105 protein-coding genes and 1 pseudogene (1 of these 106 running past the window's edge) are annotated in these 115,343 nt (G+C 50.6%); 61 read left to right on the forward strand and 45 right to left on the reverse strand.

What is annotated here, in order from left to right:
* Positions 1–117: 117 nt before the first annotated feature.
* Positions 118–810, forward strand: coding sequence for a transposase (locus tag IE055_RS09825; RefSeq protein ID WP_189400356.1), 693 nt, complete (start codon positions 118–120; stop codon positions 808–810).
* Positions 811–865: 55 nt separating this feature from the next.
* Here the strand turns inward: IE055_RS09825 and IE055_RS09830 are convergent, their stop codons facing one another.
* The 6 genes from IE055_RS09830 to argH form a co-directional block, all read right to left on the reverse strand.
* Positions 866–3,364 (reverse strand): ExeM/NucH family extracellular endonuclease, encoded by a 2,499-nt coding sequence (locus tag IE055_RS09830; RefSeq protein ID WP_189400358.1) that lies wholly within the window; start codon positions 3,362–3,364, stop codon positions 866–868.
* Positions 3,365–3,476: 112 nt separating this feature from the next.
* Positions 3,477–4,259, reverse strand: coding sequence for an exodeoxyribonuclease III (xth, locus tag IE055_RS09835; protein ID WP_189400360.1), 783 nt, complete (start codon positions 4,257–4,259; stop codon positions 3,477–3,479).
* A gap of 19 nt (positions 4,260–4,278) precedes the next feature.
* Positions 4,279–4,743 carry a glutaredoxin family protein gene (locus IE055_RS09840; protein WP_189400362.1) on the reverse strand — a complete coding sequence of 155 codons (465 nt, stop codon included), beginning with the start codon at positions 4,741–4,743 and terminating at the stop codon, positions 4,279–4,281.
* 60 nt (positions 4,744–4,803) lie between these two features.
* Positions 4,804–6,060 carry a diaminopimelate decarboxylase gene (lysA, locus tag IE055_RS09845; RefSeq protein ID WP_189400364.1) on the reverse strand — a complete coding sequence of 419 codons (1,257 nt, stop codon included), beginning with the start codon at positions 6,058–6,060 and terminating at the stop codon, positions 4,804–4,806.
* A gap of 59 nt (positions 6,061–6,119) precedes the next feature.
* Positions 6,120–6,263, reverse strand: a complete 144-nt coding sequence (gene lptM, locus IE055_RS09850) for an LPS translocon maturation chaperone LptM (RefSeq protein WP_189400366.1) — start codon at positions 6,261–6,263, stop codon at positions 6,120–6,122.
* A 17-nt stretch (positions 6,264–6,280) separates the two neighbouring features.
* Positions 6,281–7,681: an argininosuccinate lyase gene (argH, locus tag IE055_RS09855; protein ID WP_189400368.1), complete on the reverse strand. Its 1,401-nt coding sequence runs from the start codon at positions 7,679–7,681 to the stop codon at positions 6,281–6,283.
* 188 nt (positions 7,682–7,869) lie between these two features.
* On the opposite strand from argH, the pseudogene hemC reads away from it, so the two are divergent.
* The 5 genes and pseudogenes from hemC to mutM all read left to right on the forward strand — a co-directional run.
* A pseudogene (gene hemC, locus IE055_RS17965) lies at positions 7,870–8,793 on the forward strand (hydroxymethylbilane synthase); the annotation flags it as partial.
* Between the two features lie 9 nt (positions 8,794–8,802).
* The gene (locus IE055_RS17970) at positions 8,803–9,561 is read left to right on the forward strand and encodes a uroporphyrinogen-III synthase (protein WP_268244542.1); all 759 of its coding nucleotides are present in this window, start codon (positions 8,803–8,805) and stop codon (positions 9,559–9,561) included.
* A gap of 105 nt (positions 9,562–9,666) precedes the next feature.
* Positions 9,667–10,986, forward strand: coding sequence for a uroporphyrinogen-III C-methyltransferase (locus IE055_RS09865; RefSeq protein ID WP_189400372.1), 1,320 nt, complete (start codon positions 9,667–9,669; stop codon positions 10,984–10,986).
* Positions 10,987–10,988: 2 nt separating this feature from the next.
* The gene (locus tag IE055_RS09870; RefSeq protein WP_189400374.1) at positions 10,989–12,242 is read left to right on the forward strand and encodes a heme biosynthesis protein HemY; all 1,254 of its coding nucleotides are present in this window, start codon (positions 10,989–10,991) and stop codon (positions 12,240–12,242) included.
* Entirely contained in the window at positions 12,243–13,055 is an 813-nt protein-coding gene (mutM, locus tag IE055_RS09875) for a bifunctional DNA-formamidopyrimidine glycosylase/DNA-(apurinic or apyrimidinic site) lyase (RefSeq protein ID WP_189400376.1), read from the forward strand.
* An 18-nt stretch (positions 13,056–13,073) separates the two neighbouring features.
* Here mutM and IE055_RS09880 read toward each other — a convergent pair whose 3' ends face one another.
* Both IE055_RS09880 and IE055_RS09885 read right to left on the reverse strand, forming a co-directional pair.
* Positions 13,074–14,198 (reverse strand): aminotransferase class V-fold PLP-dependent enzyme, encoded by a 1,125-nt coding sequence (locus IE055_RS09880; protein WP_189400378.1) that lies wholly within the window; start codon positions 14,196–14,198, stop codon positions 13,074–13,076.
* Positions 14,191–15,378, reverse strand: a complete 1,188-nt coding sequence (locus tag IE055_RS09885; protein WP_189400380.1) for a PrnB family protein — start codon at positions 15,376–15,378, stop codon at positions 14,191–14,193. Before IE055_RS09885 ends, IE055_RS09880 begins: the two co-directional genes overlap by 8 nt.
* Positions 15,379–15,523: 145 nt before the next feature.
* On the opposite strand from IE055_RS09885, the gene IE055_RS09890 reads away from it, so the two are divergent.
* Positions 15,524–17,686 (forward strand): S9 family peptidase, encoded by a 2,163-nt coding sequence (locus IE055_RS09890; protein WP_189400382.1) that lies wholly within the window; start codon positions 15,524–15,526, stop codon positions 17,684–17,686.
* A gap of 60 nt (positions 17,687–17,746) precedes the next feature.
* Here the strand turns inward: IE055_RS09890 and IE055_RS09895 are convergent, their stop codons facing one another.
* The 6 genes from IE055_RS09895 to ftsY form a co-directional block, all read right to left on the reverse strand.
* Positions 17,747–17,977, reverse strand: coding sequence for a hypothetical protein (locus tag IE055_RS09895; protein ID WP_189400384.1), 231 nt, complete (start codon positions 17,975–17,977; stop codon positions 17,747–17,749).
* 8 nt (positions 17,978–17,985) lie between these two features.
* Complete coding sequence (gene gor / locus IE055_RS09900; RefSeq protein ID WP_189400386.1) at positions 17,986–19,338, reverse strand: glutathione-disulfide reductase; 1,353 nt, start codon at positions 19,336–19,338, stop codon at positions 17,986–17,988.
* 121 nt (positions 19,339–19,459) lie between these two features.
* The gene (gene rpoH / locus IE055_RS09905) at positions 19,460–20,317 is read right to left on the reverse strand and encodes an RNA polymerase sigma factor RpoH (protein ID WP_189400387.1); all 858 of its coding nucleotides are present in this window, start codon (positions 20,315–20,317) and stop codon (positions 19,460–19,462) included.
* Between the two features lie 347 nt (positions 20,318–20,664).
* A complete protein-coding gene (gene ftsX / locus IE055_RS09910) occupies positions 20,665–21,597 on the reverse strand; it encodes a permease-like cell division protein FtsX (protein ID WP_189400389.1) in 933 nt (310 codons plus the stop codon).
* Positions 21,598–22,296 (reverse strand): cell division ATP-binding protein FtsE, encoded by a 699-nt coding sequence (gene ftsE / locus IE055_RS09915; protein ID WP_189400391.1) that lies wholly within the window; start codon positions 22,294–22,296, stop codon positions 21,598–21,600.
* Positions 22,297–22,303: 7 nt separating this feature from the next.
* Positions 22,304–23,347 (reverse strand): signal recognition particle-docking protein FtsY, encoded by a 1,044-nt coding sequence (ftsY, locus tag IE055_RS09920; RefSeq protein ID WP_189400393.1) that lies wholly within the window; start codon positions 23,345–23,347, stop codon positions 22,304–22,306.
* 86 nt (positions 23,348–23,433) lie between these two features.
* On the opposite strand from ftsY, the gene rsmD reads away from it, so the two are divergent.
* The 3 genes from rsmD to IE055_RS09935 are packed head-to-tail and all read left to right on the forward strand — an operon-like array spanning position 23,434 to position 24,845.
* Positions 23,434–24,003, forward strand: a complete 570-nt coding sequence (rsmD, locus tag IE055_RS09925) for a 16S rRNA (guanine(966)-N(2))-methyltransferase RsmD (protein ID WP_189400395.1) — start codon at positions 23,434–23,436, stop codon at positions 24,001–24,003.
* An 18-nt stretch (positions 24,004–24,021) separates the two neighbouring features.
* Positions 24,022–24,519 (forward strand): pantetheine-phosphate adenylyltransferase, encoded by a 498-nt coding sequence (coaD, locus tag IE055_RS09930; protein ID WP_189400397.1) that lies wholly within the window; start codon positions 24,022–24,024, stop codon positions 24,517–24,519.
* Positions 24,520–24,572: 53 nt separating this feature from the next.
* On the forward strand, positions 24,573–24,845 hold the full coding sequence (locus tag IE055_RS09935; RefSeq protein ID WP_189400399.1) for a YfhL family 4Fe-4S dicluster ferredoxin: 273 nt from the start codon (positions 24,573–24,575) through the stop codon (positions 24,843–24,845).
* Between the two features lie 5 nt (positions 24,846–24,850).
* Here IE055_RS09935 and IE055_RS09940 read toward each other — a convergent pair whose 3' ends face one another.
* The 3 genes from IE055_RS09940 to IE055_RS09950 form a co-directional block, all read right to left on the reverse strand.
* Positions 24,851–25,201 (reverse strand): hypothetical protein, encoded by a 351-nt coding sequence (locus IE055_RS09940; protein ID WP_189400401.1) that lies wholly within the window; start codon positions 25,199–25,201, stop codon positions 24,851–24,853.
* 30 nt (positions 25,202–25,231) lie between these two features.
* Entirely contained in the window at positions 25,232–25,567 is a 336-nt protein-coding gene (locus IE055_RS09945) for a hypothetical protein (RefSeq protein ID WP_189400402.1), read from the reverse strand.
* 121 nt (positions 25,568–25,688) lie between these two features.
* A complete protein-coding gene (locus IE055_RS09950) occupies positions 25,689–27,725 on the reverse strand; it encodes a dynamin family protein (RefSeq protein WP_189400403.1) in 2,037 nt (678 codons plus the stop codon).
* 447 nt (positions 27,726–28,172) lie between these two features.
* On the opposite strand from IE055_RS09950, the gene mrcB reads away from it, so the two are divergent.
* Positions 28,173–30,770 carry a penicillin-binding protein 1B gene (gene mrcB, locus IE055_RS09955; RefSeq protein WP_189400405.1) on the forward strand — a complete coding sequence of 866 codons (2,598 nt, stop codon included), beginning with the start codon at positions 28,173–28,175 and terminating at the stop codon, positions 30,768–30,770.
* Between the two features lie 7 nt (positions 30,771–30,777).
* Positions 30,778–31,284, forward strand: coding sequence for a tetratricopeptide repeat protein (locus tag IE055_RS09960; protein WP_189400407.1), 507 nt, complete (start codon positions 30,778–30,780; stop codon positions 31,282–31,284).
* Between the two features lie 17 nt (positions 31,285–31,301).
* Here the strand turns inward: IE055_RS09960 and IE055_RS09965 are convergent, their stop codons facing one another.
* Positions 31,302–31,937, reverse strand: coding sequence for a gamma carbonic anhydrase family protein (locus IE055_RS09965; protein WP_229794236.1), 636 nt, complete (start codon positions 31,935–31,937; stop codon positions 31,302–31,304).
* Here IE055_RS09965 and zapE point away from each other — a divergent pair.
* Positions 31,927–33,024, forward strand: a complete 1,098-nt coding sequence (gene zapE / locus IE055_RS09970) for a cell division protein ZapE (RefSeq protein WP_189401188.1) — start codon at positions 31,927–31,929, stop codon at positions 33,022–33,024. The two genes, IE055_RS09965 and zapE, sit on opposite strands and share 11 nt — an antisense overlap.
* Positions 33,025–33,042: 18 nt before the next feature.
* Here zapE and IE055_RS09975 read toward each other — a convergent pair whose 3' ends face one another.
* Together IE055_RS09975 and IE055_RS09980 are read right to left on the reverse strand one after the other, a co-directional pair.
* Positions 33,043–33,252 (reverse strand): hypothetical protein, encoded by a 210-nt coding sequence (locus tag IE055_RS09975; RefSeq protein WP_189400409.1) that lies wholly within the window; start codon positions 33,250–33,252, stop codon positions 33,043–33,045.
* Positions 33,253–33,443: 191 nt separating this feature from the next.
* Entirely contained in the window at positions 33,444–33,863 is a 420-nt protein-coding gene (locus IE055_RS09980) for a DUF2782 domain-containing protein (protein WP_189400411.1), read from the reverse strand.
* Between the two features lie 171 nt (positions 33,864–34,034).
* Here IE055_RS09980 and polA point away from each other — a divergent pair, with 171 nt between their 5' ends.
* From polA to IE055_RS09995, 3 genes are all read left to right on the forward strand, one after another.
* Entirely contained in the window at positions 34,035–36,743 is a 2,709-nt protein-coding gene (gene polA, locus IE055_RS09985; protein WP_189400413.1) for a DNA polymerase I, read from the forward strand.
* 92 nt (positions 36,744–36,835) lie between these two features.
* Positions 36,836–37,948, forward strand: a complete 1,113-nt coding sequence (locus tag IE055_RS09990) for a L,D-transpeptidase Cds6 family protein (protein WP_189400414.1) — start codon at positions 36,836–36,838, stop codon at positions 37,946–37,948.
* A complete protein-coding gene (locus IE055_RS09995) occupies positions 37,945–39,189 on the forward strand; it encodes a L,D-transpeptidase family protein (RefSeq protein WP_189400416.1) in 1,245 nt (414 codons plus the stop codon). Before IE055_RS09990 ends, IE055_RS09995 begins: the two co-directional genes overlap by 4 nt.
* Before the next feature lie 467 nt (positions 39,190–39,656).
* Here the strand turns inward: IE055_RS09995 and yihA are convergent, their stop codons facing one another.
* Positions 39,657–40,271, reverse strand: a complete 615-nt coding sequence (gene yihA / locus IE055_RS10000; RefSeq protein WP_189400418.1) for a ribosome biogenesis GTP-binding protein YihA/YsxC — start codon at positions 40,269–40,271, stop codon at positions 39,657–39,659.
* Between the two features lie 181 nt (positions 40,272–40,452).
* On the opposite strand from yihA, the gene IE055_RS10005 reads away from it, so the two are divergent.
* From IE055_RS10005 to IE055_RS10020, 4 genes are all read left to right on the forward strand, one after another.
* The gene (locus IE055_RS10005; protein ID WP_189400420.1) at positions 40,453–41,073 is read left to right on the forward strand and encodes a c-type cytochrome; all 621 of its coding nucleotides are present in this window, start codon (positions 40,453–40,455) and stop codon (positions 41,071–41,073) included.
* A 103-nt stretch (positions 41,074–41,176) separates the two neighbouring features.
* The gene (locus tag IE055_RS10010) at positions 41,177–43,936 is read left to right on the forward strand and encodes a PD-(D/E)XK nuclease family protein (protein WP_189400422.1); all 2,760 of its coding nucleotides are present in this window, start codon (positions 41,177–41,179) and stop codon (positions 43,934–43,936) included.
* Positions 43,926–47,270: a UvrD-helicase domain-containing protein gene (locus IE055_RS10015; RefSeq protein ID WP_189400424.1), complete on the forward strand. Its 3,345-nt coding sequence runs from the start codon at positions 43,926–43,928 to the stop codon at positions 47,268–47,270. Before IE055_RS10010 ends, IE055_RS10015 begins: the two co-directional genes overlap by 11 nt.
* Positions 47,271–47,295: 25 nt before the next feature.
* Complete coding sequence (locus tag IE055_RS10020) at positions 47,296–48,348, forward strand: aldo/keto reductase (RefSeq protein WP_189400427.1); 1,053 nt, start codon at positions 47,296–47,298, stop codon at positions 48,346–48,348.
* 1 nt (position 48,349) lies between these two features.
* Here the strand turns inward: IE055_RS10020 and IE055_RS10025 are convergent, their stop codons facing one another.
* Together IE055_RS10025 and IE055_RS10030 are read right to left on the reverse strand one after the other, a co-directional pair.
* A complete protein-coding gene (locus IE055_RS10025) occupies positions 48,350–48,826 on the reverse strand; it encodes a peroxiredoxin (protein WP_189400429.1) in 477 nt (158 codons plus the stop codon).
* 171 nt (positions 48,827–48,997) lie between these two features.
* Positions 48,998–49,297: a hypothetical protein gene (locus tag IE055_RS10030; RefSeq protein WP_189400430.1), complete on the reverse strand. Its 300-nt coding sequence runs from the start codon at positions 49,295–49,297 to the stop codon at positions 48,998–49,000.
* A gap of 292 nt (positions 49,298–49,589) precedes the next feature.
* Between IE055_RS10030 and ung the strand changes: the two genes are divergently transcribed.
* The 12 genes from ung to IE055_RS10090 all read left to right on the forward strand — a co-directional run bounded on the left by ung (position 49,590) and on the right by IE055_RS10090 (position 60,351).
* On the forward strand, positions 49,590–50,273 hold the full coding sequence (ung, locus tag IE055_RS10035; protein ID WP_189400432.1) for a uracil-DNA glycosylase: 684 nt from the start codon (positions 49,590–49,592) through the stop codon (positions 50,271–50,273).
* A complete protein-coding gene (gene dinB, locus IE055_RS10040; protein ID WP_268244540.1) occupies positions 50,273–51,373 on the forward strand; it encodes a DNA polymerase IV in 1,101 nt (366 codons plus the stop codon). The genes ung and dinB overlap by 1 nt, the downstream gene beginning before the upstream one ends.
* A gap of 110 nt (positions 51,374–51,483) precedes the next feature.
* Positions 51,484–52,032: a 1-acyl-sn-glycerol-3-phosphate acyltransferase gene (locus tag IE055_RS10045; protein WP_189400436.1), complete on the forward strand. Its 549-nt coding sequence runs from the start codon at positions 51,484–51,486 to the stop codon at positions 52,030–52,032.
* A gap of 116 nt (positions 52,033–52,148) precedes the next feature.
* A complete protein-coding gene (locus tag IE055_RS10050) occupies positions 52,149–53,054 on the forward strand; it encodes a 5'-nucleotidase (protein ID WP_189400438.1) in 906 nt (301 codons plus the stop codon).
* Positions 53,055–53,117: 63 nt separating this feature from the next.
* Entirely contained in the window at positions 53,118–54,443 is a 1,326-nt protein-coding gene (locus tag IE055_RS10055) for a trypsin-like peptidase domain-containing protein (RefSeq protein WP_189400440.1), read from the forward strand.
* 103 nt (positions 54,444–54,546) lie between these two features.
* Positions 54,547–55,224 carry a ribulose-phosphate 3-epimerase gene (gene rpe / locus IE055_RS10060; RefSeq protein ID WP_189400442.1) on the forward strand — a complete coding sequence of 226 codons (678 nt, stop codon included), beginning with the start codon at positions 54,547–54,549 and terminating at the stop codon, positions 55,222–55,224.
* Between the two features lie 241 nt (positions 55,225–55,465).
* Positions 55,466–57,061, forward strand: a complete 1,596-nt coding sequence (trpE, locus tag IE055_RS10065) for an anthranilate synthase component I (RefSeq protein WP_189400444.1) — start codon at positions 55,466–55,468, stop codon at positions 57,059–57,061.
* A 9-nt stretch (positions 57,062–57,070) separates the two neighbouring features.
* Positions 57,071–57,634 carry an aminodeoxychorismate/anthranilate synthase component II gene (locus IE055_RS10070; RefSeq protein WP_189400446.1) on the forward strand — a complete coding sequence of 188 codons (564 nt, stop codon included), beginning with the start codon at positions 57,071–57,073 and terminating at the stop codon, positions 57,632–57,634.
* 32 nt (positions 57,635–57,666) lie between these two features.
* Positions 57,667–58,686, forward strand: coding sequence for an anthranilate phosphoribosyltransferase (gene trpD, locus IE055_RS10075; RefSeq protein ID WP_189400448.1), 1,020 nt, complete (start codon positions 57,667–57,669; stop codon positions 58,684–58,686).
* 11 nt (positions 58,687–58,697) lie between these two features.
* Positions 58,698–59,498: an indole-3-glycerol phosphate synthase TrpC gene (gene trpC, locus IE055_RS10080; protein WP_189400450.1), complete on the forward strand. Its 801-nt coding sequence runs from the start codon at positions 58,698–58,700 to the stop codon at positions 59,496–59,498.
* Between the two features lie 47 nt (positions 59,499–59,545).
* Positions 59,546–59,956: an OsmC family protein gene (locus tag IE055_RS10085; RefSeq protein WP_189400452.1), complete on the forward strand. Its 411-nt coding sequence runs from the start codon at positions 59,546–59,548 to the stop codon at positions 59,954–59,956.
* Entirely contained in the window at positions 59,956–60,351 is a 396-nt protein-coding gene (locus tag IE055_RS10090; RefSeq protein ID WP_189400454.1) for a VOC family protein, read from the forward strand. Before IE055_RS10085 ends, IE055_RS10090 begins: the two co-directional genes overlap by 1 nt.
* Here IE055_RS10090 and IE055_RS10095 read toward each other — a convergent pair.
* Positions 60,348–60,566, reverse strand: a complete 219-nt coding sequence (locus IE055_RS10095) for a DUF6500 family protein (RefSeq protein WP_189400456.1) — start codon at positions 60,564–60,566, stop codon at positions 60,348–60,350. The genes IE055_RS10090 and IE055_RS10095 overlap by 4 nt on opposite strands.
* A gap of 165 nt (positions 60,567–60,731) precedes the next feature.
* Between IE055_RS10095 and IE055_RS10100 the strand changes: the two genes are divergently transcribed.
* Together IE055_RS10100 and IE055_RS10105 are read left to right on the forward strand one after the other, a co-directional pair.
* Entirely contained in the window at positions 60,732–61,334 is a 603-nt protein-coding gene (locus IE055_RS10100; RefSeq protein WP_189400458.1) for a class I SAM-dependent methyltransferase, read from the forward strand.
* 110 nt (positions 61,335–61,444) lie between these two features.
* Entirely contained in the window at positions 61,445–61,933 is a 489-nt protein-coding gene (locus tag IE055_RS10105) for a hypothetical protein (protein ID WP_189400460.1), read from the forward strand.
* A gap of 28 nt (positions 61,934–61,961) precedes the next feature.
* Here the strand turns inward: IE055_RS10105 and IE055_RS10110 are convergent, their stop codons facing one another.
* Positions 61,962–62,867 carry a LysR family transcriptional regulator gene (locus IE055_RS10110; protein ID WP_189400462.1) on the reverse strand — a complete coding sequence of 302 codons (906 nt, stop codon included), beginning with the start codon at positions 62,865–62,867 and terminating at the stop codon, positions 61,962–61,964.
* 102 nt (positions 62,868–62,969) lie between these two features.
* On the opposite strand from IE055_RS10110, the gene IE055_RS10115 reads away from it, so the two are divergent.
* The gene (locus tag IE055_RS10115; protein WP_189400464.1) at positions 62,970–63,734 is read left to right on the forward strand and encodes an SDR family oxidoreductase; all 765 of its coding nucleotides are present in this window, start codon (positions 62,970–62,972) and stop codon (positions 63,732–63,734) included.
* A 112-nt stretch (positions 63,735–63,846) separates the two neighbouring features.
* On the forward strand, positions 63,847–64,881 hold the full coding sequence (locus tag IE055_RS10120; protein ID WP_189400466.1) for a DUF5924 family protein: 1,035 nt from the start codon (positions 63,847–63,849) through the stop codon (positions 64,879–64,881).
* A gap of 71 nt (positions 64,882–64,952) precedes the next feature.
* On the opposite strand, the gene IE055_RS10125 is transcribed toward IE055_RS10120, so the two are convergent.
* Positions 64,953–65,333 (reverse strand): hypothetical protein, encoded by a 381-nt coding sequence (locus tag IE055_RS10125; protein WP_229794238.1) that lies wholly within the window; start codon positions 65,331–65,333, stop codon positions 64,953–64,955.
* A 623-nt stretch (positions 65,334–65,956) separates the two neighbouring features.
* On the opposite strand from IE055_RS10125, the gene IE055_RS10130 reads away from it, so the two are divergent.
* Positions 65,957–67,156 carry a tetratricopeptide repeat protein gene (locus tag IE055_RS10130; RefSeq protein ID WP_189400470.1) on the forward strand — a complete coding sequence of 400 codons (1,200 nt, stop codon included), beginning with the start codon at positions 65,957–65,959 and terminating at the stop codon, positions 67,154–67,156.
* On the opposite strand, the gene IE055_RS10135 is transcribed toward IE055_RS10130, so the two are convergent.
* The 3 genes from IE055_RS10135 to IE055_RS10145 are packed head-to-tail and all read right to left on the reverse strand — an operon-like array spanning position 67,157 to position 68,776.
* A complete protein-coding gene (locus tag IE055_RS10135) occupies positions 67,157–67,678 on the reverse strand; it encodes an arsinothricin resistance N-acetyltransferase ArsN1 family A (RefSeq protein WP_229794239.1) in 522 nt (173 codons plus the stop codon).
* 11 nt (positions 67,679–67,689) lie between these two features.
* Positions 67,690–68,406, reverse strand: coding sequence for an arsenical resistance protein ArsH (gene arsH / locus IE055_RS10140; protein ID WP_189400472.1), 717 nt, complete (start codon positions 68,404–68,406; stop codon positions 67,690–67,692).
* 52 nt (positions 68,407–68,458) lie between these two features.
* Positions 68,459–68,776, reverse strand: a complete 318-nt coding sequence (locus IE055_RS10145; protein WP_189400474.1) for a metalloregulator ArsR/SmtB family transcription factor — start codon at positions 68,774–68,776, stop codon at positions 68,459–68,461.
* Positions 68,777–68,935: 159 nt separating this feature from the next.
* Here IE055_RS10145 and IE055_RS10150 point away from each other — a divergent pair, with 159 nt between their 5' ends.
* The 4 genes from IE055_RS10150 (at position 68,936) to IE055_RS10165 (ending at position 71,313) form a co-directional block, all read left to right on the forward strand.
* Entirely contained in the window at positions 68,936–69,583 is a 648-nt protein-coding gene (locus tag IE055_RS10150) for a LysE family translocator (RefSeq protein ID WP_189400476.1), read from the forward strand.
* A gap of 14 nt (positions 69,584–69,597) precedes the next feature.
* The gene (locus IE055_RS10155; RefSeq protein ID WP_189400478.1) at positions 69,598–70,086 is read left to right on the forward strand and encodes a DUF6265 family protein; all 489 of its coding nucleotides are present in this window, start codon (positions 69,598–69,600) and stop codon (positions 70,084–70,086) included.
* Positions 70,087–70,702: 616 nt separating this feature from the next.
* Positions 70,703–71,140 carry a hypothetical protein gene (locus IE055_RS10160; protein WP_229794240.1) on the forward strand — a complete coding sequence of 146 codons (438 nt, stop codon included), beginning with the start codon at positions 70,703–70,705 and terminating at the stop codon, positions 71,138–71,140.
* Entirely contained in the window at positions 71,137–71,313 is a 177-nt protein-coding gene (locus IE055_RS10165; protein WP_189400482.1) for a hypothetical protein, read from the forward strand. The genes IE055_RS10160 and IE055_RS10165 overlap by 4 nt, the downstream gene beginning before the upstream one ends.
* Before the next feature lie 169 nt (positions 71,314–71,482).
* Here IE055_RS10165 and IE055_RS10170 read toward each other — a convergent pair whose 3' ends face one another.
* A complete protein-coding gene (locus IE055_RS10170) occupies positions 71,483–73,579 on the reverse strand; it encodes a winged helix-turn-helix domain-containing protein (protein ID WP_189400484.1) in 2,097 nt (698 codons plus the stop codon).
* Between the two features lie 391 nt (positions 73,580–73,970).
* On the opposite strand from IE055_RS10170, the gene IE055_RS10175 reads away from it, so the two are divergent.
* The 7 genes from IE055_RS10175 (at position 73,971) to IE055_RS10205 (ending at position 81,919) form a co-directional block, all read left to right on the forward strand.
* On the forward strand, positions 73,971–74,135 hold the full coding sequence (locus IE055_RS10175) for a hypothetical protein (RefSeq protein ID WP_189400486.1): 165 nt from the start codon (positions 73,971–73,973) through the stop codon (positions 74,133–74,135).
* Positions 74,136–74,262: 127 nt separating this feature from the next.
* Positions 74,263–75,501, forward strand: coding sequence for an HlyD family secretion protein (locus IE055_RS10180; protein ID WP_189400488.1), 1,239 nt, complete (start codon positions 74,263–74,265; stop codon positions 75,499–75,501).
* Positions 75,502–75,504: 3 nt separating this feature from the next.
* Positions 75,505–77,970 (forward strand): ABC transporter transmembrane domain-containing protein, encoded by a 2,466-nt coding sequence (locus IE055_RS10185; RefSeq protein ID WP_189400490.1) that lies wholly within the window; start codon positions 75,505–75,507, stop codon positions 77,968–77,970.
* Positions 77,971–77,972: 2 nt separating this feature from the next.
* The gene (locus IE055_RS10190) at positions 77,973–79,124 is read left to right on the forward strand and encodes a protein kinase domain-containing protein (protein WP_189400492.1); all 1,152 of its coding nucleotides are present in this window, start codon (positions 77,973–77,975) and stop codon (positions 79,122–79,124) included.
* Positions 79,114–80,307: a cupin domain-containing protein gene (locus IE055_RS10195; RefSeq protein WP_189400494.1), complete on the forward strand. Its 1,194-nt coding sequence runs from the start codon at positions 79,114–79,116 to the stop codon at positions 80,305–80,307. The genes IE055_RS10190 and IE055_RS10195 overlap by 11 nt, the downstream gene beginning before the upstream one ends.
* 30 nt (positions 80,308–80,337) lie before the next feature.
* Positions 80,338–81,588, forward strand: coding sequence for a metallophosphoesterase (locus IE055_RS10200; protein WP_189400496.1), 1,251 nt, complete (start codon positions 80,338–80,340; stop codon positions 81,586–81,588).
* 115 nt (positions 81,589–81,703) lie between these two features.
* A complete protein-coding gene (locus IE055_RS10205) occupies positions 81,704–81,919 on the forward strand; it encodes a hypothetical protein (protein WP_189400498.1) in 216 nt (71 codons plus the stop codon).
* Between the two features lie 4 nt (positions 81,920–81,923).
* Here IE055_RS10205 and IE055_RS10210 read toward each other — a convergent pair whose 3' ends face one another.
* The 4 genes from IE055_RS10210 to IE055_RS10225 all read right to left on the reverse strand — a co-directional run bounded on the left by IE055_RS10210 (position 81,924) and on the right by IE055_RS10225 (position 85,905).
* Positions 81,924–83,003: an ABC transporter ATP-binding protein gene (locus tag IE055_RS10210; protein ID WP_189400500.1), complete on the reverse strand. Its 1,080-nt coding sequence runs from the start codon at positions 83,001–83,003 to the stop codon at positions 81,924–81,926.
* 2 nt (positions 83,004–83,005) lie between these two features.
* Positions 83,006–83,908, reverse strand: coding sequence for an ornithine carbamoyltransferase (argF, locus tag IE055_RS10215; protein ID WP_189400502.1), 903 nt, complete (start codon positions 83,906–83,908; stop codon positions 83,006–83,008).
* Positions 83,909–83,922: 14 nt separating this feature from the next.
* Positions 83,923–85,074 carry an aspartate aminotransferase family protein gene (locus IE055_RS10220; protein WP_189401194.1) on the reverse strand — a complete coding sequence of 384 codons (1,152 nt, stop codon included), beginning with the start codon at positions 85,072–85,074 and terminating at the stop codon, positions 83,923–83,925.
* A 207-nt stretch (positions 85,075–85,281) separates the two neighbouring features.
* Positions 85,282–85,905, reverse strand: coding sequence for a urate hydroxylase PuuD (locus IE055_RS10225; RefSeq protein WP_189400504.1), 624 nt, complete (start codon positions 85,903–85,905; stop codon positions 85,282–85,284).
* A 224-nt stretch (positions 85,906–86,129) separates the two neighbouring features.
* On the opposite strand from IE055_RS10225, the gene IE055_RS10230 reads away from it, so the two are divergent.
* The 3 genes from IE055_RS10230 to IE055_RS10240 are packed head-to-tail and all read left to right on the forward strand — an operon-like array spanning position 86,130 to position 88,676.
* The gene (locus tag IE055_RS10230; RefSeq protein WP_189400507.1) at positions 86,130–87,335 is read left to right on the forward strand and encodes an argininosuccinate synthase; all 1,206 of its coding nucleotides are present in this window, start codon (positions 86,130–86,132) and stop codon (positions 87,333–87,335) included.
* A complete protein-coding gene (locus IE055_RS10235; protein WP_229794242.1) occupies positions 87,301–88,041 on the forward strand; it encodes a TIGR04283 family arsenosugar biosynthesis glycosyltransferase in 741 nt (246 codons plus the stop codon). Before IE055_RS10230 ends, IE055_RS10235 begins: the two co-directional genes overlap by 35 nt.
* Complete coding sequence (locus IE055_RS10240; protein ID WP_189400509.1) at positions 88,041–88,676, forward strand: TIGR04282 family arsenosugar biosynthesis glycosyltransferase; 636 nt, start codon at positions 88,041–88,043, stop codon at positions 88,674–88,676. Before IE055_RS10235 ends, IE055_RS10240 begins: the two co-directional genes overlap by 1 nt.
* 23 nt (positions 88,677–88,699) lie before the next feature.
* Here the strand turns inward: IE055_RS10240 and IE055_RS10245 are convergent, their stop codons facing one another.
* Positions 88,700–90,055, reverse strand: a complete 1,356-nt coding sequence (locus IE055_RS10245) for a hypothetical protein (RefSeq protein ID WP_189400511.1) — start codon at positions 90,053–90,055, stop codon at positions 88,700–88,702.
* A gap of 292 nt (positions 90,056–90,347) precedes the next feature.
* On the opposite strand from IE055_RS10245, the gene IE055_RS10250 reads away from it, so the two are divergent.
* Positions 90,348–91,397: a ketoacyl-ACP synthase III gene (locus IE055_RS10250; RefSeq protein ID WP_189400512.1), complete on the forward strand. Its 1,050-nt coding sequence runs from the start codon at positions 90,348–90,350 to the stop codon at positions 91,395–91,397.
* Between the two features lie 27 nt (positions 91,398–91,424).
* A complete protein-coding gene (locus IE055_RS10255) occupies positions 91,425–92,345 on the forward strand; it encodes a helix-turn-helix domain-containing protein (protein ID WP_189400515.1) in 921 nt (306 codons plus the stop codon).
* A gap of 81 nt (positions 92,346–92,426) precedes the next feature.
* Here the strand turns inward: IE055_RS10255 and IE055_RS10260 are convergent, their stop codons facing one another.
* A complete protein-coding gene (locus tag IE055_RS10260) occupies positions 92,427–93,302 on the reverse strand; it encodes an SDR family NAD(P)-dependent oxidoreductase (RefSeq protein ID WP_189400517.1) in 876 nt (291 codons plus the stop codon).
* 152 nt (positions 93,303–93,454) lie between these two features.
* Here IE055_RS10260 and IE055_RS10265 point away from each other — a divergent pair, with 152 nt between their 5' ends.
* Positions 93,455–95,185, forward strand: a complete 1,731-nt coding sequence (locus IE055_RS10265; protein WP_189400519.1) for a hypothetical protein — start codon at positions 93,455–93,457, stop codon at positions 95,183–95,185.
* An 84-nt stretch (positions 95,186–95,269) separates the two neighbouring features.
* Here IE055_RS10265 and IE055_RS10270 read toward each other — a convergent pair whose 3' ends face one another.
* Positions 95,270–96,004: a helix-turn-helix transcriptional regulator gene (locus IE055_RS10270; protein WP_189400520.1), complete on the reverse strand. Its 735-nt coding sequence runs from the start codon at positions 96,002–96,004 to the stop codon at positions 95,270–95,272.
* A gap of 92 nt (positions 96,005–96,096) precedes the next feature.
* Here IE055_RS10270 and IE055_RS10275 point away from each other — a divergent pair, with 92 nt between their 5' ends.
* Complete coding sequence (locus tag IE055_RS10275) at positions 96,097–96,705, forward strand: glutathione S-transferase family protein (protein ID WP_189400522.1); 609 nt, start codon at positions 96,097–96,099, stop codon at positions 96,703–96,705.
* A 108-nt stretch (positions 96,706–96,813) separates the two neighbouring features.
* Here the strand turns inward: IE055_RS10275 and IE055_RS10280 are convergent, their stop codons facing one another.
* The 3 genes from IE055_RS10280 to IE055_RS10290 form a co-directional block, all read right to left on the reverse strand.
* Positions 96,814–97,377 carry a hypothetical protein gene (locus tag IE055_RS10280; RefSeq protein ID WP_189400524.1) on the reverse strand — a complete coding sequence of 188 codons (564 nt, stop codon included), beginning with the start codon at positions 97,375–97,377 and terminating at the stop codon, positions 96,814–96,816.
* 100 nt (positions 97,378–97,477) lie between these two features.
* Positions 97,478–98,248 carry a SapC family protein gene (locus IE055_RS10285; RefSeq protein WP_189400526.1) on the reverse strand — a complete coding sequence of 257 codons (771 nt, stop codon included), beginning with the start codon at positions 98,246–98,248 and terminating at the stop codon, positions 97,478–97,480.
* Between the two features lie 188 nt (positions 98,249–98,436).
* Entirely contained in the window at positions 98,437–99,561 is a 1,125-nt protein-coding gene (locus IE055_RS10290; protein WP_189400528.1) for a zinc-binding dehydrogenase, read from the reverse strand.
* A gap of 168 nt (positions 99,562–99,729) precedes the next feature.
* Here IE055_RS10290 and ggt point away from each other — a divergent pair, with 168 nt between their 5' ends.
* The 3 genes from ggt to IE055_RS10305 all read left to right on the forward strand — a co-directional run bounded on the left by ggt (position 99,730) and on the right by IE055_RS10305 (position 103,372).
* The gene (ggt, locus tag IE055_RS10295; RefSeq protein ID WP_189400530.1) at positions 99,730–101,406 is read left to right on the forward strand and encodes a gamma-glutamyltransferase; all 1,677 of its coding nucleotides are present in this window, start codon (positions 99,730–99,732) and stop codon (positions 101,404–101,406) included.
* A gap of 73 nt (positions 101,407–101,479) precedes the next feature.
* Positions 101,480–102,109 (forward strand): uridine kinase, encoded by a 630-nt coding sequence (gene udk / locus IE055_RS10300; RefSeq protein WP_189400532.1) that lies wholly within the window; start codon positions 101,480–101,482, stop codon positions 102,107–102,109.
* Positions 102,110–102,142: 33 nt separating this feature from the next.
* Positions 102,143–103,372 carry a NupC/NupG family nucleoside CNT transporter gene (locus IE055_RS10305; RefSeq protein WP_189400533.1) on the forward strand — a complete coding sequence of 410 codons (1,230 nt, stop codon included), beginning with the start codon at positions 102,143–102,145 and terminating at the stop codon, positions 103,370–103,372.
* 28 nt (positions 103,373–103,400) lie between these two features.
* Here IE055_RS10305 and IE055_RS10310 read toward each other — a convergent pair whose 3' ends face one another.
* Positions 103,401–104,423 (reverse strand): hypothetical protein, encoded by a 1,023-nt coding sequence (locus tag IE055_RS10310; protein ID WP_189400535.1) that lies wholly within the window; start codon positions 104,421–104,423, stop codon positions 103,401–103,403.
* A gap of 109 nt (positions 104,424–104,532) precedes the next feature.
* On the reverse strand, positions 104,533–107,697 hold the full coding sequence (locus tag IE055_RS10315) for a TonB-dependent receptor (protein WP_189400537.1): 3,165 nt from the start codon (positions 107,695–107,697) through the stop codon (positions 104,533–104,535).
* Positions 107,698–107,955: 258 nt separating this feature from the next.
* Here IE055_RS10315 and IE055_RS10320 point away from each other — a divergent pair, with 258 nt between their 5' ends.
* Complete coding sequence (locus IE055_RS10320) at positions 107,956–109,215, forward strand: NupC/NupG family nucleoside CNT transporter (RefSeq protein WP_189400539.1); 1,260 nt, start codon at positions 107,956–107,958, stop codon at positions 109,213–109,215.
* A gap of 10 nt (positions 109,216–109,225) precedes the next feature.
* Here IE055_RS10320 and IE055_RS10325 read toward each other — a convergent pair whose 3' ends face one another.
* Positions 109,226–110,629, reverse strand: a complete 1,404-nt coding sequence (locus IE055_RS10325) for an alanine/glycine:cation symporter family protein (protein WP_189400541.1) — start codon at positions 110,627–110,629, stop codon at positions 109,226–109,228.
* 142 nt (positions 110,630–110,771) lie between these two features.
* Between IE055_RS10325 and IE055_RS10330 the strand changes: the two genes are divergently transcribed.
* A complete protein-coding gene (locus tag IE055_RS10330) occupies positions 110,772–111,695 on the forward strand; it encodes a hypothetical protein (protein ID WP_189400543.1) in 924 nt (307 codons plus the stop codon).
* Here the strand turns inward: IE055_RS10330 and IE055_RS10335 are convergent.
* Positions 111,681–112,769, reverse strand: coding sequence for a TAXI family TRAP transporter solute-binding subunit (locus IE055_RS10335; RefSeq protein WP_189400546.1), 1,089 nt, complete (start codon positions 112,767–112,769; stop codon positions 111,681–111,683). The two genes, IE055_RS10330 and IE055_RS10335, sit on opposite strands and share 15 nt — an antisense overlap.
* Before the next feature lie 167 nt (positions 112,770–112,936).
* Complete coding sequence (locus IE055_RS10340; protein WP_189400548.1) at positions 112,937–114,265, reverse strand: ABC1 kinase family protein; 1,329 nt, start codon at positions 114,263–114,265, stop codon at positions 112,937–112,939.
* A gap of 113 nt (positions 114,266–114,378) precedes the next feature.
* Here IE055_RS10340 and IE055_RS10345 point away from each other — a divergent pair, with 113 nt between their 5' ends.
* On the forward strand, positions 114,379–115,343 hold the 5' portion of the coding sequence (locus tag IE055_RS10345; RefSeq protein WP_229794243.1) for a gamma-glutamyltransferase family protein. 799 nt of this gene lie beyond the right edge of the window; only the first 965 of its 1,764 coding nucleotides appear in the window; it begins with the start codon at positions 114,379–114,381; its stop codon lies off the right edge, out of view.

Genomic DNA, 115,343 nt, shown 5'->3' on the forward strand with positions numbered 1-115,343 from the left:
TTCTGAGTCGAATATCGACTTGTCAAAGAAGATGGGAGGTATTCATCACAGTAGAGCCGATTTAATTATTGAGTTAGGCCGGCAAAGACAAATTGCAAAATCGAAAAGGAGTTCGATATGCCTAGATTACCAAGACTGGATGCGCCCGGTGTGGCGCAGCACGTGATACAGCGTGGCAATAATCGTCAAATATGTTTTGGCGCGGATGAGGATTTTGCGGCGTATGCTGCGTGGTTGAGGGAATACGCGAGTAAGTATCAGGTTGATATACACGCTTGGGTTTTTATGACCAATCACGTGCATTTGCTGTTGACGGCACATCAGCCTATGGGTGTGTCGAAACTGATGCAGTCGCTGGGCCGCAAATACGTTCAATATTTTAATTTTAAGTACCGACGGACGGGCACTTTATGGGAAGGCCGGTTTCGCTCCTGTTTGGTCGAATCAGAGAGCTATGTTTTGGCGTGTTATCGATACATCGAATTGAATCCGGTTAGGGCACGTATGGTGGAGAACCCAAAGGATTATCGTTGGTCCAGCTATGCTACTAATGCCATGGGATTGAGTTCATCCCTACAGACACCGCATCCGAGTTACTTAGCGTTAGGCGATTCAGTTAGTCTAAGATTGGATCGATACCGAGATTTGTTTGCTCACCAGTTGGATGCAGAGGTTTTGAAGGATATTCGTCTTACTACCCAGAAAGGCCTGGTGTTAGGGACAGAAGCCTTTCAGTCTCAGATGGCTGAGCTGCTTGACCGAGATGTTAAGCATCGGCCACAGGGTAGGCCTAGGGAAAAACGGCTCTGACCCATTTTTACCGTCACGTGGCCACTACCTTGTGGCCACGCGCACTGCTATCAATTTACAAACAGAACGTTACAACGCTGCCACTCGCTGTTGGCACAACGTAGCAAGTCTCCGTTGCTGCGAAGTTCAAACTGACGATGACGGGGTCATGATCTGAGGCACGGAATGCATTGGGCGCAAAATAACCCGCAGGGTTAAAGTCTTCATCGTAGTCAATCACTCTGGGTTCATCGGCGTTGATATGCCATTGTGTTACACCGCCGACTTGAGACACGAGAGAGCTGGAGGCTAAGGCGTGATCGAGTGAACCAAACATACCGTCAAACGCGTATGAGTAAGAAGTGTCTCCGAGTTTTTGTTTGATCAGGTCTGTATAACCTTTACTGGCGAGTGCCAGCATTGGGTCTTCCTGAGCATACGCGTTCAAATCTCCCAAAATCAGAATGTCAGGATCATTCACACCGGTGGGGTTGGTGGCGAGCCAATCTGCCAAATCATTAGCCGCTTCTACTCGACGTGCGTTCCAAGAACCTTGGCCATCGCCCTGGTCATCATTGCCGTTACCAACTGGCGAGTTTGGCGCGCCTTTGGATTTGAAATGGTTTACCACGGCAGTAAAGACCTCGTTAGACGCAAGGTCTCGAAAGCTTGCTGCCAGCGGTTGTCGTGAGCGTCCATTGTCGCTGATCGATTGTGAGAATGCGCCGGTATTTAAGGTCGCCGCAGTACCGACCGGTGTTACCTTGGCGGGTTTATAAATGAAGCCAACCGTAATCAGGTCATCTCCTAGACCGGGTGTTGCACCTTCATTCACCGGGAGTACGCTATACAGTGTGGAACCGGCATCTGCATTCAATGCATCTACCAGCGACTGAATTGCACTGCCAGCACCGAAGCCATTGTTCTCGATTTCGATCAAGCCAATGACGTCCGCATTCATGCTGTTAATGGCTGCTACCAATTTACTTTCTTGGCGTATGAACTCGCTGCTTGAATCTGCGCCGCGGCAATAGTTTTGAACTACAGGTCCACACGACTTGCTACCGTTGTCGATCGTGGTGAAGTAGTTGAGCACGTTGAAGCTTGCAATTCGAACTGTGCCTTCTAGGGGGGCAGGTGATCCTGTGCGATTGTTGATGGCAGTGAACACTGGCGCTTGGGTCGGATGCAAGCGGTAGTCGTTGCCAGCCGGATTGTTTGAATTAATACGCCCGTAGTCGAGTACGCCAACCAGATTGGATACTTGATCGCCCGCCCGAATCACCGCTACAGGGTTTTTGCCAAGATACGGTACGGTGTCTGGGTTTTGGTCGTCACTTCCATCATCCAAAATTAAAAGTCGTCGTTGGTTTTCATCCGCTAAGGTAAGCGCCTCAGGAGAGCTTGCTGGGAACATATTGGTTGGCTGGAAGAGTCTTCCGGCATTGCCTGCGTCATCGGGTGACGCCAGCGTCATCTGCCCATAGCGCCCAAGAAAATAACTCTGACTGACGGTCATCGGTGTGGTGATCTCAACCAGCATGCCTTCGTACTGCTCGAGATCGCCGTCTGTCGTTTCTGGCAATGCCACTGGCGCTGGTGTTGGCAGTGAATTACCGGATGAGTTAACCGTGGTGTTGGTCGAATCTGTAAGCTCGGTCAAGCCATAGAATTCAGCGACTGTGGCACTGATTGTGATGTTGTCGCCGACCGACACAGTTGCATTGGGCTCATAGACATAAATGCCATCGGAGGTTGATGCATCGCCATCGCCAGTAACGTCTTGAAGGAAATATCCGTTTGGCTGCCCATTGCGCATCATAATACTGGTAACGATTCCGCTGGTTGTAACCTCGGTTCCAGTCAATGGGCTAGCGTCACTTGCGGATTGGATTTCAGGTATGGTTCTGCTGACTGGGTCTGGATCCGGGTCCACTGGGTCACCGCCACAATCGTTTTCGGCTCCCGGTGTGTCTTGGGAGTTGGGTGCGGTATTATCTTCGTTACCGATCACCCAATCGGATTCACATTTAAAAATATGGTATGGCGCCTTGCTGCCGTTTGGACCAACGACCGTTGTGCTGTATATTTGCTCTCCGCTATCGCTGATCTTCAGGCCGACTGATTCGACGACAGTGCTCCACGGCGTGGTGTCGAGCGTGCCATCATCATTGCTATCTAAGTCGTCGCCGTTGCTACCTGTAAATCCTGAAACTAATAAATGTGTGACGTTGTCGTTGTTTTCAAAGCTGATGCTTGGCACGTGGAAATCACTGGTGACTGTGCCGCCGAGTAATGTAACCGTTTTAGAAAATACGAAAATACCGTCGGCAGGAATCGTTTGTGCAGACAGATTTATAACTGATTCAATAACGCCATTATTGCCGCCCGATCCGTCGCCAATAACCAGATACGTCAAGTTTGCTAGTGATTCGTTCGGAGAGCCGACAAGCTCGACATATTCGTCATCATCGGTGCCAGGGTCATCGACACGAAGTTCACTAATTGAAGCAGCAAATATATTCGCTGACGCGAGTGCCATCTGGATGGCAAAAAGCGAGACTATTTTTTTCATGGGGAGGTGGGGTAGTAGATCAAAAGCCTAAAGGTTAGGTCGACAAAATGTCAGCAAGATGACAATTCTGCCTTCGAACGCCGGACCCCATTGCCCGACTGATACTGCACGGCTAAGCGCTGTAGTGCGCAACGACCGGCGTGTGGTCGGAAGGTCGCTCAAGTTTACGCGGTGCTTCGTCGATCCAGCTATCCTGCGCCGCGAGTAACATGTTGGCAGAGCTTAGAACTAGGTCAATGCGTAAGCCTTCGTTGGCGTTGTAGCCTGCGCCGCGATAATCCCACCATGAAAACTTACTGCCTTCATCGTGGAACTGTCGAAAGGTGTCGTATAGACCTTCGCTCATGAGTTTTTGCAGCATCAGGCGTTCAGTGTCTGAGCAGTGAATTTTGCCCTCCCAGCGCTTTGGGTCATGCACATCAATATTGCCAGGCGTGATATTAAAATCACCAACCAGTACCGTATTCTCGTGTTTGTTTAAGGTCGTTCGCATGGCCTGTTGCAAGGCCGCGAACCATTGACGTTTATAGACAAATTTATCGGAGTCGAGCGCCTGTCCATTGGGTACATAGACATTGACGATCCGAAGGTGTTTGCCATTTAACCATGGAACGCTGGCCGCAATGTAGCGGCGCATTGGGTCGTCGAAATTTGGCAGGTCGGTTACCACATCGGCTAATTCGTGCTTACTCAGAATCGCAACGCCGTTGTAGGTTTTTTGCCCGGTGGCGGCACTGTGGTATCCGAGTGATTTGAATTGGTCGGCAGGGAACTCAGTGTCTGGCATCTTGAGCTCTTGCAGGCATAATAAGTCAGGTTGATTCGCTTGCAACCAGTCACAGACGTGTTGCATGCGAACTCGCAGCGAGTTCACATTCCAGGAGGCTATTTTCATAATGCGGTAGCCGATTGGCTTATTCGGTGACTTCGTAACCTGCGTCGATAACAGATTGCTTTAAATCCGCCTCGGACGGGGCCTGTAATACCTGGTCGCCGATCAAAATGGTTGGTGCGATTAAGCTCGAGGTCTTTTCTAAGATTAGGCTCTGTGCTTCACGATCATCGTTCAAGGGCAGCTCGACATGCGGAACACCCATCTTCATCAGATTTAGTACGACTTGTGCACAAGGCGCACAACTGTCAACCGTGTACACTTTAATTGTCGGTTGGTTTCCTGTTGCCGTTGCTGCGTTGGATTTACCTTGTGCCACCGTCTTCTCTTCAAGCAGCTTGCCGCTTTCTGGTGGTGGTTGATCCTGATAGGAAATATTGCCTTGCGCATCAACCCATTTATAGAGCTTTTGCGCGCCTGCTGAGGTGCTGATCAGAGTCGTGAGTAGGGCGACACTGACCACGCGAATGTAATTGGATAGTTTCATGCAATATCAATAACTTATTTCGTTAAAAAATACCAGCATTCGGTGTCGGAATGCGTAAACTTAATCCGGCAGTTGGCGCTCGCCTTGAATCAATTGATCAAACGTTTCGCGGCGTCGAATTACATGGATTTGGTCTCCGTCAACCATCACTTCCGGCGGTCTGGTGCGAGAATTATAGTTGTTACTCATCGCAAAGCTGTAGGCGCCAGCTGAACAAACTGCCAAGAGATCACCGGATTGTAGCGCAAGTTCACGTTCATACCCCAGCACATCCGCTGACTCACAAACTGGCCCAACCACGTCGTAAGAGACTGGTTCGGCGCTCGAGTCGGTACGCACGGGAATGATTTCATGGTGTGCTTGATACAACGCTGGTCGCATTAGATCGTTCATGCCCGCGTCCACAATCGCGAAATTTTTGCTGGTGTTGTGTTTGGTATATTCCACCGTGGTAAGCATGACCCCAGAGTTGCCGGCGATATACCGGCCTGGTTCAATCGCGATGGGTAGATCAATCCCGTGTGCGGCCACGCCAGCTATCATTGCTTGCACATATTCGTCTGCCGCTGGTGGGGTCTCGCCTTGGTAATTGATACCCAAGCCACCGCCAAGATCCAGCTGCTGAATCTGAATACCTGCCTGTGCGAGTCGTTTCACCATATTAAGTACAATTTCCAGCGCGTCGGTGAAGGGGCTGGTTTTGGTGATTTGCGAACCGATATGACACGCGATCCCATGCACCTCAATGTTGGGCATGGTATGAGCCAGTTTATAGGCCTCGAACGCGGCTTCCATGGTGACGCCGAATTTCGCTTTTTCCATGCCGGTCGAAATATACGGATGTGTTTCCGGGTCGACGTCCGGATTGACTCGAATCGCAATGGACGCCGTGACACCGAGCGACGCGGCCACCGCCTGCAGTCGATGCAGTTCAGCGACCGATTCGATATTGATACTGCGCACGTTACTCTTGAGTGCAAACTCGAGTTCGTGCACTGATTTTGCCACGCCGGAATACACCACCTTAGACGGATCACCGCCGGCCGCCAGAACGCGACGCAGTTCGCCTTCGGACACGATGTCAAACCCGGATCCCAGGCGCGCCAACAGATTTAAAATGGCGATATTGCTGTTCGCTTTAACGGCATAGCAAATGGTATGCGGGTAATCGCCAAAGGCATCGTCCAGTGCGCGCCATTGGTTTTCAATGGCCGCGCGTGAATAAACGTAGGCGGGCGTGCCGACTTGTTGTGCGACACGACTCAAGGGAACTTGCTCGGCGTAAAGCTCGCCAGCATGATAAGCAAAGAATGTCATGGTAGTAGCCTGCGGGTCAAAACGACGGCGTCCGTGCGTGCCATTTTTGGCTGGGTAAGTTATTTGGTTTCTTCGAGCTCTTTTTCTTGTGTTTCGACTTGCTCTGTAACCGGTTTGTCTACGATTAATGGGCCTTTTTGGCCGCAGGCAGTCACACCGGCAGCAAGTGCCAGCAACAAGAGTAGCGAAAATGATCTAGACATTGATAGTGTTCCCGTGGTTAATCAGTCTGAAGTCGAGTACGCGCCGCGTCGAGTGCTTCACGCACGCGGGCTGGCGCGGTACCACCAAAATGGGCGCGTGAGTTTATCGAGCCCTCGAGCGTGAGTACATCATACACATCATCTTGAATCATGGGTCCAAAAGATTGCAGTTCATTCAGGCTCAAGTCAGAGAGTGGTTTATTTTGCTCGATTGCATAATGCACGGTGTTGCCGACGATTTCATGAGCATCTCGAAACGGAACGTGCAAACGCACCAGATATTCCGCTAGATCGGTGGCGGTGGCGTAGCCCTTGAGTGCGGCCTGATACATGCGATCACGATTGAAGCGAATGCTTGGGATCATGGCGGCAAACACTTGTAGCGAGGCAAGTAGGGTATCCACCGTGTCAAAGATCGGTTCTTTATCTTCCTGGTTGTCGCGATTGTACGCCAGTGGCTGAGACTTCATCAGTACCAGCAAGGCGTGCAAATTTCCGATCACGCGCGCGCTCTTGCCACGGACAATTTCGGCAATGTCCGGGTTTTTCTTCTGCGGCATGATGCTCGAACCAGTACAGAAAGCGTCGCCGATCTCAATGAATTTATAGCTCTCTGAGGCCCAGAGAATGAGTTCCTCACACATGCGCGACAAATGCATCATGGCGAGGCTGGCTGCGGATGCGAATTCGATCAAAAAATCACGATCAGAGACTGCATCGAGGGAGTTGCGTGTTGGGCGATCAAATCCCAGTAGCTCGCAAGTCAGGTCACGATCCAGCGCAAAGCTGGTGCCAGCCAGCGCGGCAGAACCCAGCGGCATGACGTTAATCCGTTTGCGGCAATCGATCACGCGCTCGACATCTCTTTCGAGCATTTCATTCCATGCTAGCAGGTGGTGCGCTAGGCTGATGGGCTGCGCCACTTGCAGGTGTGTGAACCCGGGCATGATGGTGTCGACTTCGTTGTCCGCGAGTGTTACCAAGGCCAGTTGCAGTTGTTGGATCAGTTGTACCACCTGATCGCTCGCTTCACGCATGTACAGACGAATATCGGTGGCTACTTGATCATTGCGTGAGCGACCGGTATGCAGCTTTTTTCCGGCATCACCAATGTCCTCAGTCAAGCGCGCCTCGATGTTCATGTGCACGTCTTCTAGTTCGGTCAACCAGGTAAATGTGTCGGCCTCGATCTGTTCTTGAATACGAAGCAAGCCCTGCTCGATGTCCGCTGCTTCCTGGTCGGATAGCACGCCGATTTTTGCGAGCATCTGGCTGTGTGCAATTGAGCCTTGAATGTCCTGCCGATAAAGTCTGGCGTCGAAGCTGATGGACTCGGTAAAGGCTTCGACGAGTTCGTCGGTTGCTTCGGTAAAACGGCCGCCCCACGGCTTCTTGCCGGTGCGTTGTTGATTCGCCATGGCTTTAAATATCTAACTGATTTAGCCTGCGTGCATTGCGCAGCGTGAAATTCGTGGCGCCGATTATAGCGTGTCCCGGTGTCGCTGCCCAAGTTAGATTCCACAGAATTTCAAAAACGTGCCGCATCGATAATGCCATATGGTACAGTTACTTACCCCGTGAACTTAGCTCATAAGATAAAGACTCTATGAAAACGATTCGCATTGCGACTCGCAATAGTCCGCTTGCTATGTGGCAGGCGAACTACGTCAAAGAACAATTATTACAAGCGCATCAAGAGTTGATTGTAGACATCGTAGGAATGACCACCAAAGGAGATCAGCTGTTGGACCGCAGTCTGGTGACTGCCGGTGGTAAAGGGTTGTTTCTAAAAGAGCTTGAAGTCTCTCTGCTCGAACATAAGACGGATATTGCGGTGCATTCAATGAAAGATGTGCCAGTAGATTTGCCAAAAGGGCTGGAAATTTCTGTGGTCTGTGAGCGGGCAGATCCGCGTGATGCCGTGGTTTCGAATGACTATCAGAATCTGTATGCGCTGCCAAAGGGAGCACGGGTTGGCACCGCCAGTCTGCGTCGTGTGGCGCAACTTCGGAATGCATTTCCGGCGCTTGAGTTTGTGGAACTACGCGGCAATGTGAATACGCGGTTACAAAAACTCGATAACGGCGATTATGATGCCATTATCTTGGCAGCGGCAGGGTTGATTCGTCTTGGTTTGACGGATCGTATTCGGCAATATATCTCGCCGGAGCTGTGTCTGCCTGCCGTTGGTCAAGGGATCGTCGGCATTGAGTGTCGCTCCGATGACGACACCACCAAAAGTTTGCTTGCCCCCTTGCACAGTAAGCAGAGCGCGATATTTCTGGCAGCGGAACGCGCAATGAATGCCGCGCTTGAAGGTGGATGCCAGGTACCGGTCGCGGGATACGCTGAGTTGGAGTCCGGCAAAATTAAGCTGCGCGGCATGGTTGGAAAAACCGATGGCACGCAGGTGCTCGCGTCAACGCAATTTGGGAGCAATATTTCGGTCGGCGGTGCAGCAGAGCTGGGTCAGGTGGTGGCCAACGAATTGCTTAAACAAGGCGCCGGTGAAATTCTGGCAGATGTATACCGTCAGCCCATGGCATTGAATACCATTACCAAGCCAATTGTGTTGTTGACCAGACAGCATCGCTTTTTGGGTAACACGGCGGCGATACTACACCGTCTCGATTACCAGCCCACGCACGTACCGACTTTGAAAGTGGATGAAGTGCATGATTTGGCGGTGAAGCGGGTTCTGGAGCAGCTCGATACATTCACCGATGTTATTTTCGTGTCGCGTAATGCGGTCGAATTCGGGCTGCCCTTGATTGCTCAGTATGGCGGCATGCCGCCGATCGCGCGAGTGATGGCAGTTGGTGCAGAAACCGCTAAACAATTATACCGGCATGGCATTGATGCTCATTTTCCAGACCACGGCCAAGGTGCAGAAGCGTTGTTAAAGGTGGATACCATGCAAGACTTACGCGGCAGCCGCGTGTTGATCGTGCGTGGTGAGTTAGGGCTAGACTGGCCTGCCGAAGAAATGCGCAAACGTGGGGCGGAAGTGATTGAGGCAAAATGCTACCGACAATCACTGCCGTCTGCCAGTTCCAAACAATTGCACGAGATATTGGATCAGCGCAAGCCGATTGAAGGCGTGTTTGTGCACAGTCAGCAATCACTCATTCATCTAATTGAGTTGGCAGGCAGTGAGTCTGATCAATTATTGTCTTCAACACTGGTCGCTGGTAGTAACAAGATTGCTCAGCGGGCTAAAGAGTTCGGTTGGACCGGCGCGATCGAGGTCGCTGAATCACCGTCAAATAAGCATATGATGATCGCTTTTTCGCGCTAAGCAAGCCGCTGGGCGCGTAGTGCCGCGGGGCGTGGTGTGTTAGACTTTTTGTCTTGTGAAATAACCTACTGCTCGCATTGGCGGGGACAAATTTGGCGGTAAGTGATGAGTGATTCCAGCAAACCAGAATCAACGAAAGCGGTTTCCAGTAAACCGGCGAGCAAAAAAAGATCTAAACGCGCAGCCAGCAAGAATGCGGTGCGCACGACCACATCAGCTAAACCGGCATCAACCGATGTTACCGCTGCTGATGCCAATCAGCCTAACCCATCTCCGGAACAACTGTCTGCGTCCGCAGCGGCGCCGCGAGAGAAAGAATCTAGCGTCATGAATAATCCAACACCTCCTCAGTCCTCCGCCCCGGCGGCACCTGTTCAGCCAGCGAAATCGGGTGGAGGTCTGGCCACGGGATTAAGCGTGATCGCGATCTTGGTTTCTCTTGGTGCGCTTGGTGGCTCGGCTTATACCTGGTACGAAAACAATGTACAACGTGCCGAGCGTAATGCGCAGCTGGTGGTCGGTGTGGCTGAGATTCAAGGCGAAGTTAAACGAATTACGGACTCTGTGGCGCGCGTCCAAGCACAACAATCCAGTGTCGTGACTGAGCCTATGCTGACGGCGAAAATGTTGCAAGAGAGTACGCGTGTCGATAATGCGCTCAGAGAGTTGGATCAAGGGCAGTCGGCATTGACCGAAGCAATGACGCAAATTAATGCGTCACTGCAACAGGGGGTTAACAGCTATATCATTGACGAAGTCGGGCAGTTGCTGAAGTTGGCAAACAATAATGTGTTGTTCGCCGGTGACATTGATTCGGCTGTCAAAGCATTGACCTTGGCAGACAGTCAGCTAAAGCAATTAGCAGATCCCCGCTTTTCTGTCGTGCGACAAAAAATTAATCAGGAGATCGGCTTATTGAACAACGCAGAACAGGTTGATGTTGAGCAAATCACTGGCGAATTGCAGGCGATGGCAGCACGCATACCAGCGCTTAAGCTGGAAAATGAGCGGCCAAGCTTAGCGCCTGTGGTGATCGAACCTGAGTTGACAGAGGAGGAGAAAACCACCTTTCTTGGCGGCTTGCGTGAGTTTTGGGCTGATTTGGTGAATCGTTTCGATATTCAACGAATTGATCAGCCGCCTAAGCCGTTACTGGCGCCAGAGCAACGATATTTCCTGAACCAGAATCTGCAGCTGCAGTTAGCTAAAGCGGAATTGGCGGCATTGCAGGGTCGCAATACCGTGTATCAGGCTAGTTTGCAGAGTGCCGAGCAATGGCTCACCGAATACTTTGATATGAAGACGCCTGAAGTACAAGAGGTGCTGACGCAATTGAGATCCATGCAGGCGCAGAAAGTGCGCGTGGACTTGCCGCCGGTCACGGAGTCTTACACGCTCCTGCAAACAATTAAAGGCGGGCAATAGCCATGCGCAGTATTCTGGTGATTGCTTTGGCCTGTTTGGCCGCGTATGGCTTATTCCTGCTCGGAGGCGTGCAGCCAGGTAACTACGTCAAGATTTACGTTGGTGTGTACCTCTGGGAAATGAGCTTTGTTGAGTTTTTGGTATTCGTTTTCTTACTGTTCCTCGCTTGGCAGTTATTTTTCTGGTTGGTTAAGTCGGTTTGGCGGGCGCCGTCGTCATTTTCGGGCTGGCGTACCCGGCGAGCACACAAAAAAGCCGATGCCGCTTTGGGGTCTGGTTATTTGTCCCTGATTAAGGGGGACTGGAAACGCGCAGAAAAAAGCCTGGTGAGTAAAACCGATGCCAGTCGCGTGCCTTACGTGAACTACCTGGCGGCCGCACAAGCGGCGCAGGAGCAAGGGCGGCTGGTGACTCGGGATGAGTATCTAAATGCCGCCTACAAAGCAGCACCCAAAGAGCGGCTTGCTATTGGACTAACCAAAGCTCGTTTGCATCAATCTGCCGGGCAATGGGAGCAGGCAGCGGCTACCTTGGTTGACATTGCGGATATCGGTCAATCAAATGCACAATTTACCGCGATGCTGATGCAAACCCATCAGCAACTTGGTAACTGGGATAAAGCCATAGCCTTGTTGCCGGTCGCTCGTAAACAGCAGGCGTTGCCCGCCGAAGTGTTGGACAAAATTTATGATGACGCACACACTGCGAGCCTGCGAGCCGCGGCAGATAAAGATGCGGCGTGGAAAAATTTACCCAGAGAGCAGCGTAAACGTGTCGCCAATGTGGCGCTGTATGCCAGCCACTTAATTCACCAACGTGACGGTGCGACGGCTGAAAAGCTAATTCGAACCGCATTGAAGTCCGATTGGAGTGACGAGTTGGCGCATTTGTACGGGGATATCCCAAGTGAGAAGCCAGGTAAACTGCGTCGTGTGGTTGAAGGTTGGTTGATGGCGCGCCCAGAGAATGCCGAACTGAATCTGGCGGCGGGTCAATTCGCAATTCGAGAGAAAAATTTAGAGTTGGCAAAAGAGTACCTGCAGAAAGCCATTGAATTGGCTCAGTTGCCAAAAGCCTACGCCTTGTTGGGCGATGTGTATGAGTCCGCAAATGAGAGTGGCAAAGCGTTGCAGTTGTTTCGCGCTGGTATGCATCGGATGGCTAAGACCACCGATGCCGAATTGATTCAGGAAGTCACAGGTAGTAGCGCTGGTGAATTAATACTGGCCCCACAGCCCAATTCATCTAAGGACTAAATGCCAGAATTACCAGAGGTTGAGACTACACTGCGTGGAATAGCGCCGTATGTGGATGGTCAGACTCTAAATCAGGTTGTCGTTCGTAATGCCAGTTTGCGCTGGCCGGTGCCGGTCGATGAGGTCGCCGCGTTGGAGGGCTCTGAAGTTCTAAAGTTAAGTCGCCGTGCCAAGTACATTCTGATCCATTTTAAACAAGCCGTCCTTATGTTGCACTTGGGTATGTCGGGCAGCCTGCGTGTGGTGGATACGAGTTATCCAGCCGCAAAGCACGACCACATAGATTTGGTGTTCGGCACGCGTGCCATTCGATTTAACGATCCGCGTCGCTTTGGGTGTTGTCTTGTCATGCAGGAGCCGGTTCAGGCGCATAAGTTGATCGAGAACTTAGGTCCGGAGCCATTAGGTGAGTGTTTTGATGGGGACTACTTGTTTACACGGTCGCGCGGTAAGAGAGTCGCGGTCAAAAATTTCATCATGGATGGTCAGGTTGTGGTTGGGGTTGGCAATATTTATGCTAGCGAATCACTGTACGCTGCCGGTATTCGGCCGACCATCGCGGCGCAGCGCGTGAGTCGCGTGCGCTATCAGCGCCTCGCAGAGGAGATCAAACGTGTGCTAGCAAAGGCGATTGAAGCGGGCGGCACCACCCTAAATGATTTTACTCAAGTCGATGGTAAACCTGGCTATTTCCGACACGAGTTACAAGTTTATGGGCGAGCGGGCGAGTCATGTCATAAGTGTGGCGATGAGATCCAATCCAAGGTGATCGGCCAGCGTAACACGTTTTATTGTCGCCGTTGTCAGACCTAATTCTCCGCCAGCGAAGCCTTAGTTCAAATTAAGTGCCTGAATACAGGTCTCAATTTCATCAGTTTGGGTGTAAATATGCGGTGACATACGAATGCCATATTCCCGCGCATCAAACAAGACGCCCGATTTTTGCAGCTGTTGTGCAACACGTTCCTGTTGGTCAAACTTGATAACAAGCGTGCCGCCACGTTGGTTAGCGGACAGCGGGGACACTAATTGAGCTTGCGCGGGTAGCTCAGCCAGCAGCCTGTCACTGAGGACCAGATTATGGCGTCGGATATGCTCTACCCCGATTCGATTAATCAGCTGGATCGAGTTCGTGGCAATCACAAACGGCAGAACCGACGGCGTTCCGCCCCAAAAACGATTGCTCGAGGCGGCGTACTCGAAGTGGTTGATGTCAAATTCAAACGGATTGTCATGTGAAAACCAGCCCAAATCCAGTGGTTCTAGCTGAGATACCAGTTCCGATCGCACCCATAGATAGCCCGCGCCAGGACCGCCACACAGCCACTTGATACAGGACCCGATGACCGCATCCGCTTGCCAGCGTTGGAGGTCAATCGGTACGATGCCGGCTGACTGCGCAATATCCACAATGCTGATGGCGTCCTGCGCCCGCGCCAAGCGACAGATCTCTTGTACATTGACACGCCGATTAGTGTTGTAGTGTACGTGTGTGATGAAAACCGCGCACACGGTTTCGTCAATCGCATCAGCCCAATGGTTTAAGTCCAGCGGGTCTTGCTGTTTGTCGATCACGCGCAGGGTAAACCCGAGGTTTTGCATTTGTTGTAACACGAACCCGGCGGATGGAAAATCGTTGTCGGTCATTACGATGGTGCGCTTGGTGCTGTTTTTGGGTAGTGACGACACCAGTTTGGATAATGCGCTGGAAACGTTGGTCTGTGGACAGAACTCGCTGGCATCGGCGTTGAATAAGGCCGCTAAAGCAGACTTAAACGACTCGATTTCGTTTAGCCATTGAGGCCAAATAGATTCGGAACTGCTTTGCCAGCTGTCGTAAAAGTGTTGCTGTGCATAGGCCACCGCATTGCGTGGCATTTTACCGATTGAGTGGGCCAGCAGGTAAATATCGTCGGTGGTCGCAAACTCTGAGCTACAGTCTCTATGATCATGCATGGTCTACGGCCTCCCGCAATCGTTGCAAGTCGGCAAACCGCGTACTTAAACCATCGACATTCGCAGCGCTTCGTAGATCGCAGAGTTTCTTCAGTCCGCGCAGCATCACGTCTAACCGTGGGCCACTGGCGGTGAGGTCGGATTGTTGGTCCAGGCCGTCGCGATGTGCCGGGTGTTCTATAAAGCGCGCAATCAAAAGCTCGTGGTGTTGGATCGCGGTTTCGCCATGCAGAGCGCACACATCTAAAAATGCTTTGGCATTGCGTTGAAACCATGCTGCGCGCGTTGCCTCAGGGTCGTCGAGTGCCATCAGGAACGCATCCAATAGACTGCGGCGACGCATACAATCACGCAGAATGAGTTGATCATCTGGCCGCATAAATAAAAATTTATCGACCAGCAGTTGGGAGTAATAAGGGTCATCTGCACGACACAGTCCGAGCAGTAAATCGATCACATTAATGCCGGCAAAATCGCCCGCATTGGCACCGCGATATTCGTGTAAGCCGACACGATGGGGTTTGTAATATGGGCGCACCGCATAGAAGAATCGATCGACATCAAGGGTATCAAACAATGCACGATTATTTGCGATCACCTGTTTAAGGTCAGCCTGTGCGGCGAGCAGCAGATCGTGTGTCACGGGATGGCTAATACCCAATGGCAAAGAGTGCAATAAGGCTTCGGATGCGCGGATAAACGCAAATACGCCGCGTGTGTTGTACTCCAGAAACAGGTGTTCGTCCGGTAAGTTGGTAAACGATTTATAGTTACCGTTCAGCGCTCGATTATGTGTTTCTAAATGTGCGGAAGCAAAACGAGGTATTACGCCAAGTGATGCACCGAGCTGCATAGCAAGCGCCGACGCGTCGGTTAGAGGAGAACGTCTTTCGCGGGACGGTTCTGTCAGGTCGTGCCGTCGACACGCGGCCATAAAAAAGCCTACATTGCCCAATAAATCAAAGCCATTGTCAAATCCTTCGTCGGTATTGCCTTCATGCAGTAGCGCACGGATGTGCAGGTTGCCTTCGTCTAGCAGAGTCTGTTTGGTTTTTTCGCCAACACCGACGATGGTGTCTCGGCAACCAGCTTCTTGGTAGGCCAGCTCAAGCTCGGTATTAAGCTGTTTGAAATCGTTTCGAATCCAGTGATCGAACTTGCGAGAGTTGTCAGTGCGCATGATGGTCTATTCGTTATGTGGTGGCAGCATCATAGCAGTGCCTTACGACGCGTGCACCTGCAGCGTTGTTGGGCAAAAATTTTTATGCCAGCGTGGTTCTCCTTGAGGTATTCTTGTTGCCTTTCCCATCAACACGGTTACCATTATGCGCTTATCAAGACTTCTGTTGCTGCCCGTTATGGGGTTGGCAGCCTGCGCCACGACGAATCACTACCCTATGTCCGAATCAGAATACACGCGAATAAAACAATTGCCGATTGCGGCCCCGCAAGCGCCCCAGATACCGTATGAAGCTCAGCACCACGGGCGAACCTTGACGGATCATTATCATTGGTTGAAAGATCAGGGCTACCCAGAGGTGAACGATGAACCGGTGCTGGACTATTTGAAACAAGAGAATGCGTATTACCAGTCATTTTTAGAACCGCACCGGACCTTTGTCGACACCATTTTCGAAGAGTTTAAGGGCCGCACGGATGAAGAAGAAACTTCAGTGCCTTATGTGGACAACGGTTACGAATATCGCTGGTTTTTTCGTCCCGGTGAAGAGTACCGAACGCGCAGTCGTACCAATTTGAAAACTGGCGAAGAGGCGATTTTTCTAGATGAAACCGAACTGGCGAAAGGGCATGACTACTTTGTGCTTGGTGGTTGGGAAATCAGCCCAGACAATCGTTATTTAGCGTATTCAGTCGACACCGCCGGCGACGAGCGTTATGAGGTCCGGGTCAAAGACTTACACACTGGTGAAATGTTGACCGATGTTTTGAGCGACGTACAGGGCGGCATTACCTTTAGTGCGGATGGAAAATCATTAGTTTATGCGTTGCTTGAGAAAGACAAGTGGCTGGCTAAGAATATTAAGGTCCATAAGTTGGGCACACCGCAGGATCAAGACACGACCTTGTATTACGAAAGCGATGATGGTTTTTTTATTGGTTTTGGCAAGACCAGCAGTCGTGAGTTTCTGTTGGTGGTTTCTTCTCAAGGTGAAGTGCAAGAGACCTATGTTATTCCGGCTGATTTATCCGGCAAGTTGGTGCAAATCACCGCACGCGAGCAGGGTTTCACGCAATCGGTTGATCACGCACATGGCAAGTTTTATATCTTGGCGAATGACACGCATAAGAATTTTCGTCTTGCTAGTGTGAGTGATTCCAACCCGGAATACGCGAATTGGCGAACTATCCAGGATGGCAGTGACGATGTCTATCTCATGGGTCTGCAAACCTTTGATGAGTTTATTGCCATCAAGTCGCGTGATCTTGGGCTGGAGAAAATCCATATTCGTGGTTATGACGGCGCTTCACGTGAAGTGGCGTTCCCAGAATCTGTTTTTGCTGCTGATATCGGCGTGAATCCTGAGTTTACGCAGTCGCATCTTCGAATCGATTACGAGTCGATGATTACGCCCGCAACGGTGTTTGATTATGATCTAACAAGTCAGGCGCTTTCGACTCGAAAGGTGCAGAAGATCCCATCTGGTTACGATAAGAACCAGTATCAGACAGAGCGTGTCATGATCACCGCGCGTGATGGCGTTAAAGTACCGGTCACATTGGTCTACAAAGATGGTTTCAAGCGCGATGGTAGTCACCCAATGTGGCTGTACGGCTATGGTGCGTATTCAGCGACAGTAACACCGAGTTTCTCGACCGGACGTTTAAGTGCGCTGGACCGAGGTTTTGTTTACGCTGTGGCTCACGTGCGCGGCGGCTCTATGATGGGCTATCAGTGGTATCTGGATGGAAAGCTCAAAAAGCGGACCAATACCTTCAATGACTTTGTGGACGTGGCGCGCGGTCTGATCGAACTTGATTACACTTCTGCGGGGAACATCTCCGTTTCCGGGCGCAGCGCTGGTGGTGAATTGATGGGCGCGGTGACCATTCAAGCGCCAGAGTTGTGGCGTTCGGTCAACCTAGGCGTTCCTTTTGTGGATGTGTTGAATACGATGTTGGATGCCTCACTGCCACTCACACCACCGGAGTGGAAAGAGTGGGGTAATCCAATTGAAAGTGCCGAAGATTATGATCTGATCGCCAGCTATTCGCCATACGATAATATTGCAGCGAGCGATTACCCGCCGATGTTTGTCAGTGGCGGACTCAATGATCCGCGCGTGACGTATTGGGAGCCTGCCAAGTGGACTGCACGTATGCGCGAACTAAAAACCGATGACAATTTGTTGGTGATGCGCATTAACATGGGGGCAGGGCATTTTTCAAACAGTGGTCGTTACGGTCGATTAAAAGACTATGCTGAGGAATATGCGTTTATGTTCCTAGCGCACGGGATTAAGGAGTAACACCATAATGCAGCTGGCACGGTGTTGGATGCCGTGCCAGCGATGCAATTTTGTAAGCCTTTAGAAGGCCCCGAACGGCTTCCAGTCAAAGGCGATGGATATCCCAAGATAGGCGCTGCAAAACACCAAGCCGATACCCCAAACTAACATCCAAAGCTGCTTGCCCTTGTGGCCCATCACGCTCAACACCACACCGATCAACACGCCCAATACAGCGGTTAACAGTAGCATATCGTTGCTGGCATTCACCGCCAGCTGCTCTGGTGGAATTTCACCTTCTCGATAACGCATACCAGCCTCTAATCTGCGTCCTTGGTGCGCATGGTGCAGAACTCCTCAGCCATGCTCGGATGAATCCCGACAGTGGCGTCGAAGTCAGCTTTGCGGGCACCAGCCTTGATTGCAATTGCTATGCCTTGCATGATCTCTGCCGCTTCTGGCCCAACCATATGTGCGCCGATAACTTTGTCGGATGCGGCGTCCACCACCAGCTTCATGAGCACGCGTTCGGTGTTGTCGGTCAGCGTATGTTTGAGTGAGCGAAAACTGGAGGTATAGGTGTCGACGTGTTCGAATTCGGCGCGTGCGTCTTGCTCGGTGTAGCCAACCGTTGCCACAGACGGTTGTGAAAAGACGGCTGAGGGGACGAGGTTATGATCCGCCAAGCGGGGTTTGTCGCCGAAGACGGTATCCGCGAAGGCATGGCCTTCCATGGTAGCAACGGGCGTGAGCGCGATCCGGTCTGTCACGTCTCCGACGGCATAAATGGAATCCACATTCGTTTTTGAATGTTCGTCTACAAGGATCTGTCCACTCGTACCCAGCTCAACGCCGGCAGATACGAGATTAAGATTGGCAGTATTTGGTGAGCGGCCGGTTGCAAATAAAACGCAATCCACCGCAATTCGATCACCATTAGCGTAGGTCACCAGTTTGCGACCATCATCGACTAATTCGATGCGTTCTACGTGCTCGTTCAGTCGAAGGTTAATACCTTTTTTGGTGATTTCATCGGCCAGATGAGTCCGCACCGCATCGTCAAAACCGCGTAGAATTTGTGGTCCCCGATAAACCAGCGTGGTGTCCGTGCCGAGACCATTGAAAATGCCGGCAAACTCGACGGCAATATAGCCGCCACCGATCACGATCGCGGTGTTCGGTTGTTCCTCTAGATGGAAAACTTCATTCGAGGTGATCGCGAGTTCCACGCCTGGGATCGGTGGTAGAAACGGTGTGCCGCCGGTTGCGATTAAAATCTTGTCCGCGCGCAATGATTGATCGTTTATGCTCACCGTATGTGCGTCAACCAGTGACGCGCTGCCGTGAAACATCTCTACGCCAGCGTTCGTCAACAGCTTTTCATAGATGCCATTGAGGCGATCGATTTCCTGGTCTTTATTGGTGATCAGCGTTGGCCAGTCGAACCCATTAACACGCGTGTCCCAACCGTAGGTTCGGCTGTCTTCGAAGTCTTCGGCGAAGTGCGCAGCGTAAACCATCAGCTTTTTCGGCACACAGCCACGGATAACGCAGGTGCCGCCGTAGCGATACTCCTCACAGATGGCGACTTTGGCACCGTGTCCGGCCGCAATTCGGGCTGCTCGAACACCGCCTGAACCGCCACCAATAACCACTAAGTCATATTGTTTCATTCTTAACTCTTTTTTTTGCAGATGTCTGCGTTACTCGTTGGCAGGATCATAGTGTACAAAAAAAGAGCCCTTTCTTGCGAAAGGGCTCGATTGTCTAGTGTTTCGCGATACTGAAAGGTGTTTAGGCGGCTAGCTGACCCTTCATTTTCTGCATCGCGCGCTTCTCAATTTGACGAATGCGCTCCGCGGATACATTGTACTCCGCTGCTAATTCATGCAAAGTCGCTTTGCTCTCGCTCAACCAGCGGCGTTGCAGGATGTCTTTACTGCGGTCGTCTAAGTCCTCAATAGCGGCGTACAGAGAGTCACGATTGTTATCGCTGGTTTCTGTCTTCATCACGAGCTCTTCAGGATTGTAACGCATGTCTGGAAGGTACGCAGACGGACTGGTTGTGAACTCATCATCGTCGCTCTCTTGACCGTCAAAAGCCACGTCATTAGAGGTTAGGCGCTGTTCCATCTCTCTGACAGTTTTAACGGGGACATCAAGGTCCGAGGCTAAATCTTGCGTTTCTTGTTCGGTCAGCGCGCTGAGCGATTTGCGTGACTTCCTTAAATTAAAGAATAGCTTTCGCTGAGCCTTGGTTGTCGCGACCTTAACAATTTTCCAATTCTTGAGTACATACTCGTAAATTTCAGCTTTGATCCAGTGTACTGCGTAAGACACTAAGCGAATGCCGCGATCCGGGTCGAAATTCTTTACTGCTTTCATTAGGCCTATATTGCCTTCTTGAATCAGGTCCGCCACTGGCAGGCCATAGCCTGTAAAGCTTTTGGCCACATGAATAACGTGACGCAGCTGTGATACCACCAGCTGACGAGCCGCATCCACATCGTCGTTATCACGGTATTGCCGCGCCAAACGAGCTTCTGTTTCTGCAGTCAAAACCGGTGCGCTATTAGCGACTTGCAAGAAGCTCGCTAAATTCGTGTCCTGTGGTAATGAAACAGGATTTGCAGTGGTTTTGGTTTTTGCCATTCAGTTTTCTCCGTATACTCATTAGAGCTAGTCTGACGACCTCCTATATAAAGCGAGATCCGCCTTGATTGCTCAATATTAGCACTCTGACTTATGGAGTGCTAATAAATTTATTTTCTGTAAAAAGCAGAATTATTAATAACCTCAGGTTATTGAAATTTCCTATTCAACAATTAATGGGGATAACATCGGCTATTTCAAGGCTGCCTTACCAAATTGTCATCTCGCGTCCAGTGTCGTAAGTTCGTTATTTGTTGGATAGGCTGAACAGCACGAAAATTGGCTGTCGGCAAGCATCTTTAATCATACTGCTAGACTTATAAGGCCGACCGCGCTCGGACTTGCTTTCAGCGCGGTTGAATGTGGCGCAAATGCTGGGCGACAGACCAACGGGCGGCCAACCAGCCAAGCACAACGCCAGCGATCAGAATCGTTGCAATTTCACCGCTGTGCAGGGTATACACCATGGCTGCTGTATCGTATAACTCAATCAGTTTTGCAAGGGGCGCGGACACTAGATGCCCGGCGAGTTTGAGTAAGCCCAGCGTAATACTTGCACCGAACAAACCGAACAGCGCGCCATAATACAGAAATGGGCGTCGGACAAAGGTATTGGTGCCGCCGACCAGTTTGATAATTTCGATTTCAGAGCGTCGATTGAAGATCAATAATTTAATCGTGTTCCCCACAATCAGGATTAGTGCAACGCCTAGTAAACCGCTGAGTAAAATGGCGATGCGGGTAAACACACCCAAAATCGCATTGAATCGATTGGTCCAGTCCAGATCGAGCCGTATCGACTCAATGCCGTCAAATAAGGCCAACTCTTCTTTCAAGGCAACCAGTTGCGTTGGCCCGGCAGAGGACGCGTCAGGCATCACGACGATGGATGGTGGCAATGGATTCTCGCCCAAAAAGGCCAACTCTTGATCTAAGGAAATATCGCTGGATTTGGCACTCAGAATTCGAAACTCATCCAGAGCGGCTTCGGGCGTAACGAATTCAGCGAGTTCGATTGACGGATGCAGCTGGATTTCTTGAAATAAGGCACTCGCCGTGCTGTCGGAAATGTCTTTGTTGAGAAAAATACTAATTTGTGGACGGCCTTCCCAGTTTTGACTCAGGCTTTGAGCGCTTTTAATCCCGATGTACAGCAGGCAAGGCAGCAGTAAGGTGATGGCGATGATCAGCACCGTGTTGATGGTGGCGGTTGGCGTGCGCCGCATGTCGCCCAGGGTCGCAAACAGAACTTGCAGGTGTCGCGTAAGGTAGGTCAGCATTTAACTTTCCGCTTCTGGGTTGGGTTGGTGCGTAACCGGCTGTGCCAGGTTCATTAGTTGCCCGTGTGCCAAATGGATAGTGCGATTGCCGAGGCGTTCGATCTGTCGAAAATCATGGGTAGCGATCATCACTGTAACCCCGACCCGGTTAAAGTCTGCGAATATATCAATGATTTCGTCAGACAAAGCATCGTCTAGGTTGCCGGTCGGTTCGTCGGCGAGCAAGATGCTGGGTCGGTTGATGACGGCACGGGCGATGCCGACGCGTTGTTGTTCGCCACCCGAAAGTGTGATCGGTAACTGTTTTTCCTTGCCAGACAAGCCAACCTTGCCAAGTGCCGCACGAACCCGTTTTTGGATTTCATCATGTGGCATACCAATAACGATCAATGGGAGTGCCACGTTGTCGAATACTGAGCGGTCCATTAACAGTTTATGGTCTTGGAAAATGACGCCAATGTCGCGACGCAGCGCTGGAATTTTGTTATCGCGCAGACGGCTCAGGTTCTGGTTGTCGACCAGTATTTGTCCCGAGGTGGGTTTCTCGATACGGGTAATGAGTTTGAACAACGTACTTTTCCCCGCGCCGGAGTGCCCGGCCAAGAAGACCATTTCTCCGGCGGCAATATCAAAGCTGACGTCATGCAATGCTTCGTGACCATTCGGATAGCGTTTAGTAACGTGGCTAAGTTTGATCATGGCGTTGTTATTGCGGGTCTAAATCAGGCACTAGCGCGGCGGCAAAGCCGTCTGCATCAAACGCTTGCAGATCATTAAAGCCCTCACCTACGCCCAGATAGCGAATTGGCAGCTGATACTTCTGCGTGATCGAAATGGCCAATCCGCCCTTGGCAGACCCATCCAGTTTAGTGAGGCAGACACTGTTAACACCGACAGCGTCTTTGAAGTGATCTAATTGCGACAGCGCATTTTGGCCGGTGCCTGCGTCGAGAATCTGCATTACCTCATGCGGCATTGACGGGTCGAGGTTGCCAAGTACGCGATTGATCTTTTGCAGTTGCTCCATCAAATCTGATTGCGTGTGTAAACGACCCGCAGTATCAATCATGAGCACATGGGTGCCCTTAACGATTGCCGAGGTCAGTGCGTCATGGGCAACCGCGGCAGCATCGGCGCCGTGGCCTTGAGCAACCACCGGGATATCCAGACGACGACCCCATTCCTGCAATTGTTCGGTCGCCGCCGCACGAAATGTATCTGCCGCCGCAAACATAACCGAGCGCCCTTGGTCTTTGAATTGTTTGGCGATTTTAGCGGTCGTCGTGGTTTTACCAACCCCATTAACACCAACCATCAGCATCACATAAGGTCGCTGGTGTAGTACATTCCAAGGTTGCTGCGCTGGGCGCAACATTGTCGCGACTTCAGCGCGTAAGCCAGCAATGACGCCCGCGGCGTCTTGAATTTTGTGCTGCTTGACCCGAGTCCGTAGATTGTCGACCAGCTTTAGGCTTGCATCGACGCCGATATCGCTCGTGATCAGTACTTCTTCGAGTTCGTCGAACAAGTCGTCATCAAGGTCAAATGAGCCCTTAAAAACATCACCGATCTTGCCCAAAAGGTTGTTGCGACTTTTACTGAGCCCGTCTTCGACGGTGGCCGCCTCGGCGTTTAGATCGAGCGCTGACTCTGTGTTGCTCTTGTCACGGCTGAACAGGCGAGACAAGCCGGATTTCTTTTTCTTATTGTCGTCCGGGGTCGGGTTTTGCGGTGAATTCGTTTCGCTCATTCTGTGTATGTCTGTGGTAAGGTTGCGGCCAAGAAAGCTGTGCCATCTTGCGTGGCTCTATTGTAGGGATTGTCTCAGAAATCACAATGAAGCAAGCGAACAAATCAAGCCGTATTCGAATTATTGCAGGTCAGTGGCGCGGCCGTCGGTTGCCAGTTTTGACGCATGAGGGACTGCGTCCAACCACAGATCGAGTCCGCGAAACGTTGTTTAACTGGCTTATGCACGACCTTGCTGGCGCCCGATGTTTGGATTTGTTTGCTGGCAGCGGCGTACTCGGGCTCGAGGCTTTGTCGCGCGGAGCAGAACACGCTGTGTTTGTGGAATCGGATAAACGTGTCGCAGCGCAATTGGTCAGCAATCTGCGCGAACTGTCCGCACAGCAGCGCGGGCAAGTTCAATGCATGGATGCCTTAGTGTATCTGCGATCGCGTCCTGCAACCCCTCTGGACGTCGTGTTTGTGGATCCGCCATACCAGTCTCAGCTTCTCGAACAGGTGATTCAGTTGTTGCATGACAACGGTTGGTTGAGTGAACGCGCGGTTGTGTATCTCGAGCGATCGGCGCGGGATGCCTTGGTAAAGGTACCTGAAACATGGACGTTGCACCGCGAGGGGCGCGCTGGTCAGGTCGCGTATCGCCTTTATTTTGTGTAAATACGTTATACTGCGCGCATGAAAAAGATTGCTATCTACCCGGGCACCTTCGACCCGATCACTAATGGTCATCTGGATTTGGTGGCGCGAGCCGAACAAATTTTTGACGAGGTGATCATCGCTGTGTCCGATAATCCGCGCAAAAACCCCTTGTTCACGACGGCGGAACGTGTGGCCATGGTTGACGACGCCACGCAGCACATACCGCACGTGCGCGTTGAGAGCTTTGATGACCTGTTGGTTAACTTTGTGACGCGACAAAAAGCAAAGTTTGTTATTCGTGGCTTGCGCGCAGTATCCGACTTCGAATATGAATTTCAGCTCGCGTCAGCGAATCGGCGCCTAGACAGTAATGTGGAAACGATTTTCCTGACACCATCGGAAGCAAACTACTTTATTTCGTCATCTTTAGTGCGGGAGATTTCTTACTATAAGGGTGATGTAAGCAGTTTCGTACCACCGCATGTGGAGCTGGCGCTGCAGAATAAATGGGCGGCAGGTCGCCCGAGTAGTTAATCCCGTCAACGAGGCAATCTAGGTTGCTGAGTTGCTCAGAGTAGAGACAGACGATGGCGTTGTTTATTACCGATCAGTGCATCAATTGTGACGTGTGTGAACCGGAGTGTCCAAATGATGCGATATACCAAGGGGAAATGATCTATGAGATTGAGGCGTCGCGCTGTACTCAGTGCGTGGGACACTTCAAAGAGCAGCAGTGTGTGGTGGTATGCCCGGTAGACTGCATTCTAGTTGACCCGCAACACCCGGAAACGCCGACGCAGCTACAGGTCAAATACACCCAATTAACGGGGCAAAAATACGACGCGCAGAATGAGCAGTAATCGACTTACTGCTTAACCATATTCGGTATCCAAGAAATCTTTTTGTACTGCTTGTATTCTTTGACAAAATCCTTGGCGTTCCAAGTTTTAACTTGCTCGTAAAAACCTGGGCGAATCACTTTCAATGAAACTGTGGTGGCACCGTCGAATTTGATGGACTTGTCGAGAACCACGGGTGTCGGACCCAGGAAAATCCACTCGGGGTTCTCATCCCCTTTATATTTGACTTGCAACAAAGCATAGGCTCCAAGCGGATCGGAGTGAATCTTCAACGCGATATTGCGTTTACCGCTGCCGCACGCGGTCAGAGCAAGACAGAGCATCGCAATTGAGAATAGTTTGACTGAGTGTTTCATAGGGAGTGCTTGGTTTGGGTTGCTAGAGGCTTATTCGCCCTTCTTTTGCATGGAGACTTTTACTAGTTGCGCATTTTCCAGCGCTTCCTGCTCACTGGAGTGTCGCATACTGAGCCAGAAGGACGTTACTTTTTCATAGTAACCTTGTTTTTTTAGGCGAATCGGGATGTGCTGCCGATTACTGCTGCCGTCCTTCCAGAACATGGTGACCGGGGTATTGCCAATGATGGTGCCGTCATCAAGGTTGATAACCTCAGCGCCCGGCGGGTCCGACACGAACTTGACCGCGCCATAATGCGCACCACAGGCGGTTAAACTCAGGCAGGCCAGAGTGATGAAGAAAGTGGAGAACGATTTGGTCAGCATGTAGGCAGTTTTGAAGGTTTGTTTTGGCCGATGATAGCACACCGCGGAACGACGCAGACAGGGGCAAATGGATAGGCAATAATCTGGTAACGTGCGCACCAGTGGATTTGAATTGGTCGCACTAAAACTTCACTTTGTGGTCCCAGTAAAGGATATCCGCTGATTTGGCTTCTTCGGCTTCGGCCTCTTGTTCTGCTTCTTCGTTGGCGTGCGTTGCTTGAGAAAGCAGCTCAACCAGTTTTTCCTGATACTGGGTAAACTCACCGTGTTGTTCGACCAGTTCCGCTTGCATCACAGTAAGTTCCTGTAAGCGCTGTTCCACCGTGTCGGAGGCTTTATGGATGCGTTTCACACTTTCGAGTCGACGACGCAGCTGCGTATGATGCTCTCGAACATAGGTTTCCATTGGGACCATCAGGTTATTATTCCAGTTAGTGGCATCGCGCAGGGCGCGCGAGAAGACCTTGCGTGAAGCCTGGCAAACGGATTCGTAGAACCGGTTCGTGATCGACATTTGTTCGCGGAAAAATAACGTCTTTGTGTCTTTGAGGTGCCGGTGTTTGGCCTCTAGCCGCGCAATTTCCTGCTTAAATTTCTCCAGGCGCAGGCGGCGGACCTTGAAATTTGCAATGCCGTGATCTTGTTCGAAATCGCGAGTAATGTTCTCTGACAATGCGGCGATTTCATTGGCTTGTTCAATCGCGCTGTCTATATAGTAGTTAAGGCGTTCGAAATACTTTGAAATAGTCTTTTGCAGGGTGATAGATGACGCACAGCGAGCCATATTGTGCCGCGTGATGGCAATCAATTTTTCCAATCGGTCATTACTCAACAACTGGACTAATTTGGTGGTTTCTTTAGAGTACACCGCCCGCAGCGCTTGATAACGCTGCATGTCTTTTTCCAGCGACGATTTCTCGGATTGCACTTTCAACATGATATGAGAAATTACGTCGGTGTTTTTACTGCTTAACTGCTTGAGTTCCGCGATGTGTTCATCCGCATCTTTAAGACGATTGTCCATGATGGAGCTAGCAGAATCCAAAATGCCTTCCAGCGCGCTGCGGACCTTTTCGACTACGATCTTGCGTTTTTCTGGAATCAGTTTGCTGGCAATCGCGTTTTCCAGCGCTGGAATATTGCTGCGTTGCAGGAGTTCTGCATCGTCCGACAGTTTGGCGAGCAAGCCTTTTTGCGCGGACACAGGAAAAATGTTGGCCGGATCAAGCGCTAACGTTTTCGACGTGGCGGCCACCTGCGCATCGATCTCATTTTGAATTTCAGTCTCACTGCGAATGCCATCCCAGAGAGCGTCAATCTTATTCAATGCAACAAGTTTACGCTGGTTGCGTTCTTTCTCAGATTTTTCGCCGTCTAAATGCTGTTGCCACAGTTCTAAGTCTGTCGACGTGACGCCCGTGTCATGCGATAGGATGAACACCACGGTGTGCGCGGTCGCGAGTTGGTTGATCGTTAGCTCAGGCTCTGCACCGATCGCGTTAAGGCCCGGCGTGTCGAGAATCACTAGACCTTGTTCAAGCAGTGGATGGGGCAGGTTGATAATCGCGTGCCGCCAACTGGGGATCTGTACTTCGTCGTACTCGTTTACTGGCAGACCAATTTCAGAATTTTCGTCTTCCAGTAAATCAAATTTGAGCTCTTTGGCGTACGATTTGCTGACAAGCTTATTGTCCGTCATGCCGGTCATCGCGTCGCTGACGCTCTGTACGTCATCGGCATCAAAGGTAATCTCGCGCCACAATGATTTGTCTTTTTTTAGCTCGAACAGCGCGCGCTCATCTTTGCGTGATTCGATCGGTAGTAGACGAATCGAACTAGGCAGGTTCGGGTCATACATGAGTTCGGTTGGGCACATCGTGGTGCGACCAGAACCGGAAGGCAAGATGCGTTTTTTGTAGTTGCCAAAGAAGATGGTATTGATCATCTCAGATTTGCCACGTGAGAATTCAGCGACAAATGCCACCGACAGATTGTCGTCGGCCAGCGCGCCCAGTACGTTTTCGAACTGGTGATGCGTACGCAAATCAGTGACGTTTTTGGCTTTGAGGAAGGTGCTCAGATCTTGTACTGCGCCACTTACTGCGGTGCGCCAGTCAGAGTATTCCTGTATATCAGATTGCAGATTTTTTTCGGTCACTGTCGAGCTCGTATTGTATCGAAGTTACGTCACGCCTTGTTTCAAGTTAGTTCGTTGATCTGTCTGCCGTTGTCAAGGTGCGACCCATACCCAGTCTGCACCTCGCAACGCCATACCTGTCAACGACTAGACGCTGTATGTTGGATGGCGCGCTGTGCATGATCTTGCCCAACCGATCTAACAACTTTCGCACAGTCTGAGGCTGTTCACAACTGAGCAAATATTGTCACCCAGTGTCCGCCACACACCCAGCGTTGCCCAATTCCACACAAAGATCATATCTGAGGCATTGAGTCGCCGTCAATCAATAATTAAGGCATTAAATTAGTTAGTATCTATAAGTCATTGTTATTAAACGCTATATCGAGCCAAAGATGTGGCGTGTTGGTGCGCTCGTGTTACACGCCAGTCACGTTCAAAAGTCGGTGGTTGTAATTGTGCTCTACTATGGTCAGAATCACGGCTCGTCCCGGGTTTGGGTCACCTGATTGTGGCACCCTGTTTGTAGACACTATCATCGCCATGCCGAATAACAAAGCATCCAAAAAAAAACGTACGAAACGAGGCAAAAAGACCGTAGCCAGTGGCCGATCTAATTCTGGCCAGAAGCGTCTTAACTTGGAAAAACGCACGTCCACCAAGCGCGGGAGTCTCAAGCGGCCGGCTGGCAAGGCCAAGCGCCGAGGATTTTGGTCGTTTCTAAGATTTTGGCTGTTACGTTTGACTATGCTCGCGTTCTTGGCCCTGCTTTGCTTCACCGTGTACTTGGATATTTCGATTCGCAAGAAGTTTGAAGGGCAAAAATGGGCCTTGCCTGCGCATGTTTACACCCGGCCAATGGAGCTGTATATCGGGCAGCGGTTTGATGAAAAGCTGGTATTGGCGGAGCTCAGTGAGTTGGGTTACACCCGACGTTCCGCGTTGGATCGGGTTGGGTCGTATCGATACAGTCCGTCTGAATTGGCGATCTATCAGCGTGAGTTCCGATTCTGGGATGAGTTGCGACCACAACAAATTATTCGCCTTTCGTTGCGGGCAGGGCGTATCGAGGCGATCTCGGTGGAACAGCCCGATGTCACGGCGGCCAGTCACAATACCGAGATTGTCAGGTTGGAGCCGCGTTTGTTTGGCAGTGTCTCGCCGATGAGTCATGAAGACCGCTCCTTGTTACGCATCGATGAAGTGCCGACTGAGTTAATCGAAGGCTTGATTGCGAATGAGGATCGTCAATTTCGTTCCCATTTTGGCGTCAATCCTTTGGGGATTGTACGCGCTATGATTCGCAATATGCGAGCTGGTCGAGTAGTGCAAGGCGGTAGTACACTGACTCAACAGTTAGTGAAAAATTATTACCTTTCCTCGGAGCAAACATATAAACGCAAAGCCGTGGAAGCCATCATGGCTGTGCTGTTAGAGCTGCATTACAGTAAAGACGAAATCCTGCAGGCGTACCTAAATGAAGTGCATTTGAGTCAGGTCGGCAATCGAGCAATTCACGGTTTCGGGTTGGCTAGTCGCTACTTTTTTGGTCGACCGTTGCAGGAGTTGGATCTGGATCAAATCGCGGTTTTGATTGCGGTCAATAATGGGCCTAGCAAGTACAACCCGATTCGGAATCCAAACAATGCATTGCAACGCCGAAACTTGGTGTTGAAAACCATGTTGGAACAGGGCGTGATCGATGATGCGGCTTACCAACGAGCGATTGCGTCGGATTTAAAATTGAGCCCCACTGCGGCACGCGCGGCACTGTTATCCTACCCAGCTTTTATGGGGTTTGTGCGACAAAACCTGCAACAGGATTATCATCAAGAAGATCTCTTGAATGATGGTTTGCAGATACACACCACACTCAATCCGCGGATTCAGGAAAGTCTGGAGAAGGCTGTTCGTGAGGAGCTGGCCGCGGTTGAACGGGACAAAGGCATCACGGCGAATAGTTTGCAGGTGGCGGCGGTGGTTATTCGTACCGATAACGGCGAAGTCGCCGCCATGCTGGGTGATAGGAACCCGAGTTTTTCTGGGTACAACCGTGCTCTGAACGCGAAGCGGCCAGTAGGTTCATTGCTTAAACCCTTTGTCTATTTAACTGCCCTGGAAGCGCCGAACAAGTACTCGCTTGCAAGTTTGGTGTCCGACCGTTCGATCACGGTCTCGCAGCGCGGTAGCCCCGACTGGCAGCCGCAGAATTATGATAAGCAAGAGCATGGCGACGTGATGCTAGTCGAAGCCTTGTCACGTTCGTACAATCTGGCGACCGTCCAACTGGGTATGGAACTTGGTGTGGATGAGGTGGCGGACACGATTCGTCGATTGGGGTACAACGACAAAGTAAGTGAATTGCCTTCGGTCTTGCTCGGTGCAGTTCCCATGACGGTGATGGATGTTGGTCAATTGTATCTTAGTCTAGCGTCCGGTGGATTTAAGACCCCCATCAAGGGTATCCGATCAGTATTAAGCAATGAGAATGACCCTCTGGCGCGATACTCGCTGGACATTGAGCAAGTGATCGAGCCGGAGTTTACGATTCTGATTAATTACGCGTTACAGGATGTGGTTCGAAATGGTACCGCACGCAGCGTTTTAACCGGATTTCGTTACGATTACGGGTTGGCTGGCAAGACCGGCACCACCGACGACTATCGAGACAGCTGGTTTGCCGGATTCTCGGGCAATTATCTGACCGTGGTTTGGGTTGGTCGAGATGACTACCAATCTACCGGTTTGACGGGTGCGAGTGGCGCGGCACGTTTGTGGTCAAAGACAATGCAAGCAATGCCATTAGAACGCTTTGAGCTGGGGTACAGTGACGCTGTGGTATCGCAGGTAGTGCATTATTCGGTGGACCCGATACGTCAGGACTGCAGTTTATCTCGTAATCTGCCCATTTTGATTGAGTCTTTAGAGTTGGAAAATATACCGTGTGCAAATCGGATACAGTATGATCTGGACAATGAAGATGAGATGCAACATTTTGAACCGTGGCCTAAGGAACCGCCAGCCAGGCGTAAAAAGAAGTCTTGGTGGCAGCGTTTATTTGACTAGTACGGGCGTGAGACTTGGGTCTGCATTGCGGGTCTGGTTGTTGGTGGCCTTGCTGGGCTTTCTGAGTGCGTGTGCCTCGACCCGAGACCTGACGCCACCAGCGACGGTTGAAGATCGCGCTGTGGTGGATGGTGAGGCCTTGCCGTTACCTGACGATGATGTGATTCAAGCGGAGTCGATGGGGTATGCGCAGGGTATGTCGCCGGTGGTTAAACGATTGGTCAGTGTTGCGCAGCAACAACGAAATCAACAGGACTGGGATGGGGCCGCGGATTCACTTGAGCGTGCGCTGCGAATCGAACCGCGTAATGCATTGTTATGGGGGAAGCTGGCCGATGTGCGGTTTGCACAGCAGTCATGGCGTCAAGCAATTCAGTTAGCCGCAAAATCCAATACCTTGGCTGGCGCCGATAACGCGTTGAGACGGCAGAATTGGTATTTGATGGCCAATGCTTACGACGCGCTGGGCGACGCCACCTCTGCGCTAAAATATCGCACTAAGTTGATGGAATAGCCGGTCGCCGAATGAGATCAGGCATTATTGCTGCCTTGCTCTTGACGATACTCAGTCGCAAGTCGAACATAGCGCTGACGGTTGATTTCAAAGAAAGCCAAATCTGATTCGTTAATATCGCGCAGTTTCTTAGCGGGACTGCCAGCCCAGACTTCACCAGCCGGCACGACCTTTCCCGGAGTGACCAGTGCGCCAGCGGCGACCATTGCGCCGCGTTCCACTAAGCAATCATCCATGACGCAGGCCTGTATCCCAATAAAGGCGTCATCTTCGATCGTGCAAGCATGCAAAATCGCAGAGTGACCGACAGTAATGTCATTACCTAAGTAGGTGCCTTGGCCGCGTTCAGCGCAGTGGATCATGGTTAAATCCTGAATGTTAGTGCGTTCGCCGATGCGAATTTCGTTGACATCACCGCGCACCACACAGCCATACCAGATGCCAGATTCAGCGCCAACCTGAACATCACCGATGATCGTTGCTGTCTGGGCGATAAAGGCAGATGGGGCTAGGGTGGGGCATACACCGCGATACGGGAGCAAAATCCCCTGGTTGTTGGGCACTTTCATGGTTGTTTCACTGACATTTTCATAACTGCTTACGGTAAACTCAACGCCCTGCAATAGCAATCCAACTTTGATGATGGTCGACACGCCGCTTTCGCGATACCAGCAAGACTTACAAAAACCTGAGTTTGCCGAAGACCCGGCACAGCAATTGGCAGTGCAGCATTTGCAACGCTTGTATGATGCGTTGCTGAATCAGCCCCCTCAGCGCGCTGGCTGGTTGTCGCGCCTCGGTATTGGTAAAACGAGCAAGGAGCCGGTAAAAGGCTTGTACTTTTGGGGCGGCGTAGGTCGAGGGAAAACCTATCTCGTCGATACTTTCTATGATTGTTTGCCATTTGAGCAAAAGCTGCGCATGCACTTTCATCGCTTTATGCATCGCGTACACTTGGAGCGTAAGGCTTTGCGTGACCAGGCTGATCCATTGGTCATTATCGGAAAGCAGTTAGCAAAAGAGGCGCGAGTTCTGTGTTTCGATGAGTTTGTGGTCAACGATGTGGCGGATGCCGTGATTCTGGTGAAACTGATGCGCGTGCTGTTTGATGAAGGCGTCACGCTGGTGGCGACAAGTAATGTCGAGCCGGACAACCTCTACCTCGGTGGGCTACAGCGCGACTTATTCCTGCCCGCGATTGCTATGATTCATCGGTACACTGACGTGGTTAATATCGACTCTGGAATTGATTATCGGCTGCGCTTTCTGGATAAAGCTGAGACGTACTTTACTCCAGTTGATGAGTTGGCTAGGAAGGGCATGCAATACAACTTTGAGCATCTTGCGCCGGAGCCTGGGATAGCCAATGCCTTGATTGAAGTAGAAGGTCGGGAGTTGCGTTCGATTCGACGCGCAGATGGTGTGATCTGGTTCGACTTTACCGAATTGTGTGACGGGCCCAGGTCACAAAATGACTACATCGAGCTGGCGCGGTGCTTTCATTCAATACTGCTCAGTGATGTGCCAGTGATGGATCGTTTAATGGAAGATCAGGCGCGACGGTTTATTAATCTGGTCGACGTATTTTATGATCACAATGTGAAGTTGATCATTTCGGCTGCGGCCCAGGTTGAGGCGTTATACAATGGTACGCGCGTCGCGTTTGAGTTTCAGCGGACCATGAGTCGGTTGCAGGAAATGCAATCGCACGATTACCTTGCACTCAGCCATAAAGCATAAGCTCTACTGATCTTGGGTTCAGTCACATTGCCAAGAGCGGATTAGTTCGCCGCGTTCATGTTCACCAATCGGATACCATGAGTAGCCCTGGATGAGTTCGGTGATGTTTTCGTCCTCTTTTGCGCGCTTAAATTCCATCAGGCTGTCGCTTTCACAGTCTTTGCTAGCGTAGATGCGGCATTGTTTGAACCCGAACTGCATAGCCCGATACAAGCGTGCGCGTTTCATTAGGTTGTGACAACCGGCCTCGCGGGATTTTCGGGTGGTAAACCGCAGTCGCTGAGTTATGCCATCCTTATTAACTTTGTACAGTCGCATTTCCTGGCGCGTTGATGAGGACTGTGGGTCGTCCGCCAACGAGGCGGCCGACCAAAATAAGTATAGGCTAGTCAGCAATAAGACCGTGAGTCGTGGTCGCATTACCAAGAACCGATCCGCCATTTAGGCAAGTTAGGCGTGTCTTCGATATCGGTTGGCTCACTCTCGATATTGCCGTCAGAGTCGGTCTCTTCGATATACTGATTCGGGCCGGCGGAATGTTGTATTTCGATTTGATAAACCTGACCACTCTCGCGGCGTGATTCTTTGATCTTGGTGGTGCCGAACAGGCGACCAGATTTTTTTTGTTCCTTGCCGTCAGTGACAGCACTGTCATTCTGGGGCTGCGCTTGTTCGTTGGCTTCAGCTTCGGCAATTTGTTCCGCTGTGGCAGGTTCCCCTTTGGTGTCTTGCCCGAGCGTCGGCGGTGGTGCGGTTTCGGCGTGACTCAATTGTACCGGGGCGGTCGCCATAGATACGCCGGCGGCAAGTAACAAAACAGATAAGCTTGATTTACACATGGGTACGCTCCGCATGACATTAACTCCGCTCGCGAAAAGCTCTAGGATTAGAGTTCGTGATCGGAGTCGACTTAACTATCATGTTATCATATCCGCTTGAAATCGAAAGGGCATCACCGCACTCTGGCAGTGCTTGACCCTTGCTACCAGACGCCAACATTCCAGACTACCATGAAGCAACCCGAGTTGATCCTGATCGACGGTTCGTCCTATCTGTACCGTGCCTTCTATGTGCCTCAATTAAAGCGCATGCAAACCACTTCAGGTCAGCCGACAGGTGCTGTTTTTGGCATCATTAATATGATCAAGAGCCTAATGAGTGAGTATCCCGAGTCTCATATCGTGGCGGTGTTTGATGCCAAGGGTAAGAATTTTCGCCATGACCTATACGAAGACTACAAGGCGAACCGACCACCGATGCCGGACGAACTACGCAGTCAGATCGATTTTGTGCACCGAGGTATCAAGGCCATGGGTTTGCCCTTGGTCGCGATTACCGGTGTGGAAGCAGATGACGTCATCGGTACATATGCAAAGCAGGCCAGTGAAAAAGGCAAAACAGTTTTGGTTGCCAGCGGTGACAAGGACCTGGCTCAGATTGTGAATGACCGCGTGAATCTGATTGATACCATGAAGAAGGTGATTATGGATGTTGACGGCGTGGTCGAGAAGTTTGGCGTACGGCCAGATCAGATTATCGATTTTCTGACCCTGACTGGCGACACCTCAGACAATATTCCCGGTGTGCCAAAAGTTGGGCCAAAGACCGCGGTTAAGTGGTTGAGCGAATACGACACACTGGATGGCGTGATCGAGAATGCAGATCAGATTGGCGGCAAAGTCGGTGAGAACCTGCGTGAATTTATTCCACAGCTACCGTTGTCTAAGGACTTGGTGACCATTCGCTGCGAATTGGAGTTGGATCCGGCGCTCGAAGAGTTGCATGCGAAGGAGCCCGACACGGATACGCTGATCGATATTTATCAAACCCTACAATTCAAGAAATGGCTGGGTGAACTGGGTGAGACGCTCCAGGCTGGCAGTGGTGCTGCCCAGATAGGCGAATTTAAACCCGGAAAGTACAGCACCATACTGAACGAATCCGAGTTTGAAGACTGGCTAAGTCGACTGGCTTCGAGCGAGGGGTTTGCCTTCGATACGGAAACCACGTCGGTGCACGCGCAAGCCGCCGAGCTGGTTGGGTTGTCGTTCGCCATCAACGCGGGCGAGGCGGCGTATGTGCCGGTCGCGCACAGCTATCTTGGTGCGCCTGATCAACTCGATCGTGACTGGGTCTTGCAGAAACTGAAACCGCTGCTCGAAGATCCGAATTTACCGAAGATTGGCCAGAATCTTAAGTATGACATGAGCGTGCTGGCAAATTATTCGATTAGTATGCAAGGTGTCCAATTCGACACCATGTTGGAATCGTATGTACTCAATAGTGTGAGTTCGCGCCATGATATGGACACGCTCTCGGAAACGCATCTCGGCCACACTCCAGTGCCGTTTACGGAAGTCGCCGGCAAGGGAAAATCGCAGCTGACCTTTGATCAGATAGAATTGGAGACAGCATCGCGTTATGCGGCGGAAGACGCCGATGTGACTTTGCGTTTGCACCACGTCTTGATGCCACAGCTTACGGCCAAGCCAGGATTACACAAAATTTTTACTGAACTCGAGATGCCGTTGGTGAGTGTGCTGTCTCGCATTGAAGATAACGGCGTGTTGATTGATGATGCGATGCTGTTACAGCAAAGCCAGCAGTTGGCGATGAGTATGCAGCAAAGTGAGTCTCGCGCCTATGAGCTGGCCGAGGGCGAATTTAACCTGGCTTCGCCGAAGCAGATCCAGGAAATTTTGTACGATCGAATGGGCTTGCCAGTCTTGAGAAAGACCCCGAAAGGCGCACCGTCGACAGCCGAAGATGTGTTGCAGGAGCTGGCGCTGGATCACGAACTGCCGCGTTTGATTCTGGAGCACCGCAGTTTGGGAAAGCTAAAGTCCACTTACACCGATAAGCTGCCGACCATGATCAACCGTCGCACTGGACGAGTTCATACCTCATATCATCAGGCGGTGGCCGCCACCGGGCGGCTGTCGTCGAGCGACCCGAATCTACAAAATATTCCGATACGCACCCTAGAAGGTCGGCGTATACGGGAAGCGTTTATCGCCGAACCCGGTTGTCATATTGTGGCGGCTGATTACTCGCAGATCGAATTGCGGATCATGGCGCACCTGTCCGCCGATGCCACGTTGCTGGATGCCTTTCAGCATGGGCTAGACATCCATCGCGCTACCGCCGCAGAAATCTTTTCGGCGCCGTTAGACGACGTCACCGACGAACAGCGGCGCCATTCAAAGGCGGTCAACTTCGGTTTGATTTACGGGATGTCTGCGTTCGGTTTGGCGAAGCAGTTAAATGTGGAGCGCAAGCAGGCGCAAAGTTATATTGATCAGTACTTTGAACGGTACCCGGGCGTCAAAGCCTATATGGAAAATACCCGAGAATCCGCTCGCGAGCGCGGGTTTGTTGAAACGGTGTTTGGTCGTCGTTTGTATCTACCGGACATCAACGCCAAAAACCACAACGTAAGGCAATATGCAGAACGTACCGCAATTAATGCACCGATGCAGGGCACTGCCGCCGATATCATCAAGATGGCAATGATTGCCGTGGATCAATGGATTCGAGCTGAGGCACCGCAGATCAAGATGGTGATGCAGGTGCACGACGAGCTGGTGTTCGAAGTGCCGGACAGTATGTTAGACAGTGGAATTGCGTCGATTCGAGATATCATGCAGCAGGTGGCCAAATTGGATGTCCCGCTGTTAGTCGACGTAGGAAATGGCAGTAATTGGGCGCAAGCTCATTAACTGTCCTCTGCGTGACTGACAGTCATTCCAACCTGTTTTAGAATCGCGGGCCAAGCTGCAGATTATTTAGTTTAGATCTCCTTATTGTGTGTATGAAAACCTTTAATTTTCGCATCGTTGTCCCAGCCGTGACGGTGGCGCTGTATGTCGCTTCGGCGTTCGCTAATGTTGCCATCGCGCAATCCTCGCCAGCCGTATCGCTGGTTGATGTTGCTGCACAGATCGATGCGGGTCAGTGGCGTGCGGCCGAACGGAATCTCCAAGCGATGTTGAAGGCCGACCCATCGCGACTTGAGTACTACGTTAACCTGGCGGCTTTGTATGCGCGTCAAGGTAAACTGAATCAGGCCAAAGTGAGTTTGCAACAGGGTTTGCAAGCGGATCAACATGCTGCAATGTTGTGGGCAGGGTTGCAGCGTATCAATGGCGCGTTAGCCGCCAACGCTTATCAGCGTGCGTTGGACAAAAATGAACCAGATTTGGCCTTAAAGGCGGTACAGCTCCCAGTTGTGCGCACGCTGGCGTCGGAAACAAGGTCTGAAATCGCTATACCTGAGTCGTTCGCTAAGCCAGAGATGCCAAGTCCCGAGGCGCACAACGCAGAAGTTGCGGCATTGACCGCTGAACTAGCGGCACAAAAGCGGCATTATGAACAAAAGTTGGATCAGTTGCAGCGTCAAATGAGTGAGCAAGAAGCGGTAATTGCTGAGATGAGAAGCAAGCAATCAGTTCCGGTTCTGGGTCAACACCAGGAATCCCCTGTGAGTATACCAGTGATGCGTCAGCAAACCGAAGCATCACCCGTCGACCCCACCAGCACACTGGACACCATATCGATTGAAAGTGGGTTGTCATTAGATCAAGCTGCGATTCAGCATGTACAGCGGTGGGCATCGGCTTGGGCGGCACGTGACAAAGCGGCCTACATTGCGTTTTACGACACAGATTATGCTCCTGGGGAGTATGTGAATCGCACGCGTTGGTTGCAGCAGACCGACCTATATTTCGCCAATGCGAAACCTATTCAGCTCGATCTTTCGGACTTCGAAGTGATAGATCAAGGTGGCTCCGTGGCGGTGACCTTTTCTCAGCACTACCAATCGGCCTCGTTTGATGAAACGTCTCGCAAGAGACTGGTGTTCGTGCTGTCAAATAGTGACTGGCGCACGGCGAAAATCATCAAAGAACAGACGGTGTCAGGATGAGTCGAGTACGTTGGGTGGCAGTGTTTGCTGCAATGTGTGGTGCAGCCCCGCTTGCCGCGGAACAGCTGGTGCAGCCAACCATCACTAGAGACCCAACACATGAGTTGCACGCGGTGGCCTCGAATGGCGATTACGAAGCACAGCTCCTGGCTGTGATTGACGCAATTCAAAGTGGGCAGTTGAGACAGGCGCTAGAGCAGGCGGACACGCATTTATCCCAGTTTCCCAAGAGTCGAGTAGGACACTTCTTGCGCGCCGAGGTTCTAATGGCAATGTCGGGGGACACGGCGCTGTTTGGTGCCCGAGCCTCGATTCCGGAAGAGGTGTTACGTGGTCTGGTGCATCAGCTTAAAAATCGCTGGCAACACCGGCATGACAACGCACAAGCGCTGCACACACGGTTACCGGCAGACTTAGTGTTGATGGGCAAATACCAGCATGTGCTGGTGGCTGACCTGACGGCTGGCCGGCTGTATGTGTATGCAAATAATGACGGACGCCCGAAGTTAGTCCGTGATTACTATTTAACCATGGGGTCACAAGGCTTTGGTAAACAGGTCGAGGGCGATAACAAAACCCCGATTGGTATCTACCGAGTGACACGGCATATCGAAGGAAAAGCGTTGCCGGATTTGTACGGCAAAGGTGCTTTTCCGGTTGATTATCCGAATAGGTACGACCGTTATTTGGGTCGTACCGGCTACGGCATCTGGCTGCATGGCACGCCATCCGACACCTATGCGCGCGCGCCATGGTCGAGTGAAGGCTGTTTTGTGTTAAGCAATGATGATTTATTAGACGTGGCGCAGTTTGTGGATGTGCAAGCCCATACTCCGGTGTTGCTCAGCGAGCAGGTTGCTTGGCTGGATCAACAGGATGCCGCGGCACAACAAGCCGAGTTGTTGGCAGTGATCGCTCGTTGGGAGAAGGACTGGGAGGCAATCGACACGGATGCCTTAATTGCTCATTACTCGTCTGAGAATTTTAATCTCGGGCACGGTGATTTCGCGCAATGGGCGGCACGCAAAAAGCAGGTTAATCGCGCTAAGACTGACATCGACCTAGAATTGGAGATACACAGTCTGTTTCGCTATCCGGGCAAGGCAGCTATGTTCGAAGTCACCTTCACTCAGCATTACGCCAGTAATAACTTCTCGAATACGGCCGAAAAGCGCCAGTTGTGGCAAAAAAATTCTGCTGGACGCTGGCAAATTATTTTTGAAGGGAAGCCTAAACGGTAAATTGATTTTGACTTGAGTTGCGACCACGATACAGTGTCGGGTCGCTAGCTTGTTCTTGTTTTAAGTATGGTGCAGTTATTCTTAACTACAGTACAACAGGCAAGAAAGATGGAAGAAAAACCTGCCCTTGAAGGGTCTGATGCGTATTTAGAAACTAGATGCCTAGGGTAGGCGAAATACCGTGTGTGAGGTATTCCAAGGGGATGTCGTTTGGGGGGACTGCCTACCCTAGGCAATTCTTTCAAGTGCTACTGAACGCGTCGTTCAATAGCGCCTATATTCGCTGGGTGTTAATAAAATCAGACTAGAAAGTAGCCGATGCTGGCTAATTGAAGACTTTCAAATGATTCTTATTCGCAACCCGTTAAAATCTAACAAGGGGAACGATATGTGAAAATGACTTTCGTTTCAAGCGTGTTTGTAAAAAATTTACAAACTTATTTACAAAACTGTCAATAAAGCCCGTGTCAGGCGACTACCCATTCCGCTAATTGTGCCCGCATGGCTTCAACCCCGAGGTAGGTTTGGGAGGAAAAAGCTTCGACCCCAAACTGGCCGTTTACCTTGTTCAATTCGCGCTCAACTTCTAGCGTTATCGCGGCGACTCTTCCACGTTTAAACTTATCGGCTTTGGTGAGTAGCACCTGGGTTGGCAGATCGGCTTCACTGGCCCAACGCACCATTTGCCAATCCAGATCGGTCAATGGGTGGCGAACGTCCATAAGCAAGACCAAGACACGTAGATTTGGGCGGCCAGTCAGGTATTCGTGAATGGTTTTCTCCCATTTTTGCTTAACCGCAAGCGGTACTTGCGCGTAGCCGTAGCCTGGCAGATCGACCAAGCGCGCGTGTTCGCCCATGGAAAAAAAATTTATTTGTTGTGTGCGGCCAGGTACCTTACTGGTCCGCGCAAGCTTTCGTCGATTACAAATCGCGTTGATGGCACTGGATTTACCCACGTTCGAACGACCGGCGAAAGCAATTTCAACCTGATCATCTTGCGGGAACTGGTGGGGTTCAGCGGCGCCGAGCAAGAACTCGGGGGCACGCAAAATTTCTGGTAAAGAGCTATTCGTAGACACGGGAGATTAATGGGCTGCTGGACATCCATTGAGTGTACCAAATACATCGCCTTTAAGTGAGCTGCACGTCATGCTTATTTTCGCTAAAAGCAACCGGCACACTTGAGGCCGTCGGAGCGTCGTGATATAAAACCCGCCACTAAGAAACGCATTCCTTGAGCCTGTTACTGGAGACTCGTCAATGTTGAAAAAATTATTAGCAATAGCCGGCATTTCGTTATCCGGCATGGCCATGACGACAATGGCTCTGGCCGCAGGTGATGCCGAGGCGGGAAAAGCAAAATCAGCGGTGTGTGCTGCGTGTCACGGCGCGGCTGGTGTGAGTAGTCTGCCAATCAACCCAAACTTGGCAGCACAAGTGCCCGGTTATATCAGTGCTCAGTTGAAAGCATTTAAATCTGGTGAGCGTCAAAACGCGATTATGGCGGGCCAAGTGGCTGCATTGACTGAAGAAGACATGGCGGATCTTGATGCATACTACGCGTCTTTGCCAGCTAGCACCGAAGTCAGCCTAACTGAAGAAGATATTGAAATGGCGGTCGCTGGTGAGAAATTGTATCGCGGTGGCTTCGCCGAGCGTGGTATTTCAGCGTGTATGGGTTGTCATGGGCCAAGTGGACACGGCATTCCGATTCACTATCCTCGCGTAGCAGGTCAGCATAAAGGCTACTTGGAGCAGCAACTATTGGCATTTAAGAAGGGTGAGCGCGTGGGCCATGCGGGTATCATGAAAAGCGTTGCCTTCAGTTTGTCTGAGCAGCAAATCAAGGAATTATCTGCTTACATGGCGGGGCTGCGATAAGCACACCATCTCGGTAGAGAACAAATACCTGAAGCGGCCGACATTGGCCGCTTTTTTTTGTGCTGCCGAAAATTTTCGGCAGTCTCAGTGGTAAACTGAGGCCATGAACACACCTTGGCAAAACACGCTCGATTCAGCGACTGCAGTTTTAGTTCCGACGCGTAGCTTAGCAACATCGTTGCACGAGAATCTGGCACGCCAGCGAATAGCCTTGGGGCAGCGAGTGTGGGAAGCCCCCAATATTCTGGTTTGGTCGGATTATCTCAAGCAATTGTGGCGTCTCAATCGACAATTGTTGGCCAAAAAGACAGGGGCACTCACGCTGATTTCGGCGCAACAGTCGGCGCTAATCTGGACTCAGGTGATTGAAGCTTCCCGGCGCGAAGAGCACAGTTTAACTTTGTTAAATGTGCAACAAACGGCTAAGGCAGTACAGCGTAGCTGGCGATTAATGCACGACTGGCTGATTACACCGCAGACCTTACGTCTCGATCATGTGGCGGATACCACACAGTTTCTTGCTTGGTTGGACGATTATCGACAGCGACTGAAGCAACGAGGTCTGATCGATGAACCAATGGTGCTGGCAGCGCTGCACGAAACCCAGTTCAAGCCGGTTTTTCAGCATCTTGTATGGGAGTCTTACGATCTGATCACGGATGCGCAGAAGCAGCATGTTAACCACTTGACGCAACAGGGTGTGACTGTTTCCTATTCACGGCCGCATCGAACCACGGTCGATGCTCACTACAAACGGTTTATTGATAGTCGGCATGAATTGGTATGGGCGCTGCGATTTGCGCGGGAAAAAATCGAGGCCGATGGCGATACACTAATTAGTATTGTGGTACCCGATTTGCAGCACCGGCAAGCTGAAGTCGAGGAGCTGGCAAGACGTGTGTTCTATCCGGCAATGTCGCCGCTGCAAGTACAGCAAAATCACAATGTGTATCGTTTTAGCTTAGGCCGGAGCTTACAACAATGGCCAGCGATCGATGCAGCGGTTAGTGCCATTGCATTGTTACGCAATAAAACCTCGACCACCGAACTGAGTTATCTGTTGCGTAACCAATTTTTTTCTGCCTTGCATACCTACCAGCCTCAATGCCGGGTATTTGAGGCGTGGTTGCGTCAACGCCGGGTACATGGTTTGTTGCTCGATAATCTTCCTGCCTTATTGTCGGAGTTTACGCAGGCCTACCAGCGTACCAATCGAACCGACTTAAGCTTTGATGGCCTGATTGCGTTTATTAAAAATTTAGTTGAAGCACGCCAGGCGTTACACGATCGGCTGCAGGGTGTTCGACAGGAAGAAGGTTACGCGGCACTCAAGTTCAGTGATTGGGTAACGGTGTTATCTGATTGGTTGACATTATGGGGTTGGCAAACCTGTGGTGGCAGTCAATCGATGAACAGCGTGCAGTACCAGTTGTCTCAACGCTGGCATGATCTGATGCAAGAGTTAGCAGGCTTTGCCACAGTTCAACAGACGGCAGGTTTGAATCGCGTGGTGGAGCTGTTGCAGCAGATGGTACGAAATACGATTTTCCTGCCGAAAAGTTCCGCGGCACCGATCGTGATCTCGGGTGTCTTAGAGGCCGTTGGTCGCCAGGTTGATCTATGTCTGTTGACCGGAATGCACCAGGATTACCCGCCACAACCACAGAGTGACGCTTTTGTACCGTCGCGCGTGTTGGCTGCTACGGGACACCCTGAAGGCGGAACGCGACATGGCTTTGAGCATATGTCTGAGGTGATTGACAATCTCCTGGCATGTGCGCGTCGCTACATTGTCAGTTTTGCCCAGCTTGACCGTGATGCGGATGTGCTGCGTCAATCCGCGGCTAAATTTCGCCACCAAGCGTTTGAGGACCAGACTGTGGACTTTAGGCCCACATCGTTAGACGCATGCGCCGAGTCGTCGGTACTGGAATCGCACACTGACATCCTTGGGCAGTGTTGGCCTGATGGGCAGTCGCCCAGAGGCGGTTCACGGATATTCGAGTATCAGTCTCAATGCCCGTTTCGTTCATACGCCACGCACCGTTTAGGTCTGCGTAGCGATGAAGAAGCAGAGTTCGGACTCGACAATTTGGATCGTGGCAGCGTTGTGCATTATTTAATGGAGCTCTTTTGGGCGCAGTTGAAGACCCAAAAGCGACTGACTCAATTATCGCCTACGGAGCGAGATACCCTCATCGCTGACATTGTAGCGCGTGCCATTGAAGCGCCCGAGTTGAATCTAAGTTGGGAGAAGCGCACGCTATTGAGGCATGAGGTCGCGCGCTTGCGAACGCTCTTACGTGATTGGTTAGCGCAAGAGGAAGCCAGACCGGAGCCCTTCACGGTGGTTGCCGTAGAGCAGCGTGGTCGCGCGGAGGTGGCTGGTATCGAGTTTGAGTACATTGTGGATCGCATTGATGCAACCGATGATGGACGCACTGTGATAATCGACTATAAAACTGGCATGGTGGATCGTAAGGGTTGGCAGGGCGATCGACTGCGCTCGCCTCAGATGCCACTGTACGCACTTGCCCGGGATCAACAATCGGTGACGCCGGTGGCTGGCATCGCATTTGCGCAGGTAAAGCAGGGCGATCACAAGTATGTGGAGTTCTCCGAGCATGGGATTTTTCGTGCTGCCAAAAAGGTGCAGATGGATCTCGCGGAAGAATGGCAGCGGGCCCGTGCCGACTGGCCGGTCCTTTTCAGCGATTTGGCGGCCGCGTTTTTGAGCGGGCAAGCGGTGGTTGATCCGATCGACAATAATGTCTGCAACTACTGTGATTTGCAGGCATTTTGTCGCGTATCACAATTGCGGCTGGCGTCCACACAGAGTGAGGAGCGTGGCGATGATTCATGATTTTGAAGCGCGCCAGCGCGCCCTGGACCCAACGCAGTCATTTATTGTGCAAGCACCAGCCGGGTCCGGCAAAACGGGACTGCTGGTGTATCGTTTGTTGCGCTTACTGGCGTGTGTCGAACAACCTCAGCAGGTGCTGGCGATCACCTTTACGCGCAAAGCCACGGCTGAGATGCGGGCTCGTTTGATGGAACTGTTGATGGCGGCGGATCAAGGCACAGTTGCACACAACCCGTTTGAACAGCAGGGCGTGGATCTCGCCAAAGCGGTTTTGCAACGTGATCAGGAGCGACAGTGGGGTTTGATGGATGCCCCGCATCAGGTACAGATTCAAACTATCGATTCATTCTGCGCCAAACTTACCGCAAGTATGCCTTGGCTGAGTCGGCTTGGTGACCGTCCGCGCGCCACCGATGATGCGTCGGCGCATTATGCGGCGGCGGTGGAGCAACTATTTGAAGAGTTGCTGGATTCTGAGTCGAGTATAGCGTCCAGTTTGCGAGCGGTGATGTTGGCGTTGGATTTTAACTACGATAAAGCACGGCAGTTGTTTTCGTCGATGCTGGCGCGGCGTGATCAGTGGCTGCGTCACCTAGTCTTAAATGACCTGAGCGCAATGCAGGAGGAAGTGAATCAGGCTTGGGCTGGAATCAATGCGCAAGCGGTCAAGAAGCTGCGCCAGTTGATTCCTGATGCGCTGTTGCAGGAGGTTATGACGTTGGGCATCGAAGCGGCGCAAAACCTGGCAGCCACTCCGGACAGCAGTGATGAACTGAGTGCGCTTCTGACAGTTCAACCCGAGATGCCGTATGGCACAGAAGTCTGGCAAGCGGTCTGTAATCTTTTTCTAACCAAGTCTGGTGGATGGCGTAAGGTGATTAATAAAAATCTTGGGTTTCTGCCCAAGGTGGCGAGCACCGAGCGCATGAAGCAGATTTTGAATGACCACGCGGATGACGCTCAGTTATGTCAAGCGCTGCGAACAGTTAGAGAGCTGCCCGCTACCGCCTTGAGTGATGGTGATTGGCAACAATTGCGCAACCTCGAAGCGGTGCTGACCTATCTAGCAGGTTTACTACAGCTCCGGTTCCGGGCCGCAGGGGAGTGCGATCACAGTGAGGTTACTCAGCGCGCGAATCTGGCATTGCGGGAGCTGGATAATCCAACCGATTTGGGGCTGCGCATGGATTACCATTTGCAGCATATTTTGGTTGATGAGTTTCAAGATACAGCGCACGGACAGATCGAGTTACTTAAGCGGCTGACTGACGGCTGGGAATCAGGTAAGACCTTGTTTCTGGTCGGTGACCCAATGCAGTCCATTTACCGTTTTCGCGAAGCAGATGTGAGCTTGTTTATGCAAGTTACGCGTAACCAAAGCACGGGTGTATTTCCGAATTTAACAATTGAGCCGTTGACACTGACTGAAAATTTTCGATCCTCTGCTGGGTTGGTGACTTGGTTTAATCAGACGTTCACGCAAAGTTTTCCTGCCGCAGCGAATATTATCAGTGGCGCGATACCGTATTCCAAAGCGACCAGCAGCAGTGATAATGATACGCCAGCGGTCCGGTGTTTGTTGGCCAGCGATACACACCAGCAGGCCAGTCTGGTGCAGGAGCAAGTAGGCCTTGCGTTACAATCTTCACCACCAACCGCACAAATAGCGATCTTAGTTCGTACACGAGGCCAGTTAAGTGCGATATTGCCAGCCTTACGGGATGCCGGAATTGCCTACACTGGTGTCGACATTCAGCCGTTGAAGGAACTACCTGCCGTATTGGATGTATTGGCATTGTGTAAAGCCATTTGTCGACGTGATGATCGAACCGCATGGTTGGCGCTGTTACGGGGTCCTTGGGTTGGTATGACTTTAAGCGAAATCACCATGCTAGCTGGGAATCCTGATTACCCAGTTTGGGACCAAATTAAGGACGCTGAATTGAACGTGTGTTGCGAGCACACGCAAGTGCGACTTAGTTATTTTATATCGGTCATGCGTAATGTGTTGGCGCAGCGGCAGCAGGTGTCCTTGGCGGCACTCAGCCGCTGGGCTTGGCAGCAACTTGGTGGCGAGGCAACTTTGTTCACCGCTTCTGAAAGCGACATCGATACGGTTTTTGAATTGATCGAGTCTCTGCAGCGCGGCGCTGATTTGCCTTCAATGCGTGATCTAGAGACGGCGTTGGATAAGTTGTATGCGCGTGCCCAAGCCGAAGGCAGCGATAACCCGCGTGTCGTGGTATCCACTATGCACAAAGCGAAGGGCTTACAGTATCACACAGTGATCTTGCCAGCCCTCAGCAGCACACCTAGAGCGGATGACCGTGATGTATTGATGTGGACCGAACACAGCGATGAACAGGGAAACTCGGCCCTGCTGTTGGCACCGTATAGTATGACCCAGGATTCAGGTAGCCATTACGACTACCTAAGACGCCTTGAGGCAGAGCGCAGTAAAAATGAGGCTGTACGCTTAATGTATGTGGCATGCACACGTGCTGAGCAGCACCTGATTTTGATTGCCACCGCCAAAATCAGTGAGAAAACCGGCGACATAAATCCGCCGTCGAAAAACACACTATTGGCGACCGTTTGGGATGCCCTAAACGCAGATTTTAACTTGCTTTCCCAGCCTGACACGATGGCGCATGAGACCAGTGAGTTACCCCAGTCATTACCGCGTTTAATCAAGAGCCACAAACCCCGATCCGGTGCCTCCATTGATTGGCAGGTGCCAGCACGCCTGCATGCCGATCCTGAGCCGCCGGAGGAACAAATGACCTTTGAGTGGGCTACCGAGGTTGCAACTGGCGTTGGTATCGTGCTGCATGAATGGCTGCAATACAATCAGCAAAACTTACTTGAGGCGGTGGTCGATGAGTCGCTGCGGCAACGATGGCGAGCTGAGTTGCTGGCGTTGCGAGTACCGCAGGCGCGTCTGTCCGCCGCGGTTAAACGGCTGGAGGAGGCCGTCGATCGTATTCAGCAGGATCAATCGGCACATTTTTTGTTTCAGGATTATGCCATTTCCGATAACGAATACGCGCTGTCAGCGTTCGAAGATGGTGTAGTAAATACTTATCGAATTGACCGGACTTTCGTTGATCAAAGCGGAGTCCGTTGGATAGTGGATTATAAGAGTACCGACACCAACCGGGTTGATTTAGACGCGTTTATCGATGAGCAGGTGCAATTGCGTCATCGACCTCAGTTAGAAAAATACGGTGCGCTTATGCGAGAGATTGACGCGCGCCCAATCAAACTGGCAGTATACTTTCCTCTTCTTCGGCAGCTTCGAGTCTGGGAATACGTAGACTCTGTTGACCACTAACCGCCCAATCCAGAAACCCGACACGATGAAAACCGTAAAACTTGGAACCAGTGACCTGATGGTCAGCGAAGTTTGTCTAGGCTCAATGACCTGGGGCAATCAGAATACGCAAGCCGAGGCCGCAGAACAGATCGACTATGCTTTGGATCACGGCATAAATTTTATTGATACCGCTGAGCTGTACGCGGTACCACCAAGCAAGGAAACCTCAGGCTTGACGGAAACCTACATAGGTCAATGGTTAGCTGAACATCAATCAAAACGCGGCGATATTATCCTGGCAACCAAGATCGCTGGCGGCGGTATACCCTGGATACGTGACGGTGCGGGCATTGATGGGGCCGCTATTAAGGTCGCGGTGGAAGGGTCGCTACGTCGTTTGCAAACGGACTATATTGATCTGTACCAATTGCATTGGACCAATCGCCAATCAGCGCACTTTGGCAAACACTGGCCAGGTCAGGTCGATCCTCGTAAGACCGATGTGGCGGCCGAGCGAGAGACTAAGTTGGGTATCTTGCAAGCGCTTGATGAGCTAATTAGAGAGGGCAAGATTCGGCATGTTGGTTTGTCGGACGACACACCTTGGGGTATCAGCGAATACCTGAAATTGGCCGAGCAACATAATCTGCCACGCATGGTGTCGATCCAAAATGAATTCAGTTTGCTGCATCTCAAGGACGCGCCTTACTTGATTGAAACCTGTGTATTCGAAGACGTGGCCTATTTACCGTGGTCACCACTGGCTGGCGGCGCGCTGTCGGGTAAGTATGCTAATGGTGCTAAGCCGTCCGGGTGTCGCTGGACCATGCAACAGCGTAATGGCATTTTCCGTGACACCAGTTTTTCGCATGAAGCGATCGCTGCGTATAAGGCGGTTGCCGATCGCCATGGTTTGAGCCTGACACAATTGTCATTGGCCTGGGTGTATCAATTTGCTGGCGTGAGTTCGACCATTATTGGTGCGACATCGATGGCACAATTGAAAGAAGACATTGGTGCCTATTCGCTATCATTGTCAGAAGAGGTTTTGGCGGAAGTGGACACCGTGATTAAGCGATATCCACAACCGTTTTAATCTAATCCAGTTGAGACAATAGGGTGGCGGCATCGCTCACTGAGAGTTCGCTGCCTGGCTCAACATTCAATTGCTTGACCACGCCGTCGTCGATCAACATCGAGTACCGCTGAGATCGCACACCGCCGAAGTCGCCTGTATCCAAGGTAAGGCCCAGTGCGTTGGTTAGCGCAGCATTGCCATCGGCAATCATGGTCAAATTCTCCGCATTCTGGGCGTCTTGCCAAGCCTTCATAACAAACGAGTCATTGACCGACAAACAAGCGACCTCATCGACCCCTTTAGCTTTGAGGTCGTCAAAGTGCACAACATAGCCGGGCAGGTGGGCTGCCGAACAAGTAGGCGTGAAGGCGCCGGGCAGCGCAAACAGCGCCACTTTCTTTCCCTTAAAGTAGTCTGCTGCAGAGACGTTATCCTGACCTTGCTGGTTGATGACGGTAATGGTGGCCGCGGGAATGGAATCATTAACGCTGATCATAGTGAACTCCTGGTTTGTATAAGGTTGATCAATTGAGCTGCTACGCAGCCCGCAGAATGTCTGGCCGTTAATATATCAGTTCAGAATGAATGTTGATCAAGATAAAAAGGCCCAGCAAATGCTGAGCCTTGTTGGTTTGGCACAATGTCACAGACTTGTGCCGAGGGGCGACTAATCTTCCGGGATTAACGGCTTGGCTTCGTCGGTGATCTCCTTGGTTGCGGTATCAATGTCGTCAGCCAGTGCGTCTTCCGCGGCGGCGGCATCAATATCGGTGAGTTCACCATCTACCTGATCTTGCAGATGAGAAGATGACTCTTTGGTCATCTCCTTCAGCTCCACAATCTTTTCTTCAGCTAGTTTTTCGCCCTTCTCGTGGTGGCCAGCCTGACTGTTCAAGCAAAACAAAGCGGCCGATATTACTAACAGCGCGCGCGTGAAATTAGGCAATACAGGATTTTTGGATACCATGTGTGTTCCTCATAATCTTGATTCGTTTTGGGTAAGGTTAGTGCGTGGCTGGAATTATGTAGGGTAAACAGCCGACGACACACTCAGTGTAGTCAGTGTCCGAATGGCATGGTTGGTGCCTAAAGATTCCTTAATCGCAACCGCAGCAATGTGAACGATTGGTTAGATACCTTACCCAGTCCGTAGTGTGGTGGAAAGTGCGATAGAATAAGCGGAACGAGTCCGGGGGCGAGCGCTATACTCCGTATCGGGCGTTACCTAAAGTTAATACTCTTGTAGCAAAATCAATGACATGACGGCTAGAGAAATTAAGTTAAGCGATCCTTGGTTGCACGCATTGCAGAGCGAGTTTGCCGCTCCCTACATGCAGGATCTCTCGGCGTTTTTGAGAGCAGAAAAGCAAGCTGGTAAGCAGATTTATCCCACTGGTGAAGTTATCTTCGCTGCGCTCAATGCAACCCCCTTAGAGTCGGTGCGTGTGGTGATTCTAGGGCAGGACCCGTACCACGGTCCGAACCAGGCGCATGGTCTGAGTTTCAGCGTGCCGCCCGGGATCCGAGTGCCCCCATCGTTGCAAAATATCTACAAAGAGCTGGTGTCAGATGTTGGCATTACGATGCCGTCGCATGGCAATTTAATGGCTTGGGCTGAGCAGGGCGTTTTATTGTTGAACGCAGTGTTAACGGTACAAGCTGCCAATGCGGGCAGTCATCAGGGGCGCGGTTGGGAACGTTTCACGGATCGGGTGATCCAGGTTATTAATCAACGCCAGCAGAACGTGGTGTTTATGTTGTGGGGCGCTTACGCCCAGAAGAAAGGACAGGTGATTGATCGTGATCGACACTTAGTCTTACAGGCACCACATCCGTCACCGTTATCTGCGCATCGTGGATTCATGGGTTGTCGTCATTTTTCACAAGCCAATACCTATCTTAAGCAACACGGTAAAGTCGAGATTGACTGGCAAATTCGGTAGTGACTGCGCGTAAAATTCTCCACATTGATATGGACGCTTTTTTCGCGTCAGTTGAACAACGCGACTTTCCGCATTTGCGCGGCAAGCCGGTCATTGTCGGTGGTAAGCCTGAGTCCCGAGGTGTGGTCGCTGCATGCAGCTATGAGGCACGTAAGTTTGGTGTGCATTCTGCCATGCCGTCAGCGCGTGCCCACAAGTTGTGTCGCGAAGCGGTGTTTGTGCCTGCCCGATTTGACGCGTATCGTGCGGCATCCACCGGTATCCACGCGGTCTTTAAGCGTTACACCGATATGATCGAACCTTTGTCGCTGGATGAGGCATATCTGGATGTGACCGCACAGGCTGAGGCCCTTGGGTCCGCCACCGAGGTGGCTAAGCGGATCAAGCGAGAAATTAAATTGGAGCTTGATCTAACGGCGTCGGCAGGTGTGTCGTATAACAAGTTTTTGGCTAAGATTGCCTCGGACATGGATAAGCCGGACGGCTTGTACGTGATTCGCCCTGAATTGGCACAACGGTTTATCGATCAACTCCCGATTCGTAAGTTTTTCGGTGTGGGCAAAGTTACGGAACAAAAGATGCACCGTCTTGGGATCTTTACGGGTGCCGATTTGAAGGCGCGCACTGAGTTGGAACTACAAACCGCGTTTGGCCAGTCTGGCGGTTACTATTATCGTGTGGCGCGCGGAATTGATGATCGGCCGGTGCGCGCACATCGGGTACGCAAATCGCTGGGCAAAGAAACCACCTTTAGTCGTGATGTGACCGATAAGAAATTTATCTGGCAGACACTACTCGAATTAGCAGAAAGTCTGGAAACTGCCTTAGAAAATAAGCAGATGATGGCCAGATCACTGACTCTCAAGCTGAGATATGCCGATTTTAAGTTGATCACGCGCAGCAAAACAGGTATATCGCTCTACACCAGCGCTGAAGATATCGTTGGTGATCTGCCGGAGCTGTTACGCAAAACAGAAGCGGGTGCGCGGCCGATCCGCTTGATTGGCATTACCTTGTCCAATCTATACAAGCATATAGATGAGCAGAGTAAATCCGCTGTCAGCGAAGTGCGTGATAGTCCGCAATTGGGTCTCTTTTAACGTGACGCGCGACTGCCCTGGAATCTGCCAAATCAGTAAAGCACTTACAGTCCATGTAAATTGTTCTATGATGGCACTGTGTCGCACGACGGAAAACGAAGTTGGGTAACGTGAAACGAAGAATTTGCAGCTTTATTCTGTTCAAACTGCTGGGGTGGCGTCTTGTTGGAGAGCCGCCTGCGGATAAGAAATACCTGTTCGTTGCTGTACCACATACTAGCAACTGGGACTTCGTGTACGGCTGGCTGGCGATTACTGCGCTGGACCTTAATGTGAAGATATTTGCGAAAGATGTATTCTTTGTCTGGCCGTTGAACTACGTGTGCCAGTACCTGGGGGTATTGCCAGTAAATCGGCGTAAGAGCACCAATTTTGTGGATTCAGTGGCTGAGCGGTTTGAACAAGCAGACTCGTTGCGTTTACTCATTACCCCGGAAGGCACACGCAGCTACCAAGATACCTTGAAGAGTGGCTACTACTACTTGGCCAAAAAAGCGAATATTCCGATTGTGGTCGCGGGTCCAAACTTTAAAGAGAAGACCTTTACCATTCTGCCGCCGCGACCGCCATTGCCTAACTTTCAACTCGATCAAGCTCAAGTAATCGCGTTCTGCAAGACTCAGTACGGTCGACGCCCGGATCAATCGTTCCGCGACTAATCAACAAGTCTTTATTTCTCTAAATACTTTGTTAGCTTTTTTGTCCGCCATCGGATTATTGGTACACTGCACCACTGGAATCTAAAACAGGTCATATCTATGAGGATTGGGGAACGATGAACGATGAGCAAAAGTTGGTAGTTGCCATCTCGTCGCGCGCGTTGTTTGATCTAAACGAAGGCCACAAAATCTTCGAAGAAGAAGGCGTACAGGCTTATTGTCGTTATCAAATAGAGCGCGAAAATGATTTGCTGGAGCCCGGCGTGGCTTTTCCGCTGGTCAAAAAATTACTCAGGCTGAACGAGCTCGGCGAGCCACGAGAACGGGTTGAAGTGATATTGCTTTCACGCAACTCAGCGGACACCGGCTTGCGTATATTTAATTCCATTCAAGAACATAACCTACCCATCACGAGAGCCGCGTTCACGAATGGTAGCAGCCCATTTAAATACGTAGAGCCGTTTGGCGCGGATGTGTTTCTTTCCAGCGATCCAAATGACGTTGCCAGTACGCTGGAAGCTGGATTCGCCGCTGCCACGATGTTGCCCTCCAATACTCGTAAACCTGGTTCCGACAATGACACACTGAATATTGCTTTTGATGGCGACGCGGTTGTGTTTTCCGATGAAGCAGAACAGATTTACAAACAGAAAGGTTTGGTCGAATTTTCCCGCCACGAAGTACAATCAGCTAAGCGGCCGTTGCCGGGTGGGCCATTTCGAAATATGTTGGCGGCGCTGCATAGTATTCAATCAGAATTTTCGGTCGACGAATCCCCTTTACGCACGGCGCTCATCACGGCGCGCTCAGCACCGGCGCATGAGCGTGTGATTCGCACCTTGCGTGCTTGGAATATTCGTATTGATGAAGCGGTATTTCTGGGTGGATTGCCGAAAGGTGATTTTCTGCGTACGTTTGGCGCAGATATATTTTTTGATGACCAGGAAGGCCATTGTGATTCGGCGCGGCAACATGTGCCGACGGGTCACGTGCCCAATGGCATCGCCAATACCAAACGTTAGTTTAACCGTGATGAATCGTATGCCGAAGAGCGTGCATTTGTCGCCAAAGTTTAGAGAGACTTTATGAAATCACTGTTTGCTCTATTGATGGGTATGCTGGTTTCACTCACCGTCAATGCGGCTTTGCCGCTGGCCGTTGAGGGGCAGCCACTTCCCTCCTTGGCTCCGATGATTGAGCGAGTCCAGTCATCGCTGGTGCGAATTGTCGTCCCAGTGCGTGCGCAAGCTCGTCGTGACCCGTTTGATGACCCATTCTTTCGTCGGTTTATGGATCAGCGCCGTAAAAAGACGCGCGATGTGGTACATATTGGCGCTGTGGTGGATGCCGAACAGGGATTCATCTTAACCAACGAACACTCAGTGCGAGGCATTAACAAAGCAGCGGTTATCTTAAATGATGGTCGCCGTGTTGATGCAGTGGTGGTAGGCAGTGATCTAGCCTCGGATGTGGCATTGCTAAAAATAGACGCTGCGGACTTGACGGCGATTGATCTGGGTGACTCAAGTGCCATGCGAATTGGTGATTTCGTGGTGTCAATCGGTGACCCGTTGGGACAACAGAATACCGTTGTCACGGGTGTTATCAGTGCGTTGGCGGTACCGAACAGTTTGCAGACACACCAGCAGTTTATTCAAAGCGACGCAGCGATCGGTTCCGGTGTGCTGGTTGATCTGAATGGGCGACTCGTTGGGTTGAATACCGCCAAATCCGCGCAAACTGCCAGCAGCTCGCGGATTGGTTTCTCTACGCCGGTTAACCTAGCTCTTCGAGTCAAAGAACAGTTGGTTAAATACGGTACGCCTCAACGCGGTTTTCTCGCCGTTCAAGTACAGGATATGACACCCGATCTGGCGCGCGCATTCGATATTCGTCAGCCCGGTGGCGCCGTGATTACGGACGTGGTGCCCGGGTCTTCAGCTGCTGAGGCAGGGTTGGTGATCGGCGATGTGATTTTGAGCGCCGGAGCGCAATCAATATATCGAGGCAATGATTTACGTGCAGTGGTTGCGCAGCAGTTTGCAGGAGATGCGCTCGAGCTTGGCGTCGCGCGGCAGGGCGAACGTTTGAGCCTCGTGCCAGTGCTGGAGTCGTCCACCCGAGCATCCAAGATTGGGACCATGATCCACCATCAACTTGAAGGTGCCACCTTGGATAATATGGGAGCTCGTCAGGTTAGTACTGGTTCAGGTGAAGGTGTGCTGGTGCGTGAGGTGCGTAAGGGCAGTGTGGCCTGGGAGCACGGCGTGCGACCCAATGACATTATTGTGTCGGCGAATCGAAAAGCGGTGCGAGACCTTGATTCCTTCCGTAAGGCGATTGAAGGGCGTGAAGTACTGATGCTGAACATTTTGCGCGGTAATGGCGCATTGTTTTTGCTGCTGCAATAGTGTGCTGTGAGTTGCTAAAGCCGGCATTGCGCTACCCATCACGGCGAGCGCTCGCTATAATTGCTTGCCTTGATGCCACCACAGACCTTGAAACGAGCTGAGCATGACCGACTACCTTATTGCCCCATCGATTTTATCCGCTGACTTTGCGCGTTTGGGGGAAGAAGTGGACAATGTATTGTCCGCAGGTGCTGACTGGGTTCATTTTGACGTGATGGATAATCACTACGTGCCTAATCTGACAATTGGTCCCATGGTGTGTCAAGCCTTGCGTAATCATGGTGTGACTGCGCCAATTGATGTGCATCTTATGGTCGAGCCAGTCGATGAGCTGGTTCCGCAATTCGCGAACGCGGGTGCAACGATGATTTCCTTCCATCCGGAAGCCAGTCGGCATGTGGATCGTACGCTGCAACTGATTAAAAACGAAGGGTGTCAGGCGGGTCTGGTGTTAAATCCAGCTACGCCATTATCGGTTCTGGACTGGGTGATCGATAAAGTGGATATGGTGCTGCTAATGTCCGTAAACCCGGGTTTTGGAGGGCAGTCTTTCATTGAGCATGTGAAACAAAAAATTTCTGATACACGTGCGGTTATCGATGCCAGTGGTCGAGCAATTCGTTTGGAAGTTGACGGTGGTGTCAAAGCCAACAATATTGGCGAGTTGGCAGCGCTGGGTGCGGACACTTTTGTGGCTGGCTCGGCGATCTTTAATGCCGATGACTATGCTCAGGTGATTCGCGATATGCGCGCCAATATTGCGGCCGCCACCAATTCCTAGCACAGAAACACTTGACCTGAACCTGGAGACGGGCAATCATTGGTGCACGAAGAAAATTCGTTGCTCACTAACTATGCAATATCCTCAAGCAAACATTATTGATCTCTGCCGACCGCGATGGTCTTGGCGACGCTGGCGAGCCTAGAAATACTCCTGCGTGGCACGGTGTGCGCGCGCACAATGCATCAATTGTTTGTACTGCAGTCTTCAATCTGCACTCATTTATTAAACGTTTATTGCTATGTCGATATCCACGAGTCTATCCAGATCCTCTGAACACAAGACCGGCCCCGCCGAGTTTGGCGAGGAGCCTGTATTTGCATTACCGCACTCTGATGCTGAGTACCAGCAGCTCGCTGAACAACTCCGCGCCAAGGGTTACACACACCTACCATTGTATCGAGAAACGCTGGCCGATTTGGATACGCCCGTCAGTACATACTTAAAACTAGCGGCCCAACCGTATACCTATTTGTTTGAATCTGTCCAAGGCGGCGATAAGTGGGGTCGGTATTCCATTATTGGCCTGCCTTGTGAGCGAGTATATCGCGTCGAACAGAATACGTTGTCCTGTGAGTTTGCCGGCCACGAAGTTGAGCGCCGCGAGGTAGATGATCCCTTGGACACCGTACGCGATTTACAGGCAGCTTATCGCGTGGCAAGAGTCGATGGCGCGCCTGATATGCTGGGCGGTCTAGTCGGATACTTCGGCTACGACATCGTTGGTCATATCGAGCCGCGCCTTAAGCAGTCCGCCAACCAAGATACCTTGGGAACGCCCGATATTATGTTGATGGTGTCACGTGATGTGTTGGTGTTCGACAATCTTTCTGGCCGAATTTTTATGGTCACGCTGGCAGACCTGTCGCAGCCGGATGCCTATCAGCAAGCGCAAACGCATCTGGATCGTTGTGTGGCCAACTTGGCGTCGAGTTTTGCCGCACCACGTGCCGAGCATTTGGCACCACCGGTGCAGGAAGAGCACTATGATGTGCACTTTGCGCAGTCGGACTTTGAGGCAGCGGTGGAGCGATGTCGTGGCTATATTCGCGACGGCGACATTATGCAGGTGGTGCTATCGCAGCGATTGTCGGTGCCGTATGCGGGGCGTTCATTTGATGTGTATCGCGCACTGCGCACGATTAACCCGTCACCATACATGTACTTTATGGACATGGGCGGATTTGAAATTGTTGGGTCATCGCCGGAAATTCTGGTGCGTCTAGCGAACGACACCGTCACAGTACGCCCGATTGCTGGAACACGTCGCCGTGGGGCCACAAAGGAACTGGATCAGCAGCTTGAAGCAGACCTCCTTAGTGATGAAAAAGAATTGGCCGAACACTTGATGCTAATCGATCTGGGGCGGAATGATGTGGGACGTATTGCCCAAACTGGGTCGGTGCAGCTCACTGAAAAGATGTTGGTTGAGCACTACTCACACGTAATGCATATCGTGTCTAACGTCGATGGCAAACTCAAGCCAGGCTATGATGCCATTGATGTTCTCAAGGCGACATTCCCGGCCGGCACGGTCAGTGGAGCACCTAAGATTCGTGCCATGGAAATCATTCATGAACTGGAACCAATCAAACGTGGTATTTATTCCGGGGCAGTCGGCTACCTCGGTTGGCACGGCAATATGGACACCGCTATTGCGATCCGCACGGCAGTGATAAAAGACGGTGTACTGACCATTCAAGCTGGGGCGGGCATTGTGGCGGATTCAGTGCCGCGCAATGAATGGGAAGAAACATTGAACAAGGCTCGAGCCATGGTGACCGCCGTCAAAATGGCCAATACCGGCTTAGGCTTTAATAACACCAGTAATTCCTAGGAGGGCGAAATGTTAGTGATGATCGATAACTATGACTCGTTCACTTACAACCTAGTGCAATATCTGGGTGAATTGGGTGAGGAAGTAAAAACGTTCCGCAACGATGAAATCACTGTCGGTGAAATCGAAGCACTGAATCCGGATCGAATTATGATTTCTCCGGGACCTTGCACACCGGATCAGGCAGGCATTTCATTGGCGGCAATCGCACATTTCGCCGGTAAGCTGCCGTTATTCGGTGTGTGCCTGGGGCATCAAAGTATCGGCCAGGCCTTCGGCGGCAAGGTTATCCATGCAAAAAGTATCATGCACGGCAAGACCTCTGAAATTGAACACACCAATGTCGGTGTGTTTCGCGACCTGCCGAAGCCGTATACCGTGACTCGATATCACTCCTTGGTGGTGGCGCGTGACTCGTTGCCAGATTGTTTGGAAATCACCGCTTGGACAGCAGACGGCGAGATCATGGGCTTGCGACACAAAGAATTGTCGGTGGAAGGTGTTCAGTTTCATCCTGAGTCCATCCTGACCGAACATGGGCATGCGTTGCTGAAAAATTTTCTTACGCAATAACCATTGCGCCAACCAACTGGAAACAACGACTTATGAATATTCAACAAGCGATTCAACGGGTTGTCGAAGGCCACGCATTGACCCGCGCAGAGATGCAGGACGTCATGCGGCAAATTATGACCGGCGCGTGTACTGACGCCCAGATCGGCGGTTTGTTGATTGGCCTGAGAATGAAAGGCGAGACCGTGGACGAAATCACCGCTGCGGCCGAGGTAATGGGGTCGCTGGCAAGCCACGTGCACGTGGATGCCCCTAACCTGATCGATATTGTTGGAACCGGTGGTGACGGTACCAGTACGTTCAACGTTTCGACTGCGGCTTCGTTCGTGGCCGCAGGAGCAGGCGCCAGCGTAGCGAAACATGGGAACCGATCGGTGTCGAGTAAGTCGGGTAGTGCCGACTTGTTAGAACAAGCCGGCGCGAATTTGAATCTCCAGGCGGAACAGGTTGCTCGGGTGGTCGAGAGAGCCGGTGTTGGTTTTATGTTTGCGCCGATGCATCACAGTGCCATGAAGTATGCCATTGGCCCACGCAAAGAAATGGCGGTCCGTACCATCTTCAATGTGCTTGGGCCGTTAACCAATCCCGCTGGTGTTAAGCACCAGGTAGTCGGAGTGTTTACTGCGTCGTTGACTGACACCATCGCTCAGGTTTTACAGCATCTTGGGAGTGAACACGCGCTGGTAGTGCATTCTGATGACGGAATGGATGAAATCAGCATTTGTGCGCCAACCCGGGTTACCGAACTAAATGCAGGTAAATTGAGCACATACACCGTGCAGCCCGCTGACTTTGGTTTAAACGCAGCGCCGGTTGAGACCATTGTGGTGGGGAATCCAGCCGAATCGCTGGCGCTGATCGACGCGGTACTGGATGGTGAAAAGTCACCAGCGCGCGATATTGTCGTCCTGAACGCAGGCGCAGGAATCTATGTTTCTGGCTTGGCTGACACACTCAAATCTGGCGTTGAAATGGCACAGGTTGCGATTGATGATGGCCGCGCGAAAGCGGCTAAACAGGCTTACGTTTCAGCTACTAACGAGGTTGCCTAATGCACGCAGTAATGAAAACAGGTTCTGATGTGCTGGATAAAATCATGCAGCATAAGCAACTCGAAGTTGAGGCTGCCAAACGCCAAGTTAGTTTCGCCGACGTAAAATCCATGGCCGACGATAGTGCGCCGTGTCGAGGCTTTGTCGCAGCGCTCGCTGAATCCTTAGCCGCTCAACGAGCCGCGGTGATTGCAGAAGTCAAAAAAGCCAGTCCGAGCAAAGGTCTGATTAGACCGAACTTTAAACCAGCGGCCATTGCCGAAAGTTATCAAAAGCACGGCGCCAGCTGTTTATCGGTATTGACGGACGAACACTTTTTTCAAGGCAGCGCGACGTACTTTGCCGAGGCGCGTGAAGCCAGCACACTACCCATGCTGCGCAAAGATTTCATGCTGGATGACTACCAAGTATTTGAAGCGCGTGCGATGGGCGCAGACTGCATTCTATTGATTGTGGCCGCGTTGGAAGACGGTTTGATGCAGGACCTGGCCGGTCGATCACACGAGCTCGGTATGGATGTGCTGGTTGAAGTCCACGACCAGGCAGAGTTGGAGCGCGGACTGGCACTGAAAATGCCGATGATTGGGATCAACAACCGTAATCTGCGTAATTTTGAGACCTCACTGGATACCACGGTTTCACTCCTAGAACACATCCCGAGTGACACCATTGTGGTCACTGAAAGTGGGATTCATACACTGGATGATGTGGCGTTGATGCGTGAGCACCGGGTCAACAGTTTTCTGGTTGGCGAAGCCTTTATGCGAGCGGACGAGCCCGGAGAACGCCTGGCAGAGTTGTTCTTTTCGTAATCGCCCCAATTGTTAGGGTCAAATTAAATTTATTCTCAGGTAGCACCATGAAAGCCACGGTTGAGTTGCAGCAAAACGTTAATTTTAAAGCCACCTCAGGCACCGGTCACAGTGTCATGATGGATGGCCCGCCAGATTTCGGTGGTGAAAACTTAGGTGCACGCCCAATGGAGTTCCTGTTAATGGGCATGGGTGGCTGCGCCTCATTCGATGTGGTGCACATTCTGCGTAAACGTCGTTTGCAGGTCGATTCCTGTGTCGCCGACGTCGAGGCCGAGCGCGCAGATACGGATCCCAAGGTTTTTACCAAAATCCATCTGCACTTTAAAGTTTCAGGCCCAGACCTGACTGAAAAAGCGGTCGCGAAAGCCGTCGAGCTATCGGCCGAAAAATACTGTTCCGCGTCGATTATGTTGGGCAAAACCGCGGATGTAACCCATTCATACGAGATACTCTGATGCCATTAACCAGACCAACGCACGCCGGATTGCGCCATGTGGCGCTCAACGTTAAGGACCTGCCGCTGGTCGAAAAATTTTACGTGGACTTACTCGGCTTTGCGGTCGAGTGGCGGCCTGATCCAGACAACGTTTACTTATGCAGCGGCGTGGACAATTTGGCCTTGCACGTGGTCGAAGACACCGGTGACAAAGCACAGGTGCTCGACCATATCGGCATCATCGTCGACAAGATGGGCGAGGTTGATGCGTGGCACGCATTTCTGGTTGAGAACCAAGTTAAAATGGCTTCACAACCCAAAACACATCGTGACGGTGCGCGTAGTTTTTATTGCTATGACCCAGAAGGCACCGTGGTGCAGGTCATCTTCCATCCGCCCATCTCAAAAGGCTAGTCGCCGCGCACTACCATCTCACGTATGCGCACCGCCTTCTCAAAATGATCGAGGTGGTGTGTTTGAATCCACCACGTGGCTGCTTCCATAAGCAGTTCTGGGTCGTCATTTTTGTTGGCAAAAAACGCATAGAACGACACACCAACAGATTCCCCCTTGCGGGCGATTTTGGTGTCGCAGACGTCAATAATTTTGCGGCGGAGTGATTCTCGCATGGGCGCAATTTCTGTTCGTAGCGGGGCGCCGAATTGTAACTTTATGTCGTCGCTTGGTCCGGCTTTTTTGCGGTATCCATTGTCGACTGTTAGCCTATTTCAACTGCCATAGTATATTAACCGAAGTGGTAGTCGCATAACTCATGCTGAGGGTGATACGTATCTATGGATCCATTTGAAACCGGCAGTAAATACGACAAGATAGCGACGTGGTGGCAACGTCACCACACGGCGTCCTCGTACGGCGTGTCGCAGTTACAGCGCATGTTGTGCTTTGCGTCGGACGGTGGTCGTGCTTTGGATGTCGGTTGCGGTGCTGGTGGCCGGCTGGTCGAGGTGATGTCCCGTGCTAACTTTTCGGTAACCGGGGTCGATGCGTCGGAAAAGATGGTTCAACTGGCCCGCGCTGCTCATCCTGAACATCAGTTTATTCATGATGACTTCAGTCGCTGGCAATCGGATGAAAAATTTGATGTCATTTTTGCGTGGGACAGCTTGTTTCATCTGCCGTATTCACAGCAAAAGTCGGTGGTCAGCAAACTGTGCGACCTGTTGTCACCACAGGGTGTTTTATTGTATACCTTTGGGAATGCTTTGGGTGAGCACACTGATCTGTGGCATAACGATACCTTCTACTACAGCTCGCTGGGCATCAACAATAACTTGGAACTATTGATTGCCAACGGCTTATCAATAAGGCACCTCGAACTGGATCAGTACCCCGAAAAGCATGTCTATGTTATAGCCAGCAAAAGTGCGTTAGACTGAATTGACTGGTTCTGAGCCAATCATGCCGGAATAGATACAGATGATCACGGCCCCCTCTGCGCATCATCGAATCGATTAGCCGGGGCTTTAACTGATTAAAAAGGACGAAGATGACAACGACACATTTGGTGATACTACTGGTTCGTTTTTTAGCCGTATGTTTAGGCATTTATGCGATTGGGCATGTGGTTTACAGCGGGTTGCTGTTCATAGAGCCGGATGGCCCGTCGATTGCCGCGATCGCGATGCCAGCTTCGCTGATACTCGTTAGCGTGTTAATTTGGTTTATGCCGTACTCGACAGCGCGTGTGCTGAGTGGTTTTAAAGGTGATGTTGATGCCGAGTCTAAATCAATGTCAGCGGATGAGTTTGCTGCGATTACATTTTTGGTATTGGCGTTGTACCTAGCCTATAAAATCATCTCTGACACTGCTTTTTGGCTTTACTATTATTTGAATTATCAAGCGCACGGATTAAACGAGCTTGGTCTCGATGCTTCTGCGTCGATGTTCTCCACGTTGCTTGAACTCATCTTCTTAGTGATGATGGTATTAGGACGTAAAAAAATATTCTACTATTTTCGTAAACTGCGAACTTAAAGGGATCGTTCCGTGTTCTGTTCAAAGACTAGGCCCTAAAGTTCGTTTTTATCTTCTCAGCAAAGAAATCGATCGCAACTCGGGTGCGACGTGGCAGGTATTGTCGGTTCTGGTAGATCAACCATGCTGCGGTGTCAAAATTTGTGGCGGTAACCGGCGTTGTGGGAAACAGATTAACCAGTTTCTCGCATCGAATAAGATCATCCGCGAGCCAGTGGGGCAATATGCCCACACCAAGATCATTGAGTAAAGCTTGTTGAATCGCCAGCGCGCTGGCGATGGTGAGGGTAGGCTTGATTTTTACTTCCCGAGTGCCGCGCCGTAGTTTAAATTTCCAGGCACGTTTGTAAGCAGGTAGATCGAAAGTCACCACACGATGGTGTGCCAGGTCTTCCGGCGCTTCAAGCTGTGGCGCACTCGATAGGTAAGAACTCGATGCGCAGAGTCGATATTGAGTGGATAACAGCTTGCTGCGGACGACATTGTTTTCAATGGCTGGTGATAAGCGGATCGCAAAGTCTATTTTGTCCGTAACCAAGTCCAGGTTTTGATCGGTAAGTTTCAGGTCAAGATGAATCTTTGGATACGCGCTTAAAAACTCATTCACAAAAGGCATGACACAAGTTTGTCCGAACGCCACCGAGGTGCTGATGCACACACGTCCCTGCATGTGCGCGATATCGTCGACTGAGGATTCTTTTAACTGGGCCACAGCGTCGAGGATGGGCTGAGCGCGTTGGGCCGTCAGGGTGCCAGCTTCCGTAATAGCAAGATGCCGTGTGGTTCGCTGGAAAAGCGTGCAGTTTAACTCCGCTTCCAGTTGTTGAATTGCACGCGAGACCGCAGAAGGGTCTAGGTCCAATACTCTGGCTGCTTTCGCAAAGCTTTGTGTGTTGACAACTTCGATAAATATTTCCAGTAGCTTGGTGTTCATTCATGCATTATATGCAATTAATTGATGTGATTATGATGCTTTAAGTGCAATAAAATATTTCTATACTGGCGGCTCAAGTTGAGTGATTAAATAGGTTGAGCGATGAATTTTTTAAACAGTAAGACAGCAGTGATTACCGGTGCAAGTCGAGGTATTGGTCGTGCCACTGCGCTTTTCTTAGCTGAGAAAGGTATGAATATTGTGGCAATGGCGCGCCATGAAGCAGCGTTACGTCACTTGAGTTCAGAGCTGGCTTCGATCGGTGTGGCGTCGATCTGTCACGCAGGCGATGTGGCGGAATTTCAAGACGTTGAGCGGATTGTGAGTGCCGCAGTCGACCAGTTTGGCGGAGTAGATTTACTGGTTAACAACGCAGGTCTTATCGATCCGATTGCGCGCCTGGCAGAGAGTGATGTCGCTGCTTGGGACTACGCCATGGATGTGAATGTTAAGGGTGTGTACCATGGCTTGCGTGCGGTGATTCCAGTTATGCAAGAGCGCGGCGGCACCATTATTAATATCAGCTCGGGCGCAGCAACCAGCACGCTTGAAGGTTGGAGCGCTTACTGCGCGTCAAAGGCAGCGGTGTTGTCGTTGACCAAAAGCGCACATCAAGAGTACCACCACCTTGGAATTAATACCGTGGGCCTGAGCCCGGGCACGGTCGCTACGGACATGCAGTCTACGATAAAAGACAGCGGAATTAATCCGGTGAGTCAACTAGACTGGTCTAGCCATATACCCGCAGAATGGGTCGCACGAGCCGTCGCGTATATTGCCGCGGAAGGCGGTGAAGGTTTCTCGGGTTCGGACTTCTCTCTGAAGACCAATGAAGGACGAGCTTTAGTAGGGTTGCCGCGGATCTAGGGTCTGTGTGTAATTGTTAAATTGTGGTGAGAACCAAGCGCGCTTCTTGGACCCAGGCTGTTGGCAATTTATAATTGACGGCTATGCCTACCATGTCGCGATTTGAAACCACATGAGCTCCCGTCAGACTCCTCGATATCAAACGCTGTTGCGTGGATTTGAGCGACTATTTTCGCGTTATTTTTGGTTAATCCCGGTCTTCAGTTTTTGTTTTGGTTGGGCGAGTTTCGTTCTGGTTCAACGTGGCGAAAGTCTAGCTCAAATAATTGCATTGATGGCTTTTGGCGGTTGGGTTTGGTTGTTTATTCAGCCGTTGGTGGCGAGACGTGTGTTTGGCGACAAACACCAGGCCTTAAGCAGTAATGTTTCAAATTTTTTGAGTCAGTCGATTCAACAGGAAATTTTCTTCTTTGCCTTACCTTTTTTATTTGCCGCGTTACAGTGGCAGTCGGCAGGACAAATCGTGTTTACTGGTTTTATTGTTGCTGCGGCCCTGTTGAGCACGATTGATCCGTGGTACGACCGATATATCTCACGGCATCGTTTGATCAGTTTTGCATTTCACGCGTTGAGCAGTTTTGTAGCCGCGTTGGTGATTTTGCCGATCGCACTTAAATTGCCAACGGAAAAAACGCTGATTGTTGCGCTTGGTATGTTGGTTTTCTGGATGGTCTTTGCGACGCCCAAGTTAGTCAAGTTAACACCGCATGGCAGGCCACGCGCTTTGGTTGTACTAGCGGTGTGCGCGGTCCCAGCCTTAGTATGGTTTGGTCGTTCTGGGATTCCCGCAGCAGGATTGGAGGTAACCAGAGCCGTTATTGCGATCGATGTTCAAAACCATGAGCCGGTCGACCTGATCGAACAACTCAGTGTGGATCAACTGAAACAGGGTGTGTATGCGCATGTCGCGATCAAGGCGCCGAATGGGTTAACTCAAGACATTCTATTTGAGTGGCGCCATCAGGCCTACACCGAGTCGATCGGGGCGGATATTACGGGTGGTCGAGAGGAGGGTTATCGAACGTACTCTATGAAGAGCAACTTTCCTGAGTCGGCAGTCGGTGCGTGGTTCGTTGATGTGCGTACGGCACAGGGTCAGCTGCTGCGACGAATTCCGTTTCAGGTTTCGCCTGCGGTTGTACCGTAACACACAGAGTGAACGTTTGTTGATGAGCGTCTATCAGGTTCGCCAACTTAGACGCTCAGTAATACTTGGGCTTATTTTGGATCAGTAGGCCCGTCGATACCTTGTTCAGCATTACCTGACGACTTCAATTTCGAAGACGGCGCAGAATAGGCTGTGAACGCGAATGCAGAATCGACACCACTTCCTTGGGTGTTTTGAATTGTGACGGTAAATGAATTGGCGCTTAACACTCCGTAACCAACTATTTTTGGCGTGCCGGGGCTAGCGGTATAGGGAGAGACAATGATGATCGGGTTCTGAGGGTTAATCGTACCTGTGCAGTTGATGGTGTAAGATCCGTCCGCAGTATGTGTCACCGAGGAGATTCCGTAACCTGAGCGGATGGTTCCGTCAAAGTTTATCGAGCCGACGGCAACCGGTATTCGAGCCTGATTTACCGAGTCGCCCGCCATCGGCACTACAACGACCTTATTTTGTGCGTGTGAGGAAGCGTTAACGAGAAATGCTAAGCTGAGCACTAGCAGCCATGCAGCCTGGCGTAATACTTGGATGATGCCATGTGATTGTTTTCCAATGTTATTATGATTTGGCAGTTAATCTTCGTTGTCGCAACTGGGTTTGTATATAGTCAATAATTGTAACAAGCCACGCGTATCATTCTTAAATGTCATGCTATTCGTGACACATTGGTTGGTCCGTGAGTAAGGCTGCAAAAACATTATTTGGTGAGTCGTTCCGGAGTCAATTCAGCCTGCTGAGGTCATGACTAACACTCAATGCTGTCAGCGTAATGGCACGCAAACACCGGCGCTAAGTGACAAGCTATTGAGCCTTGCTTCGTTTGCGCCATTTCGCATAGAGTGTTTTGTTCGGCGGCTTATTCGTCTGATCTCGTGCAGTGTTTGCCGCTCTCGTTATAAGAGTCGAACGAAGAGCCAACTACCACGGCATCGCCTCGTTGGGTCAAGACCTTTTGAGTCTATGTTAGGGAACGGTCATTGATACTGAGAATTTGTCGTCGCGACCGTTATACTAGAAAAATTAAATCAATCTAAATTAAGGGATGGGTAAGGCAATGCATAATATCGGTCGTAGAATCGCCATTTGTACGCTGACGACAACAATGCTGTGCGCGATGCTCTGCGTGTCAGTGTCAGCACAGGCTGAGCCGCCACGTCAGCCAGCGCTGGCTGCAAGCTTTGCTAATTACTTTAATGCGCGGGATCATGCGCAGATGGATCGACTGTTTGACACAGATGCATTTTGTGCTCGCGTCGCTAATTGGATGCACGATGGCACAGCGCAACAAGTTTTGTTTAAATTGCGCACATGTGGCGTTTATAAAAAACGCTCGTTTTCGAACATGCTCTTTGCTCAGGCCTATGCCACCAACCCCGTTGCCAAATATATTGGGCAAACCAAGCAAGGGCGTCCGGTAATTCGACTTGTCATTGACGGCGGCGGTTACGAATACATAGAGTTGCTGGTCCGCGACAGTGAGTTTGGTGGTGAAAAGAGCGCGCGTATTCACGACTTGATGTTTGCCTCTAAAGGGCAGTTTCACAGCAAATCAACGGCCACGACGATGGGTTTGTTTGGTGAAGTCAGCGCGAATACCATGAAACGTTTGCTTGGAATAGACGATGTGGACAATGATGTCGTGGCCGTCTTCACGAAGATGGCTGAAGCCGGTAAGCGCGGCGACTTTGCTGCTTCGCTACAGTTGCTTGACACTTTGCCGGAAGGAATCAGGACGACTAAGGTTATATTGCTACTACGAGCAGGTTACGCAATGCAAACGAGTGAGGTGCTGTATCGCGATGCATTGAGTGAGTTGAATCAACATTTTGGTGATGACCCAACTCTGGATTTTGCCTTACTAGACCATCATTTTTACCAGAACGATTATCAAAAAGCGTATGCCTGTGTTGAGTCGATTGAGCGACGTTATGGGTCCGATGCCTCGGTGCTGAATTTAAAAGCCAATGTGATGTCTGTGCTCGAACGTATGGATGAGGCATTTGAGACCATTGACACCGCACTCGTAAAAGAGCCCGAACTTGCCGATTTGTACACCACCAAATTGTATATGTTGACCTTTGAACAGCGTCACCAGGACATGCTGGACTTGATTAAACTGGCCAAGCAATATGGCGTGGCAGTCCAACTTGGGGCATCGTTATCCGATACAGTATTCGATGAGTTCCGTGCCTCAGAAGTGTATGAAGACTGGGTTGATCAGGCTGTGTACGGTGTTCAAGAGCCCCAAAGTTGATTAATCCTGATTGAGTAACTTTTCAACGATCACCACGTCCAACCATTGACCATTCACTTGGCCATGTCGTGCATAGAATCCGACTTCTCGAAACCCTGTCTTACGACACAGTGCCAAGCTGGCGTGATTAAAGGTGAATATACGTGACAGCAATTTGGTATAGCCTAGAGTCTCTGCCCGCTCGATAAGCTGACGCAATAACTTGGTGCCGACACCATGGCCGCGTGCAGCGTTAGTTAAATAGATCGAAAACTCCGTATTTTGGCGGTAGCAAGCGCGTGCTCGATATTCGAATATACGTGCAAAGCCAATCAGTTGATCATTCTGCTCAGCGACTAGCACCGGGTAGTCATCCAGCGTGTTGAACCAGGGTTCGATATCACTCACGCTTCTTGGCGTTGTATCAAAGGTCGATTCACCGGATTCGATACCTTGATTATAGATATCGCGGATTTGAGTGGCATCATCAGGCCGAGTAAGGCGCACCGTGATCGGCGCCGCTGATGAAATAGTGCTGGCCACGTTAACCTACATTAAATTGAGCGTTGGTTCACGCGCTGGCTGAGTTGTTCAGCGGATTCTACGCGTTCGGAATACCGATCCACCAGATAATCTTTTTGATGTCTTACCAGCAAGGTGAACTTCACCAGTTCTTCCATTACGTCTACGATACGATTGTAATAAGACGAAGGTTTCATTCGATCATCATCGTCAAATTCCAGATAAGCTTTGGCTACGCTGGATTGATTGGGAATGGTGACCATGCGCATCCAGCGTCCTAAAACCCGCAGTTGATTAACCACATTGAATGATTGTGAACCACCGCAGACTTGCATGACCGCCAGCGTTTTCCCTTGTGTCGGACGGACAGCACCAAGACTCAAAGGTACCCAGTCGATCTGACTTTTGAAGATGCTGGTCATGGACCCATGTCGCTCAGGCGAACACCAAACCTGGCCTTCCGACCACACCATCAGTTCCAGCAGCTCCTTGACCTTCGGGTGGTCAAAATCAGTGGTGTCTGGTTGAGGTAGACCTTCTGGGTTAAATACACGCACTTCGGCACCAAAATGTTCGAGTAAGCGCGCAGCTTCCTCGGTCACTAAGCGGCTGAAAGACCGTTTGCGTAAAGAGCCGTACAGCATCAGGATGCGTGGTGCATGCGTGAGCTTGTTGTCCGATTTTTTGTCGAACAAGGGCGTCTCTAGTTGAGATGAGTCAATGTTTGGTAATGAAGTTGCGTTAGACATGGTTTGCGATTCTAGTTAGTAAGGGTGAGAGATCGGCGCGATTCTGTGTTGATCAGCAGCATAATTTAGTAAGCCGTTCACGTGCTTCTTGGAAAAAATCTCCATTGTTTGCCAGAGTGGTCTGGATAACCGTTTGAGCCCACGATGGTAAGTTTGCATCGAGTTGGTAATAGACCCATCGTCCGCGTCGTTCGCCATACAATACCTGGCAGTTCCTTAGTTCTGCCAAATGGCGAGAAATCTTGGGTTGTTCCAAGTCCAGCGCGTCGGTTAGATCACAGACGCAGACTTCTTTGCGTGTTGCCACCAACAGTACGAGTTTGAGTCGAGTGTCATCGGCTAAGCACTTGAAAAGTTGTAAGGGGTTCATTGTTTGTGCGAAAGACATAATATATATGGAATATCATATATATGAAAATGCATATGTCAATATCCTATTACGTGTCGCTTTACACCGCTGGCTGTGACGCGGTATGGTAATTCTTGGCCCGGACACGGGTAATTAAAACGTACGCACTTGGAGTTTTCGATGGAATTGACGAGCGTAATGGGGTTTGTGGTCATGGCAACACTATTGGTGATTTCGCCTGGGCCCAATGGTCTGCTGGTTACCAAGACTTTTTATGCCGCGGGCAGGCCAATGGCGATTGCTAATATCGTCGGTTTTATCGGCGCATTCTATGTGCACGGCACACTAGCGGTTTTTGGCATCTCAATGTTGATTGTGCAGTCGGCACAGGCGTATCAGATATTTAAATTCTGTGGTGCGGCTTATCTGATCTGGCTCGGATTACGGTCCTTGATTGATGCTTGGCGGAGTGATTCAACCATCGCGCCGGTCCGTACAGTCGGACGAGCACAGTCCTACTCAATCCGCACAGGTGTCACGGAGGGCTTTTTAACTAACGTGCTTAATCCAAAGGTATCAATTTTTTATCTTGCCGCGTTTCCTCAATTTCTGCCATTAGAGGGCAGCTCGACGGTCGCGTACATGCTGGTGACCACACATATGCTGATTAATGTAGTTTGGTTTTCACTGATGGTAATGTTGTTGAGTCAAATAGACGTCGGTGCGACTGGCAAGAGATTACGTCGGGTGTTGAAATCGATCACTGGTACCTTTTTCATCGGATTTGGAATAAAACTGCTGCTGTTAAAACCAATGGACAGTGACTAGCAGAGACTAACCTAATGAGACTTGCCCCGACGCAGATACTTATCATGGTGGTGTTTTTGTTTTGGGTCGCAAAGGCTTGCGCCGCTGACTGTCATTCAATGGCGGCACTGGAGTGGATGCAGGGCGATTGGGTATCTGAAACACCAAAACGCAGTTACCACGAGTCTTGGTGGCGGGTCAGTGATCACACCTTTGAAGGGCGAAGCATGGTTCGTCGGGCTGGTCGAGAGGTGGTCAGTCAAGAATCACTCCGGTTGCTCTTTATGTCCGGTGATGTATTTTACCTTGCAAAAGTGCCTGAAAATCCGTTGCCAATTGCGTTCAAACTCAGTGTGTGTGGTGAGAAAAGTGCGACATTCACCAATCCTGAACACGACTTTCCTCAACGAATCCGCTACACACGGAAGCCCGATCACCGTCTCGCAGTCGAGGTTGGAACCTTGGAAAAGACAGCGTTCAAAATTATGTTTACGCAAAGTCGTGATTCCAATCCAAGGAAGTGACGTTCGCCTGAAGAATCTTTATCTCGGTGTTAGGCCTGGTCAGCGCAACTTTAAGCGCAATTACAGAAAACGCATGACAGTCTCAGATCTCGTGAAGCGTTGGTCCGTCCGCGTAGCCTGCCAGCCCACCTGTGATCAACGTTTAGCAACGCAAACATGAGATTGGCGCTACGACACCGGGGCGTTGCTATCCACCGCTGATATCGATCCGAGCGCGACTGGCAAAGAGGCTGATTCATCAAGGGGCTGCGTACGAGTAGATCCTCATTTCAGTCGCCGCGCGTAACAATATCAGCATGACCTTCGGCACCGCGCAAGACGGAATCAGATCATTGCCATCTTAGCGACCGTCCACTGCGTCACCAGCCAAGGGTTAGGTCTGATAGACGGTTTTTGAACCTTTCTCGAGATGTGTTATTGGTTTAGGTCGCATCGGGTGATTGAAATTCAGTGGTTTGTAAGTGTTTGATTTTAAATAAATAAAAAATCATTAACTAATCATTACGCAGACATTAAACAAGTCGGTCGCGATCTTTTTATAGTTTTCTCATCGCAACACAGCAGCGTCAACGCAATGCAGGTTTGATGTTCTGCTAGAAGGTTACAAGAGGACACTTTGTTAAATCGAAATTGCAAATCTCAGGTTAGAAAGCTGTCAATACTGGCGGTTTGCATTGGTCTGACGGGATGTGTGCCTTCGGATGAAGCGGAGGTTGCGATGGTGGCATTGATTGCGAATGCCAAGCAGTACCAACATCGACAGATTAAGACCTTCGGGTACTTAGCGATGAGCGACGAGCTTCGTTTGTTTTTGAATCGAGAGGATGCGCTAAACGGCAACTACTACCACTCGGTTTCGATTCAACAACTTACTGAGCGCGATCTGCAAAAAATCGATGCGTGTGTGAATCAATACGTTTCTGTCGCTGGCACATTTGATATGAAAAACAATCAACTCGTTTTCTCTCAAGCTGTGCGGTTTGAGGGCGGGGACAACAACATCTATTCACAACTCGTTTGTAATCACAACTTTAATATAAGAGGACAACAATGAAACTGACAAAACTTATTGCGACTTTGAGTGCGACTTTCATCCTTGGATTGGCAACTAGCCCGGCTTCTGCGTCGGCGTCATCGGGGGTAAATGCGGTGGATGAGCCAGGTGTTCTTTGTTATGTGTGCCCTCGGTGCTGTTCAAGAGACCCAAACATCGTGGGGCAAGAGTAAGTTTCCAGATTGTGGTGCTCTTCGACCCGGCACTGCAAATGTCTTGGTCTCAGGCTTACTCCTACCCTGAAGCCTGGGGAATCAAGGGGATGCCAATGAGAGGACAGGACGTTCTCTCGGCATTTTCCCCGTTCTACCGTAGAGTTAAACGCAGTCGTGTTTATCGCTGCTAGTGGCGCTTTTCGAGAATTTTAATTTCAGTTTCTTCGTTCAAAAATTTGGGGAACAGCACGCGTTTCTGGTCGGCAGAAATGGTGTAATCCAGTAACGGATTGAGTATCGGAAACAAAGTCTGGCGGTCCCGCGTTGTGAGATCGACATAAGTCAAAGTATTGGTATCCTTGCCAATCGATAGGTAATAGAACCCATTACCTCGCGCATACAACGCATCGTAGGCGTAGATGTTGGTGTCGTTGACCAGTTTTTCGACGGATTTGTCGGCAAGGTTCATTTTCCAGATTCCATTCTGGTGGTATTTGTAAAACAACATGTCGCCGTTGGCGGTTAGCTCAGGGGCGTAGCCGCCGCGTTCAGTGATTTTCACTGGTGGCTCGTCGGTACCGAGTTGTTTTTGATAAATCTGCCAGTCGCCGTCCAGGTCCGAGGAAAAGTAGATCGATTTGCCATCCAGAGCCCAGCTGGCGGTTTCAATGCGTGACGGTTTAGAACCCTGCCAAATAGTTTGATAGGTCTTTTTAGCGACATCAAAGGTGTATACCTCGGTGTCGGTCGTGGCCAGTATGGCGCTATCATCGGGTGACCAGCGTAAACGCGGGATTAGTCGTCCATCGGTGAATTTACTGAGTTGATACTCTCGTTGCTTACTGCGTATCCAGATCTGGGGTTGCCCGCTTCGCAGCGACATAAACGCGACATCATCGGATTGATTAGCAAGTTCGGGATACAAATCAATTTCACTGGATTGAATAACCGGTTCGTCAGTATCGCTAGCATCGGTGGTTCGTCCCCATATATCGACGCCGGTTTCGCCAGTCATGATGGCCAGTTTGTCTTCCAGCGGGTGTGCGCTGATCGCGTGTAAGGTGTCTGTGTTACCTAGGACTTGTTTGTGAAATTTGTGTTTCAGGGAATACGCGTAAACATCGTCGTTAGTATCTATGTAGTACAGGAATTCCCCATCATGAGACCAGGCCAGGGCTTTTCGCCAACCGTTCAGGTTGAACAACGTGGTGATTCTGGAGGTGTGTAGATCAAGCACATTGACCTCGGTATTGCCCCAATTCAGGTCACGCGAGAAGGCCAGGCGACGATTGTCATTGGATAAGGCAATATGAATATCGCCTTTTGACTTGCCGCTTTCAGGGTTGGTAAGTTGCTCACGCTTTGAAGTCTTGGTGGAATACTTATAAATTTTGTATGGGTCGACCGCCGAGAGTGAATCGGTGTAATAAATATGTTCGTCTTGGCCCCAAACGACTTCGTTGGGTAGGCCGCTGGCGTGGCAGTCGACAACTGGCGATGCCGTGGTATTGGTATCGTGCGTCTTCATTTGCATTATCTGGCACTGGCCTTCATGGTGCCGTACAAACACCAGAGAGCTGCCGTCAGGTGACCAAGATGGCGAAGTATCGTCACCACTGCCTCGAGTTAGTTGTCTTGGAGATTCGCCATCCACCGACTGCACGTACAGTTTAAAAAATGGTTCGCCTTTCGCTCGATGGGCATACGCAATAGAATGCCCATCGGGCGAGTAAGCTGCGTCTTTTTCCTGCCCAATTAGGACACTGAAGGGTTTAATGAGATTAAACGCCTGCATGGCCCGATAACTGGCAGACTTGGTCAAATAATACGATCCAACCCAGAAAGCGGCTACGAGCAATGGAAGGGCGACCAATAACGATAAAAATTTTGTTGAGTTAGTCCGAGTAGGCGACAGTGGCGCTTGGTCAATACTCGTTTGCGTTGGTGCCGGTGAACCAGGATCTGGCGCCGCTTGCCATTGCACTGGTTGCACTAACTGGTAGCCTTTTTTTCGTATCGTCGTGATATAGGCATTATTTTGGTCTTCGCCAAGTATTTTGCGAATTTGATTTATGACGCGATAGATCGCATGGTCGCCGACGATACGCCCCTTCCAAACATGCTGGATCAGTTCCTCCAGACTCACAACTTTGTTGGGATTCTCAGCGAAATGAACTAGAACAGCCATGGCCAACGGTTCCACGAAGAACTCTTGGTTCCCGAGAGAAAGCTTGTTCTGGTCCGGCGATATTTGCCAGGCGCCAAGGGTAAAGGGTCTACTCATCAATTATGTTTGGGCAGCGTAGGGTCAATCGCAAACTGTACCATACACTTTGCAGCAGGGACTAGCCGTTCAATCGGCGAAGGCGCGATGAAAATACCCAGGTTGTTGCATGTATTTGCTTGTCTTGCTGGCGAATTTTTATCGGCCTGTGACCTTTGGGTAGTCTAATTATTTAGGCGTAACATGTTGTATTTATTGATAATTTGTTCATTACATCGTCATTACAGTGATGCCAAATCAAAAGCTTGCAAAATTAACAAACTATTAGCCACAAATTACGTACCCATCAAACTCTAACACAGCAAATCTCTAAACTGGTCTCGTCGGTCAGGCATACACAGGTATGTCACTGACATTTAAATTTAACTTAACAATCAAACAGAGGTTCAAAATGAAAAAGTTAGACCAAGAGAAAAAAGTTGCAGAGTTGTCAATTGAAAACATGGACATCATCACCGAAGTTGACGATACAGCAGGCGCGGCGCTGGCGAACGACGACCAAAATGAGTGGTTTGAGTTTTGGACGCTGACTAGCGCGCACAACGTTAACAACTAAGCGAGCGTTCTTTACGCTTACGCGCATTGTGATGTGGTGGAGCCTTATGCTGGGAAACCTACCCCGAGATCCTACGCTCTCAGCTTGAGGCTCCACCATCTTTTCGTCCTTATACGAAGCGTGTCTTATGTCTCGAATTAATTCCAAATACGTCGCTGATCGACTACCAATTTTCGTTGGGATCAGCATCTTGCTGTCTCCGATCATCGTGATCGTGCTGCTAAATTTTGTCCCTGTAACGGAACAGATTGAACAGGTCGAAGGTGTGATCTCAAGTGACAGTGGCCCCCGCAGTCTGCGTGCGGAACGTCAGTTTCTGGTTCGTAAAAACCACGTGCGTGTCAATCAACACGTTCAGAAGGGTGATCTGTTGGTGGAGTTCGATGACCAAGAAACACGGCGGACCTTGGAGATGCAACGGTTAACTATCGAGAAGTTGGAATTTCAGATCCAGACTCTGGAATCTCAGCAAGCTCTGATCAGTGAGAATGTGGCATTGTTGGAAGACATTCATGATCAAAAAGCTCAGAAGAAAGTGTTGCTGGCTGCGCAGCAGGGGTCGCAGAAAAAGTTGCTGGACCAACAAAAAGAATTGTCAGTCAAAGCGGTTACCACGGCTAAGAAGCTGAGTCAGTCCTTAGCAAATGTTGACAGCCGCAGTATTTCAGAACTGCGTCGTCTGGAGATACTGCGTTCCACCAACAGCACGATTGGTGAATTGCAAACCCTAGAACAAAAACTAAGCGAACAGCCAATTTTGCATGCCCTAAAAGATATCGAAGCATCAATCGAGCTGTCATCGATTCGAGAAAAGATTGTCTCTTCTAAGATCGAGCTGAATGAGATTGCGACTCAGCTCAATGACGCGCAGCAAAAAATTAAAGAAGAACAGCTGGCATATCAAAACCTAATGACTGAGGTTGCGCGGTTTTCGATTCGAGCACCCATAACCGGCACAGTAGCGCACTTGTCTGACAACTTGAATAAGTCCAACATGATCAATAAGGATGAAGTGATTTTGATTATCTCACCTGATGTTGAACCAACGCTGAAAGCGCAACTGGCACTGACGGATGAGCAGTATAAGGATGCACGCGTCGCACAGAATGTGAATCTAGAAATCTGGGCTTGGAACCATTTTAAACACGGCGTGGTGACTGGCAAGGTGGTCGCTATTTCACCAGAAAAAGTGACTTCGGAATTGTTAAATAAGCCGAGCTATATCGCCGATGTCGAAATTCTACAGATGCCCAAGGACTACTACACTTTGAAACGGGGTTTCAGCCTCAAGGCAAATATCGATATTGGAACCATCAGTCTGCTTGACTACATTCTGAAGAAATTCAACCTAGAAAAACCGGCATAAACTATGAACGCTTTCGTCGAAAAAATTGTGTGCAGTAATCTAGGTGACAAACAACGCAACACCAATGATTGCGCCGTTAGCGTCGTCAAGACACTGTACAACCTGAAAAAGATAAATATTAATCGTAACCAGATTAAGGCATCGCTGACCCTGGATGAAGAGGGCGTTTCTTTCCAAAGTGTCAAAAGTCATCTGGTGGCCAATGGTTTTGATTGCGATTACATCGCATTAGGAACCCAGTCCAATCCGCTGGCGCAGCTAGCCGACCGAACACCATTGATTGCAATGGTGACTGCTGGTTTGCGCAAGCACTTTATCTTGATCAAATCGATCTATAAAAACCACGCCTTGGTGATGGACCCAGCAAACGGTGAGTTTCGAAACTGGTCGCTTGAGACGTTAGAAGCAAAGCTCACGCATTCGACATCTAAGGTCAATGAAGACATCTTAATTGCACATACGCGACAGTACATTCAGGAGCGATTGGATTCGTATGGACTGACAGTCGACGTGTCACTCAAAGCCAATTGCATCGAGACCTACAACAAACTAGGCTATTTTGATTGGTTCGCTAAGCAGCATGGGTTTCACGACACGCAAGATGAAAAAGCATTTCTAGGTTCGCTGATCGAGGCCGACGAAAAGAAGGTCTTGCCATCGCATTTTCGGAAGCTGCGTTACATCAACGACGCCACGAACATCAAAACTCCGGTGTTACTCACGGTCGATCTTGAAAACTACATTCAACCCGATGGTGTGGTGGAAGACAAACAACACAGTTCGGTGATCGCACGTTTGTTCGGCATCATTTTGCGTTCCAAGAAATCTTCTTGGTTGCTCTCGAGCTTCATGATGGTCGGATTTTTGGCTGCCATGATGACGTACATAGCTGTCTACGCGAATCAGATTCTGATCGACGAGATTTTTCCTAAGCGGCATATCCTGACCCTGTATTCATTCGCTTTTGTGCTGTTTATTTTTCGTTTTGGCGAGTTCTTTTTGAACGTACTCAAAACCGCCAGCCAGATATTTATGGATCAGATACTGGACAAATACTTCTATCAAACCTTCAGTCGCCAGTTGTTGTTTTCCAACGAGGAGTACATTCGAACCTACAGCAAAGGGGACTTGGCGCAGCGCGTCAATGACATTCTAAAAGTTAAGCAATTAGTCTCTAAATTTATCAACGACGTGTTGTTGAGTTCCGTCATCGTGGTGTTCTCGATTGGCATGTTGTTTTTCTACAATGCCACGCTTGCATTGATCGTATTTGGTATCGGCGCGCTGTATCTGGTGGTGTTTCGTTACGCGTCTTCCGTGGTGCGCAATTTGGAATCGACCCTGTTCACCGAGAAAGGCAAGTTGTTAAACACTCTGCTCGACAAAGTAGAGGGACATTCCATTATCCGCCGTTGTCAAAGCGAAACCTTTTTTATGGACGAAGATGCGGTCATCACTGAGAGCTATCTTCGCGTGCAGCAGAAAGCCCGGTTTACTGGCTTTTTCCTGTCTTACTTTCCACGCTTTATTAGCGTGATTGGTTCCATCGCGATGGTGATGGTGGCTGGGCGCTTACTCATTAACGATAACGCCTTGTCGCTGGGCCAGGTGCTGGCGGTGATTGGGCTGGCTGAGATTACCTTCAGTGCCATGCGCACGCTCCTTAGTGCACAACTTATGCTGCAGGAAAGTATTGTGGTGGTGGAGCGATTCTTTGACTTTTGCGGTGCTGAACCGGTGTCCGCGCCCAAAGTTGGTCAACGTAAGTCGATAAGTCGAATCGATATCCGTGACCTGCACTACCAGTTTCCGAATCAGAAATTTGCATTGAACATAGATCGGATAGCATTTCACCAAGGTGAAACAGTGTACGTGGATGGCGCCAATGGCTGTGGTAAATCCACGATGCTTAGTTTAATTGGTGGCTCGTTACAACCGACGGAGCCGCACACCATTCAGTACGTCGATCCCGACGGCGGGTTCGTTAGTGAGCCAGATGCGCGAAAAAGTGTTTTGCTGACACGACCTGAAGACAAGATTTTCAATAACACCCTTAATTTTAATATCTATTTGGGACGAGACACGCGCAATTTCGACATCTACTCACTGGCAAAGAAAATCGGCGCCGATGACTTTATTTGTCCGAGCCAGCTTCATGTCGATGCGTTGATCAGCGACGGTGGCAGTAATTTATCGGCTGGGCAGCGTCGTAAAATACTTTTGTTACGGGCCATCGTGAGTGACTGTAGCGTGCTTATTTTCGATGAGATTTTTCGCGGTGTGGATAAAGCGTCGAAGGAGAAAATCTGTCACTTCTTCAATGAATTTGATAATCGGACCTTGATCTTCACCTCGCATGAGCCGATTGATCAGCTGCGGGTGGATCGCGTGATTTCGATGGCTGGTGGTCGTGTCATTGACGACACCGCGAGTCATGACCAAACCATTATTTGTGAGGAGGCGGTGTAGTTATGCAGCTTTACCAACAACGAGAATCGATTCATTTTGAGGTAGCGAATCCAACCAGCGATCAGGTGATTGCGACGGTCACGCGCGGTCCAAGCAAAGCGCGATTTGCAATTAATCGAGCAATCATGACTTTTGTGCAGCAGTTCGAAACACCTTGTACCACCGATGAGGCGATCCGCCGCTATTGTAAGCAAGAAAGAATCCAGTTGACCGACGCACGGCAGCGAGATCTTCGTGCGTTCGCGCGCCAGATTGCTGCCACACTGCTCCTAAATCCGATTCACACCAACGCCGAAACCGCGGAGCAGTCGATCGCACCGCTCGGATTCGAGCACCGACGTACGTTTAAAGACAAGCGTTTTGATGCTGTGTGCTTGGTCAACACGCCAGACGGCTTGCAAGTGATCAAGAATATAAAAGAACAAGTCGTTACGCAGTCGGCACGTCGTGACATTCTGCGTGATCTCGAGAATGAGTTTCGGGTGCTCACGCGTCTAGACGGTGTGTCTGGGGTTGTTGCTGCGCGGACTTTCTGTGCTACCTCGCCGGCCTATTTCGCAATGGACTATGTGTGCGGAGATCGGTTGGACAAATACGTGCGTTCGCAGCCATTATGTTTGCTGCAGCGTTTGGACATGGCGATGCAGCTATTGAGGTTGTTTGCAGAGATCCACGACGCCGGTGTATTGCACGGTGATGTTCATCTTGGCAACTTTATGTGTTCGCCAACACGGCAGATAACCGTTATCGATTTCGGCTGTGCCAGCATGCAGGATTCAGACTACCGTCCTAGCGGTGGTGCAACACCACATTTTGCGCCACCCGAGCGTGCTTCCGAGAGCTGGACCCGGGTGTGCCATTCACAACCAACGCGAGCAAGCGAGTGTTACCAGCTAGGTATTGTGATTGCCTATGTGATGACCGGCACACTGCCGTTTCGGGGTAAAACCTATCGCGAATTGCACCGTGCCATTATGTCCGCTGAATATAGGCTGCCAACAACAACGCCGGATGGGCAGCCGATTCCGCCAGCGCTGCACAATCTGATTGGCGACATGTTGCAGCGAAACCCCGATGACCGACCATCCGACCTGATGCGTCTGGCTCACCAATTTCAATCTTATGCAAACCAGGAGAGTGCCCATGTTATTTAGTCAACTTGATGACTCGACACCGGACAATGGTGTTGTCAGTGATTTCACCCTAGAAAGTGTGCTGCGGCCGCTGACCGCACAGGACTTTTTTGATGATTATTGGGAGAAAAAGCCCTTTATCATTAAACGCAATAACCCAGATTACTATAAAGAGATTCTGAATCTAGAGACCTTGAACGAAGTGTTTGCTTCTCGTATGTTTCGAGCGTCGGACATGCGTATTTTTAATAATGGTGAGAAGCGTGAATTCCAAGCATTTTCGAAGAAGAACAAAGCCAACGGCAACGTGGTGTTGAAAGAATTTGAAAATGGTTCGACAATTATTTTTGAAAACTTGGATCGCAATCATCTGCAGCTCGCCAAATTGATTCGAAACCTTGAAAATGAACTGCATATTGATTTGCGTACCAATGTGTATCTCACGCCAGCGCAGGCAACCGGCTTCAAGGCACATTGGGATACACACTGTGTGCTGGTGATGCAGGTTCACGGCACCAAGCAATGGGAGATTTATGATAACCCGGTACCACTGCCCACAGAGAATCAAAAATACGACCCAGAGACCGGCGCGAAGGCGCAACACATTACCTCATTTCTAATGGAAGAAGGTGACATTGCTTATATTCCGCGCGGCTTCGTGCACAAAGCCAGTGCGCAGGACCAAGCTAGCTTGCACGTGACTATGGGGCTGCGTCCCTTGGCGGTAAAAGACTTGTTGCGTGAGGTATTAAACAGTGTTTGCAAACAACATGTCGATCTTCGGCATGGTTTATTACCCAAAGGCGAATTTGATGATGAAGCCTTGCGTGCCCAGTTGGTTGAGATCATGCAGCAGGCCGACTTATCTAAGTACCGCGAGCGGCTATACAAGAAATATATTCTAGAACGGTATCCGATTCTGGACACGCAACTCAGCAGTTTGGTCAAAAATAATGTGATCGAGCAAGAAACTGATTGCCAAGTGAAACCCCACATGGTGTGGAAAGTGTTCGAAAACGAGTCGCAGTTGTCACTGTTGTTCGACGGTAAGTCAATGCATTTTCCGAAAGCCATGAAACCAAGCCTGACGTTCTTCGAACAATGTCGAAAGTTCTGCGTTGATCAAATTCCGGGTCTTGATCAAAAGAGTCGTCAAATATTAGCACAGCGTCTGGTGCATGAAGGCTTTCTAGAGGTGCATTAGCGTATGGTTCGGCGCTGGCGTCGTATAAGTATGTGGATCGGGTTGTCCCTCATTATCATCGCCCTGACGTGGTTTGTCCTTGCCATGTCACGGGCGGTGGTGGTGTTCACAGAAGGGGGTATTTATCAACGCATCATGATTCCGGTTGGGGCAAAGTTTCTAGCCTGGCGTGCAGACTTGGCAATCCATGCAGAGCAACCCGATTTGCGTATGCCACAAGGACCAATTGTGGCACCACGCGCGGATAATCGCTATGAAGTTTCTTGGGTGTGTGGTCAAGATGTACAGCGTGAACTGGTGACAGCAACCGAAATTGACCTCCAATGTCGAGATCATCGGCGACATATTCATTGGATGACAACACAAGCAACACAGCGGCCCTTCAGCTCAGACAACAACGTAGCCGTGATCAGCGATTTAGAGGGGAATTTGGCGTATTTTCTGGATTGGGGTAAACACGCTGGTGTATTAGATGATGCTGGGCGATGGGCCTTTGGAGATGGTCAGCTGGTGATTCTTGGTGACAGCGTGGATCGTGGTCGCCAGGTTTTCGATTTGCTGTGGAAATTGCATGCACTTGAATATGAAGCAACCATCGCGGGTGGTGCGGTACATGTAATTTTAGGCAATCATGAACAGTACGTGTTGCAAGGCCGACTCTCGAGTGTGGAACCGGAACACCTTTGGGCCACTGAACAAATGATGCCGTATGCGGATGCCTGGTCTGCTCAAACGGTGCTTGGTCGGTGGTTGCGCAGTAAACCAATTATGCTGACGCTGGGCGACACGCTATTCGTGCATGGTGGCATCAGTCCCAGTGCATTACAGCTGGGTTTGACGGTGGAACAGTGGAATCAGCGGCATCGCAGTGCCCTTATGCTCAACAATCATGATCCTCAAGTATTCGGGCCAACGTCGCCGACGCAATACCGTGGTTACTTATATGCAACCGACGCCTATTCGCTGGCAACCCAATCGCACATTGAAGCAACGTTAACACAGTTCGGTGTCCAACGAATCGTGGTTGGCCATACGCAGACAGAGGCTCTAACACCGCGTTTTAATAATCGAGTCTTCGCAATCGAGCTGGGCGAACACGCTGGCGACTATTTAATGATCATGAATCATGAGCCGGTGGTGAAGCAGAGCGAACTACGCAAACAGCGATTTCGTGACCCCAATACACATCAGCGACAATTTGAATTACTTAACCGCTCAGACTGGCGAGCATTTTTTGGTGTGTTTATTACGGCAGGTCGATCTGTTTTTGCGTCTATGTGATGTATTGTGAATACGAATTTCACCACCAGACGGTATGTTAGTTCTGTCGCCGATTAGTAACATAATCGTGGTAATACTATTCTAGACAAAGATGTGATTTGATCAGGGGAAGGGTATGAAAATTAGACACAAGTTCGATCGTCCTACATCGGAGCACCGTCATCAATGGGTCACGGTCGTGGACCCGTTAAACCGTCGCTCACTGCTCCAAGCGTGTGACAATTGTGGAGTTGTTAAGTCAGAAAACTCAGTGGTCCGTGCATGTCGGGCACCACAGGGGCAGGCATTGATCTCCTCTGCGATGGCCGTTAATCACAATATCGCAGTCTAAACCGTCACCTTCGCAAGAACTCGCTACCGACCACTTGCTGTTCGAAACATACTAAGTGGTCCGCGTCGATTCGAATGCCGATGATGTCATCGATTTCGTAGTCATCGTGACTCGGTACCAGGCACAATAATGTGTCGTTGCTACTGGTAAGCAGTGTGTACAGCGTTTGTGCGCCTTTGAATGCCTTGCGGATTACCCGTGCTTGGATTGCACTTTGCGGGTCGTACTTGACATCATCAGGTCGCAGTAATAAGTCCACTTTTTTGCCTGCTAGTGATTGATTAACACGCTCGCCGCGCAGCTCACCGAAGCCGGTAATGACTGTATGATCTTCAACCATTTCACCAGACACAAACACACCATCACCAATGAACTTGGCGACAAAGCGGCTGTGTGGCGCATGATACAAGTCGAACGAAGTTCCCCATTGCATCAACGCGCCCTGCTGCATTACGCCGATTTGGTCGCCGAGCGCAAAGGCGTCATGTTGGTCGTGCGTCACCATAATGGCTGTAATGCCAAGGCGTTTTAACAGGGCACGTACTTCATACCCCAGATTCTCGCGTAGACTGGTGTCGAGGTTTGAGAAAGGTTCGTCCATCAGCAGCAGCTTAGGCCTTGGAGCAATAGCCCGCGCTAAAGCAACTCGTTGACTTTGGCCGCCTGAAAGCTGATGCGGGTAGACATCGTAATAATCTTGCATACCAACTAATGTCAGCATTTCCATGACGCGGTCACGGCGTTCCGTAGCCTTTAGCTTCGCCAACCCAAAGCCGACATTGTCGCCAATTTTTAGGTGCGGAAACAACGCATGGTCTTGGAACACCATGCCGACGTTGCGTTGTTCGGGTGGTACAACATGATCCGGTGTCGAAAGAACCTTACCATCGAGCCTAATGCGTCCGGCGTCGGGTGTTTGAAAGCCACTCAAGGCGCGCAGCACAGTGGTTTTACCGCAGCCGCTGGGTCCCAAGAGACAGGCCAGTTCGCCTTCCGACAAAGCGAAACTCACATTGTTGACGACAGAGGGTTGCGCATCGTAGCTGATACGTAACTGTTCGACGGTCAGAAACGAATTTGGCATGCCTAGGTCAACAAATATTCCAGCAGCGCTTTCTGTGCATGGAGGCGATTTTCGGCTTCTTGCAGCACTGCACTTTGTGTGCCTTCGATGACCTCATCCGTAACTTCGAAACCGCGATACGCCGGCAAACAGTGAAGAAACAGCGCGTCTTTATTCGCCAAGTTCATGAGTTGCTGATCAACGCAGTAACCTCGGAACGCGGCTTCGCGTTCTGCACGCTCAGATTCTTGCCCCATACTGGCCCACGTATCGGTGACGATGGCGTCGGCATTGCGTACTGCTTCTTGCGGTGACGTCATGACCTTCACGTGTGCCTTATTGAGTTCGATCAGTTGTGGTGTTGGAGCGAACTCAGCAGGGGTCGCAATATGTAAGGTAAATCCGAACACACGAGCTGCGTTCATAAATGAATTACAAACATTGTTACCATCGCCAATCCAAGCAATCGTCGCGCCTTGGATATCGCCACGCAATTCCTGAAATGTTTGCACGTCAGCCAATAACTGGCATGGATGACAATAGTCAGTCAGTCCGTTAATTACTGGCACACTGGCGTGGTGTGCGAACGCTTCTACATCCGCATGCGACGAGGTTCGGATCATGATGCCGTCGACCATGCTGGAGACGACACGGGCTGTGTCTTTGATGGGTTCACCGCGCCCGATTTGTGTATCGCTCGGACTCAGATACAAACTGCCGCCACCAAGTTGACGCATGCCAACTTCGAACGAAACGCGAGTACGCGTCGATGATTTGCTGAAGATCATTGCCAGACTTTTTTGCTTTAGCGGCAAATGAGATTTGCCGGCACGTAGATCGGCTTTGAGTTCGATCGCACGATCAATCAGGTCCCGCAAAATCGAGGGGCTTAGGTCATCAAGGGTAAGAAAATGTTGTACGGACATGGTGGAATTTCATTTTAAAGTTCAGAAACGATGTCGTGGATCGTATCGGCGATTTGTTTTGCCTGCGATTCGCTCAGCAGAACCGATGGCAGTAAGCGGATCACTTTGCCAGCGCCAGTAATGTTGACAACCAAGCCGCGTGCCAGGAACAGAGCAGCAAGGTTATCGTAGGCTTTATCGAGTTCCACACCCAGCATCAATCCGCGTCCGCGAATGTCGACCACTTGTTGCAGTGTGCCGAGTTTTTGACGCAGTTGCTTTTTCAGGAAGTCACCGATCTCGGTGGCTTGCGCCAGCAGATGCTCTTCTTCGATAATCTGCAGCACCGTATTACCAACATGGCAGGCGAATGGATTGCCGCCAAAGGTCGTACCATGACTCCCGGGCTGGATCAGTTCAGCGGCATCGCCGCGAGCGGCGCAGGCTCCAATTGGGATTCCGTTGCCGAGTGCCTTCGCACTGGTAACCACGTCGGGCAGAACGCCGTCATGCTGATAGCCAAACCATTTGCCGGTACGGCCGATCCCAGCCTGGATTTCGTCCAGTATCATCAACCAGCCATGTTGATCGCAGAGCTGTCGAATTCCAGCCAGATACCCTTCATCCGGTACAATGATGCCACCTTCGCCTTGAATGGGTTCCAGCATCACAGCCACCACGTTTGGGTTGTCGGCGTGGGCTGCAACCGCGGTAATATCGTTGTAGTCGACGTGAATAAACTCGGAGACTAAGGGTTCAAAGCCGCGCTGGATGTTCGGGTTGCCGGACGCGGATAGCGTGGCCATCGTACGACCATGAAACGCGTGATTCATGGTGATGATGACCGGGTTGGCGATCGACTTTTTGCGCGCATGTAACCGCGCAATTTTAATCGCTGCCTCGTTCGCTTCCGCACCTGAGTTGCCGAAGAACACCTTGTCCATACCGGAAACCTGGCAGAACTTAGTACCAAGTTTGGATTGCTCTTCAATATGGAACAGGTTGCTGGTGTGCAGTAACTTAGTCGCCTGCAAGGAGATCGCCTGACTGATTTTGGGGTGACTGTGCCCCAAAAACGTCACCGCAATACCACCCAGAGCGTCTAAATATTGTTTGCCCTCAGCGTCCCAAAGCTGGCAGCCTTCGCCACGCACAAAACTCACCGGTTGCCGTGCATAGGCGTTCATTAACGCTGGTTCAGGGTACTGCGTTGGCCTTTCTTTACGAAACTTCTTCAGTAGGTTTTGGAGCATGGTGACAGCACACTGTTCGGCAAAGTAGTGGATGGAAAATAAATGAAATTCAAAAAATAAAAGCGCCCGGAGGCGCTTTTATCGTCTGGTTTTACCGAGTTTACTCGGTCTGCAGGGCGTTTGAAAAGCCCCAGGCACGTTTTACACGAAGTAAAAAACGCCAGCCAGTACAGCCGTCAGTAATAGACTCATATGGATTACGCCAGCCACGGATGCCAGCGGGCCCTGTTTGCCGAAAATGGCATTGATTTCCAGCAATGCAATGATGGCCAAAACAATCCATAGGTCTGTGCCAAGCCCGTCGGTCGGTGATTGTGCTTTGTGGGCCGATGCCAACATAAAATACGCCATTGGACCAGAAAATAAAGTATTGGTCCGTGACGCCAATAGCGCTTTTGCGCCTGCTGCTGGGCCATCGCCCGGTTTCATGCCAAGGGCAATTTGCTGTGCTGGCCAAATGATCAGCCAGACGTTTAAGAACATTAGGGTGCCCATGGTCGCACCGGCAATGATGTATTGGTTAAATTTGAGTGTGGCACCGATGGTGTGCAGTAGATACAAACCGGTCAAAAACGTGAACATGGCGCCCCAACGAAACCACCACAGGGCGCTGGGCGCGAGTTTTGCTTTGGCGTCCGCTAGGCCTTCGGCACTGGCCGCCTTGAAATAGCCACCTTGAACAAAGTTAAAGTAATACAGCATACCGATCCACGTTATGCCGAACATCAGATGTAACCAGCGACTAATAAAATTGATTTCTTCCATTTGGAGTTACCTCGTTATGTGTGGTCTCAAGTGAGACGGGGCTGCGCTTCACATCACCAGTCACTGCATCGGTCTTCAATACTGTGAAATCGCGGTAACCATGGTTATACACCTTTTTCTGTGCTCGCGCACCCGTGCTGCGTGGCTGCCAGCCCTTGACCTTTCTGGCATAAAGCCAGACACTACGCGCTCTGCAGAAGACCTTTGTACGTGTAAAAGAAATCATGTCTGAAATCAAAAAAGTTGTATTGGCGTATTCTGGAGGTTTGGATACCTCTATCATTCTTAAGTGGTTGCAAGAAGAATACGATTGCGAAGTGGTGACCTTCACGGCGGATATTGGCCAGGGTGAAGAAGTTGAGCCCGCACGTGCCAAAGCCGAAGCCATGGGCGTCAAGAGTATTTATATTGATGACCTGCGCGAAGAATTTGCGCGTGATTACGTCTATCCCATGATGCGCGCCAACGCGATTTACGAAGGTGAGTATCGTCTTGGCACCTCGATTGCGCGGCCATTGATTGCCAAGCGCTTAATCGAAATTGCCAATGAAACCGGTGCCGATGCCATCTCGCATGGTGCAACCGGAAAGGGGAACGATCAGGTGCGTTTTGAACTGGGCGCATACGCATTGCGACCAGACATAAAAATCATTGCCCCGTGGCGCGAGTGGGACCTGAATTCACGTGAAAAATTGATGGCTTACGCGGCGGAACACAATATTTCAGTCGAAAAGAAGAAGGATGGCAAGTCGCAGTATTCGATGGACGCCAACCTGCTGCATATCTCCTACGAAGGCGGTATTTTAGAGGACCCATGGGCTGAAGCCGAAGACGACATGTGGCGCTGGTCGGTGTCGCCTGAAGAGGCGCCTGATCAAGCTGAGTACGTCGAGCTGGAGTTCAGTAAGGGTGATATTGTGGCGATAAACGGCAAGGCCAAGACGCCAGCTACGGTCATGGCTTGGTTGAACGAGGTTGGTGGCAAGCATGGCATTGGTCGGGACGACATCGTGGAAAACCGTTACGTTGGTATGAAGTCCCGTGGTTGTTACGAAACCCCAGCCGGTACGATTATGCTGCGTGCGCATCGCGCGATGGAATCATTGACCCTGGATCGTGAAGTGGCTCACCTTAAAGATGAGCTGATGCCAAAGTACGCATCGTTAATTTACAACGGTTACTGGTGGAGTCCGGAGCGTGAGATGATGCAGGCCATGATCGACCAGTCGCAACGCCATGTAAACGGTACTGTACGGGTAAAACTGTATAAAGGTAATGTGTCTGTGGTCGGGCGTAAGTCAGATACTGACTCGCTGTTCGACGAACGTATTGCCACGTTTGAAGACGATCAAGGTGCTTATAACCAGGCAGATGCAGAAGGTTTTATCAAGTTAAATGCCTTGCGTCTGCGCATCGGTGCCAATCGCTAATCACGCGAACCTCGGGATCAGTGTGGGCACGGATGTCATGCGCTGGTCCATCATTGTGCCGCTGCTCAACGAGGCAGCGAATATACCGTATCTAACTGAGCACCTGATTGAATCGGGTGCTGATCAAGTCATTCTGGTCGATGGTGGCAGCACCGATGGCACGCGCGAACTGCTACAAACGGTACCGAACCATTTTAGTGTGTTGCACAGTGACGCAGGGCGCGCGCGTCAGATGAATGCTGGTGCCACCAAAGCCATCTACCCGATGCTGGTGTTTCTGCACGCTGATTCACGTCTGCCGATGAATGCTGAGGAATCCTTAAATCGATGTACAAGCTGGGGGCGTTTTGACATTGAGTTTGATGACATGTCGATCTCGATGCGTATTATTGCCTTTTTTATCAACCTGCGTTCACGCTTGACTGGCATCGCAACCGGCGATCAGGCTTTGTTTATGACCCGAGAGGTGTTCGATCAGGTCGGCGGCTTTCCCGTTCAGCCCTTGATGGAAGACATTGAAATATCGAAGCGTATGAAGCGCTTGTTCAAGCCGCTGTGTTCACGTCAACGTGTGCGTACCAGTGCCCGTCGTTGGCAGCAGCACGGTGTGATTCGGACCGTGCTTAAAATGTGGTGGTACCGGTTCGCCTATTGGTGTGGTGTGTCATCGCATCGACTCAAGCGTCATTATGACGACACGCGCTGATGTCTGATATTCCACTCCTGCTGTTTGCCAAAGCGCCTGTGGCTGGCAAAGTGAAAACCCGCCTACAGCGTCATTGTAGCGCTCAACAAGCGGCGGATATTGCCTGCTTACTGATGCAAGCGTCGTTAAAGCAGGTTTGTCAAAACTGGCCCGGCAATGTCTACCTCAGTGTTTGGTTGGATCATGAACACCCGTTTTTTCAGCAGATGCTCGATCAGTACCCAATTGCCATGACGCAGCAATGCGACGGCGACCTAGGTCAAAAGATGCGTCATGCCCTGCATGCGTTTGGTTATCCGGCTGTGGTCATGGGATGTGACGCACCACACGTATCCGCGTCTGCTTTACGCAATGCGCATCAGGCCCTACAAGCTGGTCGCCCAGTGATCGGGCCGAGTGTCGATGGTGGCTATTATTTACTTGGATTGACAAATCCGGTTGATGCGCTGTTTAGCGAGATGCCGTGGGGCACCAGTGCCGTACTAACTAAAACGCGCGCCGCCGCACAGGCCTCCGGCGTGAACTTGCAGGAACTCGAACCACTCAATGATGTGGACGAGTGGCGCGACCTGTTAGAGCTTGCTGAAACCGAGGAATCGATTCGATGCTATCTGAACGAGCAAGGCTTAGTCTAAGCTTAGATACATCGCCGAGCTGGTTAGTTCAATTTTGCCGCGAACAGGGTTTTCACCGCTGCCTTAGGGTCCGGGTGAGTTTGCTGAATGAACGCGAAAACCACCTGAGCAAATTCTGCCGACGTATTTTGAGCGATTGCTTCAAGGTAGGTTTGCGTATTCGCTTCTGCGCCTTGGGCAGTCATCGTCACATAATTATTCCAGACCTTAATCGCGGAACTGTTCGTCGCGCGCTCAGCATGCTGTTCTACAGCAAGATGAATGAGTAGTCCGCAATCGTAATGGGTAGAAAATTTTTGTTGCTCGCTTGCGTTCACGAGACTGGTTTCAGTAAGGCTAGCGTGACATGCGTTGGTGGCATCGAGAACTTTTTGGTGTAAAAAATCCTGCGCTTCGTCAGTGTAGTGTTGCTGCAATGCTTGGTAGGCGAGCATTTCAGCCATGCCTTCGTGAATCCACGCATCGTTGTGGTCGTTCGGTTTGGCGTGTGATCGCTGGTAAAAATGACCAGCCTCGTGAGCCAAAAACCAAAGTGTGCTGTTCTGATCGAACGTGCGTTCATGTTCATCCATCTGGGCTTGGTTCAGGTCCCAATGCGTAAATATCTGATCGGTCAGCGTGCCGCCTTGCGTCGACTTCGTGTTGGGGTTAGCAAATTCGCGCGCGAAAGAGGCGAATAGCGTTGGTGCGTATTGGTTCTGCAATTCACCTAGGTTGGTCTGCATAAACTGCATCAGTATCGGCAGATCGACAGTGAGCGATGAGAGTATGCTTGACGGTAAGGCGGGGTCGATGATGGCAAGCAGGCCAGACATCATCTTGGGTTGTATTCGACCGACGTAGATTTGCTCGCCGCTGTTCCGTCCGACCCACTCAATGTCAGAAGCATGTATTTTGCCTTGAATCACGATGTGTTCATTCTTTGGTGCAGTCAAACGTATCGGGTAATGATTGCTGGTCATGTCACAGGGTGCAACTGAGCAGGCAAAGAATCGCCCGCTATAGATCGCGACGTCGCCATTGGAGAACGGCGAGAAGGGCGCATAATCCTTCGGTAACGGTATGTACGTTGGCGTTAGTCTAAATGAGGCTGAGCTAAACAATTTCCCAGTCCGATGACGCACCACCTCATTATCATCCTCGATCTCGATTTCAATCTCATTTGACAAGGGCTGCCAGCGTTGTTGTCGAGCATTGTTCGGGTTGCGATGAAAGTAGAGTCTCTTCACCGGCGAGCCCGCCACGTAATGTGCATACCACATTCCGTCTTCCGACTTCTCAAGATGTGTTCGTACCACCGAGTCAGCGAGCGGTGGGCTGGTCTGGCAAGCGGTCAGACCAGCGCATGTAAGTAAAAGAATGTATTTTCTACACAGCATTGCCAGAACTTGTGCGTTGTTTAGTCCGAGACGCTGTTTAGACTATCTGTGGCGAGTCCGTCTCGCGCTGATATGGCGAATTGGTAATATTTGTCAGTTGTCAGCTAAGAACGCCGTTTGATTTATTTATAACTAATGTTGCTTAAAAAATAAGCAATTTCGCCCAAGCAAACCCCACATTTTAACCTACAAGATGTGGAACTATCCAACGTGGATCGCAATGCAATTGCCTTGATTTACGTTACAGTAAACCTCTTGTTTTCAACATGTTTAACAACCGCGAGGGTTTATTATGAATTATCACTCAGATTTTGGGTTTCAAAAAGTCATCACTCATAACACTAAGATTTTGTCTGTGGGAACGTACCTACCCAATGAAGTGTTAAAGTCAGACCACATGTTCGAAGCATTTGATTCAGAAAAAAATTATGGAATCAAAACAACTTGGATGTCGAAAGAAATGGGGATCAAAGAGCGTCGAGTATCGGAGCCTGGCACATTACCTTCTCAACTTGCTATACCGGCGGCACGTCGAGCGATTGAGAACTGCCCTCATCTGAACCCAGATGAGATCGATTTAGTTATTTTTTGTGGGATTGAGCGAGATCAGGCGGAGCCTGCTACTGCGCATACCATTCAATCTGCGTTGGGACTCAAAGCAAATCACGCATTTGATGTATCCAATGCGTGTTTTGGATTTATGCATGGTATTGAAGTCGCCAATCATTTTATTAAAAGTGGTGCCACAAAGTACGCGCTGGTGGTGACCGGTGAAGTGCCAAGCCGCATTCTTCGTGCCGCGATGAATGGCTTAAATAAGGGAATGAGTCGCGAACGCGCGATGGACGTCATTGGTGCCTTGTCTGTTGGAGACGCAGGTGGTGCCGTGGTACTTGGATTGTCGGGCTATGGCGAAAATTGTGGCTTTGAATTATTCAACACGCGTACCGACAGCTCACACTTGGAAAAGTGCTTTTATCGCGTGAATCCAGATGGGTCGATTGATGGCCAAATGAAGATGGGCCCGATCGTTGGTGCGTCGATCTGGATGCATAAGAAAATTATCAACGATACCTTGAGTAAGCTAGGTTGGGACAATTTCGACTGGGTGCTGAGTCACCAGACCGGAAAACGCCCATTTGAGAAGTTTACCGCGATGAGTACGGTGCCAGCAAAGCGAATGATTCGCACTTACCATAAATTAGGCAATATTGCATCCGCAACCTTCCCATTAAACTATGAGAAATTGCTAAAAAGTGGTAAAGTGCGCCAAGGAGATCGTATTGGGGGTATCCACTCGGGATCAGGGTTAGTAGTAGGAGAGTTTGGATACCGCGTTTAGTTAAAAATACGGGTTAGGAGAGGTACTATGGAATATTTTGTGTTGCCCGCGCTAATCGCGCTGCTGATTAAAATTGTCGTGCTGGTGCTGGCGCGGAAATCTGAGAAAACATCTCGTTTATTTCTCACCATGGTGGTGCTTTTTGCGCTCCATAACCTGACCGAGGTGGTGGTTATCTTTGGCTTGTTCAGCGGAGAGATATCAACCTACATGTTGCGAGCTTATTATGCGGTGACTATGGTGTCATTGGCTTATATCGTAGTCTACGCACTGGAAGTCACAAAACAGGGCGCTATCCGCAGCTGGATGACAGCTTTGTTGCCATCCTCATTGCTGATGGTCGGTTTGGTCGTCACCACCGATCTGGTAATCGCAGGATCCCAGTCAATTGGGTACACTGTGACCGCTGTTCGTGGCGATTACTATGTCGCATTCCAGTTGTTTTCGTTGGCAATGGTAGCCTTGGCGATGTCGGTATTATTACGTGGCTTCTTGAAAGCACGTGATGAGCTGACGCAAGTGCAGAGTTTGTATACTGCCATCGCGGTGACGCCGGTGTTTTTAGTCGGCTTAATCGTGATGATTGTCATGCACTTAGGGATTCAAATGTCTGCGGCGTTGTTAATGCCAGTGGCTACTTCAGCTTTCTTGTTTTTTACTTTTCGAAGTGAGCGCGAACATGGTCTCACCGATATAGGTGCCATTATCGGATCTTCCAGAAAACGGATCACCGCCAATATCGTGGCGGATTTGACGCAGCAGTATTTGGACGATCGAGTGAGCTTGAAAGACGCAAAAAATGAGTTTGAACGCCAGTTGCTACAGCATAATCTAGACCGCTTCGGTAACAATGTATCCAAAACCGCACGTGAATTAGGTATGAAACGCACAACGATCTATTCCATGGTCAAAAAGCATGGAATTAGTGTGCAAGAGAAAGAAGCCTAACGTTCGTGAATTGTAATTGACTCCCGCCCGCGCACCTGATGCCGGACGGGAGTTTTACGTTTACGGCGCGTGACACGCAGCTCAGTCAAAGCTGAGTATGGGATCATCCACGATGTCTTGTAGTAAGGGACTCTGAGCAGCACGTGCGAAGGCGTCGTCAATTGCTTTAAATCGTGCCGCAATGGATTGGCGATGACTGGGATGAGTAAAAATATACAGTTCGCCGGCAGCTAGGGCCTCGATTACTCGTTTACCAACGAGGTCGACAGGAATTCCGTTCTCAACCAGCTCTTGGGCCGCATTCTTCTTGCCCTTGTTCTCTTCTTGTACGCTAGTCTCTAGCTTGTACTCAGCCTGGCGGTTGCGGTGCGACAGGTGAATTCGGGTTTGCACGAAAGCCGGGCAAAGCACGGAAACATGGATGTTATGTTTGGCCAGCTCGACATGCCAGGATTCTGACATCCCAACCACAGCGACCTTGGTCGCCGTGTACGCACCGGCATATGGTATTCCAGCCATGCCTGCCATAGAGGCAACATTGATGACCCAGCCGCCTTCACCGTGCTGTTTAATCAACGGCACAGCCGCCTCCATGCCGTAGAGCACACCCATTAGGTTGACGTCGGTCACCCATCGCCAATCTTGATGACTGGTCCGTTCGATGGGCCCCGGAGCACCGCTAACGCCGGCGTTATTCACGATCATATGCACTTTGTCGAAGCGGTCGATTGCGGCCTGACACAATGTCTGCCAATCTTCTGGTTTAGTGACGTCCATGGGCACACTGAGACATGGGATCTTAAGCTCGGTCAAAGCTTGATCGGCGAGCGCAAGCTGCGCTTCGTCGATATCACCTAGTACGATGTTCATACCTTGCTCGCCCAAGGCTTTCGCAATACTTAAGCCGATACCTTCCGCACCGCCACTGATGAGCGCGGTCTTGTTTGTTAAATTCATCACTGAAGCCCTAATATTTCTAATATGAACGTGTATTGTAATTTGATGTTGGTCAGCCTGTCTAAAATCTTGTAAAAATGCTGTGCGACGTTGGAGCAGCTGAGGTCAGCTGTTAGTATGACAAGGATTGGAGACCGTATCGGGGGAGGTTTTTGCAGACACAGACCTTCAAGTTGCACAAAGAGCACCGCCTATTGTTCGCCGTGGCGGGGGCCTGCTGCGCGCATTTTCTCGTGTTTTGGCTATTGCATACAGGGATTTGGTGGGATGTTAAAGCTGCGCATGAGCAGCGCGTGCTCACACTCTCGTTGGTGTCAGGTGAATTGGATCAAGAACGCGAGTCGGCTACACCGGTGCAAGCCACTCAGGACCAAGTTCAGAAAAAGCAAGCGACGAACCTTAGTCCGCGCACTAAGGCGGGTAGCCTGAGTGCAGCTGCGCAGCTGAACCCAGAGGGTCGCCACTTGGCAAACCCTGAGCCGGATACTGCCGATAGTGTCATCCATCAGCAGATGGATCCGATAAATAAGAGTTTAACTTCGTCACCGACCGGCGCATTACAGGCGAAGGCGTTGCAGAGTAGTGCAGAGGTTCGACTTACGAACGTCTTGGATGCAGCGCACTCCCCACAGCAAGCAGAGGTGCTCCATACTAGCGACAAGGGTGGTGTCGTGGTAGCAACCACACGTCAATCCGCCATGCCGAACCAGGCTGAGAGCATCCAAGTCACCGAGTCTGAACAGCGCATGTTGGATCAAAAACTACAGCACTGGGCACAGGAATTTGCCGACTCGGACGAGGTTGGTGCACTGGAAACGTGGCAAGAATTGGGGCAAACGTACGAAGCAAGGTTTACGCGAGTCCCTGCTAGTGGCGATATGGATCTCGACCAGGTTGCGGTGGAAGTTCGGACACAGAGGAACGGTCAGGCAGTGCGCACGTCGATGCGTCTACAAAAACTCGCGTTCTCTAATTTTGGTCAGTTTGTGCACCGCTGGGACCCAAACGTCAGTATGCATGATGATGAAGTCAGTGGTCGATTTCACTCAAACTCGCGTTTTAACTTGGATTACACACGACGGGCCGGCACGGTGTTTTCGGACAAAGTAACGACGGCAGCGCGCCGAGTTAATTTTTCAGGACCAGCATCAAAGCAACAGGTATTTAAAGGTGGGTTAGAGACGGGTGTTCAGCGAATTGCGATGCCGCAACCGGTCCTCTTGTTTGAACGGGATGAGAACCAACGGTCGGACGCACCACAGACACACTTGATTGAACAAGATACCAGTATCCGATTCTTGTCGAGTGGTCGCGTAGAGTTGCTACCAATGAACGGGAATAACCAACCAATTAAAACCGTGATGCTTGCGGACAATCCTGTGTACTTCATTGCCGATTCAAAAGTCGTGGTAGGTGTGCAAGGCGTCGTGAATGGAGCGGTCGCCGTGTATTCTCCTCGTAGCATCGTGATCGAAGGTAACCTAGTTTACCAGAGCAGTGCCTCATTGGCTGATGGTGGTGACTTTCTGGGTTTGATCTCAGCACGTAATATTGTGGTTCCAGGCCGCAAAAAAATCGGGCAGGGTGACCTTGAAATTCATGCTGCGCTGTATGCTCGAAGACGTTTTGTGGTGACCCAAGCCGAAGGTCGACGGGTCGGGACTTTACGCGTGTTTGGCAGCGTTAGTGCGGGCAGCTTGTCGATTACGGAACCGCGCTACGCGACTCGTATCGATTTTGATCGTCGACTCGAAACCTTGCGACCACCTGGTTTCCCGGTCACGAGCCGGTATGAGTTGATGGCGCATGAGCAGACATGGGAATTGCAGTCAGACGATGGTGGTTGGGCGGCAGACTTCAATACAGATGCAATGCCACAGTGACTTATCACTGCATACAAACTTAAGGACGTTGTGATCGATGTGCTGATGGGCGGGCCCGATCTCGTTTAATTACTGGTGCGCAGACTAAATGGGCGGGTAGTCAGGGGTATAGAGATTGTTGAATTGATTCTTTGATCGCAACTTGAAGCACGCGTTACACACGCGTGCACGCCGAATTCGGTCAATTCGGAAAACTCTGGATGCATCTCGTAAGTGATCCCACGCAATGACGTACCAAATTGGCCACTTTAATAGAATATAGTGTGGCTCTATGATGCGGCTTGTTGGCTCGCCAGCTTCAGACTCGTAATGGATCTCGAGATTGCGAAATGCGATAAAGGCTTCGGTCAAGCTCGCAGAAATTGTTTGTGGCGGCGTGGCGTAGTTCATGACGACGTTCGCGCCGGCGCTATCACCAATCATAATGCGTTTTCGGAGGCTATTGACGGCGGCGCGCTGATCACTCGGGAAGGCCAGGAAGAGCTTTTGCTTGATTGCCTTCAACTTGCCAGTCAGCAAAGGTGATTGCAAGGATTCCATGACGGTCAGGGCAAAAATCAGCTCCGTCACTTCTTGGTGATCAAGGGTTAAGCGCTCAACTCCCCATCGACCATTCAGGCGAATGCCGCCGCCGCGGCCGCGTTCTGACTCAATTGGGTACCCGGACTCCCGCAAACCGGCCAGTTCGCGCATCAAGGTCCGCTGACTGACCCCAAGTTCAAGGCGCAGATCTTTGCTGGTCCAAACCATTTCAGAGCGCAGCAAGCCGATTAGTTGTTGTCGTCGTCGTGTGCGTGTATCAAAGCTCGTCTTGGCCATATTATAAATGTGCCATAAAACGGCATATATGACCATATACTGCGTTGCAATCTCATCACCTTTCACTCTTAAACATAAATGGAGATTAACCGATGAAGCACTATTTCAACCCGTTCAGCCGCGGCGCGATTACGCACTGGATGCTTAAGGAGCTAAATGTGGCGCATGAGAGCGTCCATATTGATTTCGCCGCAGGTGAAAACGATTCGCCTGACTTTCGTGCGCTAAACCCGATGGGCAAAATACCCGTGCTCGTTGATGAGGGCATCGTAGTGACCGAAGTCGCGGCCATATGCGCGTATCTCGCGGATAAGTTCCCGCACAAGAAGCTTGCGCCACCGCCGGATAGCCTTGATCGCGGTGCATATTACCGATATCTCTTTATGGCTGGAAATACTCTAGAACCGGCGATGACACTCAATGCATCGGGTATGACGCACCCTGAACCAAAAACAGCTGGGTGGGGCGACATGGAACGAGTGCAGCTAACCATCGAACAAATGACGCCGGATTCTGATTGGGCACTAGGGGCACGGTTCACAGCCGCGGACGTGGTATTTGGCGGCCTATTAGACTCAGCGCTACGTTTTAAACTTATCTCGGACTCGGGCAGAGTTAGTCGATATGTTGAGCGTATTCGCATTCGGCCGGCATACCTAGCAGCACATGACGTAAGCTTGAAGACACCGGATGCTCTATAGACTCGAGTTAAGCGGCTGGTTGAATAATAAAGCGCCTCAGATGAGGCGCTTTATTGGTAAGTGAAGTCGTACTCGGCCGTTGACTTGGACGGCGTGTGTCATCGATATTTAGTAAAGTCCGCGACCGCGTGTCAACTTGCCGTTTTCAAATACAATGGTTAGTTGAACAAAGCGGCTGGTCCAATAGACCCAGTTGTTGGCTTTAGTCGAGGCAGTTTTATGTCGCGGCGGATAACCACGCGTCATAATCGCTTCTTCCTTAGTCATGCCCAAGCGAAGAATGCCACTTTCAATGTCGGCCTGCCGGTCCTTTGAATACTTGCTCAGTGACACCTTATTCCGGCCAAGCATTTCTTCAGCGATAGTGTCGATGCCGCGCTGAGTATATTTTTGCTTGTTCTCGATCATGATTTTACGGCCATCAACATCCAGCAACATGGTTTTGCCACCGATTGATTCAACGGTGACCGCAGTGTTCAACGGAATCAGCTCGCCACGAGAGTAATTGGTGGTAACGTGTCTTTCCTTTTCTACCCAAAAATTGTACTGCGTGTAGTATTGTTGACCAACTTCAATTTTGGCGTGTGCTACCGAGTTGATGCCCAAGGCAAATAAACCGATGCTCAGCACGAGCATACGGCGTCCAAGAGCGGTAAGGGTATTGTGCGACATAGTGATTCTCCGTTTCAGGAATATGGTTGTCAGGGCGTATTCTTATAAAATTAGATAACTGCCGGAGGCGTATCTACGCTCTGTACGGCAGAGAGATCAATCAGGACTCTGGTGCCGTGTCGTCCTTAGCAGGGTCAAGTTTTACCTGAACCACGGGTTTTAGATCGCCGTATTGATTATGCCGTTTCAACAAGGCGTTCAATTGATAAATTGACATCAGCATGCCGTAGATCGGGCCAAGGTAGCCTTTGCTGCGAAGCTCTTCAAGCTGATTGATATCGAGTTTCTGCAATTTCTCTTCATCGACCGTATGCAACCCTTTCAGTGTGTTGACCGCACCATGTTGGTAATGGACGTGTAGGTCCATGGGCTTAACAAGGTCAAGCTCTTCTAGTTTGCGTACGAACTGGAAGCTGTGATACTCATTTTTGATGTCGCTCTCTAGTTGCACAGCAACTCGGCTCAGGTAATCGGATGCTTTGTCTTCGGCAACAAAAACCGCCTCGCCGTCATCGTTTGAAAATGCCGGGTTGTCGACGTCAATGCCCACTGTGAATTGACCGTCTTTGGCGGGTGAGTTCATTAGGAAAAACGGATAGGTCTGCATGCCGCTTGGAATATAAGTAGCGTCCCAGTCATTGTCTTTAACGAACAAATTACCCTCAATTTCGAAGCTGGTAATGGCGGATATCGACCAGTCCTTTTGGTTCTGCGCACGCGTGATGAATATCGGGAAGCAGGTCATGGCATTGCCAACCTCATTAACTTTGATATTAATCAAATGTTGGTTACGTGCGACCTGGATCGCACAATCCGGTTTCACCTTGAGATTGCGGTGGTCTTTGGGGTTTAGTTCTACTAGATCAGCCATAGTGGTCTCTTGAGGTTTAATGGGTAGCGCGAACGCCCGCAGTGCATTCGTCTTGACCGGGGTCAGTGCAACTGAGCGTAGATACGATAGGGCTAGATATTATCGTTTTCTGATCCGCTTTGCTACGAGCAAATTTCGCGGTTGACTGGACGGAGTTGGTTTGCTCTCCGTCCAGTGAGGTAGGTGAATTACGCGTCCAGGCTTGGGTTGATCAAATATTTTTCACCGGTTTTCTTGGCGTTATAACGCGCAACGTTCTCTGGTTGCAAGGCTTGCTCTAGGCTAAGCTCGGCGCTGAAATGGTTGGCGAACGTGGAACTGATTTCATCAGCGACGCGCTTGTGCAATGCCATCACACGGGTCGGTTCAACTTTGCTTAGGAAACGCATCAACAACCAGCCACCGATGCCCCATGACATACCATAGGCGCGGTTTAGAATTGTTGGTGAGATATCAAGGCTGCCATATAAATACACCTGCTTATGTGTCAGCGAACCATAGGTGTTAAGGCCCACGGCATCCTTGCTGCCGACGCGTTCCATGGCAGTCAGAATGTCGCTCACCAATTCGCCACCACCAATGGCGTCGAAACCAAGCGTCGCCCCGGTTTGATCAATTGCGTTATACAGATCCTGCTTGAACGTCTCATCGGATGAGTTGAGGACAATTTTGGCGCCCTGTGAGCGCAAGATATCTTGCTGTTCGGCTTTGCGGACGATGTTGACCAGTGGGACATCTTCAGCAAGACAAATTTTGTTCAGCATTTGCCCCAAGCTGCTGGCCGCTGCCGTGTGGACTAAAGCGGTGTGCCCTTCCATCCGCATGGTGTCGACCATACCAAGTGCGGTTAGTGGGTTGACGAATGACGATGCGGCCTGTTTGGGCGTGGTATCTGCGTGGTGAGCGATACACGCTTGTACGGGAACACAGCAGTAGTTGGCGTAAGTTGCGCCAGAAATTAAGCCAACGGTTTTACCCATCAAGGCTTTCGCCGCGTCACTATCACCAGTGGCGACCACGGTGCCGGCGCCTTCATTGCCAATCGGAAGTGTTTGGTCTAGACGCGATGAGACGCGTTTTGCTGTACCCGGGAACAGTGGCGCTAAGAGCGCCTTTTGGCCAGCATCATATGTTGCTTGAGATAGATCGGCAGGACCAAACATCGGCCACATGTCTGACGGGTTGATTGGGGCAGCTTCCATTTTCACCAACACTTCGTGTGGCTTTGGAGTCGGTACGTCTTGCTCAACGAGGTTGACTTTGAGTTGGCCATCAGACGTGACAGTGGAAAATAATTGTTGCATAGTTTTCATGGAGTGGATCCCTTGAGGAAGTAAATAAGACTTAAATATCGTGCGTCATTGTCCATGAGATTGGGGTTTTAGGCAAATCGATGCCGCTGAATGCTGGCAACAAACAGTGGTTGCGAAATTCACGTTTCAGAGTATGTTGTGCGTTACAGCAACAAATACGATAACGATATGAACCATACTTCGCGTTTGATTTCACTTTGTGTGTGCTTACTGTTCCTCGCCGCGTGTTCTACAGTCCCGCATCGCGCCGACTCGGGTGTCGCTGCCTATGCTATGCCGGATAAATACGCGGCACGCGTGGTAGAACAGGTTCTCAGTGATGGTGGAAATGCCGTGGATGCGGCTGTGGCGGCTGCATTTGTGTTGGCGGTGACGTTTCCGGAGGCGGGAAATATTGGCGGCGGTGGATTTATGTTGATTCATGACGACCAGCAAAATTATTTTCTCGATTATCGTGAGAGAGCACCGCAAGCCGCGCACCGTGACATGTATCTGAATGCCAACGGCGACGTGGATGGGCGCAAAAGCTTGGTCGGTATTCTGGCCGCGGGCGTTCCGGGTACCGTGGATGGCTTGTGGCGTGCGCACCAGCGTTTTGGTACTCAGCCTTGGCGCGGCCTCGTGATGCCGGCCGTCGAGCTTGCTAAAAATGGATTTGACGTGCATCCGAAAAAGGCCAAAGCGGTGCAGGAAACGGTTGAGTGGTTTAATGGTGAGGTTAACTTTGCAGCGCATTTTGGCGCAATGGCGCAGGGCGGCGTATTTAAGCAGCCTGAGCTCGCCGCCGTGTTGCAGCGCATTGCAGATCAAGGGCCGGACGATTTCTACCGAGGGAAGACCGCTGAACTCTTCTTGGCGCATTCCGAGCAAGCAGGTGGGCTGTTTACCGCGGTGGATTTGAGCAGCTATGAATCGGTATGGCGTACGCCGTTGGAAGCGGATTGGCGCGACTACCGTGTCATCACCGCGCCACCGCCGAGTTCAGGTGGCTTTGCAGTAATTCAATTGCTAAAAATGAAAGCGTTTCATGATCAGGCTTTCGCAGGGGTAGCGCACAATAGCTCGCAGTATGTGCATCTTATTGCTGAAATGGAAAAGCGCGTATTCGCTGACCGTGCTCAGTATTTCGGCGATCCAGACTACGTCTCAGTGCCGATTAAAAAACTCATCAGTGACGAGTATATCCAGCGCCGTGCAGCAGAGGTGCAGCTTGCTGAAATCAGTCATCTTGAGTCGGTAAAACCGGGACTCGAGTCGCCCAATACCACGCATTTCTCGATTTTAGATAAATGGGGAAACGCGGTCTCAAATACCTACACGCTGAACTGGAGTTACGGCAGTGGTGACGTGGTCGAAGGCACGGGTATCCTATTGAATAATGAGATGGATGACTTCAGTGTCAAACCGGGTGTGGCGAATGTGTATGGTGTAATTGGCGGAACGGCCAACGAAATTCAACCTGGGAAGCGTATGTTGTCGTCCATGAGCCCGACCATTTTGTTGTCCGATGGCGAAGTCGACATGGTGGTGGGTACGCCTGGTGGATCAACCATTTTCACTTCAGTATTTCAGGCTATTACCAATGTCGTCGACAACGGCATGACAGCGCAGCAAGCGGTGTCGGCAGCGCGGTTTCATCACCAGTTATTGCCGCCGGAGCTGGTGACAATGAGTATTCAGTTTCCTTTGCCGGATGCGACAATTAAGGCTTTGTCAGAGCGCGGATATCGGCTAGAACCACATGGTTGGGAATTTGGCGATCTGCAGATGATTAAGCGCCGTGGTATGACTTATGAGGCAGCGTCGGATGCCCGAGGGATCGGTGTTTCTGGTGTGATTGAGTAGTTGCAACTGCCATCGACGACGACTCGTGGTATCTTACGCAGTTTAATCGTTGGTCATTGTGTAGGAGAGTCCGTTGGCCCAATCAATCATTGCCATCGTCGGTGCGTCTGCCTCGGGTAAAACCCTGTTCACGCAAACGGTCTACAAAGAACTCAGTGCGGAATTGGGTGGAAGCCCACTGGCCGTGCTGGAAGAAGATGCGTACTACCGGGATCAAAGTCACTTGCCGATCAAGCTGCGTGAGAAAACTAATTACGACCACCCAGACGCCTTTGAGCACGACCTGTTGTTGTCCCACTTAGAGTCATTGCGGGCGGGACAAGCAATTGATGTGCCGATCTACGATTTCACGCAACATAATCGTTCCCCCAATACGCGACGAGTCTCACCAGCCGGTGTGGTGATCGTGGAAGGCATTTTGTTGTTGACCAATCCACAACTTCGTGACTTTTTTGATATCAAAGCGTTTATCGATACGCCACTGGATATCTGTCTATTGCGTCGAATTGAGCGTGATATGCGTGAGCGGGGCCGCAGTTTCGACTCAATTGCTGAGCAATACGAGGACACTGTACGGCCTATGTATTATGAATTTATCGAGCCGTGCAAGCAGCATGCGGATATTGTGGTGACTGGCGGCGGTAAGAACCGCGTAGCCATTGATATGGTCAAGCACAATATTCGATCAACATTGGCGTCATAGACGGCGCGCATCAAATTCTGAGAGGACACTGAATTGACGACCCTAATCAGTTTATTGGGGATTGCATCCCTGTTGGCGGTGGCAATCGCTGGTTCAAAATATCGTGCATCGATCAATTGGCGAACGGTGATTCTTGCCTTCCTGTTGCAGTTTATGCTCGGCGCGTTCGCTCTGTACTTACCCTTTGGGAAAACCGTGTTGGCATCGGTTTCCAGTGGCGTTACTGGCGTTCTTACCTATGCTCAGTCCGGAATCGATTTTCTGTTCGGTAATCTGGGTCGCAGCAGCAGTGATGGTATTGGCTTTGTTTTTGCATTTCAGGTTTTACCGATCATCATTTTTTTCTCAGCCCTAGTCTCTGTGTTGTACTACATCGGGATTATGGGATTGGTGATTCGTGCAATTGGTGGTGCCTTACAGAAACTGTTGGGTACTAGCCGCGCTGAATCCATGTCCGCCACGGCCAATATTTTTGTCTCACAGACTGAAGCGCCCCTGGTTATCAAGCCGTTCATTGGCAAAATGACCAACTCCGAATTGTTCGCGGTCATGGTTGGTGGCATGGCCACCGTGTCGGGTTCGGTGCTTGCTGGCTATGTGGCGCTTGGTGTAGAAATGAAATACCTTTTGGCGGCCAGTTTTATGGCCGCGCCGGGCGGATTTCTAATGGCCAAACTGTTGTTGCCAGAGACCGATGAACTGGATGATCACGAGGAAGTGATTCAAGAGGAGCATGATCAATACGCTAACGTGATTGATGCGGCGGCCGGGGGGGCAACGGCAGGTCTTCGTTTAGCTGTGAATATTGGAGCTATGTTAATCGCGTTTGTGGCCTTAATAGCGATGCTCAACGGCCTGTTGGCGTGGGCCGGTGGTTTGTTTGGGATGCCCGAGCTTTCCATGCAACAGATCCTAGGCGTGGTGTTCAAGCCCGTGGCGTTTTTGCTCGGAGTCTCTTGGGAAGAGGCCGGTGTTGCCGGTAGTTTAATCGGTCAAAAATTGGTGTTAAATGAGTTTATCGCATTTGTCGGCTTTGCTGACAGCGCCGCCGCGTTGAGCGAACATGCGAAAGCGATCATCACCTTTGCTTTGTGCGGCTTCGCAAACTTCTCGTCAATTGCTATTTTATTGGGTGGTTTGGCGACCTTGGCACCGCATCGGCGGTCTGACGTCGCTCGACTCGGTTTACGTGCGGTGAGTGCAGCGTTTATGGCAAATTTGATGAGTGCCGCCATTGCCGGCTTTTTTCTCTCGATTGTATAGAGCTTGTGGCGAGCTAGCTTTCTTAGGGTTAGGGGTACGGGACGAACCCTAATAGAGTGGTCGGATAGCGATCGGTGATCAATAAAAAGCCCAGATCGTCCAAGCGAGCTATCCCTTCCCAGTTGCGACCTTCGCGTCCCTCGAGTTTGAGTTGGATGGGCGGTCGTTTAACTCGTTGTATTCCAGCATCACTGTATTGAAATTCGACCAATCGTTCAACGTTGTAATTGATCTGATGGGTCTTGCCAATGCCGTACTGCGCGCCCAGTGGGTCGCGCCCCTCGCGGCTAAAGTCATCACCGCTATAAAGGTAGTTGATTACCCAAAAACGGCCGAGTTGATCCGCCGTGGTACTGTCAGTGATGCGATAGGGCAGGTTAGGGAAGGCAACAGTGCTAAGCGAACGGTTGTGAGGCGCGTATCGATAAGCCTGACTCGGCGAGCCTAGGCGGACGTCGTTTATTTCGTGCATAGAGAGGATGTCGTTTCCGATTTTGACAATGGCTTCCTCACTCATATTGTGAATTTTGCTGTAGGACGATAGGGAGACAACGCTGAGATCATCCAGCTCAATGCTTTCTTGATGGTCGGTACCAGTACGGTGTCCGCGCACCAACCATGCTTGGTGGTGGCCCAATTTATTCACGCCTTCAATCGTTAACCAGACCTGAGTGTCATCGCAGATAGCCGCTTCATAGCCTTCAAATTTCGTTGGAATTGATCGAATAGTGCCTTCCTTGAGCGGTAGCGGTGTAGGGGTCAATCGAGCGGTGTCAGGATCGTCGATCGCGTCCAGAATTGCAGATTTGCTAAGTGTGTAAAACTGCGCGTAGCCGCCGGTCACATGACGCTCTGGAAACTGTGGAACCATGAGTAATTTGTCACCACACCAGGTCAGTGCAGAGTATTCTAGGTCTGGGTCGTCAAACGGTGCTGTCAGCGGTAACAGCGTGATCGCAATTTCACGGTTTTGCGGCACCAGTAGGCAAGCGCAGAGCGACAAGCTTAAGAGCAGGCTAAGTACGAAGCGCAAGGGTGGTGGAGAAAACATTCTGACTTGGTCCCGGATAGGAGCATTCAATTGTATTATAACGGTTCGGTTAACATGGATAAAAAAAGGGCCAGCGTTGCTGACCCTTTTTTATGCTTTTCGCGTGGTATTAGAATTTAACTTCGATACCAACACGTGCTTCCCAGACTGAGAAGTCAGGAATCAGCACAGTGGTGCTTGGATCAAGGAAACGTTCATAAACCAATTGACCTTGGTCGTTCACGCTGCTCTCAACCGCTTGCGCATTAACGAAACGTGCGTCGTATTGTGCGCCCCAGCTTTTGTTCAGCATGTTCAACAGGTTGTTCACCTTGAAATACAAGCTTGGTTTAAAGCCAGCAATGCTTGGCAAATCTTGATCAATACGAAGGTCGATACGTGCACTGGCGTCTGATCCAGCTTCGTTTCGGCCAACAAATTGACCGCGAGCCAGACCTTCAGAAGCGATAAACGCATCGAAAGAGGCACGATCAAAGCTTTCGCCATACAGAACCGCAGTGTCGTTAGTGCGTGGCACGTACAATAATTGACGGCTGCCGAAAGTGTTGTCTTCCAAGCCTTCGTTGCTCATGGTGTAGCTGGTGCCTTGACCATCTTTCAATACACCGTAGAGTGCAACACGCGTGTTCAAGTCGCTGACCAGGTTGAACTCATGAGTCAATTTCATGGTTAAACGATGCTCAACACTGTATTCAGACGTACCGGCTTCAACGTTGTTTGGGTTGTTAGTCGCTACCAGATCAAAGTTAGATCCAGCCACTGACGAGTTCATACCGGCAACGTCTTCTGCGTTACTGTAGGCATAGCCTAAACTCAGCTCAGCACCGTTCTCGAAAGCTTGACGCAAAGCCACAGACAATGTGTATGAGTCGGCGTCATTTTTCGAGTTAGTCAGCATGTAGTTGTCAGCACCACGGTTGGTTGTTGCATAGATCGGCGCACCGAATGCAGTCTGACCAACAACGCTTTGTGCTAGATCAACGTAAACTGCTGAGTCACGTTGTTTTGAGTACAACAAATCCAAATCAGCGGTTAGGTCGCCTTTCAATTGGAACGTCGCGCCTAAAGCCAGTTTAAGTTCATTGGGTTGCTCGTAGTTAGGATCAACCAATGCCAGGCCGCTGGTCGCCGCAGAGTCGGCAGTTGTGCTCGCCACGCCGTCAACCAGTGCTTGTGGTACGTCGAAACCTGGGCGGCCTTGACCGCTCAGTGGCAAATCAAAGATGGAATCTTCAAACGATTGACGCAACTGAACGTTAGTGATGCCGTCGTTGCTGTAAGAGTTGGAGATCCAAACATTTGGATTACCGCCTGCGAAGACACCGATACCACCACGCAGAGTTGTGTCGTCAGTGATGTTCCAAGTGAAACCCAATCGAGGCATCAACAAATCAACACCATCAATGTTGGCGTTGTTGGGAATGCCATTCAGCGCTGTGAACGCTGGGTTGAAGACTGGACGATCATCGATACTGAACTTTTCGTAACGCAAGCCACCAACTACGGTCAGGTCAAGATCTGCAAAGAAATACTCGTCCTGAACATACAAAGATTGCTTCGTTGTTGTGAAGTTCGCAGCCGCGTCATTCGGGTCGTTGGTGCCACCGGCACTACCGTAGTAGATTCGGTCTGGCAGACCAAGTTCGAACTTATCAATACCACTCAGACCACCATCAAATGAGTCATCAAAGAAGTCGTATTCACCACCGCGAGAGTGTTGCACGAATAGGTTGAAAACTTCTAACTCATCACGCTCGTAGCCAGCTGTGATCACGTGATCACCAACCAGGTACTGCATGTTCAACTTGATCAAATCTGAGTTGTAGTTCAATGCGTTAGATTGACGAGAGTCGTCCGCACCTAGGTAAACCACATCGCGATCAATGCTGATTTGAAAATCAGCAAATTCACGGTTACCAACAGTAACTTGTGAATCTTCCAGCTCATTTCGACCGATGAACAGCTCAGTTGAGAACGCATCCGTCCACTGAGAGTTCAGTTTCAGTACGGTTGTGCTCAGATCGCTGCCTTTTTGGTAGTAGTGATTTGAAAACTCAAATTCGAATGGGTCGCCGTCAGACGCACGATCCTCAAAACCTTCAAATTGGTTGTAAATCAATGACGCGCGGTGTTGGTCATTAATGTCCCAGTCCACACGAGCCAACAGTTTCTCGACATCGTTTACACCATCGCCTGGTTGACCACCTGGGTCGTAGCCGTAGATGTTTTGCGCGATGTTGCGAATGCGGTTGTAGTCCGCTTCACTCAACCAGTCGCGTTGTGTGCCTGTACCGCCGTTATAGCCTTGAGAGATAAAGCGCGGTGACTCTTCTTGTTCATATGCCATGAAAAAGAAGAGTTTGTCCTCGATTAGTGAGCCGCCCAAAGTGAAACCATAGGTTTCTTCGGTAAAATCGTTATCGCCACCAACTTTGATTTGCTCACCGTCAACGTCGATTCGATCGCCACGCAGGCTGTCGCCCGAGTATTCATAGAATACGTTGCCGAACCATTCGTTGCTGCCGGACTTGGTTACCGCATTGATCGCACACGCCGAGAAACCACCGTAGGTGACGTCAAATGGTGCCAGTTCAACAGAAACCTGAGAGATTGCGTCGAATGGAAACGGCTGACCGTTTGCGGTCGCGTAACCATTGTTGTTCAAACCAAAACGGTCATTTTGTGACACACCGTCGATCGAGATACCGTTAAAGCGTGGGTTTTTGCCCGCGCAGTTAACACCTGAACCTCGGCTTGAATCGTCTAGGTTGATTCGCGGGTCGTTGCTGAATACATCTTTGATGTCACGCTCGAATGCAACTGCAGTTTCCAAGTCATATAGCGAGAATACGGCTGACGGGCCAGAGGCAACGTCTTCCAGACCCAGTGCTTGACCGGTAACCACGACTTCTTCCATCGGCGCATCAGCACCAGCAACAGGAAGGTCGTCGATATTCAGTTGATAGATGTCACCAAGAGAAATGTTTTCTACAGCCACTGATTTTTGGCCGTTGATGGTAACAAGGAATGGGCCACCAACAACTAAGTTGGAAGCGAAGAAAGTACCAGAATTGTTAGAGCTAACGCGACGAGTGGCTCCTGTTCTCTGGTCAGTTACAACGATTTCAGCGTTGCTGACTGGATTCCCATCGGTATCCAACAGCTTGCCTCGGATCGAGGATGTTGTACTCTGCGCGAGCGCGGCGGCTGAAAATAAGCCGAGCACAACTATGGTTAAGGCTTTAGATAAGCCGGAAGCAAATCTTTGCGACATGATAAGCGACCTCTGGACGGTTATTTGTCCGGTTGCGTTGACGTGAATACGCTCAAAACTACTGAGCGTGTGAACTAAATTTAACGTGGGCGTTAATTGTTGTTTTTATACAGCGGAAGTGTTGCAGAAAAGTTACAGCGAGTCTAATAACCTGACGTAATAATTAGCATTCCGTTTCCCCTAATTTTGCTTATTTCTTGTTAGGTCAGCCAAAGCACAGTAAAGTTGCGGCTTATATAACAAAATCCTCGTTCCGATATGGATTATCTTCCCAATCTTCAGAGTGCGCTAGGGCTGATTGGCTTTCCGCTGATTGCATTGCTTTTCTGCCGTGGCAAGAAGCGGCTGAATATGCGTTTGTGGCTGGCGGCGGTTGGTTTGCAAATGGCTCTGGCCCTGATTTTTCTGAAAGTGCCTCTATTTCAAACGATGTTTGGCGTTATGAATAAGGCGGTGTTGGCATTGCAGGCTGCCACCACGGCAGGAACCTCGTTTGTGTTCGGTTATCTAGGTGGTGCTGCGTTGCCATTTGAGGAGTTGCAACCCGGTTCGAGTTACATTCTTGCCTTTCAGGCATTTCCGCTCATTATTGTTCTTGGGGCATTGACCGCGTTGTTGTCACATTGGCGCGTGCTGCCTTGGATTATTGAGGGGTTGGCCAAAATCTTTTCGCGCACGCTTAATATAGGTGGCGCAGTAGCGCTTTCAGGTGGTGCAAATATCTTTATCGGCATGGTCGAAGCGCCTTTATTCATCCGTAATAGTATCAAGCAGCTCTCTCGTTCTGAGTTATTTATGGTGATGACTCTTGGTATGTCAACGGTGGCAGGTACGGTGTTGGTGCTGTACTCAACGTTTTTGAATCAGGTGATTTCGGATGCGGTCGGTCATATTTTGACCGCCTCAATTATGAGTGTGCCCGCTGCGGTCATGATTTCTCTGACCATGATTCCGCAGGATGGTGAGCCCACATCGTCGGATGCGGAAGTGGCGTTTGATTATTCTGGACCTATGGATGCTATTACGCAAGGTGCCGTCAGCGCCATGCAAATGATGTTGGGTATTCTGGCCTTAATTATTACCTTTATCGCGTTGGTGACACTGACCAATTCGATCCTTGATTTGCTGCCCAACGTCGGTGGCACGGCTTTGTCGCTAGAGCGTATTTTAGGCTGGATTATGGCACCGTTGTGTTGGTTGATGGGCATACCTTGGGAGGAAGCAACTTCCGCTGGCACTTTGATGGGCGTAAAGACGGTTTTCAACGAGTTCTTAGCGTTTATTCAGCAAAGTCAGTTGCCAGCAGACACCTTAAGTCCACGCAGTGATTTGATTATTACTTACGCGCTGTGTGGATTTGCCAACTTTGGCAGTCTCGGGATTCTGATTGGTGGTTTGTCGGCCATGGCCCCGGAACGTCGTAAGGAAATCACGCAGATGGGACTTCTAAGTATCGTTAGCGGCACGCTGGCGACGTGCATGACGGCCAGCGTGATTGGCGTATTGACGGTGGTTTAGCGGATCTTTCTTACCAGATGCCCGGTTCAACATTACCTTGAACTGGGCAATTGTCTTTACTAAAGCTGGGTGTTTTGCCGGCTTGTCGCTGGCGGAAATAATCTTTGCTAACGGCTGTGATCGTTGGTGTTAACAAAATCAGCGCGGTCACATTCACCACGGTCATTAATCCAAGTGCCATATCCGCTGCGCCCCAGACTTCTTTTAGGCTCGCGTTCGATCCCCAGAACACCATAGTTAAATATGCGATTGTGTAGCCAATATTCCCAGCTTTAGTATCGAGATTAAAGATGCGCAAATTGCTTTGGGCATAGGCGTAATTTGCGACCACCGAGGTAAACGCAAATAGGCTGATTGCAATCGAGACGAAGTGGAGTCCAAAGCCGCCAATATGGTGTGTCATGGCATCTTGGGTAAGTCGGATGCCGGTCATTTCGCCGCTGCCGCTGGTGCCGGCGAGCAGGATGATTAAGGCGGTGCATGTGCAGAGTACTAGCGTATCGAAGAAGACACCGAGCATTTGGATATACCCCTGGGTCGCTGGATGGTTGGGTCTTGGCGACGCACCGGCTGCAGCGTGTGGTGCGCTACCGGACCCTGCTTCATTTGAATACAAGCCACGCTGGATGCCCGCTTTGATCGCGGCACCTAATGCCCCGGCACCGGCTTCCTGCAATCCAAACGCCGATTGCACGATCTGCATCAGCATGTCAGGCACCAGTTGATAGTTCATGATGGTAATCGCTAATGCGGTGATGACATAGAGCACACCCATCACGGGTACCACTAACTCAGCGAACCGAGCGATCTTACGCAGGCCGCCAATGACAATCAGACCGGCGGCGACGGTGATAATCAAGCCAGAGTAGTGAGTTTTGATGGTGTACGCATTGTTTAATGCATCAGTAATAGTGTTGGCCTGCATCGCGCTGAAGAACAGTCCGTAACCGAGAAATAAGCAAACGGAAAACAGGATCGCGAGCCAGCGAGAACCGAGTCCCATTTGAATGTAGTAGGCTGGACCGCCTCGAAACTCTTTGTGGCTATCGCGCACCTTATAGACCTGGGCCAACACACTCTCAGCAAACCCGGTCGCCATACCCAGTAGCGCTATTATCCACATCCAGAATACGGCACCGGGTCCACCGACGGAAATAGCCATGGCCACACCGGCCAAATTCCCAGTGCCGACGCGCGCCGACAGACTGGTGCACAACGCCTGAAACGAACTGATCCCGTTTTGATCGTCCTGCGTGCTGCCGCGAATTAGGGTGAACATATGGCCGAAATGGCGAAACTGCACGGCACCGAGTCGAACGGTGAACCAGAGGCCAGCAAGTACCAGCAAAACAATCAGTACCTGCCACTGGCCCCAGAGGACATCATTGATAAAGGTTATCAGGTCGTTAAGCATGAAGATGGTGGGTCCTCGTTGGTAGCGTCATAGCGAGCATGATAACGCGAGCAGCAATCCACAACAATTTTGCTCTCAAAATGGAGATTACGAGTTGATCAAACTTCAATGCGTCGTCACACTGCAGTGCTAGGATCGCCCTATGAATACGTATCGAGTTTGTTTTGTTGCCGGCTTGGTGTTGGTGCTTACTGGCTGTGGCGTGGCCGAGTTTCTAATTAAGCGCACGATCAGTAACTTAGAGCAAAAAGTGGCTACAGAGATCAAGGATTACGCCGATTTTACGCCAGCACAAGAGCGGCATATCGACCAAATCGCTTATCGCATCGCGAGTCGAATTCGTGGTGAACGATTGCCTTTACTGGTGCAGCACTTGGAGTTACTAGCGAGTGAAATTGAACAAGAACAGCGTATTAGTGCGGATGCATGGCGTACTCTGACTTTATTTCTCGAGTCGCCTGTCGCTCTGTCAGACAAGCCCGACTTAATCCATTTGATTGCCGATCTGACGTATGACATGACACAGGAACAACGGGACTCAACCATTACAAACGTCGAGCAGATGTATGAAAAACGCCTTGAAAATTTGCAAGCGAGTAGTCCAGATGACCGGAACGATAAAATACTCAAAATGACTCGCAGAGCGTTTAATGAGCTGGGTTTATCTCGCAGTCGCGCACAGTGGAAGTCGGCTCGTGAATTTTTGAGCGCGCGCGAAAGCTATCTGCCGCTCGAAATAGAAGCGGCGCAACGAAATTATGAGCGTTTTATTGGGTTGCTGCGTACCAGAGGCGACTCGCGCCAGGCATACCGGCGCGATTTTCTCGACGCGTGGCGGTTGGCAGAGCAACCTTATGTAAAAAGAGCGCCAGCGACTTGGCAAAAAAACTTTTTGGTCAGTCACGAGATGGTGAGCCGTTTGCTGCAAGACGTCGACGTTGATGAGGCACAGGAAGCCGCGTATGAATTGCGTGAGTATGCGGCGTTGTTGACCGAATTGTCGTGGACATCAGGTCAGGCCGAACTCACGTTTGCCGACGCAGATTGTGCTTCAGGGTGTTTGTAAGCTGACTTGGTTGGCGCTGGTGTCGCTTTTTAGTAGACCCGCTTCGCGAAAATAACGTATAGCGCCCTCATGCAGTGGGATCTGCGGATTACGCGGCACCATTTCTTGTTTCACCAGTGCCTCGAATGCCGGATGCATCTTCTGCATCGAGTCGAGGTTTTCGAACACATCTTTCACGATATGGTAGATCGTGTCCTCCGAGGTCGCGGTCGACGCGATTAAGGCCGCACGGACACCGAGTGTGTCCGTGTCGCGATTTACGCCGCGATAAATTCCACTTGCGATCCGCATTCGCTGGTAGTAACTGTGCTGTGCGACCAGTGAATTAACCGCCTCTTGTGACACGGAAATCAGTTTGATCTTGCAGCTATCGGCAGCTTCAGTGATCGAACCAGCAGGATGACCAACTGTATACACGAAGGCGTCAATCGCGTCATCACACAGTGCCCGAGCATGATGGATAGCAGTCAATTCATGAACTTCGTCAAAATCCTCCATCTGCCAACCTTTGGCCGTCATTAACGCCTGCATAGTTTGCCGTTGGCCGGAGCCGGGCCTTCCGATGCTAACGCGTTTGCCTTTAAGATCATCAAAGGTTTGGATGCCAGAGCGTTCTGAAACCACCACCGTAAATGGTTCAACATGCAGATTGAACAGGGTGCGAAGATGACGATTCGCTGGCATGTCGGCAAACACGTCAGTGCCGTTATAGGCATGAAACTGAGTGTCCGATTGCGCGATGGCGAGATCAATGTCGCCGCTGCCCAAGGTGTTTAAGTTCGCGACGGAGCCTCGTGTGCTCTCAACCGAACAGCGAATACCTTGTTGTTTGCGATAGCGATTGACGATGCGGCAGATGGCGCTGCCAGCAGGGTAATAAATGCCAGATAAACCGCCAGTTCCAACAATCAGAAACTCGGGCTTAGGTTTGGCATTTGTCGGTCCTACAAATACCAGACACAGGCTGAAGACCAGAAGCCAGGTGCGAGTTGTCTGAGTCACCACCAACGTGTGCCCCAGCCAACTCTTGGCTAGGCGGTGCAGTATGGTTGATGTATTGGCGGGCTTGGTCATCGGAATTCAGTGCGCAGGCGCGACATGCGTGTCTGTGTCTTTCATTGTGAGGTATAGCACGCGTGACGGTGGCTGACAATGTGACAAAATTAATGATTGTGTACTGCTGCACAACATGGCTATGGTCCGCACGCTCGGCAAGTGGCTACTACGGTAGCCGACAGCACTTACCTGAGACGTTTTAGATGCGGCGTGATCAGAGCATTCACGTTGACTCTAGCACCTAGCCGGGTAGCCAGCATAAACACGCCACCGAGCTTACGGTGTAAGTACAAGATGTCGGTCGGCGGAGTCTGCCAGAACTCTTTAAATCCGTACACGGCTTCCGTCATTTCTGATAACCGATCAGACAAGCGGGCGGTGGTAAAGTCGTACACGCCGTCATAGGCCAGAGGCTCAAGCGCAACCCGAAAAACCTCAACTAGAAAACGCTGATACTGATCACTGGCCGTGCTGGCCTGATAGCCGAGGCGATCTGCGGCTGCGATAATTTGTGTCGGATTGTCGGCTAACACCGCCCGAAGTAATCGCTTATAGTTACTCGAAAATTGCTTGCTGAAGTGGCGCGTGGCACCGAAGTCCAGCAGCACGATCTTCCTGCTGCTGGATTGGTAACGATAGTTGGCGAAATTGGCATCGGTCTGCATCATGCGCAATTCAAAAGCTTCGTCAAAGGTCAGAGCAAACAGCTTTTGCACCATGAGGTCCAAGTCGGACGGGTCGAGGTCCGTGAGTGCCTCAATCGGTGCGGAGTCGATGTATTCCATGGCCAGCACGTTTGCAGTACTCAGTTCGGTATACAGCTTGGGAACCAGGTAGTCGTTATGCGTGCCAAACAGGGTGTAGAAACTCTGTAGATGATCGGCCTCGAGTCGGTAGTCGGCTTCTTCGTGCAGTTGTGCTTTGGCATCCTTGAGCAAAGGCGCGATATCCATGTGCTTGGGCAGCAAATTGGTGACACGCAGCAGCGCAGCAATATTATCGACATCGCTGTCGATGCTCTCAGCCACGCCTGGATACTGGATCTTTAATGCAATTTCCTCACCATTCAAGGTCGTGGCGCGGTGTACCTGACCGATTGAAGCGGCGGCCAGCGGTTCATAATCAAAATCTGCAAAGCGCTGTTGCCACTGTTCGCCGTAGGCCGTGTGAAGTTGTGCTTCAAGTTGAGACCGCGGCATGGTGAAGGCTTTATCGCGTAACTGAGCCAAAATGTCCGACAGCTCTTTAGGTAGATACTCGCTGGTTTCCATTGAAAGTAGCTGACCAACCTTCATGGCTGCGCCACGCATGGTTGATAATTGTTTCGCTACGCGTTTGGCATTCGATGGCGTCAACAACATTTGGCTCATTTTAGGACGATTTCCCTGACTAAGTTGGCGTGCGCCTTCACTTAGCATGCCGGCTGCAACGCCGCCAGCCATACGAGCCACACGACTAAAACGGCCGAAGCGTGATTTGGGAATTGCCTTTGATTTCGGTTTGTCCTTACTCATGTATGCAGTTTAACTCAGGCGGTCGTTGTTGGATGTGTAAATGCGCTGAGGCGTCACACAAGCGGACCGAAACGAGTACAATAACCGAATTGCAAATACCCAAAGAGAGAGCCATGCGCCTATTGATTTCCCTTGCCAGCGTACTGTTGATGTCGGCGTGTACAACGTCGGTCACACAGGCGCCGGTGTCGCAACCATTGTCCCTATCCGAACGACCACGGGAAGGCATGGTGGTGACCGCCAATCCGCACGCCACACAAGCCGGTGCAGATGTGTTGAATGCTGGTGGTTCGGCAGTGGATGCGGCGATTGCTATTCAGGCTGTGTTGAGCTTGGTTGAGCCGCAGAGTTCGGGTTTAGGCGGCGGTGGCTTCATGGTCTACTACGACGCCAAAAGCAAGCAATTGACGGTGTACGACGGGCGTGAAACCGCGCCAGCGGGTGCCATTGATACTCAGTTTTTGACTGAGTCCGGCGAATCGATCGGGTTTTTGAATGCCAAGCACAGCGGATTATCGACCGGTGTGCCGGGTATGGTGTCATTACTCACGTTGGCGCACGCAGATCATGGTGTCTTACCCTGGGGTAGTCAGTTTAACAACGCGATTGCGCTCGCAGAAAATGGCTTTGCTATCTCACCCAGGTTGCACAGTTTGATTGAACGGTTTGGAAAGTATTTGCCCAAGCAGGCGTCAGAAGGGCCAACCGACGCATACCATTACTTTTATGATAAAAATGGTCAGCCGCGTGTGGTTGGCAGCATCCTTTTGAATCCGGATTACGCCCAGACCTTACGTCGATTAGCCCAAGATCCGGCCGATTTTTATCGTGGTGAGATCGCGCAACAGATTGTGGCTCAAACGAGCATGAGTCCACGGGCTGGCAGTTTGAGTATGACGGATATGGCTGCGTATAAGGCGGTGAAGCGCGATGTGGTTTGCGCAGGGTATCGTGGGTATAAACTTTGCGGTCCTCCGCCAGCATCGTCGTGGTTGGCGGTTGGTATGATCGCAGGCATTCTCGAGTCGGGCCCAGCATTTCGACCAGGCGGCCCAGAGTCCGCAGTGAACTGGCAATT

The sequence above is a fragment of the Arenicella chitinivorans genome (assembly GCF_014651515.1).
Classification (GTDB): domain Bacteria; phylum Pseudomonadota; class Gammaproteobacteria; order Arenicellales; family Arenicellaceae; genus Arenicella; species Arenicella chitinivorans.

What these genes read in the sequence shown, in the direction of transcription:
- IE055_RS09825 (WP_189400356.1), top strand. Translation starts at nt 118, where the DNA reads ATGCCTAGATTACCAAGACTGGATGCGCCCGGTGTGGCGCAGCACGTG.
- IE055_RS09830 (WP_189400358.1), bottom strand. Translation starts at nt 3,364, where the DNA reads ATGAAAAAAATAGTCTCGCTTTTTGCCATCCAGATGGCACTCGCGTCA.
- xth (WP_189400360.1), bottom strand. Translation starts at nt 4,259, where the DNA reads ATGAAAATAGCCTCCTGGAATGTGAACTCGCTGCGAGTTCGCATGCAA.
- IE055_RS09840 (WP_189400362.1), bottom strand. Translation starts at nt 4,743, where the DNA reads ATGAAACTATCCAATTACATTCGCGTGGTCAGTGTCGCCCTACTCACG.
- lysA (WP_189400364.1), bottom strand. Translation starts at nt 6,060, where the DNA reads ATGACATTCTTTGCTTATCATGCTGGCGAGCTTTACGCCGAGCAAGTT.
- lptM (WP_189400366.1), bottom strand. Translation starts at nt 6,263, where the DNA reads ATGTCTAGATCATTTTCGCTACTCTTGTTGCTGGCACTTGCTGCCGGT.
- argH (WP_189400368.1), bottom strand. Translation starts at nt 7,681, where the DNA reads ATGGCGAATCAACAACGCACCGGCAAGAAGCCGTGGGGCGGCCGTTTT.
- IE055_RS17970 (WP_268244542.1), top strand. Translation starts at nt 8,803, where the DNA reads ATGGCATTGAATACCATTACCAAGCCAATTGTGTTGTTGACCAGACAG.
- IE055_RS09865 (WP_189400372.1), top strand. Translation starts at nt 9,667, where the DNA reads ATGAGTGATTCCAGCAAACCAGAATCAACGAAAGCGGTTTCCAGTAAA.
- IE055_RS09870 (WP_189400374.1), top strand. Translation starts at nt 10,989, where the DNA reads ATGCGCAGTATTCTGGTGATTGCTTTGGCCTGTTTGGCCGCGTATGGC.
- mutM (WP_189400376.1), top strand. Translation starts at nt 12,243, where the DNA reads ATGCCAGAATTACCAGAGGTTGAGACTACACTGCGTGGAATAGCGCCG.
- IE055_RS09880 (WP_189400378.1), bottom strand. Translation starts at nt 14,198, where the DNA reads ATGCATGATCATAGAGACTGTAGCTCAGAGTTTGCGACCACCGACGAT.
- IE055_RS09885 (WP_189400380.1), bottom strand. Translation starts at nt 15,378, where the DNA reads ATGCGCACTGACAACTCTCGCAAGTTCGATCACTGGATTCGAAACGAT.
- IE055_RS09890 (WP_189400382.1), top strand. Translation starts at nt 15,524, where the DNA reads ATGCGCTTATCAAGACTTCTGTTGCTGCCCGTTATGGGGTTGGCAGCC.
- IE055_RS09895 (WP_189400384.1), bottom strand. Translation starts at nt 17,977, where the DNA reads ATGCGTTATCGAGAAGGTGAAATTCCACCAGAGCAGCTGGCGGTGAAT.
- gor (WP_189400386.1), bottom strand. Translation starts at nt 19,338, where the DNA reads ATGAAACAATATGACTTAGTGGTTATTGGTGGCGGTTCAGGCGGTGTT.
- rpoH (WP_189400387.1), bottom strand. Translation starts at nt 20,317, where the DNA reads ATGGCAAAAACCAAAACCACTGCAAATCCTGTTTCATTACCACAGGAC.
- ftsX (WP_189400389.1), bottom strand. Translation starts at nt 21,597, where the DNA reads ATGCTGACCTACCTTACGCGACACCTGCAAGTTCTGTTTGCGACCCTG.
- ftsE (WP_189400391.1), bottom strand. Translation starts at nt 22,296, where the DNA reads ATGATCAAACTTAGCCACGTTACTAAACGCTATCCGAATGGTCACGAA.
- ftsY (WP_189400393.1), bottom strand. Translation starts at nt 23,347, where the DNA reads ATGAGCGAAACGAATTCACCGCAAAACCCGACCCCGGACGACAATAAG.
- rsmD (WP_189400395.1), top strand. Translation starts at nt 23,434, where the DNA reads ATGAAGCAAGCGAACAAATCAAGCCGTATTCGAATTATTGCAGGTCAG.
- coaD (WP_189400397.1), top strand. Translation starts at nt 24,022, where the DNA reads ATGAAAAAGATTGCTATCTACCCGGGCACCTTCGACCCGATCACTAAT.
- IE055_RS09935 (WP_189400399.1), top strand. Translation starts at nt 24,573, where the DNA reads ATGGCGTTGTTTATTACCGATCAGTGCATCAATTGTGACGTGTGTGAA.
- IE055_RS09940 (WP_189400401.1), bottom strand. Translation starts at nt 25,201, where the DNA reads ATGAAACACTCAGTCAAACTATTCTCAATTGCGATGCTCTGTCTTGCT.
- IE055_RS09945 (WP_189400402.1), bottom strand. Translation starts at nt 25,567, where the DNA reads ATGCTGACCAAATCGTTCTCCACTTTCTTCATCACTCTGGCCTGCCTG.
- mrcB (WP_189400405.1), top strand. Translation starts at nt 28,173, where the DNA reads ATGGTCAGAATCACGGCTCGTCCCGGGTTTGGGTCACCTGATTGTGGC.
- zapE (WP_189401188.1), top strand. Translation starts at nt 31,927, where the DNA reads ATGGTCGACACGCCGCTTTCGCGATACCAGCAAGACTTACAAAAACCT.
- IE055_RS09975 (WP_189400409.1), bottom strand. Translation starts at nt 33,252, where the DNA reads ATGAAACGCGCACGCTTGTATCGGGCTATGCAGTTCGGGTTCAAACAA.
- IE055_RS09980 (WP_189400411.1), bottom strand. Translation starts at nt 33,863, where the DNA reads ATGTGTAAATCAAGCTTATCTGTTTTGTTACTTGCCGCCGGCGTATCT.
- polA (WP_189400413.1), top strand. Translation starts at nt 34,035, where the DNA reads ATGAAGCAACCCGAGTTGATCCTGATCGACGGTTCGTCCTATCTGTAC.
- IE055_RS09990 (WP_189400414.1), top strand. Translation starts at nt 36,836, where the DNA reads ATGAAAACCTTTAATTTTCGCATCGTTGTCCCAGCCGTGACGGTGGCG.
- IE055_RS09995 (WP_189400416.1), top strand. Translation starts at nt 37,945, where the DNA reads ATGAGTCGAGTACGTTGGGTGGCAGTGTTTGCTGCAATGTGTGGTGCA.
- IE055_RS10005 (WP_189400420.1), top strand. Translation starts at nt 40,453, where the DNA reads ATGTTGAAAAAATTATTAGCAATAGCCGGCATTTCGTTATCCGGCATG.
- IE055_RS10010 (WP_189400422.1), top strand. Translation starts at nt 41,177, where the DNA reads ATGAACACACCTTGGCAAAACACGCTCGATTCAGCGACTGCAGTTTTA.
- IE055_RS10015 (WP_189400424.1), top strand. Translation starts at nt 43,926, where the DNA reads ATGATTCATGATTTTGAAGCGCGCCAGCGCGCCCTGGACCCAACGCAG.
- IE055_RS10020 (WP_189400427.1), top strand. Translation starts at nt 47,296, where the DNA reads ATGAAAACCGTAAAACTTGGAACCAGTGACCTGATGGTCAGCGAAGTT.
- IE055_RS10025 (WP_189400429.1), bottom strand. Translation starts at nt 48,826, where the DNA reads ATGATCAGCGTTAATGATTCCATTCCCGCGGCCACCATTACCGTCATC.
- IE055_RS10030 (WP_189400430.1), bottom strand. Translation starts at nt 49,297, where the DNA reads ATGGTATCCAAAAATCCTGTATTGCCTAATTTCACGCGCGCGCTGTTA.
- ung (WP_189400432.1), top strand. Translation starts at nt 49,590, where the DNA reads ATGACGGCTAGAGAAATTAAGTTAAGCGATCCTTGGTTGCACGCATTG.
- IE055_RS10050 (WP_189400438.1), top strand. Translation starts at nt 52,149, where the DNA reads ATGAACGATGAGCAAAAGTTGGTAGTTGCCATCTCGTCGCGCGCGTTG.
- IE055_RS10055 (WP_189400440.1), top strand. Translation starts at nt 53,118, where the DNA reads ATGAAATCACTGTTTGCTCTATTGATGGGTATGCTGGTTTCACTCACC.
- rpe (WP_189400442.1), top strand. Translation starts at nt 54,547, where the DNA reads ATGACCGACTACCTTATTGCCCCATCGATTTTATCCGCTGACTTTGCG.
- trpE (WP_189400444.1), top strand. Translation starts at nt 55,466, where the DNA reads ATGTCGATATCCACGAGTCTATCCAGATCCTCTGAACACAAGACCGGC.
- IE055_RS10070 (WP_189400446.1), top strand. Translation starts at nt 57,071, where the DNA reads ATGTTAGTGATGATCGATAACTATGACTCGTTCACTTACAACCTAGTG.
- trpD (WP_189400448.1), top strand. Translation starts at nt 57,667, where the DNA reads ATGAATATTCAACAAGCGATTCAACGGGTTGTCGAAGGCCACGCATTG.
- trpC (WP_189400450.1), top strand. Translation starts at nt 58,698, where the DNA reads ATGAAAACAGGTTCTGATGTGCTGGATAAAATCATGCAGCATAAGCAA.
- IE055_RS10085 (WP_189400452.1), top strand. Translation starts at nt 59,546, where the DNA reads ATGAAAGCCACGGTTGAGTTGCAGCAAAACGTTAATTTTAAAGCCACC.
- IE055_RS10090 (WP_189400454.1), top strand. Translation starts at nt 59,956, where the DNA reads ATGCCATTAACCAGACCAACGCACGCCGGATTGCGCCATGTGGCGCTC.
- IE055_RS10095 (WP_189400456.1), bottom strand. Translation starts at nt 60,566, where the DNA reads ATGCGAGAATCACTCCGCCGCAAAATTATTGACGTCTGCGACACCAAA.
- IE055_RS10100 (WP_189400458.1), top strand. Translation starts at nt 60,732, where the DNA reads ATGGATCCATTTGAAACCGGCAGTAAATACGACAAGATAGCGACGTGG.
- IE055_RS10105 (WP_189400460.1), top strand. Translation starts at nt 61,445, where the DNA reads ATGACAACGACACATTTGGTGATACTACTGGTTCGTTTTTTAGCCGTA.
- IE055_RS10110 (WP_189400462.1), bottom strand. Translation starts at nt 62,867, where the DNA reads ATGAACACCAAGCTACTGGAAATATTTATCGAAGTTGTCAACACACAA.
- IE055_RS10115 (WP_189400464.1), top strand. Translation starts at nt 62,970, where the DNA reads ATGAATTTTTTAAACAGTAAGACAGCAGTGATTACCGGTGCAAGTCGA.
- IE055_RS10120 (WP_189400466.1), top strand. Translation starts at nt 63,847, where the DNA reads ATGAGCTCCCGTCAGACTCCTCGATATCAAACGCTGTTGCGTGGATTT.
- IE055_RS10125 (WP_229794238.1), bottom strand. Translation starts at nt 65,333, where the DNA reads ATGGCGGGCGACTCGGTAAATCAGGCTCGAATACCGGTTGCCGTCGGC.
- IE055_RS10130 (WP_189400470.1), top strand. Translation starts at nt 65,957, where the DNA reads ATGCATAATATCGGTCGTAGAATCGCCATTTGTACGCTGACGACAACA.
- arsH (WP_189400472.1), bottom strand. Translation starts at nt 68,406, where the DNA reads ATGTCTAACGCAACTTCATTACCAAACATTGACTCATCTCAACTAGAG.
- IE055_RS10145 (WP_189400474.1), bottom strand. Translation starts at nt 68,776, where the DNA reads ATGAACCCCTTACAACTTTTCAAGTGCTTAGCCGATGACACTCGACTC.
- IE055_RS10150 (WP_189400476.1), top strand. Translation starts at nt 68,936, where the DNA reads ATGGAATTGACGAGCGTAATGGGGTTTGTGGTCATGGCAACACTATTG.
- IE055_RS10155 (WP_189400478.1), top strand. Translation starts at nt 69,598, where the DNA reads ATGAGACTTGCCCCGACGCAGATACTTATCATGGTGGTGTTTTTGTTT.
- IE055_RS10165 (WP_189400482.1), top strand. Translation starts at nt 71,137, where the DNA reads ATGAAACTGACAAAACTTATTGCGACTTTGAGTGCGACTTTCATCCTT.
- IE055_RS10170 (WP_189400484.1), bottom strand. Translation starts at nt 73,579, where the DNA reads ATGAGTAGACCCTTTACCCTTGGCGCCTGGCAAATATCGCCGGACCAG.
- IE055_RS10175 (WP_189400486.1), top strand. Translation starts at nt 73,971, where the DNA reads ATGAAAAAGTTAGACCAAGAGAAAAAAGTTGCAGAGTTGTCAATTGAA.
- IE055_RS10180 (WP_189400488.1), top strand. Translation starts at nt 74,263, where the DNA reads ATGTCTCGAATTAATTCCAAATACGTCGCTGATCGACTACCAATTTTC.
- IE055_RS10185 (WP_189400490.1), top strand. Translation starts at nt 75,505, where the DNA reads ATGAACGCTTTCGTCGAAAAAATTGTGTGCAGTAATCTAGGTGACAAA.
- IE055_RS10190 (WP_189400492.1), top strand. Translation starts at nt 77,973, where the DNA reads ATGCAGCTTTACCAACAACGAGAATCGATTCATTTTGAGGTAGCGAAT.
- IE055_RS10195 (WP_189400494.1), top strand. Translation starts at nt 79,114, where the DNA reads ATGTTATTTAGTCAACTTGATGACTCGACACCGGACAATGGTGTTGTC.
- IE055_RS10200 (WP_189400496.1), top strand. Translation starts at nt 80,338, where the DNA reads ATGTGGATCGGGTTGTCCCTCATTATCATCGCCCTGACGTGGTTTGTC.
- IE055_RS10205 (WP_189400498.1), top strand. Translation starts at nt 81,704, where the DNA reads ATGAAAATTAGACACAAGTTCGATCGTCCTACATCGGAGCACCGTCAT.
- IE055_RS10210 (WP_189400500.1), bottom strand. Translation starts at nt 83,003, where the DNA reads ATGCCAAATTCGTTTCTGACCGTCGAACAGTTACGTATCAGCTACGAT.
- argF (WP_189400502.1), bottom strand. Translation starts at nt 83,908, where the DNA reads ATGTCCGTACAACATTTTCTTACCCTTGATGACCTAAGCCCCTCGATT.
- IE055_RS10220 (WP_189401194.1), bottom strand. Translation starts at nt 85,074, where the DNA reads ATGAACGCCTATGCACGGCAACCGGTGAGTTTTGTGCGTGGCGAAGGC.
- IE055_RS10225 (WP_189400504.1), bottom strand. Translation starts at nt 85,905, where the DNA reads ATGGAAGAAATCAATTTTATTAGTCGCTGGTTACATCTGATGTTCGGC.
- IE055_RS10230 (WP_189400507.1), top strand. Translation starts at nt 86,130, where the DNA reads ATGTCTGAAATCAAAAAAGTTGTATTGGCGTATTCTGGAGGTTTGGAT.
- IE055_RS10235 (WP_229794242.1), top strand. Translation starts at nt 87,301, where the DNA reads ATGCCTTGCGTCTGCGCATCGGTGCCAATCGCTAATCACGCGAACCTC.
- IE055_RS10240 (WP_189400509.1), top strand. Translation starts at nt 88,041, where the DNA reads ATGTCTGATATTCCACTCCTGCTGTTTGCCAAAGCGCCTGTGGCTGGC.
- IE055_RS10245 (WP_189400511.1), bottom strand. Translation starts at nt 90,055, where the DNA reads ATGCTGTGTAGAAAATACATTCTTTTACTTACATGCGCTGGTCTGACC.
- IE055_RS10250 (WP_189400512.1), top strand. Translation starts at nt 90,348, where the DNA reads ATGAATTATCACTCAGATTTTGGGTTTCAAAAAGTCATCACTCATAAC.
- IE055_RS10255 (WP_189400515.1), top strand. Translation starts at nt 91,425, where the DNA reads ATGGAATATTTTGTGTTGCCCGCGCTAATCGCGCTGCTGATTAAAATT.
- IE055_RS10260 (WP_189400517.1), bottom strand. Translation starts at nt 93,302, where the DNA reads ATGAATTTAACAAACAAGACCGCGCTCATCAGTGGCGGTGCGGAAGGT.
- IE055_RS10270 (WP_189400520.1), bottom strand. Translation starts at nt 96,004, where the DNA reads ATGGCCAAGACGAGCTTTGATACACGCACACGACGACGACAACAACTA.
- IE055_RS10275 (WP_189400522.1), top strand. Translation starts at nt 96,097, where the DNA reads ATGAAGCACTATTTCAACCCGTTCAGCCGCGGCGCGATTACGCACTGG.
- IE055_RS10280 (WP_189400524.1), bottom strand. Translation starts at nt 97,377, where the DNA reads ATGTCGCACAATACCCTTACCGCTCTTGGACGCCGTATGCTCGTGCTG.
- IE055_RS10285 (WP_189400526.1), bottom strand. Translation starts at nt 98,248, where the DNA reads ATGGCTGATCTAGTAGAACTAAACCCCAAAGACCACCGCAATCTCAAG.
- IE055_RS10290 (WP_189400528.1), bottom strand. Translation starts at nt 99,561, where the DNA reads ATGAAAACTATGCAACAATTATTTTCCACTGTCACGTCTGATGGCCAA.
- ggt (WP_189400530.1), top strand. Translation starts at nt 99,730, where the DNA reads ATGAACCATACTTCGCGTTTGATTTCACTTTGTGTGTGCTTACTGTTC.
- IE055_RS10310 (WP_189400535.1), bottom strand. Translation starts at nt 104,423, where the DNA reads ATGTTTTCTCCACCACCCTTGCGCTTCGTACTTAGCCTGCTCTTAAGC.
- IE055_RS10315 (WP_189400537.1), bottom strand. Translation starts at nt 107,697, where the DNA reads ATGTCGCAAAGATTTGCTTCCGGCTTATCTAAAGCCTTAACCATAGTT.
- IE055_RS10320 (WP_189400539.1), top strand. Translation starts at nt 107,956, where the DNA reads ATGGATTATCTTCCCAATCTTCAGAGTGCGCTAGGGCTGATTGGCTTT.
- IE055_RS10325 (WP_189400541.1), bottom strand. Translation starts at nt 110,629, where the DNA reads ATGCTTAACGACCTGATAACCTTTATCAATGATGTCCTCTGGGGCCAG.
- IE055_RS10330 (WP_189400543.1), top strand. Translation starts at nt 110,772, where the DNA reads ATGAATACGTATCGAGTTTGTTTTGTTGCCGGCTTGGTGTTGGTGCTT.
- IE055_RS10335 (WP_189400546.1), bottom strand. Translation starts at nt 112,769, where the DNA reads ATGACCAAGCCCGCCAATACATCAACCATACTGCACCGCCTAGCCAAG.
- IE055_RS10340 (WP_189400548.1), bottom strand. Translation starts at nt 114,265, where the DNA reads ATGAGTAAGGACAAACCGAAATCAAAGGCAATTCCCAAATCACGCTTC.